This is a genomic window from Streptomyces sp. NPDC043878, from assembly GCF_056435735.1.
Genome location: NZ_JBWKDW010000001.1, coordinates 23150 through 120229, shown reverse-complemented (window position 1 = coordinate 120229; position 97080 = coordinate 23150). Strand labels below are relative to the sequence as shown.

The 97080-nt window shown below is 71.8% G+C and carries 69 protein-coding genes, 1 tRNA gene and 7 pseudogenes; 42 read left to right on the top strand and 35 right to left on the bottom strand.

Annotated elements, in window-relative coordinates; all coding sequences use genetic code 11:
* Window positions 1-128: 128 nt before the first annotated feature.
* Together AC07AZ_RS00490 and AC07AZ_RS00485 are read right to left on the bottom strand one after the other, a co-directional pair.
* Window positions 129-2779 (bottom strand): annotated as a pseudogene (locus AC07AZ_RS00490) (cellulose binding domain-containing protein).
* A 242-nt stretch (window positions 2780-3021) separates the two neighbouring features.
* The gene (locus tag AC07AZ_RS00485) at window positions 3022-5937 is read right to left on the bottom strand and encodes a glycoside hydrolase family 48 protein (RefSeq protein ID WP_478842219.1); all 2916 of its coding nucleotides are present in this window, start codon (window positions 5935-5937) and stop codon (window positions 3022-3024) included.
* Between the two features lie 271 nt (window positions 5938-6208).
* Between AC07AZ_RS00485 and AC07AZ_RS00480 the strand changes: the two genes are divergently transcribed.
* From AC07AZ_RS00480 to AC07AZ_RS00465, 4 genes are all read left to right on the top strand, one after another.
* Window positions 6209-7675, top strand: a complete 1467-nt coding sequence (locus AC07AZ_RS00480; RefSeq protein ID WP_478842217.1) for a cellulase family glycosylhydrolase — start codon at window positions 6209-6211, stop codon at window positions 7673-7675.
* 266 nt (window positions 7676-7941) lie between these two features.
* Complete coding sequence (locus AC07AZ_RS00475) at window positions 7942-9660, top strand: glycoside hydrolase family 6 protein (protein WP_478842215.1); 1719 nt, start codon at window positions 7942-7944, stop codon at window positions 9658-9660.
* 367 nt (window positions 9661-10027) lie between these two features.
* On the top strand, window positions 10028-11008 hold the full coding sequence (locus tag AC07AZ_RS00470; RefSeq protein ID WP_478842212.1) for a class I SAM-dependent methyltransferase: 981 nt from the start codon (window positions 10028-10030) through the stop codon (window positions 11006-11008).
* Between the two features lie 144 nt (window positions 11009-11152).
* Window positions 11153-11854 (top strand): SDR family oxidoreductase, encoded by a 702-nt coding sequence (locus AC07AZ_RS00465; protein WP_478842210.1) that lies wholly within the window; start codon window positions 11153-11155, stop codon window positions 11852-11854.
* A gap of 13 nt (window positions 11855-11867) precedes the next feature.
* Here the strand turns inward: AC07AZ_RS00465 and AC07AZ_RS00460 are convergent, their stop codons facing one another.
* Both AC07AZ_RS00460 and AC07AZ_RS00455 read right to left on the bottom strand, forming a co-directional pair.
* The gene (locus AC07AZ_RS00460) at window positions 11868-12563 is read right to left on the bottom strand and encodes a glycoside hydrolase family 75 protein (RefSeq protein WP_478842208.1); all 696 of its coding nucleotides are present in this window, start codon (window positions 12561-12563) and stop codon (window positions 11868-11870) included.
* 188 nt (window positions 12564-12751) lie between these two features.
* Window positions 12752-13588, bottom strand: a complete 837-nt coding sequence (locus tag AC07AZ_RS00455) for an aldo/keto reductase (RefSeq protein WP_478842206.1) — start codon at window positions 13586-13588, stop codon at window positions 12752-12754.
* Window positions 13589-13999: 411 nt separating this feature from the next.
* Here AC07AZ_RS00455 and AC07AZ_RS00450 point away from each other — a divergent pair, with 411 nt between their 5' ends.
* From AC07AZ_RS00450 to AC07AZ_RS00430, 5 genes are read left to right on the top strand one after another with little or no spacing between them, the layout of a single operon-like run.
* On the top strand, window positions 14000-15202 hold the full coding sequence (locus AC07AZ_RS00450; protein WP_478842204.1) for a glycoside hydrolase family 88/105 protein: 1203 nt from the start codon (window positions 14000-14002) through the stop codon (window positions 15200-15202).
* Entirely contained in the window at window positions 15199-15987 is a 789-nt protein-coding gene (locus tag AC07AZ_RS00445) for a heparin lyase I family protein (RefSeq protein ID WP_478842202.1), read from the top strand. Before AC07AZ_RS00450 ends, AC07AZ_RS00445 begins: the two co-directional genes overlap by 4 nt.
* An 11-nt stretch (window positions 15988-15998) precedes the next feature.
* Window positions 15999-19244 (top strand): glycosyl hydrolase family 28 protein, encoded by a 3246-nt coding sequence (locus AC07AZ_RS00440; protein ID WP_478842200.1) that lies wholly within the window; start codon window positions 15999-16001, stop codon window positions 19242-19244.
* Entirely contained in the window at window positions 19241-20593 is a 1353-nt protein-coding gene (locus AC07AZ_RS00435) for a glycoside hydrolase family 27 protein (RefSeq protein ID WP_478842198.1), read from the top strand. The genes AC07AZ_RS00440 and AC07AZ_RS00435 overlap by 4 nt, the downstream gene beginning before the upstream one ends.
* A gap of 10 nt (window positions 20594-20603) precedes the next feature.
* On the top strand, window positions 20604-22634 hold the full coding sequence (locus tag AC07AZ_RS00430; protein WP_478842196.1) for a PQQ-dependent sugar dehydrogenase: 2031 nt from the start codon (window positions 20604-20606) through the stop codon (window positions 22632-22634).
* Between the two features lie 50 nt (window positions 22635-22684).
* Here the strand turns inward: AC07AZ_RS00430 and AC07AZ_RS00425 are convergent, their stop codons facing one another.
* Entirely contained in the window at window positions 22685-24511 is a 1827-nt protein-coding gene (locus tag AC07AZ_RS00425; protein ID WP_478842194.1) for an AMP-dependent synthetase/ligase, read from the bottom strand.
* 304 nt (window positions 24512-24815) lie between these two features.
* Window positions 24816-26315: an MFS transporter gene (locus AC07AZ_RS00420; RefSeq protein WP_478842192.1), complete on the bottom strand. Its 1500-nt coding sequence runs from the start codon at window positions 26313-26315 to the stop codon at window positions 24816-24818.
* Window positions 26316-26436: 121 nt separating this feature from the next.
* Here AC07AZ_RS00420 and AC07AZ_RS00415 point away from each other — a divergent pair, with 121 nt between their 5' ends.
* Window positions 26437-27417 (top strand): Lrp/AsnC family transcriptional regulator, encoded by a 981-nt coding sequence (locus AC07AZ_RS00415; RefSeq protein WP_478842190.1) that lies wholly within the window; start codon window positions 26437-26439, stop codon window positions 27415-27417.
* On the opposite strand, the gene AC07AZ_RS00410 is transcribed toward AC07AZ_RS00415, so the two are convergent.
* Complete coding sequence (locus AC07AZ_RS00410) at window positions 27399-28277, bottom strand: LysR substrate-binding domain-containing protein (protein ID WP_478842188.1); 879 nt, start codon at window positions 28275-28277, stop codon at window positions 27399-27401. The genes AC07AZ_RS00415 and AC07AZ_RS00410 overlap by 19 nt on opposite strands.
* Before the next feature lie 216 nt (window positions 28278-28493).
* Between AC07AZ_RS00410 and AC07AZ_RS00405 the strand changes: the two genes are divergently transcribed.
* Entirely contained in the window at window positions 28494-29597 is a 1104-nt protein-coding gene (locus AC07AZ_RS00405) for a bile acid:sodium symporter family protein (protein WP_478843395.1), read from the top strand.
* On the opposite strand, the pseudogene AC07AZ_RS00400 reads toward AC07AZ_RS00405, so the two are convergent.
* Window positions 29533-30088 (bottom strand): annotated as a pseudogene (locus AC07AZ_RS00400) (DUF4185 domain-containing protein); the annotation flags it as partial. The gene AC07AZ_RS00405 and the pseudogene AC07AZ_RS00400 sit on opposite strands and share 65 nt — an antisense overlap.
* A gap of 110 nt (window positions 30089-30198) precedes the next feature.
* Here AC07AZ_RS00400 and AC07AZ_RS00395 point away from each other — a divergent pair.
* Window positions 30199-30759, top strand: coding sequence for an isochorismatase family protein (locus AC07AZ_RS00395; RefSeq protein WP_478842186.1), 561 nt, complete (start codon window positions 30199-30201; stop codon window positions 30757-30759).
* Between the two features lie 71 nt (window positions 30760-30830).
* Here the strand turns inward: AC07AZ_RS00395 and fdhD are convergent, their stop codons facing one another.
* Both fdhD and AC07AZ_RS00385 read right to left on the bottom strand, forming a co-directional pair.
* A complete protein-coding gene (gene fdhD, locus AC07AZ_RS00390) occupies window positions 30831-31679 on the bottom strand; it encodes a formate dehydrogenase accessory sulfurtransferase FdhD (RefSeq protein ID WP_478842184.1) in 849 nt (282 codons plus the stop codon).
* A gap of 7 nt (window positions 31680-31686) precedes the next feature.
* A pseudogene (locus AC07AZ_RS00385) lies at window positions 31687-31932 on the bottom strand (2Fe-2S iron-sulfur cluster-binding protein); the annotation flags it as partial.
* 325 nt (window positions 31933-32257) lie between these two features.
* On the opposite strand from AC07AZ_RS00385, the gene AC07AZ_RS00380 reads away from it, so the two are divergent.
* Together AC07AZ_RS00380 and AC07AZ_RS00375 are read left to right on the top strand one after the other, a co-directional pair.
* The gene (locus AC07AZ_RS00380; protein ID WP_478842182.1) at window positions 32258-33205 is read left to right on the top strand and encodes a beta-ketoacyl-ACP synthase III; all 948 of its coding nucleotides are present in this window, start codon (window positions 32258-32260) and stop codon (window positions 33203-33205) included.
* 206 nt (window positions 33206-33411) lie between these two features.
* Window positions 33412-34089: a GntR family transcriptional regulator gene (locus AC07AZ_RS00375; RefSeq protein ID WP_478842180.1), complete on the top strand. Its 678-nt coding sequence runs from the start codon at window positions 33412-33414 to the stop codon at window positions 34087-34089.
* 23 nt (window positions 34090-34112) lie between these two features.
* On the opposite strand, the pseudogene AC07AZ_RS00370 reads toward AC07AZ_RS00375, so the two are convergent.
* Window positions 34113-34534 (bottom strand): annotated as a pseudogene (locus AC07AZ_RS00370) (MFS transporter); the annotation flags it as partial.
* 149 nt (window positions 34535-34683) lie between these two features.
* Here AC07AZ_RS00370 and AC07AZ_RS00365 point away from each other — a divergent pair.
* A complete protein-coding gene (locus AC07AZ_RS00365) occupies window positions 34684-35670 on the top strand; it encodes an NAD-dependent epimerase/dehydratase family protein (protein WP_478842178.1) in 987 nt (328 codons plus the stop codon).
* Window positions 35671-35867: 197 nt separating this feature from the next.
* Here the strand turns inward: AC07AZ_RS00365 and AC07AZ_RS00360 are convergent, their stop codons facing one another.
* Window positions 35868-37205 (bottom strand): DUF2254 domain-containing protein, encoded by a 1338-nt coding sequence (locus tag AC07AZ_RS00360; protein WP_478842176.1) that lies wholly within the window; start codon window positions 37203-37205, stop codon window positions 35868-35870.
* Between the two features lie 141 nt (window positions 37206-37346).
* Here AC07AZ_RS00360 and AC07AZ_RS00355 point away from each other — a divergent pair.
* From AC07AZ_RS00355 to AC07AZ_RS00325, 7 genes are all read left to right on the top strand, one after another.
* A tRNA-Leu gene (locus AC07AZ_RS00355) sits at window positions 37347-37434 on the top strand.
* 138 nt (window positions 37435-37572) lie between these two features.
* Window positions 37573-39081, top strand: coding sequence for a hypothetical protein (locus AC07AZ_RS00350; RefSeq protein ID WP_478842174.1), 1509 nt, complete (start codon window positions 37573-37575; stop codon window positions 39079-39081).
* Window positions 39082-39796: 715 nt separating this feature from the next.
* Window positions 39797-41845, top strand: coding sequence for an elongation factor G (gene fusA / locus AC07AZ_RS00345; protein ID WP_478842172.1), 2049 nt, complete (start codon window positions 39797-39799; stop codon window positions 41843-41845).
* A gap of 494 nt (window positions 41846-42339) precedes the next feature.
* Window positions 42340-43653, top strand: coding sequence for an ABC transporter substrate-binding protein (locus AC07AZ_RS00340; RefSeq protein WP_478842170.1), 1314 nt, complete (start codon window positions 42340-42342; stop codon window positions 43651-43653).
* A gap of 8 nt (window positions 43654-43661) precedes the next feature.
* Window positions 43662-44666, top strand: coding sequence for a carbohydrate ABC transporter permease (locus AC07AZ_RS00335; RefSeq protein WP_478842168.1), 1005 nt, complete (start codon window positions 43662-43664; stop codon window positions 44664-44666).
* Between the two features lie 16 nt (window positions 44667-44682).
* Window positions 44683-45522 carry a carbohydrate ABC transporter permease gene (locus AC07AZ_RS00330; RefSeq protein WP_478843393.1) on the top strand — a complete coding sequence of 280 codons (840 nt, stop codon included), beginning with the start codon at window positions 44683-44685 and terminating at the stop codon, window positions 45520-45522.
* Window positions 45523-45551: 29 nt separating this feature from the next.
* Window positions 45552-46910, top strand: a complete 1359-nt coding sequence (locus AC07AZ_RS00325; RefSeq protein ID WP_478842166.1) for a GH1 family beta-glucosidase — start codon at window positions 45552-45554, stop codon at window positions 46908-46910.
* 148 nt (window positions 46911-47058) lie between these two features.
* On the opposite strand, the gene AC07AZ_RS00320 is transcribed toward AC07AZ_RS00325, so the two are convergent.
* Window positions 47059-47835 carry a CDP-alcohol phosphatidyltransferase family protein gene (locus AC07AZ_RS00320; RefSeq protein WP_478842164.1) on the bottom strand — a complete coding sequence of 259 codons (777 nt, stop codon included), beginning with the start codon at window positions 47833-47835 and terminating at the stop codon, window positions 47059-47061.
* A 108-nt stretch (window positions 47836-47943) separates the two neighbouring features.
* On the opposite strand from AC07AZ_RS00320, the gene AC07AZ_RS00315 reads away from it, so the two are divergent.
* The 5 genes and pseudogenes from AC07AZ_RS00315 to AC07AZ_RS00295 form a co-directional block, all read left to right on the top strand.
* Entirely contained in the window at window positions 47944-48927 is a 984-nt protein-coding gene (locus tag AC07AZ_RS00315) for a zinc-dependent alcohol dehydrogenase (protein ID WP_478842162.1), read from the top strand.
* Window positions 48928-49088: 161 nt separating this feature from the next.
* Complete coding sequence (locus AC07AZ_RS00310; protein ID WP_478842160.1) at window positions 49089-49487, top strand: 6-pyruvoyl trahydropterin synthase family protein; 399 nt, start codon at window positions 49089-49091, stop codon at window positions 49485-49487.
* Window positions 49484-50665 (top strand): glycosyltransferase family 4 protein, encoded by a 1182-nt coding sequence (locus AC07AZ_RS00305; protein WP_478842158.1) that lies wholly within the window; start codon window positions 49484-49486, stop codon window positions 50663-50665. The genes AC07AZ_RS00310 and AC07AZ_RS00305 overlap by 4 nt, the downstream gene beginning before the upstream one ends.
* Entirely contained in the window at window positions 50662-51654 is a 993-nt protein-coding gene (locus AC07AZ_RS00300; RefSeq protein ID WP_478842156.1) for a class I SAM-dependent methyltransferase, read from the top strand. Before AC07AZ_RS00305 ends, AC07AZ_RS00300 begins: the two co-directional genes overlap by 4 nt.
* A pseudogene (locus tag AC07AZ_RS00295) lies at window positions 51651-52727 on the top strand (lysylphosphatidylglycerol synthase transmembrane domain-containing protein); the annotation flags it as partial. The gene AC07AZ_RS00300 and the pseudogene AC07AZ_RS00295, both read left to right, overlap by 4 nt.
* A gap of 164 nt (window positions 52728-52891) precedes the next feature.
* On the opposite strand, the gene AC07AZ_RS00290 reads toward AC07AZ_RS00295, so the two are convergent.
* On the bottom strand, window positions 52892-53662 hold the full coding sequence (locus AC07AZ_RS00290) for a creatininase family protein (protein ID WP_478842154.1): 771 nt from the start codon (window positions 53660-53662) through the stop codon (window positions 52892-52894).
* A gap of 38 nt (window positions 53663-53700) precedes the next feature.
* On the opposite strand from AC07AZ_RS00290, the gene ribA reads away from it, so the two are divergent.
* The 4 genes from ribA to AC07AZ_RS00270 all read left to right on the top strand — a co-directional run bounded on the left by ribA (window position 53701) and on the right by AC07AZ_RS00270 (window position 57808).
* The gene (gene ribA / locus AC07AZ_RS00285; protein WP_478842152.1) at window positions 53701-54360 is read left to right on the top strand and encodes a GTP cyclohydrolase II; all 660 of its coding nucleotides are present in this window, start codon (window positions 53701-53703) and stop codon (window positions 54358-54360) included.
* 112 nt (window positions 54361-54472) lie between these two features.
* Window positions 54473-55618, top strand: a complete 1146-nt coding sequence (locus tag AC07AZ_RS00280; RefSeq protein WP_478842150.1) for an NAD(P)/FAD-dependent oxidoreductase — start codon at window positions 54473-54475, stop codon at window positions 55616-55618.
* Window positions 55615-56652 (top strand): saccharopine dehydrogenase, encoded by a 1038-nt coding sequence (locus tag AC07AZ_RS00275; RefSeq protein ID WP_478842148.1) that lies wholly within the window; start codon window positions 55615-55617, stop codon window positions 56650-56652. The genes AC07AZ_RS00280 and AC07AZ_RS00275 overlap by 4 nt, the downstream gene beginning before the upstream one ends.
* Window positions 56645-57808, top strand: a complete 1164-nt coding sequence (locus AC07AZ_RS00270; RefSeq protein ID WP_478842146.1) for a saccharopine dehydrogenase family protein — start codon at window positions 56645-56647, stop codon at window positions 57806-57808. Before AC07AZ_RS00275 ends, AC07AZ_RS00270 begins: the two co-directional genes overlap by 8 nt.
* 4 nt (window positions 57809-57812) lie before the next feature.
* Here the strand turns inward: AC07AZ_RS00270 and AC07AZ_RS00265 are convergent, their stop codons facing one another.
* Together AC07AZ_RS00265 and AC07AZ_RS00260 are read right to left on the bottom strand one after the other, a co-directional pair.
* Window positions 57813-59042: a serine hydrolase domain-containing protein gene (locus AC07AZ_RS00265; protein ID WP_478842144.1), complete on the bottom strand. Its 1230-nt coding sequence runs from the start codon at window positions 59040-59042 to the stop codon at window positions 57813-57815.
* A gap of 66 nt (window positions 59043-59108) precedes the next feature.
* Complete coding sequence (locus tag AC07AZ_RS00260; RefSeq protein ID WP_478842142.1) at window positions 59109-59474, bottom strand: hypothetical protein; 366 nt, start codon at window positions 59472-59474, stop codon at window positions 59109-59111.
* Window positions 59475-59548: 74 nt separating this feature from the next.
* On the opposite strand from AC07AZ_RS00260, the gene AC07AZ_RS00255 reads away from it, so the two are divergent.
* Both AC07AZ_RS00255 and AC07AZ_RS00250 read left to right on the top strand, forming a co-directional pair.
* On the top strand, window positions 59549-59998 hold the full coding sequence (locus AC07AZ_RS00255) for a PPOX class F420-dependent oxidoreductase (protein WP_478842140.1): 450 nt from the start codon (window positions 59549-59551) through the stop codon (window positions 59996-59998).
* A gap of 349 nt (window positions 59999-60347) precedes the next feature.
* Window positions 60348-60758, top strand: a complete 411-nt coding sequence (locus AC07AZ_RS00250) for a VOC family protein (protein WP_478842138.1) — start codon at window positions 60348-60350, stop codon at window positions 60756-60758.
* Between the two features lie 138 nt (window positions 60759-60896).
* Here AC07AZ_RS00250 and AC07AZ_RS00245 read toward each other — a convergent pair whose 3' ends face one another.
* The 7 genes and pseudogenes from AC07AZ_RS00245 to tkt form a co-directional block, all read right to left on the bottom strand.
* Window positions 60897-61484 (bottom strand): histidine phosphatase family protein, encoded by a 588-nt coding sequence (locus AC07AZ_RS00245; RefSeq protein ID WP_478842136.1) that lies wholly within the window; start codon window positions 61482-61484, stop codon window positions 60897-60899.
* A gap of 6 nt (window positions 61485-61490) precedes the next feature.
* Entirely contained in the window at window positions 61491-62372 is an 882-nt protein-coding gene (gene gnd, locus AC07AZ_RS00240) for a phosphogluconate dehydrogenase (NAD(+)-dependent, decarboxylating) (RefSeq protein ID WP_478843391.1), read from the bottom strand.
* Between the two features lie 10 nt (window positions 62373-62382).
* On the bottom strand, window positions 62383-64035 hold the full coding sequence (pgi, locus tag AC07AZ_RS00235; protein WP_478842134.1) for a glucose-6-phosphate isomerase: 1653 nt from the start codon (window positions 64033-64035) through the stop codon (window positions 62383-62385).
* Complete coding sequence (gene opcA, locus AC07AZ_RS00230) at window positions 64028-64972, bottom strand: glucose-6-phosphate dehydrogenase assembly protein OpcA (protein WP_478842132.1); 945 nt, start codon at window positions 64970-64972, stop codon at window positions 64028-64030. Before opcA ends, pgi begins: the two co-directional genes overlap by 8 nt.
* On the bottom strand, window positions 64969-66528 hold the full coding sequence (gene zwf / locus AC07AZ_RS00225) for a glucose-6-phosphate dehydrogenase (protein ID WP_478843389.1): 1560 nt from the start codon (window positions 66526-66528) through the stop codon (window positions 64969-64971). Before zwf ends, opcA begins: the two co-directional genes overlap by 4 nt.
* 38 nt (window positions 66529-66566) lie before the next feature.
* Window positions 66567-66833, bottom strand: a pseudogene (locus tag AC07AZ_RS00220) (transaldolase family protein); the annotation flags it as partial.
* A 142-nt stretch (window positions 66834-66975) separates the two neighbouring features.
* Complete coding sequence (gene tkt / locus AC07AZ_RS00215) at window positions 66976-69051, bottom strand: transketolase (RefSeq protein ID WP_478842130.1); 2076 nt, start codon at window positions 69049-69051, stop codon at window positions 66976-66978.
* Between the two features lie 146 nt (window positions 69052-69197).
* Here tkt and AC07AZ_RS00210 point away from each other — a divergent pair, with 146 nt between their 5' ends.
* Window positions 69198-70103, top strand: a complete 906-nt coding sequence (locus tag AC07AZ_RS00210) for a helix-turn-helix domain-containing protein (RefSeq protein WP_478842128.1) — start codon at window positions 69198-69200, stop codon at window positions 70101-70103.
* Between the two features lie 104 nt (window positions 70104-70207).
* Here the strand turns inward: AC07AZ_RS00210 and AC07AZ_RS00205 are convergent, their stop codons facing one another.
* The 5 genes and pseudogenes from AC07AZ_RS00205 to AC07AZ_RS00185 all read right to left on the bottom strand — a co-directional run bounded on the left by AC07AZ_RS00205 (window position 70208) and on the right by AC07AZ_RS00185 (window position 75330).
* A complete protein-coding gene (locus AC07AZ_RS00205) occupies window positions 70208-71623 on the bottom strand; it encodes a glycoside hydrolase family 16 protein (protein ID WP_478842126.1) in 1416 nt (471 codons plus the stop codon).
* 243 nt (window positions 71624-71866) lie between these two features.
* The gene (locus tag AC07AZ_RS00200) at window positions 71867-72745 is read right to left on the bottom strand and encodes a GNAT family N-acetyltransferase (protein ID WP_478842124.1); all 879 of its coding nucleotides are present in this window, start codon (window positions 72743-72745) and stop codon (window positions 71867-71869) included.
* Window positions 72746-72933: 188 nt separating this feature from the next.
* A pseudogene (locus tag AC07AZ_RS00195) lies at window positions 72934-73805 on the bottom strand (IS5 family transposase).
* A 222-nt stretch (window positions 73806-74027) separates the two neighbouring features.
* Entirely contained in the window at window positions 74028-74798 is a 771-nt protein-coding gene (locus AC07AZ_RS00190) for an IclR family transcriptional regulator (protein WP_478842123.1), read from the bottom strand.
* 106 nt (window positions 74799-74904) lie between these two features.
* Window positions 74905-75330: a MarR family winged helix-turn-helix transcriptional regulator gene (locus tag AC07AZ_RS00185; RefSeq protein WP_478843387.1), complete on the bottom strand. Its 426-nt coding sequence runs from the start codon at window positions 75328-75330 to the stop codon at window positions 74905-74907.
* A 225-nt stretch (window positions 75331-75555) separates the two neighbouring features.
* Between AC07AZ_RS00185 and AC07AZ_RS00180 the strand changes: the two genes are divergently transcribed.
* The 4 genes from AC07AZ_RS00180 to AC07AZ_RS00165 are packed head-to-tail and all read left to right on the top strand — an operon-like array spanning window position 75556 to window position 79358.
* Window positions 75556-76473: an SDR family NAD(P)-dependent oxidoreductase gene (locus AC07AZ_RS00180; RefSeq protein ID WP_478842121.1), complete on the top strand. Its 918-nt coding sequence runs from the start codon at window positions 75556-75558 to the stop codon at window positions 76471-76473.
* 11 nt (window positions 76474-76484) lie between these two features.
* Window positions 76485-77360: an amidohydrolase family protein gene (locus AC07AZ_RS00175; protein ID WP_478843385.1), complete on the top strand. Its 876-nt coding sequence runs from the start codon at window positions 76485-76487 to the stop codon at window positions 77358-77360.
* An 11-nt stretch (window positions 77361-77371) separates the two neighbouring features.
* Entirely contained in the window at window positions 77372-78877 is a 1506-nt protein-coding gene (locus AC07AZ_RS00170; RefSeq protein ID WP_478842119.1) for an acyl-CoA synthetase, read from the top strand.
* Between the two features lie 25 nt (window positions 78878-78902).
* On the top strand, window positions 78903-79358 hold the full coding sequence (locus AC07AZ_RS00165; RefSeq protein WP_478842117.1) for a MaoC family dehydratase: 456 nt from the start codon (window positions 78903-78905) through the stop codon (window positions 79356-79358).
* Window positions 79359-79417: 59 nt separating this feature from the next.
* On the opposite strand, the gene AC07AZ_RS00160 is transcribed toward AC07AZ_RS00165, so the two are convergent.
* The 7 genes from AC07AZ_RS00160 to AC07AZ_RS00130 form a co-directional block, all read right to left on the bottom strand.
* On the bottom strand, window positions 79418-81082 hold the full coding sequence (locus AC07AZ_RS00160) for a histidinol-phosphatase (protein ID WP_478842115.1): 1665 nt from the start codon (window positions 81080-81082) through the stop codon (window positions 79418-79420).
* 48 nt (window positions 81083-81130) lie between these two features.
* Window positions 81131-82978: a LamG-like jellyroll fold domain-containing protein gene (locus tag AC07AZ_RS00155; RefSeq protein ID WP_478842113.1), complete on the bottom strand. Its 1848-nt coding sequence runs from the start codon at window positions 82976-82978 to the stop codon at window positions 81131-81133.
* 115 nt (window positions 82979-83093) lie between these two features.
* On the bottom strand, window positions 83094-86018 hold the full coding sequence (locus AC07AZ_RS00150; protein WP_478842111.1) for a glycoside hydrolase family 2 TIM barrel-domain containing protein: 2925 nt from the start codon (window positions 86016-86018) through the stop codon (window positions 83094-83096).
* The gene (locus AC07AZ_RS00145; RefSeq protein WP_478842109.1) at window positions 86015-86854 is read right to left on the bottom strand and encodes a carbohydrate ABC transporter permease; all 840 of its coding nucleotides are present in this window, start codon (window positions 86852-86854) and stop codon (window positions 86015-86017) included. The genes AC07AZ_RS00150 and AC07AZ_RS00145 overlap by 4 nt, the downstream gene beginning before the upstream one ends.
* 12 nt (window positions 86855-86866) lie before the next feature.
* Complete coding sequence (locus tag AC07AZ_RS00140; RefSeq protein WP_478842107.1) at window positions 86867-87829, bottom strand: carbohydrate ABC transporter permease; 963 nt, start codon at window positions 87827-87829, stop codon at window positions 86867-86869.
* Complete coding sequence (locus AC07AZ_RS00135; protein WP_478842105.1) at window positions 87829-89115, bottom strand: ABC transporter substrate-binding protein; 1287 nt, start codon at window positions 89113-89115, stop codon at window positions 87829-87831. Before AC07AZ_RS00135 ends, AC07AZ_RS00140 begins: the two co-directional genes overlap by 1 nt.
* 67 nt (window positions 89116-89182) lie before the next feature.
* The gene (locus AC07AZ_RS00130) at window positions 89183-90202 is read right to left on the bottom strand and encodes a carbohydrate kinase family protein (protein ID WP_478842103.1); all 1020 of its coding nucleotides are present in this window, start codon (window positions 90200-90202) and stop codon (window positions 89183-89185) included.
* 139 nt (window positions 90203-90341) lie between these two features.
* Here AC07AZ_RS00130 and AC07AZ_RS00125 point away from each other — a divergent pair, with 139 nt between their 5' ends.
* The 4 genes from AC07AZ_RS00125 to AC07AZ_RS00110 all read left to right on the top strand — a co-directional run bounded on the left by AC07AZ_RS00125 (window position 90342) and on the right by AC07AZ_RS00110 (window position 96938).
* Window positions 90342-91118 (top strand): DeoR/GlpR family DNA-binding transcription regulator, encoded by a 777-nt coding sequence (locus AC07AZ_RS00125; protein ID WP_478843383.1) that lies wholly within the window; start codon window positions 90342-90344, stop codon window positions 91116-91118.
* The gene (locus tag AC07AZ_RS00120; protein ID WP_478842101.1) at window positions 91115-92452 is read left to right on the top strand and encodes a 6-phospho-beta-glucosidase; all 1338 of its coding nucleotides are present in this window, start codon (window positions 91115-91117) and stop codon (window positions 92450-92452) included. Before AC07AZ_RS00125 ends, AC07AZ_RS00120 begins: the two co-directional genes overlap by 4 nt.
* Window positions 92453-92521: 69 nt before the next feature.
* The gene (locus tag AC07AZ_RS00115; protein WP_478842099.1) at window positions 92522-95590 is read left to right on the top strand and encodes an alpha-mannosidase; all 3069 of its coding nucleotides are present in this window, start codon (window positions 92522-92524) and stop codon (window positions 95588-95590) included.
* Window positions 95591-95687: 97 nt separating this feature from the next.
* Window positions 95688-96938 (top strand): alpha-L-fucosidase, encoded by a 1251-nt coding sequence (locus AC07AZ_RS00110; RefSeq protein WP_478842097.1) that lies wholly within the window; start codon window positions 95688-95690, stop codon window positions 96936-96938.
* The last annotated feature ends 142 nt before the right edge of the window (window positions 96939-97080 follow it).

Here is a 97080-nt window from a genome sequence, read left to right as displayed (position 1 = left end):
CCCCACAACCCCCCCCCCCACCCTGATCTTTCTCGGCGGAACACCCCCCCCACCCCCCCCCCCCACCCCGGCCACCCCACGCGAGACGCCGGGTCTCCCCCCCCCCCCCCGCCCCCCCCCCCACCGGTTCAGGCGACCGTGCAGCTCCGGTCGCCCAGGGTGAACGCGGTCGGTTTCGGGTTGGAGCCCGACCAGCTTCCGGTGAACCCGAAGGTCACCGAGGAGCCGGCCGCCACCGTGCCGTTCCAGGAGACGTTCCGCGCGGTGACCGCCGTACCGGACTGGGTGAAGCCGGCGTTCCACAGCTGGGTGACCTTCTGGCCGCCCGGGAACGACCAGCCGAGCGACCAGCCGCTCCACGCGCTCGATCCCGTGTTGGCGAGCCGCACGTCCGCCTGGAAGCCGCCCGACCACTGGTTGGTGACCTGGTAGGTCACCGTGCAGGCGCCCGTCGGTGTGGGGTCCGTGCCGCCGCCACCGTCATCACCGCCGCCGGAGGTGTCGCCGTAGACGACTCCCCGGCCGTTCGTCGAGACGTACACCCGGCCGTAGACGCGCGGGTCGCCGGTGATCGCCGCGCCCGTGAAGCCGTACTGGTGGGCGGAGTCGTTGACACGGGTCCAGCTCGCGCCCTTGTCCGTCGAGCGGAAGATGCCGCGCACACCGCCTATCTTCGCGCTGGTGAACAGCGTCTGGTACGAGGCGCCGGGTGCCGCCTTGCCGAAGCCGACGGTGTCGGCCTGCTCGACGTTCGCCAGCCTGGTGAAGCTCGCCCCGCCGTCCGTCGAGTGCCACAGACCGTACGCTCCGTCGCTCGCGCCGCCCGCCAGCCACACGTCGCCCTTCGTGCCGGGCAGCGCCTTGAAGCGGACGCTGTCGCCGCTCGGCAGACCGGTGGCCGCTGACGCGGTGAAGGTCGCGCCGCCGTCCGTACTGACGTAGAACTTCCCGGACTTGAAGCCGTAGAAGGTCTTCGCGTCCGCCCGGTCCGACTCCACGACCGCACCCGCCGGGATGCCGCTCGACGCCGACCAGGAGGTGCCGAAGCCGGTCGCGTACCGCACGCCCGTGCCCTCCGGGCTCCAGACGAACCGGCTGCCGTCCGCCGCCGCGGCGACCGTGCCGCCGCCGCTGACGCCCGAAGGGTCCGTCCCCGCGAACCAGTTGGCGCCGTTGTCGGTCGAGAACGCGATGTGCGGGCCCGAGTCGAGGTTGCCGGTCCGCACCACCGTGTCCGGGTTCGTCTCGGCGAAGTCCAGGCTGGTGGTCGTGGTGAAGTTCGGCGAGGTGAACATCATCGGCGGCACCTTGGTGAGGTCCGTGTGACGGAAGCCGCCGACGTCGCCCAGCGCGCTCAGCAGCGGGGCGCCCGACGGGGGAGAGACGAGGTCGTTGACCGCCGTCTCCTCCAGGCCCCGCACCATCGGCGTGATGGTGAACCGCCCGCCGCTGTCCCAGTTCGTGAGGTTCTCCGTGCCGTAGACCGTCGCCCCCGTTCCGTACATCATCCGGTTCGAGTCGAACGGGTCGATCTCCAGCGACTCCGTCATCCACCCCAGCTTCGGGCTCTGTTCGGGCGGCGACGGATTCGCGCCCCAGGTCAGCCAGGGCGAGGAGGAGACGTCCATCGTGTAGCGGTTCGAGTGGTCGGGATACGACGTGTAGTCCCACGCCTTCGTCCAGGTGCCGCCGCTGTCCGTGGAGCGGAAGATCTGGGTGTCCGGCCACCAGGAGCTGTACGCCGTCGCCATCACGGTGCCCGGGTGCTGCCGGTCCACCGTCAGACCGCTGAAGCCGTAGGAGGTGTCGGCCTCCGCGACCGGGCTGATGTCCGTCCAGGCGCCGGTCGCGGTCGCGTACCGCCACAGTCGGCCCTTGCCGCCGTCGTAGGGACCGCCCTTGTCGCTGTATGCGATGTACAGATAGCCGTTCTTCGTATCCAGTACACCCTTGTGCGCGAGATAGCCGGTCGGCTGCCCGGCCAGCCGGCTCCAGGTCGCGCCCGCGTCGGTGGACCGGTACACCGCGTTGTCCTTGTCGGCGACTCGACGTACACCGTCTTCGTCGCGGTGCCCGACGTGCCCGTGGACTCGTCGAAGGTGACCCAGGCGATGCCCTGGTTGTCGGACGCGTACCCGCTCGTGTCGCCCGGATCCTGCACGTAGTTGCCCGGGTTGGGGAAGCTGCCCACCTGCGACCAGGTGACACCGGAGTCCGTCGACCGCCACAGGCCCTTCCCGCTGGGCGCGCCCAGGTACAGCACGCTGTTCCGGTTCGGGTCGACGGCGAGCCGCTCGCCCATGCCCCGGCCGGGCATGTTGCCGCCGAGTTTGAACGGCAGGTCCGTCTTCTGCCAGCTCGCGCCCCGGTCGGCGGACCGCAGCACGGCCCCGTTGCCCGGGTCCCAGCTGTTGGTGTACGTGCCCACGGCCGCGTACACCCGGTTCGGGTCGACCGCGTCGGAGGCGATGCTCACCACGCCGGTGTGCCCCCAGTCGTCCCAGCCGACCGAGTCCAGCAGGGGCGTCCAGGTCTTCGTCGACTGCTGCCAGCGGTAGGCGCCGCCGATGTCGGTGCGGGCGTAGGCGAGGTTCTTCTCGGTCCGGTTGAAGACGATGCCGGGGACGAAGCCACCGCCGTCGATCCGGGCGTTCTTCCACGTGTACGTGTCGGCGGCGGGCGTCACCTTCGGGGTGCTCGCCGCCAGCGCGGGCGGGCTGCCCGCGAGCAGGCCGGCGGCCAGCGCCAGCACGGCGGTGAGGATGCGGGTCCTTCGCACAGGTCGTCCTTTCCGGGCGGGTGGGGGGATGGAAAGGCGATGGCCGGGCGGCCCCCCGTGCGGGTGGGGGCCGCCCGGCCGGGCCCCGTCGTCAGGTGACGGGGCCACGCACGCGAAGCTCCGGACGTTCCGGCGGGGCGCGGTGCCGCCCCCGCGCCCGTGCGGGCGCGGGGAACCGCGGGGTCGGCCACACACCGACCGCGGTCTGCGTACCGCCCTCCCCGCCGGGCGCCCGGCGGGGACTATTCGAGGAGCTCCGCGTACGAGCCCATGGCCAGGGCGATGTCCGCCTGGGCCCAGAACCGGTGGTACGTGAACACGGGCGCGGCTCCGCCCGCGAGGTAGCTCTCGATCTTCGACCAGGCCGGGTCGTTCTTGTAGAAGGACCGGAGCGAGGCGAAGGTGGAGGAACTGTTGATCGTGTCGCCGTTCGGCATCTTGCCGGTCCAGCCGCTCGGCACGTACACGGTGTCGTCGAAGCGGTTGTAGTCGGCGCGGGTCTCCGGGACGGCGATGCCCAGGGCGTCCTGGTCGTTCGTCCACATGCCGTCCAGCAGCGCCTTCGCCGTCGTCTTCGCCTCCGTGTCACCGGACCTGGCGGCGTAGTACGACAGGGTCTTGGCGTACGCGGCCGCCACACCCACGTCGTCGGTGTAGTCGGCGACGGTGACGTGAAGTCCGCTGTTGGCGCCGGGACTTGACGCGTTCCAGGTGTCGGGCTGCCCCGACCACTGGAGGGTGGAGGGGATCCGGAAGGTGCCGTCCGGGTTGATCGTCGTCTTGGACAGCGCCCAGTCGACCCACTTGTCGAGGACCGCCTTGGCGTTCGCGTTCCCCGTCTGCTGGTAGTACTCGGCGACCCGCTCCATCGACCATGCCTGGAAGCCGAACCACTGGTTGGACGGCGGGTCGTGGTAGACGGGCTGCTGGTCGTAGTACATGCCGTAGAAGGTCGACGTGCCGGCCGGCGGGGTCGCGTAGCGGCCCGCCCAGCTGTTGGTCGCACCGCCCGCGATGGCTCCCTCGTTCGACTGCAGCCAGCGGTAGAACTCCAGCTGCCGGTCGAGCGACTTCGCCCAGTCCGCCTGTCCCGTCGCCGACTTGGGCTTCAGGTCGGCGTAGCTGCTCAGGGCGTACGCCGCGAGCGGGTTCTGGTAGCCGCCGTGGACGTGGCTGGAGCCGATGCGCCAGGCCCAGCCCGCACTGGTGTCGTTGGCGCCGCCCCAGGCGTAGTACCAGGACAGCAGGTAGGAGGAGGCGTCCTTGCCGGTGCCGGCCGGGCAGGTGGACGGACCGACACAGTTGCCGATCTTCTTGAAGTACTTGTCGTACATGGCGTAGCGCAGGTAGTCGCCCATCTTCGCGGCCTTGCCGACGGTCGCGGAGACGTCACCGCCCTTGCCCTGCTGCTTGGCCCAGACGTCGGCCCAGTACGCGGCCTGCACCGCGCGCGCGTCGGCGTCCGGGGCGTCGGTGTACTTCCACTGCTTGGCGTAGGAGGCGTCGCCGGTGAACAGGTCCAGATAGCCGTTCGTGCCGCCGTACTTGAAGGCGTCGCAGGTCGGCTGCGGCACCGTCTCCCACACCGACTCCTGCGCGCCGCGCTGGAAGGTGTTGATGTACGACGGTCCGGTCGCGGTCGGGCCGGCCTCGCACTTGCCGGGCTCGTTGCCGTAGCCGTAGACGTTGTCGACGTCCTGCAGCCAGTGCATACCGTAGACGTCGTCCGTACCGTATGCGGTCTTCAGTTCACCGGCGATCGGATCCGGTCCGACCGACACCCCGGAGTCCAGCTTCGCCGGGTACTCGTTGGGAGTGTCCAGCTCCGGCGCGTACGTGGCCGGCTTCGAGGCGTTGTAGAAGGAGTTGGTCGGCTGGTCGGCGTGGGTCGGGATCATGTACTTCTCCATGATCGCCCAGGCGCCGTTGAACTTGGTCCAGTCGCCCGTCACCTTGCCGTACATGGCCTGGAGCCACAGCAGATAGCTGTACGCCTCCGACGTGGTCTCGTGGCCCTGGTCGGGCGCCTCGACGATCAGCGTCTCGACCGAGTGGTAGGGGATGCCCTCGGGTGAGAAGTAGCCGTTCGCCGGGTTGGTGATCTTGCCGTACAGATCCAGGAAGCGGGCGTCGTAGGTCTTGGAGGCCGCCAGCTCCGTCACGGTGACGGTCGCCTTGGTGTGACCGGCGGCCGTCGACTCGAAGGCCGCCGCACCGGTGCCCGACGCGTCGGCGGTGACGGTCACCTTCTGCGCGGTGCTCCAGTTCGACGGGGTGAAGGTGAGGGAGGCGCCACCGGTGACCGAGAGCCCCGAGTTGCCGCTCGCGCGGGCCGTCGTGACGGTCACGTTCGCGGCGGGCTGGGTCGACAACTTCACCTCGTACGTCCCCGTCTTGCCCTGCTGGACGCCCAGTTGGGACGGTGTGGCGACCACGACGGGGCCCGCGGCGACGGTGATGCCGACCGGGGTGGACTCCGCGGACGCGCCCAGGCTGTCGTACGCCTTCGCCACCAGGGAATGACTGCCCACGGTCAACCCGGAAGCCGAGAGCGAGTACGGCGCGCTGGTGTCCGTGCCCAGCAGGGTGGTGTCGTCGTAGAACTCCACCTTGCTGACCGTCGCGCTGTCCGCGGCCGCGGCGGTGGCCGCGAGCGGAACGGCCTGGCCCTGGGTGTAGACCGCGCCCGCGGCCGGGCTGGTCAGCACGGCGACCGGCGGCTGGTGGGCGCCGGCGCAGGTGGTGCCGTTGACCGCGAAGGAGGCCGGCGCGGCGTTGGCGCCGCTGTAGGTGAACTGGCCACCGGTGGAGACGGCGGCACCGGCGGCGATCCTCGCGTTGTACGAGGCGTTCTTCACCGTGACCGTCTGGCCCGACTGGGACCAGGTCCCGTTCCAGCCGTTCGACAGTTTCTGGTTGCCCGCGTAGGTGTACGTCAGCGTCCAGCCGTCGATGACGTCCGTACCGCGGTTGGTGAGGGTCAGGTCCGCGGTGAAGCCGGAACCCCAGTCGTTCGTCTTGTAGTCGACGCTGCACTGAAGTGCGGCTGCCTGTGCGGGAGTTGAAGCAGTGCTCAACAGGGTGAACGGAAGCGCCAGGGCGGCCACGGCGGCGGTCCACAACCGCCGTACGGCTCTGCCTCTCCTTCTGGGGTGCATGCGCTGGTTCCTCCTTGCGGCTCGGAGAAGTGGGGGGCGGAGCAGCAGCAACAAGCCTTGAACCAGTGGGAGCGCTCCCATAGTGCGGACGGGGGTGGGGTCGGTCAAGGTGCGCGAAGAGTCGAAAAGATTCGACAGCACGCGTTGAGGGAAAGTCAGCACCACCCCTGTCCATCGCCGACACTTGCCGCTACCTTCACTCGCATCAGTGGGAGCGATTCCATCAGTCGACGCGTCCGCCACGACGCGCCCGAGCTGTGAGGACTCGCTCATGCGACACCCCCCGCGTTCAGTACTTTTAGCCGTTGCCGGCTCGGCCGCCCTCGTCGGGTCCGTGCTGGTACCGGTGGTCACGGCGTCCGGAGCCACGCCCGCCTGCACGGTGGAGTACACCGTCACCAGTCAGTGGGACACCGGCTTCCAGGGCTCCGTGAAGATCACCAACAACACCGCAGCGGTGAGTGGTTGGAAACTCACCTTCGACTATGCGGGCGGCCAGAAGGTCGGTCAGGGCTGGAACGCCAAGTGGTCCCAGTCCGGTACCACCGTCACCGCGGCCAACGAGAGCTGGAACGGCTCGCTGGGTACCGGCGCGAGCGTCAGCGCCGGGTTCATCGCCTCCTGGTCGGGGAGCAACCCCACCCCCACCGCGTTCAAGCTCAACGGCACCGCCTGCAACACCGACACCGAACCCCCGCCCACTCCGACCGACCCGGGTGACGGCAAGGCGCCCGCGCTCCACGTCTCGGGCAGCAAACTCGTGGACGCCGGCGGCAAGACCCGCCGACTGCTCGGCGTCAACCGCTCCGGCGGCGAGTTCATGTGCGTGCAGGGCTACGGCATCTGGGACGGCCCGGTCGACGACGCCGCCGTGCAGGCGATCGCCGACTGGCACGCCAACACCGTCCGCATCCCTCTGAACGAGGAGTGCTGGCTCGGCCTGTCCAACATCAAACCGGAGTACGCGGGCGCCAACTACATCGACGCCGTCAAGGCCCTGGTCGCCCGGGTCGAGGCGCACGGTCTGACCCCGGTGGTCGAACTGCACTGGACCTACGGCCAGTACACCGGGAACTCGGCCGGCTGCTCCGACGTGCACGCCACCTGCCAGAAGCCGATGCCCGACATGCAGTACTCACCGTCGTTCTGGTCGTCGGTGGCGAACACCTTCAAGAGCGACCAGGCCGTGCTGTTCGACCTGTTCAACGAGCCCTACCCGGATCGTGCCACCTCCACGGCCACGCAGGCGTGGCAGTGCTGGCGGGACGGCGGGACCTGCTCCGGCATCGGGTACGAGGTCGCCGGTATGCAGGATCTCGTCGACGCGGTGCGCTCCACCGGCGCCAAGAACACGATCATGGCCGGCGGACTCGCCTACTCCAACGACCTCAGCCAGTGGCTGGCCTACCGGCCGACCGACCCGGCGGGCAATCTCGCCGCCGCCTTCCACGTCTACAACTTCAACACCTGCGCGAACGAGAGCTGCTGGAACTCCACCCTCGCCCCCGTCGCCGCCCAGGTACCCCTGGTGGCGGGCGAGATCGGGGAGAACACCTGCTCGCACGGGTTCGTCGACCAGGTCATGAAGTGGTTCGACGACCGGGGCCTGTCGTACCTCGGCTGGACCTGGAACACCTGGGACTGCTCCTCGGGCCCGTCCCTGATCTCCGACTACGGCGGTACGCCCACGTCGTACGGCGCCGGCCTGCGCGACCACCTGCGCGCCCTCAACCCGTAACGCCTCACCCCGCACCACCCCGCGGTCCGCACCACCCCCGAGATCCGCTGTGCCCGAAATCCGCACCGCCAGCGGTCCGCACCACCGGCACCAGCGCAGGTTCCCGCACCACCGCGACGCCTGCATGACCCACAACCGCACCAACCGCACCCGCACCACCGCAATGCCCGCACCACCGCAACGCCCGCACCACCGCAACGCCCGCATCAACCGCACCAACCGCAACGGAGAAGTCAACACCCGCCACGGAGAAGGAACCCGCACTCATGAGTCGTACCAGAACAGCGATACTCGCCGCCCTGGCGCTGGTCGCCGGGGCGTCCGGGACGGCGCTCGCCGTCGCCCCCGGGGACGCCGGGCTCGCCGCCGTCCCCTGCACCGTGGACTACAAGGTGCAGAACCAGTGGGACACCGGCTTCACCGCCGCCGTGACCGTCACCAACAACGGTGCCGCCAAGAGCAGTTGGGCGGTGAAGTGGTCGTACGCCGGAAACCAGAAGGTCACCAACGGCTGGAACGCGAAGATCAGCCAGAGCGGTGCGGCCGTCACCGCCGCCAACGAGACCTACAACGCCTCGCTGCCGGCCGGCGGTTCGGCCAGCTTCGGCTTCCAGGGCACGTACAGCGGGACCAACGCCGTGCCCGCCACGTTCACCCTCGACGGTGTGACCTGCAACGTCGACGGCGGTGGCGGTCCCACCGATCCCGGTCCGACCGGCCCGGGCACCCCCTCCACGAAGGTCGACAACCCCTACGTCGGCGCCAAGGTGTACGTGAACCCGGAGTGGTCCGCCAAGGCCGCCGCGGAGCCGGGCGGCACCCGCGTCTCCAACCAGCCGACGGGTGTGTGGCTGGACCGCATCGCCGCGATCAACGGTTCGAGCAGCAGCATGGGACTGCGCGCCCACCTCGACGCGGCTCTCGCGCAGAAGGGCAGCGGCGAAGAGGTCGTCCAGCTGGTCGTCTACGACCTCCCCGGACGTGACTGCGCGGCCCTGGCCTCCAACGGCGAGCTCGGTCCGACGGAGATCGACAAGTACAAGACGCAGTTCATCGACCCGATCGCGGCGATCCTGTCCGACAGCAAGTACAGCTCGCTGCGGATCGTCACCACCATCGAGATCGACTCGCTGCCCAACCTCGTCACCAACACCGGCAGCCGGGCCACCGCCACACCGGCCTGCGACACGATGCTCGCCAACGGCAACTACGTGAAGGGCGTCGGCTACGCCCTCAACAAGCTGGGCGCCATCCCCAACGTCTACAACTACATCGACGCCGGTCACCACGGCTGGCTGGGCTGGGACGACAACTTCGCCCCGTCGGCGAACCTGTTCAAGCAGGCCGCCACCGCCGAGGGCGCCACGGTCGACGACGTGCACGGCTTCATCACCAACACGGCCAACTACAGCGCCCTGAAGGAGAACAACTTCACCATCAACGACTCGGTGGCCGGCAAGTCGGTCCGTGAGTCGAAGTGGGTCGACTGGAACCGGTACGTCGACGAACTGTCGTACGCCCAGGCGTTCCGCAACCAGCTCGTCTCGGTCGGCTTCAACTCCGGCATCGGCATGCTGATCGACACCTCCCGCAACGGCTGGGGCGGCACCGCCCGGCCCACCGGCCCGGGCGCGACGACCAGCGTGGACACCTACGTCGACGGCGGCCGCTACGACCGCCGCATCCACATCGGCAACTGGTGCAACCAGGCCGGAGCCGGCCTCGGCGAGCGTCCGAAGGCCGCCCCGGCCGCCGGGATCGACGCCTACGTGTGGATGAAGCCCCCGGGTGAGTCCGACGGTTCGAGTTCCGCCATCGCCAACGACGAGGGCAAGGGCTTCGACCGCATGTGCGACCCCACGTACACCGGCAACGCGCGCAACGGCAACAGCATGTCGGGCGCCCTGCCCAACGCGCCGCTGTCCGGACACTGGTTCTCCGCGCAGTTCCAGGAGCTCATGAAGAACGCCTACCCGGCGCTGTGACGCCGTGCGGCACGGTGCGCTGAGACGCACCTGACCCCGCGGGTGACACGCGGGTGATCCGCCGGGACCGGCCTTGCGGGGCCGGCCCGGCGGATCACCGTGTCCGGCCGCCACCACCGGGCGGTCGCCGTCACGGGGCGGTCGCCGTCACCGGGCGGTCGCAGTCATGGGGCGGTCGCAGTCATGGGCGGCCGCCGTGACGACGCGGCCGCCGTGACGACGCGGCCACCGTCACGGGGCGTCCGCCACCACCGGGCGGTCGCCGTCACGGCGTGGCGCGTGGTTTTGCCGCCCCGGCAACAGGAGTGGCCCCGGTCCGGTGCGCCGGAGCACGCTGGCGGCACCCCGGGACGAGAGGCTGACCACCATGACGCACGAACCCCACGAACCCCACGAACCCCACGAACATCGCGAACCCCACGATCACCAGGGCCACGAGGGCCACCAGGGCCACCAGGGACCTCAGGGCCACGGCCCCGGTCACAGCCACCGTCACGACCACCACACGGACATCGACTGGGCCGAGATGGCACCGCATCTGGAGGCGCAGGCCGAGCTGTTCGCGCCGCTGTACGAGCGGGCCCTGTCCTGGCTGGGCCGGGAGGTGACCGAGCCGGGGCTGATCGTGGACGCCGGCAGCGGCCCCGGGGTCGTCTCCTGTCTGTTCGCCGAGACGTTCCCCGGCGCCCGGGTCATGGCCGTCGACGGCTCCGCACCACTCCTGGAGCGGGCCCGGGAGCGGGCCGGCCGCCTCGGGCACGGCGACCGGTTCGGCACCCTGGCCGGTGAACTGCCCGGCATCCTGGACGAACTGGACTACCCGGCCGACCTGTTGTGGGCCGGCCGCAGCCTGCACCACCTGGGTGACCAGCGCGCGGCCCTCACCGCCTTCGCCGCCCGGCTGGCCCCGGGCGGGACGGTCGCGCTGATGGAGGGCGGCCTCCCCGCGCGGTACCTGCCCCGGGACATCGGGATCGGCCGCCCCGGTCTCCAGGCGCGGCTGGACGCCCTGGAGTCGGAGTGGTTCGCCCGGATGCGCGCCGACCTGCCGGGCTCCGTCACCGAGACCGAGCACTGGCCGGCGCTGCTGAGCGCCGCGGGCCTGACGCACCACCGGACCCGCAGCTTCCTGCTGGACCTGCCGGCCCCGGTGTCCGATCGGGCGCGCGCCCATGTCGCCGCGTCCCTCGACCGGATGCGCGAGGGGTTCGGCGACGCGCTCGACGCCGACGACCGCGCCACCCTCGACCGGCTCCTCGACCCGGACGACAAGGCGAGCGTCCACCACCGGCCCGACGTCTTCGTACTCGCCGCCCACACGGTGCACACGGCCGTACGGACGAGCTGAGAGCCCTGCTGTACGGACGGCGCGTGGGCCGGGTGGGGCCGCTGGTCTCCCGCCGCCACCTGGCGCCTGATCTGCGGCCCTTGACTTCGAGAGTGCTCCAAGTGATGGACTCCCTGCCGTCCGACTCGACACAGGGGGAACTCCATGACCGACTCTCCGGTCGCACTCATCACCGGCGGCGGCAGCGGCATCGGCGCCGCCGTCGCCCGGCAACTGCTGGCCGCCGGGCAGCGGGTGGCCGTCACCGGCCGCGGCGAGGCGCGGCTGCACGCCTTCGCCGAGGAACTCGGCGAACCCGACGGCCTGTTGACGATCGCCGGCAACGCGGCCGAGTACGACGACGTGCGGTCGGCTGTCGACCGTACGCTCAAGGACTTCGGCCGGCTGGACACCGTCGTCGCCAACGCCGGTTTCGCCACCCACGACACGGTCGCCGACGGCGATCCCGCCGGGTGGACCGAGATGGTGCTGACGAACGTGCTCGGTCCCGCGCTGCTGATCCGTGCCTCCGTGGAGGCGCTGAAGGAGACGCGTGGACGTGTCGTCCTCATCGGCAGCGTCGCCGGTTTCGTGCCCACGCCCGGCAACGTCTACGGGGCGACGAAGTGGGCGGTGACCGGCCTCGCCGAGAACACCCGGCGTCAGGTCACGGAGTTCGGCATCGGTGTCACACTGGTCGCGCCGGGCCGGGTGGAGACGCCGTTCTGGGACAGCTACGGCAGCCTGCCCCCGGGACATCTCCTGACCGCCGACCAGATCGCCGAGTCGGTCGTGTGGGCCATCCGGCAGCCCGACGGCGTCGACGTCAACACCGTCGTCGTCCGGCCGCTCGGACAGCCCAACTGACCTGCTGCAGAACTCAGTTGTTCTGGAGGAACTGCTTCGCGAGCCGGTCGCCGAGGGTGACCGCCGCGCTGTGGCTCTCGATGGGGGAGACCTGCGAGTTCTTGAACACGATGTAGGTCACGCCCGAGTCGGTGCCGCCGGTCTCCGGGTCGCTGTCGATGCCGAGCGCGTGGGCGGTGGCGTACGAGGCCTCGCCGATGATCTTCGTGGGGCCGGTGTCGCCGACGACGGCGTACTCGACCTTGCCGTTGTAGATCACGGCGACCACGCCGCCGCCCTTGACGCCGGCTCCGGAGTACTTCCAGATGCTGCTGGAGCTGGGTACGACGACGTACGGCAGTGAGTCGGCCTTGAGGGGCTTGCCGTCGGACTGGTGGAACGCCGTGTCGTCCTGGTACCAGGGGTCGGTGTCCTCGTTGCACTTCGACGTGCGCTGGCCGTCGCAGTCGATGTCCATGTCGGCCTTCCAGAACACCGCGCCGTTCTTGCCGCACACGGGGACGGTGGCCGACGTCTCGTCGTCGGTGCGGTACTTGCCGTTCGAGATCTGCTGACAGGACGTCACCTTGGCGAGCAGGTCGGCCGCGCTGACCGAGCCCTCCTGGGCGGACGCCGGTCGTGCGGTGCCGGACGCGTGAGCGGGGAGCACGCCGGCGGCGAGCAGCGCGGCCCCGGAGGCCGCGGCGAGGGTCAGTGTTCGTATGCGCACTGTGGGGGAACCCTTCTGTTAGGAAAGTTTCCTTACTGGGTTGCCGTACAAGGTGACCCAGTCCACATGTCCGCGTCAAGCCCGCACGCGTCACCTGCCGCGAACCGGCCGGCCGCTACGGGAATCCGGCGAGGCCGCGAGAGAGGCCGCCCACCCCGCAGGGCAGGCGGCCTCGAACTCGCCGTTTCTCAGGCAGCGTTGAACGTGGAGGGGTCCGGGCCCAGTCGCCGGTCCTCGTTCAGCGCGCTGATCGCCGCCAGGTCCTCGTCGTCCAGGCTGAAGTCGAAGACCTCGATGTTCTCCCTGATCCGGGACGGCGTCACGGACTTCGGGATCACCACGTTGCCGAGCTGGAGGTGCCAGCGCAGCACGACCTGCGCCGGGGTGCGGTCGTGCTTCCGGGCGATGGCGACGATCGCCGGGACCTCCAGGAGGCCCTTGCCCGAGCCGAGCGGCGACCACGCCTCGGTCGCGATGCCGTGCTCCGCGTGGTAGGCGCGGGCCGCCTGCTGCTGCAGGTGCGGGTGCAGCTCGATCTGGTCGACCGCCGGGACGATCGACGTCTCGGCGCTGAGCCGCTCCAGGTGCTCCGGCTCGAAGTTGGAGACGCCGATCGCGCGGATGCGCCCGTCGCTGTGGAGCTTCTCGAACGCCTTGTAGGAGTCGACGTACCGGTCGCGCTCCGGCGTCGGCCAGTGGATCAGGTACAGGTCGACGTAGTCCAGGCCGAGTTTGTCCAGCGACGCGTCGAAGGCGCGCAGCGTGGAGTCGTATCCCTGGTCGCTGTTCCAGAGCTTGGTGGTGACGAACACGTCCTCGCGGGGGAGGCCGGACGCGGCGATGGCCTTGCCGGTGCCCTCCTCGTTGCCGTAGATCGCCGCTGTGTCGATGCTGCGGTACCCGCTCTCCAGCGCGGTGGTGACCGCCTGCTCCGCCTCGTCGTCCGGCACCTGCCAGACGCCGAAGCCCAGCTGGGGCATCTCGAGGCCGTTGTTGAGGGTGATCGAGGGGACCTTGCTGCTCACTAGCTCGTGATCCTTACGGTTGTCGTCAGGTGGTACTCCTATGGTCAACGATCACGAGCCGTGATGCATTCCTGACCGCGCGATCCGCCGCAACTGACCGGTGAGTCAGCGCCAAAGTCGCGAGATTGGCCGGAAACGCATCCGACGTCATCGGTCCGGACCATTGACCGCGACGCGTCAGGCCGCGACGCTGTATGGCGCCGCCGAACGAGCCGCTGAACGTGGTACATCCATGTGAACCGATGCCGGTGCCGACGTGACCTGGGGTTTCCTTGGTGCTGGCGGCTCGGGGCGTCCATGCGCAGCCCTGAACACTCCATGACGCCGATCACATGGACGGACGACTGCATTCCACAGACATCCGATGAAAGAGCCCGGCAAGGCCCTCGCCGTCCACCGAGAAGGAGGAACATGAGACATCGACGCCTGTCCGGGGCGCTGACGGCCTTCGCGCTGTCCGCCGTCGCGCTGTCGGCGCTGCCCGCGGCGCTCCCGCCTCCGGCCGCCGCCGCGACCGCGCGGCCCGCGAGCCGCCCAGCCGCCGCGACCGACTGGTCCGTGGCCGTCGTCGACTCCACCACGGCCCGCTACACCCCGAGCACCATCGGCGGCTGGTCCTACCCGGTCGGCCTCTACCTCTACGGCCAGTACCTCACCTACCGGCGCACCCACGAAGAGCGTTACCTCACCTACGTCAAGGACTACGTCGACCGCTTCGTGAAGAGCGACGGCACGATCGACCAGTCCTTCAACAGCCTCGACAGCATGCAGGCCGGCCGGCTGCTGGTGATCCTGCACCATGAGACCGGACTGGACCGCTACCGCAAGGCCGCCCAGAAGATCCGCGACCGCCTGAACACCTACCCGCGCACGGCCGACGGCGGGTTCTGGCACGCGGACACCACCAGTCGCGCCCACCAACTGTGGGCGGACGGCGTCTACATGGTGAACCCGTTCCTCGTCGAGTACGGCAGGGAGTTCGGCGACAGCGCCTACGCGAACGACGAGGCCGCGAAGCAACTCGCCGTCTACGGCGGTCATCTGCAGGTCGCGAGCGGTCTGCTCAGGCACGCCTACGACGAGTCGAAGAGCGTGGGCTGGGCCGATCCGCAGACCGGGCTCGCCCCCGAGCACTGGTGCCGTGCGGTCGGCTGGTACTCCATGGCGATCGTGAACGTCCTGGACGCCCTCCCCGCGAACCATCCCCGTCGCGCGCGACTCCTCACGATCCTGCGCAGGCTGGCCACGGGGCTGGAGAAGTACCAGGACCCGGCGACCGGACGCTGGTTCCAGGTGATGGACAAGGGCGGGCGCGACGACAACTGGACCGAGACGTCCTGCTCCAGCATGTTCACCTTCGCCCTCTCGCGCGGCGCGCAACGGGGCTATCTCGACCCGCACTTCACGGCCGTCGCCCGGCGCGGCTACCAGGGCGTCCTGGCGAGGCTGTCGCTCGGCGCGGACGGCCGGACGGAGCTCGCCGACATCTCCGTCGGCACGAACGTCGGCGACTACGCGTACTACGCCGCCCGCACCCGGGCCGTCAACGACTTCCACGGCCTGGGCGCCTTCCTGATCATGAACGAGCAACTGCGAGGTGATTTAGTGTCATGAGCACATCCAGAAGAAGGGTGCTCGGTGCCGCCCTCGGCGGCGTGGCGGGCGCCGCCGCCGGGCTGCCCGCCGCGACCACCGCCCACGCGGCCTCCTGGCAGCAGAAGTGGGCCCCCTCCGCGAGCGGCGACGGCCTCGGTGCCTTCGAGACCATCGAGGACGACCGCGCGAACTCGCACCCCGCCGCGCACCCGCACATCTACGCCACCGGGAACAACTGGCGCTTCAATATGCACACCGTCGACCGCGACACGTCCACCGACCGCCAGCGGCAGGAGGTCACCGGTCTGCGCACGAGCGGCAGCAGCCACCTCACGTGGACCGAGGGCCAGACCTGGCGGGTCACGTACTCCATGTACATCCCGAGCTCGCTGAAGGCCACCACCACCTTCACGCACATCATGCAGATGAAGCAGCCGGGCAGCGGCACCTCGCCGATCGTCGTGCAGTCCCTGCGCCGGGTGAACGGCCAGCAGACCATCGAGCTGAAACTCGCCATCGACGACATCCTCGTCGGCCGTACCGACCTGGACCCCCTGCACGACAGGTGGACCGACGTCGACTTCCAGATCAAGGTCGGCAACGGCTCGGCCGGCTCGGTCCGCTGGATCCTCAAGAGCGGCGGCTCGACCGTCGCCGACGCGTCGAAGACCGGCGTCGACACCTTCCTGGCCGACCGGGTGCGCCCGAAGTGGGGCATCTACCGCTCCCTCGGTGACACCTCCGGTTCGCTCCAGGACACCTACCTCCTGCTCACCGGCCTCCGCGGCTACCAGCTCGGTTGAGGAGCCGTCCCATGAAACCCCCCACCGTTCCCGGGCGCAGGGCGGGGGCGATCGTCCTGTTCGTCCTCGCCGTCGTTCTCGGACTCACCCATCCCGTGGCCCTCGCCGCCCCGAACCCGGCCCCGTCCGCCGCCGTCTTCGACGTACGCGACTACGGCGCCGCGGGGGACGGTTCCACCAACGACACCCCCGCCATCAACAAGGCGATCGACGCCGCGCACGCGGCCGGAGCCGGCACGGTCCGCTTCCCGTCCGGCAGTTACAAGTCCAGGAACACCATCCACATGCGGAGCCATGTGACGCTCCAGGTCGACAAGGGCGCCACGATCCAGGGCTCCAGCGCCGACACCTACGACAAGGCCGAGTCCAACCCCTACGACGCCTACCAGGACTACGGGCACAGCCACTTCCACAACGCGATGATCTACGGCGACCGGCTGACCGACATCGGATTCGTCGGCCAGGGCGTCATCGACGGACTCGGCAACCTCATCACCGGCAACCCGAAGCCCGGCGAGGCCGACAAGATCATCTCGCTGACCCGGTGTGACGGCCTCCGCATCGGCGACGGGCTCACGCTCCGCCGCGGCGGCCACTTCGCGGCCCTGATCAACGGGTGCCGGAACGTCGTCTCGGACCACCTGACCATCGACACCGCGAGCGATCGCGACGGCTGGAACATCATCTCCACCACCGACGTCACCGTCACCGACGCCAGCATCAAGGCCAACGACGACGCGCTGGTCTTCAAGAGCGACTACGCCCTCGGCGCCAAACTTCCCAACGGCCACGTCCGCGTCAACGACAGCTACCTGTCGGCCCGTTGCTGCAACGCGCTGATGTTCGGCTCCGAGACCTGCGGCGACTTCTCCGACTACCGGTTCGAGAACATCCGCATCGAGGGTGCCGACAAGTCCGGGCTCGGCATGGTCTCGATGGACGGCGCGAAGATCTCCGACGTCCACTACCGCGACATCACCATGACGGACGTCCACTCACCGATCCTGCAGAAGATCGGCACGCGCAAACGCTGCGGTGGCACTCCCGGAGTCGGGTCGATCAGCGACGTCACGTACGACGACATCAAGGCCACCGGCAACAGCCCCTCGTTCAGCCCGACCCTGTGGGGCGAGAACGGCCACCGCATCAGGGGTGTCACCTTCGACCACGTCGACATCACGGTCCCGGGCGGCAGCGGCACCCTGTCCACCGCCGTGCCGGCCAACGACCCGAAGGACTACAACCCCAAAGCCATCGGCCCCCGCCCCGCCTACGGCTGGTATCTGCACAACGCCGACGACGTCCATCTCACCGACAGTTCGGTGAGGTTCGCCGCCGACGACGGCCGGCCGGCGCTCATCGCCGACGCGGCGAGCAACATCCGGCTCACCCGGTTCACGGCCCAGCGTGGCGGAGACGCGCCCTTCGACGCCGGCTTCCAGGACGTCGACGGTTACTGCCTGACGGACAGTCACACCACCTCGGGCGGCGCGCTGCGGGTGTCGGGCAGCGGGTCGGGCCAGAACTGCGCCGGCGCCGCGGCGGCCGGACCGCTCGATCTCGACAACCCCCGCCAGGACTTCCTCCGCGCCTCCGTGGGCGGCCTGTTCCTGCACTGGGGCCTGCGCACCGCGCCCGCCCACACCAGCTGCTCCGGGTGGGAGAGCGACGTCACCAACGGCGGCTGGACGCCCGACTACTGGGTGAGGGAGGCGCAGAAGCTGCACACGCAGTACCTCGTCCTCGCCACCTTCCACAGCCGCCTGGGCTACGCCCGCCCCTGGCCGTCCGAAATCCCCGGCTCCTGCTCCACCAAACGGGACTTCGTCGGCGAGCTGATCACCGCCGCGAAGGCCAAGGGCATGAAGGTCATCCTCTACATGACCGACGACCCCCAGTGGCACGCCGAGGGCGGCCACGAGTGGCTCGACTCGTCCGCGTACTCGGCCTACAAGGGCACGAACGTCGACCTGACCACCCGTGACGGCTTCGGGCGGTTCAGCTACGACAACTTCTTCGAGGTCATGAACCGCTATCCCGACCTCGGCGGTTTCTGGATCGACAACGACAACGCGTACTGGGAGAGCCACGACCTCTACGCGCAGATCCAGCAGAAGCGCCCGAACTACACGCTCAGCAACAACAACGAGGACACGCCGATCATGGACATGATCAGCAATGAGCAGAAGACGGGAATGTCCCCCGCCTACGACTACCCGCAGGCGGTGTACACCGCGCAACCCCGCCTGACCGAGGCCGACTTCAAGCTCCCCTCGACCGGCGCCTGGTGGTACGACGGCTCCGACCCCTCCGTCGACCGGATGCTCACCCTGGGCCGTCTCGTCACCAACGCGGGCTCCTCGGTGAAGGCGCTCATGGCCGAGACCGCCCAGGTCAACGGCGTGTTCCCGGCCAACCAGGCCTCCTTCAACACCTTCGCGAACTCCTATCTCGACCCCGTCTGGGAGTCCCTGCACGGCACCGAGGGCGGCGGCTACATGTACGGCGGCCTCAAACCCGGCTTCTGGAACGACGGGGCCCACGGCGTCACGACGATCGCCAAGACCGACCCGAACCGCCAGTACGTGCACGTCCTGACCCCGCCCACCACCAGCACCCTGCGCATCCGGGACAACGGCTACCGCGTCGCCTCCGTCATCAACCTCCGTACCAGGGCGGCCGTCTCGTGGACCCAGTCCGGCGGCGTGCTCACCCTGAACGGGCTCGGCGCCTGGGACCCGTACGACACCGTCTTCAAGGTCACCACGGCCGGCCGGCAGGGCATCCTCAGCGGCGTCAAGGTGAGCGCGAGCGCCTCCGCGAGCGGCCACGCCGCCTCCGCCGCCGGTGACGGCGACCACCTCACCTACTGGGACAGCGACAAGACCCTGCCCGTCGACCTGACCTTCGACCTCGGCTCGGCGAAGAAGGTGCGGTACATCGGGCTCAACCAGCGTGAGGACTCCGTCGCCTACGCCCGCTCGGACACCGAGCAGTCGGCGCGGATCAAGGACTACAAGGTGTTCCTCAGCAACGACGGCACGACCTGGGGCAGCGCGGTGAAGTCCGGGCAGGTGGCGAGCCGCCGCGGCATCCAGGGCATCGACATCCCCGCCGCGAGCGCCCGCTACGTACGCCTCGAAGTCGACTCCACCTGGGCCGGCGCCGGCGACACCGCCCGCTACAAGCGGCTGCGCGTCGACGAGGCATGGATCGGCACCTCCTACGCGACACCGGCCACCGGGAGTACCTCATGAACCGCGGCAGAACACTGATGGCGGTGGTGGCCGGGCTGGCGATCGCCCCGGCCCTCCCGCTGCTCGGCGCCGGCCACCCCGCGGCCGCCTCCGACAACGGCCAGTCGGTCCGGCCCGCCCTGGGCTGGAGCAGCTGGAGCTTCGTGCGCCGCACACCCACCGAGGCGAAGATCGAGGCGCAGGCCGACGCCCTGGTGTCGAGCGGCCTCGCGAACCACGGCTTCGTCCACGTCAACCTCGACGACTTCTGGCAGAAGTGCGACGACAACGGCTTCGTCGTCGACTCGGCCGGCCGCTGGGCCGTCGACACCGCGAAGTTCCCCGGCGGCATCAAGGCGCTCGCCGACCACATCCACTCCAAGGGCCTCAAGTTCGGCTTCTACGTGACGCCGGGCATCGCGAAGAACGCCGTACTGAAGAACACACCGGTCGAGGGCACGTCGTACCACGCGAAGGACATCGCGGACACCTCGAAGACGGAGAAGAACTACAACTGCAAGAACATGTACTACCTCGACTACGGGAAGCCGGGCGCCCAGGAGTTCGTGAACTCCTGGGCACGGCAGTTCGCCTCCTGGGGCGTGGACTACCTGAAGATCGACGGCGTCGGCAGCCAGGACGTCGCCGACGTCCGGGCCTGGGACAAGGCCCTGCGCGCCACCGGGCGGCCGATCACCTTCGCGCTGTCCAACAACCTGCCGATCGCCGACGCCGCCACCTGGCGCGCGCTGGCCAACAGCTGGCGCACCCAGGGCGACGTGGAGTGCTACTGCGGGCCGGGCGCCAACGGCAGCGGCTATCCGCTGACCGACTGGTCGCACGTCTCGGCCCGGTTCGACACGGCCGCCTCCTGGCAGCCGCAGGCGGGACCCGGCGGCTGGAACGACCTGGACTCCCTGGAGGCCGGCAACGGCGACCAGGTGGGGCTCACGGCCGACCAGCGGCGCTCGCACCTCACCCTGTGGGCGATGGCGGCCTCACCGCTGCTGCTCGGCACCGACCTCACGCACCTCGACTCCGTCGACAGGGCGATGCTCACCAACGACCGGCTGATCGGCGTCGACCAGGACGGAGTGGCCGCACGGCGGATCGTCAAGAGCGGTGTGCGGCAGGTCTTCGCCAAGAAGGAGAGCGACGGACGGTACGTCGTGGCGCTCTTCAACACCGGCACGTCCGGCAGCGCGACCGTCGGCGTGAACTGGTCGCAGGTGGGTTTCACCGGCTCCGGCGACGTCACCGACCTGTGGTCCGGCTCCCACAAGGGCACGGTCGCCGACAGGTACAGCGCGACCCTGCGGCCGGGGGAGACCCGGCTGATCCGGGTCGAGCCCGCCGCCTCCACAGGATGAGGGGACAGACATGAAACCGAACGGAACACTGCGGTGGGGCCTGTCCCTGCTCCTCGCCGTCCCGCTGGCCGGCCTGGCCGGCTCCGCCGCGCGGGCCGCCACCGGCTACCAGGCCGAGGACGCCGGCATCTCCCAGGGCGCGGTGGCCACCAACCACACCGGCTACACGGGTACCGGCTTCGTCGACTACACCAACGTCAAGGGCTCGTACGTGGAGTTCACGGTGAGCGCCGCCTCCGCCGGAACCTCCTCGGTCGCCCTCCGGTACGCGAACGGCACCTCTGTCGACCGGCCCATGGACATCTCCGTGGGCGGCACGGTCGTCGCCGCCGGCGTCTCCTTCCCGGCCACCGCCGACTGGAACACCTGGGCCACCAGGGCCGTGAACGTCCCGCTCGCCGCGGGCACCAACAAGATCCGGGCCACCGCCACCACCGCGAACGGCGGCCCCAACCTCGACCGCGCCGACGTCGGGGCGGCGGCCGACACCCAGGCCCCGGCCCGCCCCGGTCAGCCCGCCTGCTCGGACATCGGCGAGAACGCCCTCACCCTGACCTGGGGCGCCTCCACCGACGACGTGGGCGTCACGGCGTACGACCTCTACGAACACGGCAACAAGATCGGTGAGGCGCCCGGGGGTTCGACCTCCAAGGCGCTGACGGGTCTGAGCCCCGCCACCACCTACAACCTGACCGTCATCGCCCGCGACGCGGCCGGCAACACCTCCGCCGCCAGCCCTGTCGTGGACTGCACGACGAAACCCAGCTCCGACACCACCGCGCCGACGAAGCCGGGAACGCTGTCCGCCTCCGGGGTCACCGCGAACAGCGCCGATCTGAGCTGGGGGGCCTCCACCGACGACCGGGCGGTCGTCGCCTACGACGTGCGCAGCGACAGCACGGTCTACACGTCCGTCACGAGCGGTACGTCGACCACCCTCACCGGGCTCGCCTGCGACAGCCCGTACACCCTGAACGTCGTCGCCCGGGACGCGGCCGGCAACCTCTCCCCGCCGAGCAACACCGTCACGTTCACCACCAAGGCGTGCGCGACCGACGGCGGGGTGCCGTCCTCGATCTCGACGCTCTCCACCGGCTGGACCATCCCCTGGGGCACCTACTGGATGCCCGACGGCAAGTCCGCGCTGGTCACCGAGCGGGACGACTTCCGCGTCTGGAAACTCACCAAGGACGGCACCCGCACCCAGGTCGGCACCGTCCCCGAGGCCGTCACGACCAACGGCGAGGGCGGCCTCCTCGGCGTCGCCGTCGACCCGGACTGGGCGAGCGACCACTACGTCTACTTCATGCACACCGCGGCCGAGGGCAACCGCGTGGCGCGCATGACGTACGACGGGACCAAGCTCAGCGACTACAGGATCCTGCTCCAGGGCATCAAGAAGAACCGCTACCACAACGGCGGCCGCCTCACCTTCGGCCCCGACGGCTACCTGTACGTCTCCACCGGCGAGGCCCAGACGCCCGCCCTCGCGCAGGACAAGACCTCCCTCAACGGCAAGATCCTGCGGATGACCACCGACGGCAAGCCGGCCCCCGGCAACCCGTTCGGCACCTACGTCTACAGCCTCGGCCACCGCAACCCGCAGGGCCTCGCCTTCGACCGGTCCGGCCGGCTGTGGGAGGCGGAGTTCGGCAACAGCTCCAAGGACGAACTCAACCTGATCAAGCCGGGCGCCAACTACGGCTGGCCCACCTGTGAGGGCTCCTGCAGCGTCTCCGGGATGACCAACCCCAAGGCCACCTGGAACGTCGAGGAGGCATCGCCCAGCGGCATCGCCATCGTCCGCAACGTCGTCTACATGGCGTCCCTGCGCGGCGAACGGCTGTGGCGGATCCCGATCAACGGCGACAACGAGAGCGTCGGCACGCCGACCGCGTACTACGTCGGCACCTACGGCCGGCTGCGCACGGTCACCAAGGTGCCCGGCGCCGACCAGCTGTGGGTGTCGACCACCAACTGCGACAACAACGGAGGTGCGGCGGACGGCTCGGACAAGATCCTGCGCGTCACCATCGGCTAGCCGCCAGGGCGCCGGACCCCGCGGGTCCGGCCTGAGCCGGACGAGAGGCCCTAAGCGCGGTACAGGGCCTCGACCTCGTCGGCGTACGCGCTCTCGATCGCCTTGCGCTTCAGCTTCAGCGACGGCGTCAGCAGACCGTGCTCCTCGGTGAACGGCTGCGCGAGGATACGGAAGGTGCGGATCGACTCGGCCTGGGAGACGAGGGTGTTGGCGGCGACCACCGACCGCCTCACCTCCGTCTCCAGGTCGGCGTCGCGCACCAGCTCCGACGGGGTCATCTCCGGTTTCCCGTGCATCGCCAGCCAGTGCTCGACGGCCTCCTGGTCGAGGGTGACCAGGGCCGCGATGTAGGGCCGGTCGTTGCCGACGACGATGCACTGGGCGACCAGCGGATGGTCGCGGACCCGCTCCTCCAGCACGCCCGGCGACACGCTCTTGCCGCCGGAGGTCACCAGGATCTCCTTCTTGCGGCCGGTGATGGTCAGGAAGCCGTCCTCGTCCAGCGAGCCCAGGTCGCCGGTGGCCAGCCAGCCGTCGTGCAGGGTGGCGTCGGTGGCCTTCTGGTTGTTGAGGTAGCCCTGGAAGACGTTGTCGCCGCGCAGCCAGATCTCACCGTCGTCCGCGATGTGCACGGTCATGCCGGGGATCGGCCGGCCGACGGTGCCGTAGCGGGTGCGCTCGGGCGGGTTGGCGGTCGCGGCCGCGGTCGTCTCGGTGAGCCCGTACCCCTCGTAGATGTGCACGCCCGCGCCGGCGAAGAACAGTCCCAGGCGGCGGTCCATCGCGGAGCCGCCCGACATCGCGTGCCGCACCCGGCCGCCCATCGCGGCCCGCACCTTGGCGTAGACGAGCTTGTCGAAGACCTGGTGCTGCATGCGCAACGCGGCCGAGGGGCCGGGCCCGCTGCCCCAGGCCTTGGCCTCCATCGCGTCCGCGTACTTCACCGCCACCTCGACGGCCTTCTCGAAGGCGGGCGCCCGGCCCTCCTTCTCGGCCTTGCGGCGGGCCGCGTTGAACACCTTCTCGAAGATGTACGGCACCGCGAGGAAGAAGGTCGGCCGGAACGCCGCCAGGTCGGGCAGCAACGCGGCCGCGTTCAGCTGCGGCTGGTGGCCGAAGCGGACCCGGCCGCGGACCGCGGCGACCTGCACCATCCGCCCGAAGACGTGCGCGAGCGGCAGGAACAGCAGCGTCGCCGCCTCGTCGCCCCGCTTGGAGTGGAACACCGGCTCCCAGCGGTCGATGACGGTGTCCGTCTCGAACATCAGGTTGCCGTGGGTGATGACACAGCCCTTGGGGCGGCCGGTGGTGCCGGAGGTGTAGATGACCGTCGCCGTCGAGTCGGGCGTGACGGCCTGCCGGTGCCGGTGCACCACCTCGTCGTCGAGCGGGGCGCCCGCGTCGTACAGCTCCTGCACGGCGCCCGAGTCCAGCTGCCACAGCTGCCCGAGCCGCGGCAGCCGGTCGATGACGGTGGCGATCGTCATCGCGTGGTCCTCGTGCTCGACGACGGCGGCCGTGCACTCGGAGTCGTAGAGCATCCAGAAGCACTGCTCGGCCGAGGAGGTGGGATAGACCGGCACCACCTGGGCGCCGATCGTCCACAGCGCGAAGTCGAAGAGCGTCCACTCGTAGCGGGTACGGGCCATGATCGCGACCCGGTCGCCGAAGCGGATGCCCCGTGCGAGCAGGCCCTTGGCGAGGGCGAGGACCTCGTCGCGGAACTCCGCGGCGCTCACGTCCCGCCACCGCCCCGCCTCGTCCTTGCGGCCGAGCGCGATGTGCAGCGGGTCCTCCTGGGCATACTGGAAGACGACGTCGGCCAGTCCGCCCACCGGCGGTGGCAACGCCGACGGAGGGTTGGTGAACTCGCGCAAACCCCGCTCCCCGCTCCTCGGCGCCCTGTGGGTGACACTCCGCTCAGCGCCGTGAAAGCTACCCCACCCGGGGACGGGGCGGGAGGGGGGCCGAAGCGGAGCAGGGTTCACGTACTCGCTGGTCACCCCTGCACAATGGGCGCACATGGGGAAGGGTCGGACACAAACCTGACGATTGAGTAAGTTTCGGCACCGTAATCTCCACCGAATCTGTACGACCCGTCGACCATGCCCCGCCCCGCCCCCGCCGACGTGCACCGGCCCCACCCCCGCCGCGCCTCGCGGTGCCCCCGTCCCGCGCCGGTCAGCCGCGCCGCGCGGCCCGCTCCTGCGCCGGCTTCCCCGAAGCGGCCGGCGCCGGCTCGCCCCCGTCCGCCGCGGGGGTTTTTACCAGGGCCAGGACCAGCACCCCCGCGACCGTCGCGACCAGCCCCGCGGCCACCGCCGCGGTGTTCAGGCCGGACGCGAACGCGGCACGCAGGGCGTGCTCGGAGACCGCGCCGCGCAGCGCGCCCGCCCCACCGCCCGCCAGGGTGTGCGCCGTCCCGGGCGGGAGGCTCCGCTGCATCCGCGAGGTCAGCACGGTGCCGAACACGGCGATGCCGAGCGCGTAACCGAGCTGCCGGAAGGTGTTCACCGCGCCGCCCGCCATGCCCGCCCGCTCCGGCGGTACGGCGGCCAGCGCGGCGCCCGCGATGCCGGGCGACACCAGACCCGTACCGACACCCACCAGCACCAGGCCGGGGATCAGCGTGCTCGCGCCCGACCCCGCGTCCAGGACCGCCATGCAGAACTGGCCCGAGCCGATCAGCAGCAGACCGCCCCCGATGGTGAGCCGCGCCGGCACCCCGTGCAGCAGCCGCCCGCCGGCCGCGGCCACCACGAACGAGGCGACCGACAGCCACAGGAAGACCAGCCCGCCGCGCACCGGACTCATCCCCAGCAGCGTCTGCAGCCAGAGCGACGTGTACGGCAGGACACCGAACGCGGCGGCGCTGAAGGCGAGCGCCCCGGCCATCACCGCGACGAACCCGGGCTTGCGGAAGAGCCGCAGATCCAGCAGCGGATCGCCGCCCCGCCGCTCCACCACGACGAACGCGGCCAGCGCCACCACCGCCACCGCGAACGAGCCGAGCGTCCCGGCCTCGCCCCAGCCGTGCGACCCCGCCCGCACCGCGCCGTAGGTCACCGCGCCGGCCAGCGTCGCGAAGGTGGCCGTCCCCGCCCAGTCGACGCGGCGCCCGGCGGGACCCCGTGACTCCGGCACCGCCCGCAGCGTCAGCCAGACGGCGGCCACACTCACCGGCAGGTTCACGTAGAAGATCCAGCGCCAGCCCGGCCCGTCGCTGAGCAGCCCGCCCAGCACCGGCCCCACCGCGGCCGCGGCGCCGCTGACCGCGCCCCACACCCCGAGCGCCACCGACCGCTGCCGGCCCTGGTACACCGAGCCCAGCAGCGGCAGGGTGGTCGCGAACATCGCCGCCGCGCCCACGCCCTGCACCACCCGCGCGGCGACCAGCGTCGCCGGCCCGGTCGCCAGCCCGCACCACAGTGACGCCGCCGCGAACAGCACGACGCCCACCACGTGCACCCGCCGCCGCCCCAGCACGTCGGCCGCGGCCCCCACGCCGAGCAGCAGCGCGGCCAGCGCCAGCGCGTACCCGTCCATCACCCACTGCAGATCGCTCAGTGACGCGTGCAGCCCCGCCGCCATGTCCGGCAGCGCCACCACGACGATCGTCACGTCCAGCAACAACATGAACGTGCCCAGGCACACCGCCGTCAGCGGCCCCCATGTACGCATGTCCCCAACTCCCTCACAGGTCGCGCCCGATGAACGGGCGTGCCCCGTACGATGGACGCCGACCGGACGATCGTGGCGGCGAAGGACCTCCGGCCGACGGAATTCGACACCTGGGGACGGCATGCGGCGAAAATCCCCCACATTCGACGGGCTGGACGTGCGTCTGCTGAGCGCGCTGGAGGCCGACGGACGGGCCTCCTTCAGCCGGCTGGGCGAGGTGCTCGGCGTCTCCGACCAGACCGTCGCCCGCCGCTACCGCGCCCTGCGCGCCGAGGGCGGGCTGCGGATCGTCGCCGTCCGGGACGCCGCCCGCCTCGGCCACGACCAGTGGACCCTGCGCCTGCGCTGCGTCCCCGACAGCGCCCTGGCCATCGCGCAGGCGCTCGCCAAACGCCCCGACACCAGCTGGATCGGCATCGCCTCCGGCGGCACCGAGGTCATCTTCGGCACCCGCCCGCGCAGCGCCGACGACCGCGACGACCTGCTCCTCGGCAAACTCCCGCGCACCCCGCGCGTGATGGAGATCCGCGCCCACCAGACCCTGCACCGCTTCTACGGCGGCCCCACCGGCTGGCTCGGCAAGTCGGGGGCGCTCACCCCCGGCCAGGTGGCGGCGCTGCGGCCCGCCCCCGTCACCGGGCGGCCGGCCGCCCGGATCGACCCGGAGGACGAACCGCTGCTGGCCGTGCTGGAACGCGACGGCCGCGCCACCCACCCGGAACTCCAGCGCGCCACCGGCCGCTCCGAGTCCGCGGTCAAGCGCCGGCTCGCCGCGCTGCTCGGCTCGGGGGCCGTCTACATCGACGTGGAGTACCACGCCGAGGCCATCGGCTACCCGGCCTTCGCCTTCCTGTGGATCACCACCGCTCCGGCCGCCCTCCGGTCCGTGGGCGAGGCCCTGGCGGCCCACACCGAGATCGCCCACGCCGCCGCGACGGCCGGCCCGTGCAGCATCGTCGCCACCTCGGTCACCCGGAGCACGGCCGACCTGTACGCCTACCTGAGCGGCCCCCTCGGCCGGCTGGAGGGGGTGCAGCACGTCGAGGTGTCGCTGCTGCTGCGGCGGGTCAAGCAGCTGACGTATCAGCCGCCGTCACGCTGACGCCGCTGGAGCCGGTGCCCGCCGGCCAGGATCGCCGCCGCCAGGGCGTCCGCCGCGCCCTGGGCCGAGGTGGTGCGGGAACCGTGGACGAGCACGAAGTCGACCCGGCCCAGCTCCGGCAGCCCGGACCGCTCCGGCACGCGCACCAGACCCGGCGGGATCAGACCCCGCGAGTGGGCCATCACGCCCAGCCCCGCGCGGGCCGCCGCGATCAGGCCGTTGAGGCTGCCGCTGGTGCACACGACCCGCCACTCACGTCCCTGCCGCTCCAGTGCCTCCAGGGCGAGCGCCCGGGTGATGCCCGGCGGCGGATAGACGATCAGCGGCACCGGCCGGTCCGCGTCCAGCCGCAGGCGCTCCGCGCCGATCCACACCAGACCGTCGTGCCACACCAGCTCGCCGCGCGCGTCCCCGGGCCGCCGCTTCGCCAGCACCAGGTCCAGTTTCCCGGCGGCCAGCCGCTCGTACAGCGTGCCCGACAGTTCCACCGTCAGCTCCAGGTCGACCTCCGGATGGTCCAGGCGGAAGCCCTCCAGGATCTCCGGCAGCCGGGTCAGCACGAAGTCCTCCGACGCCCCGAACCGCAGCCGCCCCCGCACCCGCGCCCCGGTGAAGAACGCCGACGCCTGCTCGTGCACCTCCAGGATCCGGCGCGCGAAGCCGAGCATCGCCTCCCCGTCCTCCGTCAGCTCCACCGAGTGCGTGTCCCGCGCGAACAACTGCCGCCCGGTGGCGTCCTCCAGGCGCCGTACGTGCTGGCTGACGGTCGACTGGCGCAGCCCGAGCCGCCTGGCGGCCCGCGTGAAGCTCAGCGTCTGCGCCACTGCCAGGAACGTACGCAACTGGGACGGGTCGTACACCCCGGCAGGTTATCGCGCAACGTGATGACAGTCAGAGTGGTGTGCCGGATTCCCGATCGCGGGCGGAGGGAGCACGATGGGGAGGGGCCGTCCGGCCCCGCGCCGGCCGACGAACCGGCACCGGCCCGGCCGGGCGAGAGCCGCCCGCCGTACCGCCGCGAGCACGAGCAAGTGGAGCAGTGGAGCACCGTGAAACGCCCGCGACGGCCGAGCCGGCTGCCGATCGACCCCTACGTCCTGCTGCTGCTGGGCACGGTGGGCCTCGCGGCCCTGCTGCCGGCGCGCGGGACGGGCGCCGACATCGCCTCCGGCGCCTCCACCGCCGCCATCGCCTTCCTCTTCTTCCTCTACGGCGCCCGCCTGTCCACCCGTGAGGCGCTCGACGGGCTCCGGCACTGGCGGCTCCACACCACCGTCCTGGCCTGCACGTTCCTCGTCTTCCCGCTGCTGGGCCTGGCCGCCCGGGGATTCGTCCCGGTGCTCCTCACCCAGCCGCTCTACCAGGGGCTGCTGTTCCTCACCCTCGTCCCCTCCACCATCCAGTCGTCCATCGCCTTCACCTCGATGGCCCGCGGCAACGTGCCCGCCGCGATCTGCGCGGGCTCCTTCTCCTCCCTGGCCGGCATCGTCCTCACCCCGCTGCTCGCCGCCGCGCTGCTCGGCAACAGCGGCGGCGGCTTCTCCGCCGACTCGCTCGTCAAGATCGTGCTCCAGCTGCTCGTGCCGTTCCTCGCCGGGCAGCTGCTGCGGCGCTGGATCGGGGGCTTCGTCACCCACCACAAGAAGGGCCTCGGTCTCGTCGACCGAGGCTCGATCCTCCTCGTCGTCTACACCGCCTTCAGCGAGGGCATGGTGCAGGGCGTCTGGCACCAGGTCAGCCCGTCCCGCCTGGCCGGCCTGCTGCTCGTCGAGGCCTTGCTGCTCGCCGTGATGCTGGCGCTGACCTGGTACGGCGGCCGGGCCCTGCGCTTCGGCCGGGAGGACCGGATCGCCCTCCAGTTCGCCGGCTCCAAGAAGTCCCTCGCCTCCGGACTGCCCATGGCGAGCGTGCTGTTCGGGGCACACGCCTCGCTGGCGGTGCTGCCGCTGATGCTCTTCCACCAGACGCAGCTCATGGTGTGCGCGGTGATCGCCAAGCGCCGGGCCCGCGATCCGGTCGACCCGGCCGGTGACGGTGATGCGCGTCGGGCCGGTGGCTCCGGTGGGACCGATGGGCCCGGTGGCTCCGGTGGGACCGAGGGGTCGGGCGCGGGGATCACCGCTCCGGGGTCAGCCGCAGGGTCACGAAACGCGGTCGGTACAGGGAGACGTTCCGGCTGAGCTGCGCCGCGGCTCCGCCCGCCGGGCCCGCCTCCAGCCGTTGACGTCGTAGCTCAGCACCAGCCGTCCGCCGCCGCCGAGGTGGGGATGGACCTGTGGGTTGTACGCGGTGACCTCGCCCGGCGGCAAGGACGCGGTGACGCCTCGCCCCGGCCCGTGCCACGGCCCGGTCGGGGAGCAGGCCCAGTACGAGGTGACGGTCCGCAGGCCCGCGGTCCCCGCCGCCCTGGTGAACAGGACGTACGTCCCCGCCGACCGCACCACCGAGAACGCGCTGCCCACGCCGGTGCGCCGGCCGTCCCCCATCACCGGGCGCGGACGCGCGCCGGCCACCCATCGCAGCCGTTCCAGTACCGCCAGGCCGACGGCTCGCCGATCCTGCCCTCGGGCACCCGCGTCACGTACGCCGACGAGGTGGGCCGGGACGCGGCCCGCCCGTCGTCGCCGCCGAAGACGTACGTCCAGCCGTCCTCCGCGACCAGCGTGGGTCCACGGGGCGTCCCGTGCCGCCCGCCGTGTGCGCGCGCCGAACGGGCGCCGTTCACCGTCCTGTCGATCCGTCTCTCCGGCACGGACGGCTGACGGCGGATAACGTTCCGTCATGACCGCAGCAGGCAACTCCGAGCCCCGACTCGCCCTCGATCCCGCGCGCAGCGCCCTCGTGCTCGTGGACCTGATGGACCGCATCCTCGCCCTGCCCCTCGAGCCCCGCAAGGGTGCCGAGGTCCTCGCCACCGCCGGGGAACTCGCCGCGGCCTTCCGCGCGGCCGGCGCGCTCGTCGTGCTCGTCCGCGTCGAACGGCCCGGGGTCGCCGAACAGCCGTCGGGCAGCGGGCTGGCGGCCGGTCTGGCCCGGGAGGGCGACCTGGAGATCGTGAAGCGGACGATCGGCGGGTTCCAGGGCACGGGCCTGGACGACCGGCTCCGCGCGCACGGCGTCACCACCCTCGTGTTCGGAGGCATCGCCACCAATCTCGGTGTGGAGTCCACCGCCCGCGCCGCCGGCGACCTCGGCTACGACCTCGTCTTCGTCGAGGACGCCATGACCGCGCTCACCGCACCCGAGCACGAGGCGTCGGTGCGGCTGGACTTCCCGCGCCTCGGCTCGGTGGCCAGGGCCGCGGACCTGCGCTTCACACCGGGCGCCCGGGCCGCGGACTGAGGCGGGGCACCGCGGCGCAGGGGGCGCTCCCCGCAGGCCGGGGCCCCGCCGCCGTGCCGCGGGGAATCGTTTCAGCCCTGGGCGTCCGCGGTCCGCAGGGCGAGGCGGTCCTCGCCCGCGTACACGTTCATGGAGGTGCCGCGCAGGAAGCCCACCAGGGTCAGACCGGTCTCCGTGGCGAGGTCCACGGCCAGGGACGAGGGCGCCGACACGGCCGCCAGCACGGGAATGCCCGCCATCACGGCCTTCTGCGCCAGTTCGAACGAGGCCCGCCCCGACACCAGCAGGATCACCCGCGACAGCGGCAGCCCGTCGTTCTGCAGGGCACGCCCCACCAGCTTGTCGACCGCGTTGTGCCGGCCCACGTCCTCCCGCACGTCGAGCAGTTCGCCGTCCTCGTCGAACAGGGCCGCCGCGTGCAGCCCCCCGGTCCGGTCGAAGACCCGCTGGGCCGCACGCAGCCGGTCGGGGAGGCTCGCGAGCAGCTCGGGGTCCACCCTGACCGGGGGAGTGTCGGCGATCGGCCAGCGGGCCGTCGTACGGACCGCGTCGAGGCTCGCCTTGCCGCACAGGCCGCACGACGAGGTCGTGTAGACGTTCCGCTCCAGCGTGATGTCCGGCATCCGCACGCCGGGGGCCGTCCGTACGTCCACCACGTTGAAGGTGTTCACCCCGTCCGCGGTCGCCCCCGCGCAGTAGACGATGTTCTGCAGGTCGGAGGCGGCGCTCAGGACCCCCTCGCTGACCAGGAACCCGGCGGCCAGCGCGAAGTCGTCGCCCGGTGTGCGCATCGTGATCGCCAGCGGCTTGCCGTTCAGCCGGATCTCCAGCGGCTCCTCGGCGACGAGCGTGTCCGGGCGGCTGGAGACCACCCCGTCCCGTATCCGGATCACCTTGCGTCGTTCCGTGACTCGTCCCATGTCCCGATCAGCCCCGGTTCTGTACGTGCTGGCAGCCGAAACGGCCCTTGATGCGGAGGTTGCCGTGGGTCACCGGGTCGTCGTGCGGCGAGGTGCCCTTGACGACCTCATTGTCCTGCACGTGCAGAGTGAGGCTGCCGCCCCCTCCGCAATACGCGCACACCGTGGTCGCCGGGGTCTGCGCCGACTCGTCCCCGGTACCCGCCGCGCGCATGTCGAACTCCGACTCGAGGGACAGGGCCCCCGGCGGGCACTGCACGCCCGCCACCCCATCCCCGCTCCCAGGGAGGCCGCCGATGCCGAACGACAGCGGTCAGAGTCCGCCTGACCGGCGGGGCCTGATCGCCCTCGCCCGGCTGTGAGCGGGACTGCCGCTCGCGTACGGGGTCCACGAGTTCGCGCGGAAGGCGACGCGGCTGTGCACCGGGTGAGGTCCGGGGAGGGCCCGGGCGCCCGGGGCTGTGACGGAAGCCGACAACCCCGGCGCCCGAATCCTGTGACTTCACCTGCCGTCGTACCCGCGAGTCACTGATCAGACTGGTGGATCCCGCTACCCAAGGCAACGAGGGGGACCCCCCATGAACGGCTCGCGCATCGCCGCCGTCGGCCACTACCAGCCCGCGAAGGTACTCACCAACGAGGACCTGGCGCGTCTGGTCGACACCAGCGACGAGTGGATCCTGAGCCGGGTGGGCATCCGGACGCGCCACATCGCCGGCCCCGACGAGCCGGTCGACGAGCTGGCCGGCCACGCCGCCGCGAAGGCGCTCGCGGCGGCCGGCCTGACCCCCGCCGACATCGACCTCGTCCTGGTCGCCACGTCGACGGCCGTGGACCGCTCCCCGAACATGGCCGCCCGGGTCGCGGCCCGGCTCGGCATCCCCTCGCCCGCCGCGATGGACGTCAACGTGGTGTGCGCCGGATTCACCCACGCGCTCGCCACCGCCGACCACACCGTGCGGGCCGGCGCCGCGACCCGGGCCCTGGTGATCGGCGCCGACAAGATGTCCGAGGTGACGGACTGGACCGACCGCACGACCTGCGTGCTCGTCGGCGACGGGGCGGGGGCCGCCGTAGTGGAGGCCTGCGCGAGCGGCGAGGAGCCCGGGATCGGGCCCGTGCTGTGGGGATCGGTGCCCGAGATGGGGAACGCGGTGCGTATCGAGGGGCAGCCCGCGCGGTTCGCGCAGGAGGGGCAGAGCGTCTACCGCTGGGCCACCACGCAGCTGCCGCCCCTCGCCCGCCAGGCCTGCGCGCGGGCCGGGCTCGCACCCGAGGACCTCGCCGCGGTCGTCCTGCACCAGGCGAACCTGCGCATCATCGAGCCGCTGGCCCAGAAGATCGGCGCGGTCAACGCGGTGGTCGCCCGCGATGTCACCCGATCGGGCAACACGTCGGCCGCCAGCATCCCGCTCGCCTTCTCCAAGCTGGTGGAGCAGGGCGAGATCTCGGCCGGGGACCCGGTCCTGCTCTTCGGCTTCGGCGGGAACCTGTCGTACGCCGGTCAGGTCGTCCGCTGCCCCTAGTCGCCCCTGCCACAGGGAACCGGAGAGTGGTGTTCCGCTGCCGCCCGGCGGTGGTGTGATCAGGCCCTCGCATCGTCTCAGTGGCCATTGCGCGCCGTAGACTGTAGACGAAAGACAATCGACACTGGTTGTCCAGTGACCGCGACGCGGCGGGCGCGTGCTCTCCGGGCCGCGGTCGCCCGGCGTCGCCCAGGAGGGGGACCGCGATGTTGTCGCCAGGACTGCCGCAGGGAGCGGTGCCCAAGCTCGAACGGCCCGGTCCGCTGCGCGACCGCGTCTACGAGGCCCTGCTCGAACTCATCACCACCCGGGCCCTGCAGCCCGGCCAGCATCTCGTCGAGAGCGAGCTCGCCGGTCACCTCGGTGTCTCCCGCCAGCCGGTGCGGGAGGCGCTCCAGCGGCTGAACACCGAGGGCTGGGTCGATCTGCGGCCGGCCCAGGGCGCGTTCGTGCACGCGCCGACGGAGGCCGAGGCGGACCAGCTCCTCACCGTCCGTACGCTGCTGGAGGCCGAGGCCGCCCGGCTCGCCGCGGTGAACGCCGACAGCGCCGGCATCGACGCCCTGGACGACCTGCTCGCGCGGGGCCTGAAGGCCGTCGCCTCCGCCGACGTGGACACCGCCGTCACCCTCAACGCCCGCTTCCACGCCAAGGTCATGGAACTCGCCGGCAACGCGGTGCTCGCCGAGCTCGCCGCACAGGTCGACCGCCGGGTCCGCTGGTACTACACGCCGGTCGCCCGGCAGCGCGGACACCAGTCCTGGATCGAGCACCGCGAGCTGATCGGCGCGATCGCGCAGCGCGACGAGCAGCGCGCCACGCAGCTGATGCGCGAGCACACCGAACACACCCGGCGTGCGTACCACGCCCGCGACGATTCCTGACGGGACGTCAGGGTTCCCGGGCGTGACGTTGTTCTCCCCGAAGTAGTCCGCCGTCCTGGCCGCGAAGAGCGGGAAGATCGCCCCGCCGCCGAAGCCGGAGACCATGGAGCGGAACAGGAAGGACGGCATGCTGCCCGTCCGGCCGGAGACCGGCACGCCGAACCGCGCGCTGCCGCGCACCAGACAGACGATGACCAGGGTGTCGCGCCGGCCGCGCCGGTCGGAGATCCAGCCGATCACCCGCGTCCGGTGCCGTTGACGATCGCGCTCGGCGACATCGCCGTGGCGACGATCCCGCCCGCGAAGCCCGTGCCCTTGCCCTTGCCGGAGGGCACCTGGAAGGCGATACCGAAGACAATTCGGTCTGCCGTGCACGGCAGACAGAACCACATCTCCACAGGGGGGAGGGGGCCTCCTCTCCGGGGGTGTACTGCTTGGGCGCCGGTGTGACTGAGCGCTTCAGGGGGCCAGTTGAGCAGCACGGTCGGCCACCGTGTCCGACCTGTGTGAACGGCGGTATGGCGCCCGTCGAGGACCGCTACGCCCTCGGCGAAGCAGGGACGCGCAGGCTCACAGTTCATGTGGAGTGAGCGGATGAAGATCTTGGTACTGGGTGGAACGGCGTGGGTGGGTCGCGAGTTCTCGCGGCAGGCACTGGAACATGGGCATCAGGTGACCTGTCTGGCCCGCGGGGAGAGCGGCGAGACAGCCGAGGGGGCGGTGTTGGTCGTCGCCGACAGGAACGAGCCGTCGGCGTACGAAAGCCTGGCGGGTCATGACTGGGACGCCGTGGTCGAGGTGTCCTGGCAACCGGGATTCGTCCGCGCGGCGCTGGCGGCGGTCGGCGAGCGGGCGGGCCACTGGTCGTATGTGTCGTCGGTCAGCGCATATGCCTCGCATGCCCAGCCGAACGCGGACGAGTCGGCGCGACTGCTCCCGGCGACCGAGCGGGACACAGCCGGCCACGACGAGTTCGGGCAGGCCAAGGTGGCCTGTGAGGAAGCTGCGGCAGCCGCGGTGGGAGACCGGCTCCTCATCGCGCGGGCGGGACTGATCGGCGGCCCCGGCGACCACAGCGGCCGATCCGGGTACTGGGTCGCCCGCGCGGCCCGCGAGCCGCTGGCCCCGCTGCTGGTGCCGGCCTCCCCGGACAGGCCGACGCAGGTGATCGACGCGCGAGACCTCGCGGCCTGGCTGCTCCACTGTGCGGAGAACGGGACGACCGGAACGTACAACGCGGTCGGCCCGATCGTGCCCTTCGGGGAGTGGGTCGCCCGGTCGCGGGAGATCGGCGGGCACACCGGACCGGTGGTGGAGGCGGACGACGACTGGCTGCTCGGGCAGAAGGTGGTGCAGGCCATGGGCCCGGAGTCGCTCGCGCTGTGGGTGGCCGACCCGGACTGGGCCGGCTTCAGCGCCCGCAACGGCGCTGCGGCGACCGCGGCCGGCCTTCGGCACCGTCCCCTGACAGAGATGCTGGAGCAGACCCTGCGCTGGGAGCGGGAAGCGGGTCTGGACCGGCCCCGCAGGGCCGGCCTGAGTGCCGAACGCGAACGCCGACTCCTGGAAGCACTGGGGTGAGGCGAGGCGCCGCGGGGTCCGCGCGGGAGCCAAAAAGCGACGCGCCCCTCTGGCCAGGGGAAAACCAATGCTCAACTGCCCGGCTCGAACGCTCACTGGCCGAATGAAGCGCTCGGTCACCGCCGGCGGGCCCGGCCCGGCGGGCGGCAGGCGGATGGGAACCGTGGTCCGGACCGGCCCGCCGGTGTCGGCCGTGGTCACCCGATGCCCTGCCGGTCCGGGTGGAGGGCGAAGGCGCGGTCCGCGGTCTCCGGCACGGCCCGCTCCACCGCCTGGACCAGCAGCGCGCGCTGCCGTACCAGCGGCTCCCGGCGGTCCGCCGGCACGACCCAGAGGAGATCGTCCATCCCGGCCAGCAGCCGGCGGGTGACCTGCGGACTGGAGACCGCGCATCCCCGGATCTCGGTGAGAGCGAGGTCCACGAGCCGCGTCCAGTCCGGCACGGGCCGTACCAGCCGTACGGCGCCCGTACGGTCCCGGTGCACCACGGCGCCGAGCGGACGCGGCGCCACCGCGGCCAGGAACAGCAGGATGCGGTCCACGGCCTGCACCGCCGTCGTCGGGTCGTTCACGGAGGGCGACAGGGCGCGCAGCGCGATGTCCGTCAACTGGCGCAGCCCGAAGCCGAGATCCTGGTGGAAGGTGCGCTCGGCGCTCACCGACACGAGGGAGTGCGGTGCCGCCGGTCCCTCGCCCGGGACGCCGCCGTGCACCGCGAACACCGGCGTCCCCGGCACGACGAAGTCCCCGATCCCGGGGATGAGCCGCAGCACGATCCCGTGCCGTCGGGCCGTACGGACCAGCCGGGCGATGTTCACGTCCCGCAGCACCCCCGGGCCGCCGCGATGGGTGAGGCGGCCGGTCTCGGGACCGAGTCCGGCCGCCTCACCGGCGGGGCCGGGCGGCGGCAGGTCCGCGACGACCCGCAGCGACTCCGCGGTGATCAGGTCGACGACGTGCCCCACCCGCATCAGCCGCAGCATCGCGTTCACGTACATCACGAACAGGACCACGCTCAGCGCCACCATCAGCAGCGTGAGGACGGACTGCACGACCGGCGTGGAGGACACCAGCGCGGGATCGGGCTGACTGTCGTAGGAGGTGAGGACGAGCAGCGACAGGACGAAGGTGGCCAGGAACACCGCGAAGGTGGCCTTGGTGATCCGGCTCCGCACGAACACCGACACCACACGCGGGCTGAGCTGGCCGGCGGCCATCTGCACGGCGACCAGCGAGATGCTGAAGACGACACCGATGAAGGTCATCATCGCCGCGCTGATCGTGGTGACCACGGTCTTCGCGTCGTCGGCGATCCCGTGCAGAGCGCGTACGGCGGCCTCGTCACCCGAGTCGCGCAGCGCGTTCAGGATCGCGTCGTCCGCCGTCGACCCGGCCGCCCACACGACGCACACCAGGACCAGGGCGACGGTCGGAGCGAACCAGAACGTGTCCCGCAGATGCTCCCGCAGCGGCGACCACGTCCGGGGCCGCCGTCGCCCGGGAGGCGGGCCTGCCGTAGTGTTCCAGTCACCCATGGTGAGACTGTAGAGGTACCTTCGGCTCCGTCCGGGGACCCCCGCCGGGGCGCGGATACGCAGGTGAAAGCCACTCCGAAAGCTTGGTATTGTTGTCCACGTCGCCGCGCGGAACACCTCCGTCCAGGCGGCGGACACCTGGTCCGGGTGGCGGAATGGCAGACGCGCTAGCTTGAGGTGCTAGTGCCCTTTATCGGGCGTGGGGGTTCAAGTCCCCCCTCGGACACCAGCAGTTGACCTATGCGATGCGGGTCGGGAGCAATCCCGGTCCGCATTTCGCTTTTCACGCCCCAGTCCCAAGTCCGGTGTCACGGGGGCGAATGTAGGGTGAATCCAGGCACAACAGACCGCAGGGGGAAGGTGGGCCATGCCCGACGGCCGTAACGCCATGATGTCCCGCACCCGCAGGCCGCCCCGGGCGCAGGCGGCCGCCGGCCCGTGGTGGCGGGTGCGGGGCGAGGGGTGGCTCGCGGTCGTGGCGGCCGTCTTCGTCGTCGTCCAACTCGCGCTCGTGTCACCGGCCATGGGCCTCGGCTGGGACGAGGCGGTGTACGTCAGCCAGGTCAGCCCGCACGTACCGACCGCGTTCTTCAGCGCGCCGCGCGCCCGCGGGGTCCCGCTGCTGGTCGCGCCGGTCGCGGCCTGGTCGACATCCGTCACCCTGCTGCGGGTCTACCTCGCGGTGCTGGCCGGCCTCGGCCTCTTCCTCGCGCTGCGCGCCTGGCGGGGCCTCTTCCCGGTGCGGGTACGCGCCGTCGCGGGCGGCCTGTTCGCCTCCCTGTGGGTGACGACGTTCTACGGGCCGCAGGCCATGCCGAACTACTGGGTGGCCGTCGGCGCCCTGGCCGGCGCCGGCTGCTTCCTGCGCGCTCAGGCCGACCCCCACGACCGCGGGGCGCTCTGGGGTCTCGGCCTGAGCGCCGCCCTGATGGGCTGGATGCGTCCCACGGACGCCGTCTGGGCGGTGCTGCCCCTGCTCGTCCTGCTGGTGGGTGTACGACGGATGCGGCGTCCCGCGCCGGCGGCCGCCCTGCTCACGGGACTGGTCGCGGGCGCGGCCGAGTGGGTGATCGAGGCGTACGTCTCCTACGGCGGCCTCGGACAGCGGCTGTCCGACGCCTCCCGGATCCAGGGCGGCCTCGGCTGGCACGTCGCCGTCGTGGACCAGGTGCGCAGTCTGGGCGGGCGGGCGCTGTGCCGCCCCTGCGAGGGGCCCATACCCCATCCCGCCGTCACCCTGTGGTGGTTCGCGCTGCCACTGTTCGCCGCCCTCGGGCTCGTGATCGCCGTCCGGGCCCGCCGCGCCGAGGCGACGCTCGTGCCGCTGGCCTGCGCTCTCACGCTGGCCGTCCCCTACCTGTTCATGATCGGGTACGCCGCTCCGCGCTTCCTGCTGCCCGCCTACGCGCTGCTCTCCCTCCCCGTCGCCGACGCGCTCGTGCACCTGGCCGGCGTGACGGGGCGGGTGCGGCGGCCGGTCGTCGTGGCACTGCTGGCGGTCGCCGTGGCCGGACATCTGGCCGTGCAGTACGTGGTGCTGGAACGCACGGTCCGGCGCACCACCGCCGCGCACGAGGACTGGGCGCGCACCGCCGCCGGACTGAACCGGCTGGGCGTGAGCGCGCCCTGTCTGATCACCGGTTACGAGAACATCCCCATCGGGTTCTACGCCGGCTGCTCGTCCGGATCGACCGGCGGCCACAACGCCAACACCACGGCGAAGGAGATCCGGCGGGCGGCCCGGCACCTGCCCGTCGCCGTCCTGGTGCCGCCCGGCGGCCACCGGCCCCACTACGCCCGCTCCTGGACCCCCGACAAGGTCACCGGCCTGCGCGTCTACCTCGCCCCGGGGACGGGACGGCAACCGCGACGCTGAGCGCCACGGCGGCCGACCTCGATGCCGCGCAGGCAGGCCGGGGTTGACGCGGATGGTCGCTCCGGTCGCCGCGTACGCGGCGACCGGGGGCGCAGCCGCCCTGCGGGGCCGGTCGCCTCGGCCGCCTTGCCGGTCGCCTCGGCCGCCTTGCCGGTCGCCTCGGCCGCCTTGCCGGTCGCCTCGGCCGCCTTGCCGGTCGCCTCGGCCGCCTTGCGCGCCCGGGTGGCCCAGGCCGCCCTGCCGGGCCTCTCACCTCGGCCACCCGGACCGTCCCGGCCGCCCCCGTCGCCCCGCGCCCCGTCCCCGCTCCCGCCGCTCCACGCTCGGAAAACCCGGTGCCCCGTCCGCCCGGGCTTCCCTACACTCACGACGCGGCCTTCGCGCGCCACCCCTTCCACGTGGTGCGTGCACGGCCGGAACCGTCAGTCCAGCCAGACCAGTGAGGGGAGCCCGGCCGTGCGTGACCACACCGCCGTCGTCGTTCCCCGATCCCGGTACGAGGTGATCCTGGTGTCCTCGTCCGCCCGGTGCCCGCTGCGCGGCCGGCACCGGAAGCCGTGACGAAGATCTGACGCCCACCTGCCGCAACCGGTGTTCCCGCGGTCGCCCTCGTACGCCGCCGCATGAACCCCCGGTGTCCGTAAGTCTGTCGACGTGCCGTCAGAGTCCGGCGATCGCGCTGCCCCTTTCCAGAACGACCGAAGGGCCCTGGGCCGTGCGTACCCACACCAACCCGCTCACCTCCGTCCGTAACCTGGGCATCCTCGCCCACGTCGACGCGGGCAAGACCACCGTCACCGAGCGGATCCTCTACGCCACCGGAACCACGCACCGGCGGGGCGAGGTCCACGACGGCACCACCGTCACCGACTTCGACCCGCAGGAACGCGACCGGGGCATCACCATCTTCGCCGCGGCGGCGAGCTGCGACTGGGACGGTCACCGCGTCAACCTGATCGACACGCCGGGACACGTCGACTTCGCCGACGAGGTGGAGCGTTCGCTGCGTGTCCTCGACGGCGCGCTCGCGGTGTTCGACGCCGTCGCCGGGGTCGAGCCGCAGAGCGAGTCGGTGTGGCGGCAGGCCGACCGGCACGGCGTGCCGAGGATCGCGTTCGTCAACAAGCTGGACCGCGCGGGCGCCGACCTGGACACGGCCGTCTCCTCGATCCGGGAGCGGCTGCATCCGGCCCCGCTGGTGGTGCAGCTGCCGATCGGGGCGGAGCACGGCTTCACCGGCGTCGTCGACCTGCTCCATCTCCGGGCGCTGACCTGGGCGGACACGAAGGACGGGGTCGAGGAAGGCCCCGTACCGGACGGTCTGCTGGAGGAGGCGCGGCGGCGGCGACGGCTGCTGGAGGAGACGGTGGCGGAACTCCACGCGGGTGCGCTGGACGAGTTCTGCGAGCGCTCCGCCCTCACCCCGCGGACCCTCGCCGCGGCCCTGCGGGACCTCACCCGCAGCGGCGACGGACTGGTGGTGCTGTGCGGTTCCGCGTACCGCAACCGCGGGATCGAGCCGCTGCTCGACGCCGTCGTGGCGTACCTGCCGTCCCCGCTCGACGTGCCCGCCGTACGCGGTACGCACGACGGGACGGAGCAGGAGCGGGCCGCCGACCCGGCGGCCCCGCTCGCGGCGCTCGCGTTCAAGGTGAACGCGACGGCGACGGGACGCCTGACGTACGTGCGGATCTACTCGGGGACGCTGGAACGGGGGGACACGGTGTGGGACGCGGGCGCGGGACGCGCCGAGCGGGCCGGGCGGATCCTGCGGGTGCAGGCCGACCGGCACGAACGGCTGGAGCGGGCGGTCGCGGGCGACATCGTGGCCGTGGCCGGGCTGAAGTCCGTCCGGGCCGGCGCGACGCTGTGCGCGCCCGGGGCGCCGCTCCTGCTCGAACCGCCCGGTGTCGCCGAGCCGGTGGTGTCCGTGGCCGTCGAGGCGCGCGGTGCCGGCGACGGCGACCGGCTGGCCACTGCGCTGGCGCGGCTCGCGGAGGAGGACCCGTCCCTGGTGGTCGGGACCGACCCCGAGAGCGGCCAGACGCTGGTGTCGGGCATGGGGGAACTGCACCTTGAGGTGGCGGTGGAGAAACTCCGGCGCGCCCACGGGCTGGAGGTCACCGTCGGCCGGCCCCGGGTGTCCTACCGCGAGACGGTCGGCCGGGGGGTGTCCGGTCTGGTCTTCCGGCACGTCAAACAGGACGGCGGGGCAGGGCAGTTCGCCCGGATCGTCCTCGACGTCGAGCCGCTGGAGCAGGGCACCGGGTTCGAGTTCCGGTCCGCCGTGGTGGGCGGGCGGGTGCCGCAGGAGTACGTCCGCGCGGTCGAGGCCGGCTGCCGGGACGCGCTCGGTGACGGGCCGCTCGGCGGTCATCCGGTGATGGGGCTGCGCGTCACCCTGACCGACGGGGCGACCCATGTGAAGGACTCCTCGGAGACCGCGTTCCGTACGGCGGGCCGCCTCGGTCTGCGGGAGGCTCTGCGCGCCTGCGCGATGGTGCTCCTCGAACCGGTCGCCGAGGTGACGGTGACCGTGCCCGAGGACGCGGTCGGCGGTGTGCTCGGCGACCTGGCGGCCCGGCGTGGCCGGGTCTCCGGTTCACTCGCCCGGGGCGGCACGGCGACCGTCACCGCCACCGTGCCGCTGGCCGAACTGTTCGGCTACGCGACCCGGTTGCGCAGCCGCACCCAGGGCCGCGGCACCTTCACGGCCCGGCCCGCCGGTCACGCGCCGGCGCCGGCCGTGACACCGGCGCGGTAGGTGCCGGGCGGCTCCTGTCCGTGTCCCGAACCCTGGGCGCGGGCGGGAGCCGTCGTGGGGGGCGGGTCAGGGGTACGACCCCGGGGTCGACCCTGCTGGTGGTGGCCTTGCCGGCGCGCGCCCGGGTCGGGGTGGCCGCCGCGGGGCAGGGCGCGGACGCGCCCGGACCTCGGGGCCGCCGGTGCCGGCACGGCCGGGAGTGCGGCGAGGGCGGGGGCGGCAGCGGCGGCCGCGGCGAGCTCGGATCGGCGGCGCACGGCGGGCGGTTCGGGGGTGTGGGGTGTGGGGCGGCTCGCCGGTTCGGGAAGTGACCCCGGGATGCGCTGGGGGCGCTCTCTCGCCGGGAGATGCTTCAACTGGTCGAAGAGATGCGTGAAGAGGCGCGACCGGAGTCGTGCAAGGTGTGCCGCACCCCTTGACGGGACCGGCTTCCGAGGTTTAACTCACGTCCTAAATTAAGCCATGAAGAACTCCGGAAGGGACACCCGGGAGCCATGCGCAGCATCCGAACCGCGGCCGTAGGCGCCGTCACCCTCTCTCTCGCGCTCGCCGCCTCGGCCTGCGGCGGCGGTTCGTCGACGGGCGGGTCCGACGACTCGCCCAAGACGCTCACCTACTGGGCCTCCAACCAGGGCGCCAGCATCGAGGTCGACAAGAAGGTCCTCCGGCCCGAGCTCGACAAGTTCGAGAAGCAGACGGGCATCAAGGTCAAACTGGAGGTCGTCCCCTGGTCGGACCTGCTGAACCGGATCCTCACCGCGACCACCTCCGGACAGGGCCCCGACGTCCTCAACATCGGCAACACCTGGAGCGCCTCGCTCCAGGCCACGGGGGCGCTGCTGCCGTGGGACGCGAAGAACTTCGCCGCGATCGGCGGCCGGGACCGCTTCGTCGAATCGGCGCTCGGCTCCACCGGGGCCGAGGGCAAGGACCCCGCCGCCGTGCCGCTGTACTCGATGGCCTACGCGCTCTACTACAACAAGAAGGCGTTCTCCGAGGCAGGGATCGCGGGGCCGCCGGCCACCTGGGACGAACTGATCGCCGACGGCAGGAAGCTGTCGAAGAACGGCAAGTGGGGCCTCGGCGCGGAGGGTTCGAACGTCTCGGAGAACATCCACCACACCTTCGTGTTCGCCAAGCAGCACGGCGCCGACTTCTTCACCGCCGACGGGAAGGCCGACTTCACCAACGACGGTGTCGTCACCGCGGTCAAGCAGTACGTCGACCTGATGGCCAAGAACAAGATCATCGCGCCGGGCAACGCCGAGTACGCCCAGAACCAGTCCGTGAGCGACTTCGCCAAGGGCAAGAACGCGATGCTGCTGTGGCAGTCCGCGTCCGCCAACCTCAAGTCCCAGGGCATGAGCGAGGCCGACTACGGCATCGCGCCCGTCCCCGTCCAGTCCGGCACCCCCGGCACCGGCGCAAACGTCAACTCCATGGTCGCCGGCATCAACCTGGCCGTCTTCAAGAACACCCACAACCTCGACGGGGCGCGGAAGTTCGTGAAGTTCATGACCGGCGACGCGGAGCAGAAGATCCTCAACACCGCGTACAGCTCCATCCCGCCGGTGAAGACCGCCCAGTCCGGCTCCGCCTTCAACACCCCGGCCAACGCCGTCCTCAAGAACACCCTCGCCGGCAGCGCCGCGGCCCTGCCCCAGGTCGCCGACGAGTCACAGTTCGAGACCGCCGTGGGCACCGCCGTCAAGGACCTGTTCGCCGACGCGGCCGCCGGACGCGCGGTCACCGAGGAGTCCGTGAAGGCGAAGCTCGCCAAGGCGCAGCAGCAGATGCCGGCGAGGTGAGCGACGCCGTGACGACCACTGCCACCGCGGAGGCCGCCGTGGCGGACGACCCCGCCGGTTCCACCGCGGCGGCGGCGCCAGGACCGCGCCGCCGCCGCGGCCGGGTCCGCCGCGCCGGACTGCCCTACCTGCTGCTCCTGCCCGCCCTGGTCCTCGAACTCCTGGTCCACCTGGTGCCGATGGTGATCGGCATCGTCATGAGCTTCAAGGAGCTCACGCAGTTCTACATCCGCGACTGGGGCACCGCGCCCTGGTCCGGCCTCGACAACTACACGGTGTCGGTGGACTTCGACGCCCCCGTCGGCAAGGCGCTGCTGCACTCCTTCCTCGTGACCGTCGCCTTCACCCTGCTGTCGGTCGCCCTGTGCTGGCTGATCGGCACCGCCGCCGCGATCTACATGCAGGACACCTTCCGCGGCCGCGGCCTGCTGCGCGCCCTGTTCCTCGTGCCGTACGCCCTGCCGGTCTACACGGCCGTCATCACCTGGGTGTTCATGTTCCAGCACGACAACGGCCTGGTGAACCACGTCCTGCACGACCAGCTGCACCTCACCGGCAAGCCGTCCTTCTGGCTCATCGGCGACAACGCCTTCTACGCCCTGCTCACCGTGTCGGTGTGGAAGGGCTGGCCGTTCGCGTTCCTCATCGTCATGGCCGGCCTGCAGAACATCCCCCGGGAGCTGTACGAGGCGGCCGCCCTCGACGGCGCCGGGATGTGGCAGCAGCTCCGCCGCATCACCCTGCCGTCGCTGCGCCCGGTCAACCAGGTGCTGGTCCTCGTGCTGTTCCTGTGGACGTTCAACGACTTCAACACGCCGTTCGTCCTGTTCGGCCGGACGGCACCGGAGGCGGCGGACCTCATCTCGGTCCACATCTACCAAGCCTCCTTCGTCACCTGGAACTTCGGCACCGGCTCCGCCATGTCCGTCCTGCTCCTGCTGTTCCTGCTCGTCGTGACGGGCGGCTACCTCGTGCTCACCTCACGCGGACGGAGGGCCACCACCGATGCCTAGCTCCCCGGCCTCCCCGATGGCCCCGCCCCGGTCCTTCCACTGGTCCCGGCGGATCTTCCTCACCCTGCTCACCGGCTTCGTCCTGCTGCCCGTGTACGTCATGGTCTCCAGCTCCCTGAAGCCCCTCGCCGACGTCACGGGCGAGTTCCGCTGGCTGCCCAGCGGCCTCACGATCCGCCCGTACGTCGATATCTGGTCGACGGTCCCGCTCGCCCGGTACTTCGTGAACTCGCTGATCGTGGCGGGCACGGCGACGGTCTGCTCGGTGGTCATCGCCGTCTTCTCCGCGTACGCGGTCAGCCGTTACGACTTCCGCGGCAAACGCGTGTTCACCGTCACCGTCCTGTCGACGCAGATGTTCCCCGGCATCCTCTTCCTGCTCCCGCTCTTCCTGCTCTACGTCAACATCGGCAACGCCACCGGCATCGCCCTGTTCGGCTCCCGCGGCGGCCTGATCCTCACCTATCTGACCTTCTCCCTGCCGTTCTCGATCTGGATGCTGATCGGGTACTTCGACTCGGTGCCGCGCGACCTGGACGAGGCGGCGCTGGTGGACGGCTGCGGACCGCTGGGCGCGCTGTTCCGGGTGGTCGTGCCGGCCGCGGTCCCCGGCATCGTCGCGGTCGCCGTCTACGCCTTCATGACCGCCTGGGGCGAGGTGCTCTTCGCGTCGGTGATGACCAACGACACCACCCGCACCCTCGCCGTGGGACTCCAGGGCTACTCCACGCTCAACGACGTGTACTGGAACCAGATCATGGCCGCCTCGCTGGTCGTCAGCCTCCCCGTGGTCGCGGGTTTCCTGCTGCTCCAGCGCTATCTCGTCGCCGGACTGACGGCGGGTGCCGTCAAGTGACCGACTCCGCCGCACACAAAGGGACTTCAGTGACCATCGACCTCGCCGCACTTCCGCACGACTTCCTGTGGGGCACGGCCACCTCGGCGTACCAGATCGAGGGAGCCGTGGCGGAGGACGGCCGTTCGCCGTCGATCTGGGACACCTTCTCGCACACCCCCGGCAGGATCGCGGGCGACCACCACGGCGACCTCGCCTGCGACCACTACCACCGCTGGCGCGAGGACATCGCGCTGATGCGCCGGCTCGGCACGAACGCCTACCGGTTCTCCGTCGCCTGGCCGCGCGTGGTTCCGGGCGGCGACGGGCCCGTCAACGCCAAGGGCCTCGCCTTCTACGACGAGTTGGTCGACGGCCTGCTGGAGGCGGGCATCACCCCGTCCGCCACCCTCTACCACTGGGACCTGCCGCAGACCCTCCAGGACCGCGGCGGCTGGCCGGAGCGGGAGACGGCCGAGCACTTCGCCGCGTACGCGTCCGCCGTCGCCTCCCGCCTGGGCGACCGCGTCACCCACTGGGCCACCCTCAACGAGCCGCTGTGCTCGGCCTGGATCGGCCACCTGGAAGGCACCATGGCCCCGGGCCTGACCGACCTGACAGCCGCGGTCCGCGCCTCCTACCACCTCCTGCTCGGCCACGGCCTCGCCGTGCAGGCCATCCGGGCGGCGGTACCGCAGGCCGGGATCGGCATCGTCAACAACCTGTCCACCGTCCACCCGGCCACCGACGGACCCGAGGACGTCGACGCCGCCCGCCGTATGGACGGCCACACCAACCGCTGGTGGCTCGACCCGGTCCACGGCCGCGGCTTCCCGGCCGACATGCGCGAGCTGTACGGCGTCGAACTCCCGGAACAGGCAGGTGACTTGGCGACGATCGCCGCTCCGCTGGACTGGCTGGGCCTGAACTACTACTTCCCCGCGACGGTCGCCGACGACCCCACCGGCCCGGCACCGCACGTCCGCTCCGTGCGCCGCCCCGGCGTCCCGCGTACCGGCATGGACTGGGAGATCGACGCCGGCGGCATCGAAGCGCTGCTGCTCCGCCTCACCGACGACTACGGCGCCCGCAAGCTGTACGTCACCGAGAACGGCTCCGCCTTCCCGGACGTCGTACGCCCCGACGGCACGGTCGAGGACCCCGAGCGCCAGGACTACCTGTCCGGCCACCTCGCCGCCTGCGCCGCCGCGGCCCGCAAGGGAGCCCCGCTGGCCGGCTACTTCGCCTGGTCCCTGCTGGACAACTTCGAGTGGGCGTACGGCTACGACAAGCGCTTCGGCCTCGTCCACGTGGACTACCGCACCCAGACCCGCACGATCAAGGGCACCGGCCACCGCTACGCGGACATCATCCGGGGCCACCGCGAGCGGAAGCGCGACGCGGCCTGAGACCCACGGGGGGGACGGGGGAGCGGCCGGTGGGCGCGGGTGCGGGAGCCTGCCCCGCCGGCCGGTGTCGCCGCCGGCCCGGAGACCCTCCGGGCAGCGCTCACCGGTCGGGCCACCGCGAGCGCCGGCACAGCGGCCGGCGCCGTCGTCAGGAAGCGATCCGCTCCCGCTCCGGCATCAGTTCCAGCACCTCCGCCAGGCACTCCTCCTCCATCCGGGAGGTGCGCCACAGCCACACGATGTCCCGGCCGAACGACCAGACCAGGAGCGCCAGGGCCACCGCGACGACCGCGAAGGTCCCCGTGTACGGCAGCAGGGCCGACGCGCCCAGCAGCAGGAGGACGCCCTGCAGCGCGGCCACCGTCTTGCGGGCCGTGCTCGGGGGCAGCGGCGCGTTCAGCCAGGGCATCACGCGGGCGGCGGCGACGAAGGCGTACCGCATGCCGCCGATCAGCAGGACCCACGGGCCCAGGGACATCGAGACGTACACGCTGAGCACCAGGATGAGGAACGCGTCGACCTCCATGTCGAACCGCGCGCCCAGCGGGGTCGAGGTGCCGGTGGCGCGGGCGACCTTGCCGTCCACGCCGTCGAGGATCAGCGCCACCGCCGTCAGACCCACGAACAGCGTCACCGGCGGCGAGCTCTCGAAGGAGTCCGCGACCAGCGCCGTCACCCCGCCCACCAGGGTCGCCCGGCCCAGCGTCACCCGGTTGGCCGGGCCGAAGGACCGCGGCCGGGAGCGGTGCAGCGCCCGGGAGAGGACCGCCCAGGTGGCGACGGCGAAGGCGAGTCCGGTCAGCCAGCCCGCCGGCCCCATGCCTATCGCCGTGCCGAGCAGAGCCAGCAACAGGACCTGCACGCCCGCCCCCACAGCGGTCTCCTGCTGGACCAGCCTTGCTTCGTACGTGTTGTTCAGGGCCACCGCACATTCCTCCGGCCAGGTGACAGATTTGATCAAGGCCGCGTACTGTGCGCGACCTGTGCACTCCTCGGTACGTGCACCGGTTGCCGATCGTTCAGGAGGACGCCGATGAAGCGCTCCGCACGCGCCTTTTGGCTCAGCTCTCCCGGCCGGGGGGAGGTACGGGACGTCACCCTGCCGGACCCCGGCGAGGACGAGGTCCTCGTCCGCTCGCTCTTCTCCGGAGTCAGCCGCGGCACGGAGACCCTCGTCTTCCGGGGCGGGGTGCCCGAGAGCCAGCACGCGGCCATGCGGGCGCCGTTCCAGGAGGGCGACTTCCCCGCACCGGTGAAGTACGGCTACCTCAACGTCGGCGTCGTGGAGGAGGGGCCGGCGGACCTGGTGGGACGGACCGTGTTCTGCCTCTATCCGCACCAGACGCGGTACGTCGTCCCCGCGAGCGCGGTGACGCCCCTGCCGGAACACCTGCCCGCCGCACGCGCGGTCCTCGCCGGCACCGTCGAGACGGCCGTCAACGCGCTGTGGGACGCGGCGCCCCTGGTCGGGGACCGGATCGCCGTGGTCGGCGGCGGCATGGTCGGCTGCTCGGTAGCCGCCCTGCTGGGCCGCTTCCCGGGCGTCCGGGTCCAGCTGGTCGACGCCGACCCCGCCCGGGCGAAGATCGCCGAGGCCCTCGGCGTGGGCTTCGCCCTCCCCGCCGACGCGCTCGGCGGGTGCGACCTCGTCGTCCACGCCAGCGCCACCGAACAGGGCCTGGCCCGCGCGCTGGAACTGCTCACCGCCGAGGGCACCGTCCTCGAACTGAGCTGGTACGGCGACCGCCAGGTCAGCCTCCCGCTGGGCGAGGCGTTCCACTCCCGCCGGCTCGTCATCCGCAGCAGCCAGGTCGGCAGCGTGTCCCCGGCCCGCCGCTCCAGCCGCAGCTACGCCGACCGGCTCGCGCTCGCCCTCGACCTGCTGGCCGACCCGGCGCTCGACGCCCTCGTCACCGGGGAGTGCGCCTTCGAGGAACTGCCCGAGGTGCTGCCGCGTCTGGCCTCCGGTGCGATCCCCGCGCTGTGCCACCGGGTCCGCTACGACGACGCCGGGTAACGGACCCGTTCCGTCCGGTACGGCCGGAGCCGCCCCGCGGCGCCTGACCTGAGAAAAGGGTGAGGAACGGCTGAACACGGGGAAGCGAGGAGCCGTACTACACGGCATCCCCGGCAGCGATCGGCGGGGGATCAGAGGCGCCGCACCTGGAGGGTCGTCCGTTGTTCAGCATCACCGTCCGCGATCACATCATGATCGCCCACAGCTTCCGGGGCGAGGTCTTCGGTCCCGCGCAGCGTCTGCACGGAGCGACGTTCCTGGTGGACGCCACCTTCCGGCGCGAGCAGCTGGACGACGACAACATCGTCGTCGACATCGGACTGGCCACCCAGGAACTCGGGGCCGTCGTCAGCGAGCTGAACTACAGAAACCTCGACAACGAGCCCGACTTCGCCAACGTCAACACCTCGACCGAGTTCCTGGCCAAGGTCATCGCCGACCGGCTCGCCGACCGTGTCCACAAGGGCGCGCTGGGCGAGGGCGCCAAGGGCCTGGCAGGGCTCACCGTCACGCTGCACGAGTCGCACGTAGCCTGGGCGAGTTACGAGCGTGCGCTGTGACCGACGCGACCCTGGAGAAGGCGACGCTCGGCTACGTGCCCGTGCAGCAGCCCGTCCTGAAGAACGCCGAGATCATCCCCATGTCCCTGCGCTCCGTGCACTTCGTGATGCCCGGCAGTGTCCACGACGCCACCGCGCCGAGCGGCGGCAACGCCTACGACCGGCGCGTGTGCCTGGACCTGCCGGGCTTCGGCTGGCAGGTCCACCGGCACCTGGCCGACGGCGACTGGCCGCGGCCCGCGGAGGCCGACCGGGCCCAGCTCGCCCGCACCCTGCGCGAGCTGCCGGACGGCACGGTCGTCCTGCTCGACGGGATCGTCGCCTGCGGGGTCCCGGAGATCGTCGTCCCCGAGGCGCGGCGGCTGCGGCTGGCCGTCCTCGTGCACCTCCCGCTCGGCGACGAGCGGGGCATCGACCCCGCCGTGGCCGCGGAACTCGACGCGTCGGAGCGCACGGTGCTGCGCGCCGTACCCGCCGTGATCGCCACCAGCGACTGGGCGGTCCGCCGCCTCGTCTCCCATCACGGGCTCGCCCCCGAGCGGGTCCATGTCGCCGCCCCCGGCGCCGACATCGCGCCCCTCGCCTCCGGCACCGACGGGGTCTCCCGGCTGCTGTGCGTGGCCTCGGTGACCCCGCGCAAGGGGCAGCACCGGCTGGTCGAGGCGCTGGCCACGGTGACCGACCTGCCCTGGAGCTGCGTCTGCGTCGGCGGCCTCGGCCACGACCCCGAGTACGTCGCCGGACTGCGGGACCTGATCAAAAAGTACGGCCTCCAGGACCGCCTGCACCTCGCGGGCCCGCAGGCCGGTGCCGAACTCGACGCCAGCTACGCCGCCGCCGACCTGATGGTCCTCACCTCCTACGCCGAGACGTACGGCATGGCGGTCACCGAGGCCCTCGCCCGCGGTATCCCGGTGCTGGCCACCGACGTCGGCGGGCTCCCGGAGGCCGTCGGACGCGCCCCCGACGGCGGGGTGCCCGGCATCCTCGTCCCACCGGAGGACCCCGCCGCCCTCGCCGCGGAACTGCGCGGCTGGTTCGGCGAGGCGGACGTACGACGCCGGCTGAAGGCGGCGGCCAGGGGCCGGCGAGCCGCCCTGGACGGCTGGGCGACGACCGCCCGCAGCCTGGCCGGAGTGCTGGGCCGGCTGCCGGGCGAACCCAGGAGGCCGGCATGAGGGAGACGACGATGACCCAGCACGGCGGAAAGACCGCGGCTCAGCCCGGACCCCGGGAGGCCGCCGACCACGCGGACTCCGTCATCCCCGGCGCGGGCCCCACCGCCCGCCCCGGCGAGCGCGCCACCGTGCGGCTGCGCGAGGCCGGCCCCGACGAACAGGCCCGCTACGCCCCCGAGTGGCTGGAGCTGCGTGAGGGTGCCGACGCCGGCGCCCGCTCGGGCGACCTGCTCGACCCGCTGCGCATCCGCCTCGCCAACCTCCCCGGCCGCAGCGACGGGCTGGTCGTGCACGACCTGGGCTGCGGCACCGGTTCGATGGGCCGCTGGCTCGCCCCCCGCCTCGACGGCGCCCAGCACTGGATCCTGCACGACCGCGACCCCTACCTGCTGCACTTCGCCGCCGTCGCCTCGCCGCGGTCCGCCGCGGACGGCAGCCGCGTCACCGTGGAGACCCGGCGCGGCGACATCGCCCGGATCACCCCGGACGCCCTCGCCGGCGCGCACCTGGTGACGGCCTCCGCACTGCTGGACGTCCTCACCCGTGAGGAGATCGACACCCTCGCCGCCGCCGTGACCGGAGCGGGCTGCTCGGCGCTGCTGACGCTCTCCGTGGCCGGGCGCGTCGAGTTCGCCGACCCCGATCCGATGGACGCCGAGCTCGCCGAGGCGTTCAACGCCCACCAGCGCCGCGGGGGCCTGCTCGGCCCGGACGCCGTCACCGCGGCCCGCGAGTCCTTCTCCGACCGCGGCGCCACGGTACGGCTCGACCCGAGCCCCTGGCGGCTGGGCCCGGCCGAGTCGGCGCTCACCGCGCAGTGGCTGCGCGGCTGGGTCGGCGCGGCCGTGGAGGAGCGCCCGGAGCTCGACGCGCGCGCCGAGCGCTACCTGCGCGAGCGCCTCGCCGCCTGCGCCGCCGGGGAACTGCGCGTCGTGGTCCACCACAGCGACCTGCTGGCGCTGTCCCGGCCGACGGGCGGAGCGGCATGAGCGTGCAGACCGTGAAGGCCCTGACCGTCGGCCGGCCCGGCACGATCCCGCTCGCGCGGCGGCCGGAACCCGCCGTCGCGATGGTCGTCGCCGGTCCACGCCCGTCGGCGGGACGGACCCCCGCGTCCGAGGGGGACGCGGGAGTCCGCGCCGACGCCGCGGTCTCCGCGGCCCGCATCGGCGTGATCGTCACCGCGCCCCGCACCGAGGCGGCCCCGCGCTCCGCCCGGGTCGGCGCCGCCCTGCGGGCCGCGCTGGCAAGACTGAATTCCCGCGCCCTGCGCACCCACTTCGGCACCGTCGCCGGCGTGGCCATCCTCGCCGCACTGCTGTGGCGGCTGGGCACCGGCGTCTTCCTGGACGGGCTGCGCCGGATCGACGGCGTCAGCCTGCTCGCCGCGCTGGCGATCGGCCTGGTCACCACCGTGTTCAGCGCCTGGCGCTGGCAGTTGGTGGCCCGCGCGCTGCGCGTCCGGCTGCCCTTCGGCCCGGCCCTCGCCGACTACTACCGCGCCCTGTTCCTGAACGCGGCGCTGCCCGGCGGCGTCCTCGGCGACGTGCACCGGGCGGTACGGCACGGGCAGAGCGCCGGCGACCTGGGCCGCGGCGTCCGCACGGTCGTCCTCGAACGGGCCGCGGGGCAGGTCGTGCTGGCCGTGGTCGGCGCCGCCGTGCTCCTGACGATGCCGTCCCCGGTCCTGGCCGACGCCCGGCAGGCCGCCCCGCTGATCGGCCTCGCCGCACTGGGCGGGCTCGCGATCGCCGTGGCCCTGCGGATGAACCGGGCACCCTCCCGGCGGGGACGGGCCCTGCGCGCAAGCCTGGCCGAGGCGCGCGAGGCACTGCTGTCGCGCCGCAACGGACCGGGCGTCGCCCTGTCGTCCGCCGTCGTGCTGGCCGGCCACCTCGGGATGTTCGTGCTCGCCGCCCGCGTCGCCGGATCGGCCGCCTCGGTCGCCGTACTGCTGCCGCTGGCGGTCCTCGCGCTGCTCGCCATGGGCGTGCCGCTGAACATCGGCGGCTTCGGTCCCCGGGAGGGCGTCACCGCCTGGGCGTTCGGGGCGGTCGGCCTCGGCGCGAGCAGCGGCCTCGCCGTCGCCGTCGTGTACGGCGTGCTCAGCTTCGCGGCGAGCCTGCCCGGCGCCCTCGTCCTGGTCGCCCGCTGGGCCGCCGGACTGCGCGCGGGCTCCGGGTCGGACGAGCCGGCCCCGGAGCCCCGCCCCGCGGCCGGCGGCGACTACTCCCGGCCGGAGCCGTCCTCCGAGGTGAGCAGCGCCAGGTACGCGCCGAAGGAATCCGCCAGGCTCGCCAGCAATTCCTTCCCCTTTTCCGCAGAACCCAGCGAGGGACGGCCTATGACACCCGAATCGGTGTAGCCGGACATACCGAGGGAGAGCAGATGGCGCCGGTCGTCCGCGACGAAATCGGAAGACTCGTAGCCGGGACGGAGCAATTCGGGATGAGCGTGCAGAAGGATGGAGGTCTCGATTTCCCCCGCGTGCATGTCGGTGAGGAGCGAGGTCACGACCCCCGCCCGCTCACGCGCCGTCTCCCAGTCCTCCGCGGCCGGGAAGAGCGCCATGCGCTCGCCGCGGGCGGAGGATTCCTGAACGACGTTGCCCAGTACGTAGTTTCCGCCGTGCCCGTTGACCACCACCAGGCAGTCGACGCCGGACCGGCGGAGCGAGGCGGCGATGTCACCCACCACCGCGTGAAGGGTCACCGAGGAGATGCTGACGGTCCCCGGCCAGGCCGCGTGCTCGTGCGAGCAGGAGATCGTCACCGGAGGGAGGAGGTGCACCGGGTACGCAGCGGCGATCTCCCGGGCAACGGCACAGGCGACGAGCGTGTCCGTCGCCAGCGGGAGGTACCGGCCGTGCTGCTCGAAGCTGCCCACCGGAAGGACGGCCACCTGTCGTGGGACACCCGCCCCCCGGGCCCGTACGTCTTCCGTGGTGTCCGTCGGCAACATACCGTGTACTGCCGACCGCACTGGTGAATCACTCATTTCTCCACGGCCTTTCGTCTCTGCTTAGGAACCAGATCATGACAGACAACATTGGCGTACTCGGCACGAAGTCCCCGCAGCGCACGGGAGTCGAACGCGTCGTGAATGCGCCGCTGCCCACCGTGTACGGGAAATTCGAGGCGGTCGGCTATCTGGACCACGACCGCGGTGACGAACAAGTGGCCCTGGTCTACGGCGACATCGGCACGGACGACGTGCTCACCCGGCTCCATTCCGAGTGCCTGACCGGTGACGCGTTCGGCTCGCAGCACTGCGAGTGCGGCGACCAGCTCGCCTCCGCGCTGCGCGCGGTCGTCGCCGAAGGACGCGGCATCGTCGTCTACTTGCGAGGACACGAGGGCCGGGGCATCGGTCTGCTCGGCAAGCTGCGGGCGATGGCCCTGCAGGCGGAGGGCCTGGACACCGTCGAGGCGAACCTCGCGCTCGGCCTGCCGGTGGACGCCCGCGACTACGGCGTCGCCGCCGAGATCCTGCACGACCTCGGGGTGCGCTCGGTGCGCCTGATGTCCAACAACCCCCGCAAGCGCGAGGCGTTGGCCGAACACGGCATCGAGGTCGCCGAGACGGTGCCGCTCCTGATCCCGCCGTGCGAGAACAACATCACGTACCTGCGCACCAAGCGGGAGCGGCTCGACCACGTCCTGCCGCATCTGGACGCCGTGGCGCACTGGTCCTGAGCCGCCCGCGCCCCGGTCCGCACAGACCTCCTCGCAGAAGCCCCCCACCACGGGGTCGGTCCCGGCAGCCGTGCCCCGGCGGCCGGGACCGGCCAGGCAGGGAGACGTGCCCGTGAACACGCAGGCCGCAGTGGTCGTCATCGGCGGCGGGGTGATGGGGACGAGCATCGCCTACCACCTCGCCCGGGCCGGGGTGCGTGACGTCGTCCTGGTCGAGCGGGACGAACTCGCCGCCGGCTCCACCTCCCGCGCCGCGGGCGGGGTCCGCGCCCAGTTCTCCGACGAGCTCAACATCCAGCTGGGCGCACGCAGCCTGGAGGCGTTCGGCCGGTTCGAGCAGGAGACCGGGCACGACATCGGCCTGCACCGGGTCGGCTACCTGTTCCTGCTGTCGACACCCGAGGAGGTCGCCTCCTTCGAGGCGGGCGTGCGGCTGCAGAACTCCCTGGGCGTGCCCAGCCGCATGATCGACCCGGCGGCGGCCCGGCGACTGTCCCCGCTGATCACCACCGACGGCCTGCTGGCCGCCGCCCACTCGCCCGACGACGGCCACTGCACCCCCGAGGCCGTCGTGCACGGCTACGCGGCCGCCGCCCGCGCGCACGGCGCCCGGATCCTGCGGCACACCGAGGTCACCGGCGTCGAACTGCGCGGCGGCCACATCACGGCCGTCACGACCACCCTGGGCCGCATCGCCACCGACACCGTCGTCTGCGCGGCCGGCGCCTGGTCCCGGGCCGTCGGCGCCATGGTCGGGGTGGACCTGCCCGTGCAGCCGCTGCGCCGCCAGATCGCCGTCACCGAACCGGTCGCCGCGCTGCCGCCCGCCTTCCCCATGACGATCGACTTCGGCACCAGCCTCTACTTCCACGCCGAGGGCCCCGGTCTCCTCGTCGGCATGTCCGACCCCGACGAACGCCCCGGCTTCGCCACCGACACCCACGACCGCTGGATCCCCCGTCTGTGCGCCGCCATGGAACGGCGCGCCCCCGCCCTGCTGGACCTGCGCCGCACCGGCGGCTGGGCGGGACTGTACGAGGTGACCCCGGATCACAACGCCCTGATCGGCGAAGCGCCCTCGGTCTCCCGTTTTCTGTACGCGACCGGCTTCTCGGGCCACGGCTTCCTCCAGGGACCCGCCGTGGGAGAGGTCGTCCGCGACCTCTACCTGGGCCGCGTACCCTTCGTGGACGTCAGCCCGTTGAGCGCCGGCCGGTTCGCGGCCGACGCCCCGCGTCCGGAGGTCAACCGCGTATGACCGAGCTGCATCTGTGGCTGCGCCACGAGGACCGTTCCACCGAGCGACGCACCCCGGTCGTGCCGTCCGACGCCCGGCGGCTGGTGGCCGGCGGCGTCACGCTCACCGTGGAGGAGTCCCCGCAACGGATCTTCCCGGTCGAGGAGTACGAGGCGGCCGGCTGCCGGACCGCGCCCGCGGCCTCCTGGGTGTCGGCGCCCGAGGACGCGGTCGTCCTCGGCCTCAAGGAACTCCCGGACCGGCCCGCCGAACTGACCCACCGCCACATCTTCTTCGGGCACGCCTACAAGCGGCAGCCGGGCGCCGCGGACCTGCTCGGCCGGTTCGCCGCCGGGGGTGGCGCCCTCTTCGACCTCGAGTACCTGGCCGACGCCGACGGCCGCCGGCTCGCCGCCTTCGGCTACTGGGCCGGCTACCTCGGCGCCGCCCTCGCCGTCCTGCGCCACCGCGGCCGGCTGCCCGTGCCCCTCACCCCCACCGACAAGAAGGCACTGGACGAGAGCCTCCAACGCGCTCCCGGCGACGAGGAGTTCACCGCGCTGGTGGTCGGCGCCCTGGGCCGCAGCGGCCGGGGCGCCCGCGCCGCGTTCACCGCCTCCGGCGTCGACCCCACCTGCTGGGACCTCGCCGAGACCCGGGACCTGGACCGGCGGGCCCTGCTGGACCACGACGTGATGGTCAACGCGGTCCTCGCCACGAGCCCCGTGCCGCCCTTCGTCTGCGAGACGGACCTCGACGACCCGGCCCGCCGGCTGCGCACCCTGTGCGACGTCACCTGCGACGTCGGCTCGCCCCTCAACGTGCTGCCGGTCTACGACCGCACCACCGAGTGGGCCGAGCCGGCCCGCCGGCTGCGCGAACAACCGCCGCTCGACCTCATCGCCATCGACAACCTGCCGTCCCTGCTGCCGGAGGAGTCCAGCACCGACTTCTCGGCCGCGCTGCTGCCCCAGCTGCTCGACTTCCCCGGCGGCGCGTGGGCGCGCTGCCTCGACCGTTTCCACCAGGCCCTGGAGGAGGTCCGACGTGACTGACCGGGTTCCCGCGAGCGGCACCGTCCACTGGGTCGGCGCCGGCCTGTCCACGGGCAGCGGCCTGGCCACGCTGTGCGACACGGCCGGCGAGGTCCGGCTGTGGCACCGTACCGAGGAGCGTGCCGCGACCGCGCTGGACGCCCTGGGCCTGGCCGGACGCGCCGCACCCCGCGCGTACACGCCCGCCGGGCTCGCGGCCGAACTGGCGCCCGGTGACGTCGTGGTGTCGATGCTGCCGGCGCCCGAGCATCCCGGCCTGCTGGCCGCCTGCGTCCGGGGCCGGACGCACTTCGCGTGTTCGAGCTACGTCTCCGACGCGGTCGTCGCGCAGCTGCCAGGGGCCGAGGCGGCCGGGCTCGTCGTCCTGACCGAGGCGGGCCTCGACCCGGGCATCGACCATCTCTTCGCGCACAGCCTGACCGGCCGGGCCAGGGTCGCGGTCGGCGCCGGCACGGCCGGGACCTCCTACAGCCTCACCTCGTACTGCGGGGGCGTGCCCGCGGTCCCCGACGACTTCCGGTACCGCTTCAGCTGGGCGCCCGCCGGGGTCCTCAACGCCCTGCGCGCGCCCGCCCGTTACCTTGAGGACGGCACCGAGACCACCGCCGGGCGGCCGTGGGAGGCGACCCGGCGGCTCGTCGTCGAGGGGGAGACCTTCGAGGCGTACCCGAACCGCGACAGCGTGCCCTTCGTGGAGCAGTACGGTCTGCCCTCCGCCTGGCGGCCGCGCGACTTCGTCCGCGGCACCCTGCGTCTGGACGGCTGGCTGCGGGCCTGGGACGCCGTCTTCGAGGAGCTCAAGGTCGGCGACGACGCCCGGATCGCCGCGCTGGCGGGCGAGTTGGCCGCCGCGCATCCCACCACGGAGGCCGACCGCGACCGTGTCGTCCTCGCCGTGTCGCTGGACGTCCACGCACCGGAGGGAAGGACCTGGTCGGGCCGCTATCTCCTGGACCTGGTGGGGGACGCGCGGGAGAGCGCGATGGCGCGCTGCGTCTCCCGTCCGCTGGCGCTCGGCGTCCGTCACATCCTCGACGGTTCCCTGCCGCCGGGCCTGAACCGGGCCGCGGAGAACGCGGCGCGGTCCGAGCGCTGGCTGGGTGAACTGGCCGAGGAGGGGCTCGACTTCACCCTGCGCGTCGACCAGCGGGAGTAGCGGCTCAGTCCAGGACCGCCTCATGGACCAGCCGCTTGAGCTCCGGGTAGATGGTGTGCGAGCCCTTCGGCCGCACCTGCGTCATGAACTGCACGGTGAGGTCGTGGACGGGATCCACCCAGAACGTCGTCGTCGCCACCCCGCTCCAGCCGTAGGTGCCGAGTCCGGCCGGGGCCTTCGTCCGTTCCGGGTCGATCACCACGGAGACGCCGAGACCGAAGCCGACCCCGTCGTTGCCGGGCTCGTCGTGCGCCGGGCGGCTGCCGAAGGAGCGCAGGTCGGCGCCGCCGGGAAGCTGGTTGGACGTCATCAGGTCCACGGTCCGCGGCGCGAGCAGGCGGGTCCCGTCGAGCTCGCCGCGCCGGCGCAGCAGCTCCGCGAAGCGGTGCACGTCGTGCGCGGAGGCCACCATGCCGCCGCTGCCGGACAGGAAGCGGGGGCGGCCGTGCAGCGGCAGCCCGGGGATCGGCTCGATGCCGCCGCCGTCGGCGTCCCCGTACAACTCGGCCAGCCTGTGGCGCTGTTCGGGTGCCACGCAGAACCCGGCGTCCGTCATCCCGAGGGGGCCGAAGATCCGCTCGGCGAAGAACGTGTCGAGCGGCTGCCCGGACACCACCTCCACGACCCGGCCGAGGACGTTGGTGGCGACCGAGTAGTTCCACTCGGTGCCCGGCTCGTACTGCAGCGGCAGACCGGCGTACACGTCGACCGTCTCGGCCAGGGTCGAGCCCGGCACCACGGCGGACTCCAGACCGGCCTCGCGGTAGAGCGCGTCGACGGGGTGGTTGTGGTAGAAGGCGAAGGTCAGACCCGCCGTGTGGGTCATCAGGTGCCGGATCAGGATGGGCCCGGCGGCCGGGCGCGTCCTGAGGTCCGCGCCGGAGCCGCCGGCGTACACCTGCGGGTCGGCGAAGGCCGGCAGGTGGCGGGCGACCGGGTCGTCCAGCGACAGCCGGCCCTCCTCGACCAGCAGCAGCGCGGCGACGGAGGTGACGGGCTTGGTCATGGAGTAGATGCGCCACAGGGTGTCGGCCTCGACGGGCAGCCCGGCGGCGAGGTCACGGTGGCCGTGCGCGGTGAGGTGGGCGACGCGTCCGCCGCGGGAGACGGCCACCAGGAAGCCCGGCAGGCGTCCCTCGTCGACGTAGTGGGCGACGTGCTGGTCGAGGCGGTCCAGCGCCTTCACGTCCAGCCCGGCCTCGCCCGGGTCGACCTCTTGTCGCAGCTGTGCCATCGTTCTCCTCCGAAGTGCGTTCGTCGAGGTGCCGTCCGGCCTACCCCGCCGGAATGCCCTCAGACCTCATCGTGGCGCAGGAACAGGTGATCGGTCCCCAGGATCGGGGTGATCGTCGCGCGTCGCGTCGAATCGCCCCGGCAGAAGTGCCCCGGCCCCGGCCCCGGCGCCGGCCACCGCCACCCCGGCGGGAATCCCGAGCGGCAGCCCCGCCCCGGACCGCGTCCCCATCAGCGCGGCCGCACCGGCCACCCCGAGCACCGGCCCCACGTTCATCGCGGTCTGCTGCAACCCGCCCGCCACCCCGGCCGACGCGACGGGCGCCCGCCGCACGACGACATGGGTCGCCGCCACCATCACCGTCCCGAACCCGGCCCCCAGCAGCCCGAACCCGAAGCAGAGGACGGCGGCCCCGGAGGCCCGCGACAGCACCAGTGGCCGGTGTCCACCGCCCCCGAACGGCGGCGCGCCGGGAATCTCCGTCCCGTTCGGCGGGTTGACCTGACATGACTCAGGACGCGACGCAGGACGCACTGCTCCAGCTGCTCTCGGACACCGGGGGCGGGGTGCTGGTCACCCTCAAGCGCGACGGCCGGCCCCAGCTGTCGAACGTCAGTCACCGCTACGACCCGGCAGAACGCACCCTCCGGGTCTCGCTCACGGACGACCGTGCCAAGACCCGCAACCTGCGCCGGGACCCCCGGGCGTCGTACCACGTGACCAGCCCCGACCGGTGGGCCTACACCGTCGTCGAGGGCACGGTCGACCTCTCGCCCGTCGCGGCGGACCCGCACGACGAGACGGTCGAGGAACTCGTCCGCCTCTACCGCGACGCCGCCGGTGAACACCCCGACTGGGACGACTTCCGGGCCGCGATGGTCCGCGACCGCCGGCTGGTGTTGCGGCTGCGGGTGGAGCGGGCCTACGGCATCCCGCGGGCCACCGACCGCAGCTGAGCGGACCGGAGTCCGGGCCGGAGTCCGGTCCGGCCGGGCGCGGGCCCGCGGCGTGGCGGGCGGCCCGCCGGCGGGCGGCGGTCCGCGCGCTCCGGCCGCCCCTGAAACCGGCCGGAGCGCGCGGAGTCCGGCGGGCGCGGCCGTCCGCGGGGTGGTGTTCCGCCTTGTTCCGGCCGATGTTCTGGCGCCGTCCGCCATCTGTCAACGGTGCCTCCGCCGCCCGGCCACCGGTGTGCCACAGTCCTGGGGCGGCAGGCGCAGGGCCGACGGCCGATGGACCCGGGAACACCGGGTCCCTAAGCTTTTCCGCAGCTTGACCGTCCCGCGCACGCCACGAGAAGAGGACTTCATGCCCGTCAACGGCCGCAGCCACATCCGCGTCGCCCGCCCGTCCCGGGACCTGGCCGCCGCCGAGCGGTTCTGGGCCGGCGGTCTCGGTCTCGACGTGCTCTGGCGGGCCGAGGGCGGCGGCATCCCCGGGGAGCACGACCTGCTGATGCTGGGATGGCCGGACGCCGGCTGGCACCTGGAGCTCGTCCGGGAACCCGCCGACCCGGTCGAGCCCAGCCCCACCGAGGACGACCTCCTGGTGGTCTACGTCGACGGCCCGGTGCCGGAGGACCTGGTCGCCCGGCTGGAGGCGCACGGCGGGAAGCGGGTGCCCTCACCCAACCCGTACTGGAACGAGTGGGGCGTCACCGTCGAGGACCCCGACGGCTACCGGCTGGTGCTCTGCGAGCGGGGCTGGAGCAACGTCTGAGCCCGGGTGCGGCACCGGTGTCGAGGGGACGCGTCGAAGGACCGCCCCGCGGCGCCGCCGCCCCCAGCCCGCCGACCGGCGGTGAAACGGCCCGGGTACGCGTCGTCCGCGCGTACCCGGGCCGTCGTGCCCGCCGCTCTACGGCCTGGTGTTCCACTCCGCGATCACCGGGCGGCCGTGCTCGGTCGACAGCCGTCCCAGGGTGCCGGTCGCCAGCTGGAACAGGCGTCCGTCGGCCGCCGCCAGGCCCAGCCGCCGCGCGGTCAGGACGCGCAGGAAGTGGGCGTGGGCCACGAGGACCACGTCACCGTCGGGCAGCGCCTCGGCGACCCGGTCGAGCACCCGGTCGGCGCGCGCGCCGATCTGCCCGGGCGACTCGCCGGGGTGTCCCTCGGGGCCGGCCGGTACCCCGTCGGTCCACAGGTACCAGTCGGGGCGGGTGCGGTGGATGTCGGCGGTGGTGATGCCCTCGTAGCCGCCGTAGTCCCATTCGTGCAGGTCGGGGTCTGTTGCGGCGCCGGTCAGGCCGGCCAGTTCGGCGGTGCGTATCGCGCGGTCCAGCGGGCTGGTCAGCGCGAGGGCGTAGGTCCGCGGCGAGAGGAGCGGAGCGAGGGACTTGGCCTGTTCCTCGCCGTGCTGGGTGAGGGGCAGGTCGGTCCAGCTGGTGTGCCGGCCCGACACGCTCCACTCCGTCTCACCGTGGCGGACCAGGAGAAGGTCCCCCACGGCGGGCTACTCCTTCACGGACTCGACGGCGTGGCCGCCGAACTGGTTGCGCAGTGCGGCGACCATCTTCATCTGCGGGGAGTCCTCCTGGCGGGAGGCGAACCGGGCGAAGAGGGAGGCTGTGATCGCCGGCAGCGGCACGGAGTTGTCGATGGCCGCCTCGACGGTCCAGCGGCCCTCGCCGGAGTCCTCGGCGTAGCCGCGCAGCTTCGTCAGGTGCTCGTCCTGGTCCAGCGCGTTGACGGCCAGGTCCAGCAGCCAGGAGCGGATGACCGTGCCGTCCTGCCAGGAGCGGAACACCTCACGCACGTCGGTCACGGAGTCCACCGACTCCAGCAGCTCCCAGCCCTCCGCGTACGCCTGCATCATGGCGTACTCGATACCGTTGTGGACCATCTTCGAGAAGTGCCCGGCGCCGACCTTGCCCGCGTGGACGTAGCCGTACGGGCCCTCCGGCTTGAGCGCCTCGAAGATCGGCTGGAGCCGGTCGACGTGCTCCTTCTCGCCGCCGACCATCAGCGCGTAGCCGTTCTGCAGGCCCCACACGCCGCCGGAGACGCCCGCGTCGACGAAGCCGATGCCCTTGGCGCCCAGCTCTTCGGCGTGCTTCTCGTCGTCGCTCCAGCGGGAGTTGCCGCCGTCGACGACGGTGTCGCCGGCCTCCAGCAGGCCGCCGAGCTCGTCGACGACCGACTGGGTGGCGGCGCCGGCCGGCACCATCACCCACACCGTGCGGGGCGCCTGGAGCTTGTCGACCAGTTCGGCCAGGCTGCTCACGTCGGAGAGTTCGGGGTCGCGGTCGTAGCCGATGACGGTGTGGCCGGCGTGGCGGATGCGCTCGCGCATGTTGCCGCCCATCTTGCCGAGACCGATGAGGCCGAGCTGCATCGTTGTCATGTCAGTTCACTTCCCGAGTGTTGCGGAGAGTCCGGTACGCGGCCACGAGGGCGGTGGTGGAGGGGTCGAGGCCGGGGACGTCGGCGCCCTCGGTCAGGGCGGGTTCCACGCGCTTGGCGAGGACCTTGCCGAGTTCGACGCCCCACTGGTCGAAGGAGTCGATGTTCCAGACCGCGCCCTGGACGAACACCTTGTGCTCGTACAGCGCGACCAGCTGGCCCAGTACCGAGGGGGTCAGTTCGGCGGCCAGGACGGTGGTGGAGGGCTTGTTGCCCTTGAAGGTGCGGTGCGGCACCTGCTCCTCGGGCACGCCTTCCGCCCGTACCTCCTCGGCGGTCTTGCCGAAGGCCAGCGCCTGTCCCTGGGCGAACAGGTTCGCCATCAACAGGTCGTGCTGCGCCTTGAGTTCGTCGCTCAGCTCGGCGACCGGCCGGGCGAAGCCGATGAAGTCGGCCGGGATCAGCTTCGTGCCCTGGTGCAGGAGCTGGTAGTAGGCGTGCTGGCCGTTGGTGCCGGGCGTGCCCCACACCACCGGGCCGGTCTGCCACTCAACCGGCTTCCCGTCGCGGTCCACCGACTTGCCGTTGGACTCCATGTCGAGCTGCTGGAGGTAGGCGGTGAACCGGGACAGGTAGTGGCTGTAGGGGAGCACGGCGTGCGACTGGGCGTCGAAGAAGTTGCCGTACCAGATCCCCAGCAGGCCCAGGATCAGCGGGGCGTTGGCCTCGGCGGGCGCGGTGCGGAAGTGGTCGTCGACGATGCGGAATCCGTCCAGCAGCTCCCGGAACCGGTCCGGGCCGATCGCGATCATCAGCGACAGGCCGATGGCCGAGTCGTAGGAGTAGCGGCCGCCGACCCAGTCCCAGAACTCGAACATGTTGTCCGGGTCGATACCGAACTCGGTGACCTTCTCCTCGTTCGTCGACAGGGCGACGAAGTGCCGGGCGACCGCCTTCTCGTCGCCGAGGGCGTCGAGCAGCCAGGAGCGGGCCGAGGTGGCGTTGGTGATCGTCTCGATCGTGGTGAACGTCTTGGACGCGACGATGAACAGCGTCTCAGCCGGGTCCAGGTCCCGGATCGCCTCGTGCAGGTCGGCACCGTCCACGTTGGAGACGAACCGGAACGTCAGCTCACGGGCGGCGAACGCGCGCAGCGCCTCGTACGCCATGGCCGGGCCCAGGTCGGAGCCGCCGATGCCGATGTTGACGACGTTCCTGATGCGGCGGCCGGTGTGGCCGGTCCACTCGCCCGAGCGGACCCGGGCGGAGAAGTCGCTCATCTTGTCCAGCACCGCGTGGACCTGGGGGACGACGTTCTCGCCGTCCACCTCGATCACCGCGTCCGCCGGGGCCCGCAGGGCGGTGTGCAGGACGGCCCGCCGCTCGGTGACGTTGATCCTCTCGCCGCGGAACATGGCGTCCCGCAGCCCGAACACGTCGGTGGCGGTGGCCAGTTCCTGGAGCAGTGCGAGGGTCTCGTCGGTGATCAGCTGCTTGGAGTAGTCCAGGCGCAGGTCTCCGACGCGCACCACGTACCGCTCGGCGCGCCCGGGGTCCGCCTCGAACAGGTCCCGCAGAGTGGCGTGCCACTCGGCGCGGTGGTCCTCAAGGGCGGCCCACTCCGGCCGCCGTGTCAGCTTGGGGGAGTCAGACATGTGCAGGTGTCTCCTTGGTGCCCTTGGTGTCCTCACCGCGCAGGGCGATGGCGTACATCTCGTCCGCGTCGAGGCGCCTGAGCTCCTCGGCGATGAGTTCGGAGGTGGTGCGGACCTTCAGCGCGAGGGTGCGCGAGGGCTGGCCCGGCAGGGACAGCGTGGCCAGCGGGCCCTCGGGACGGTCGATGACGACGTCGCCGCCCGCCGTGCCCAGGCGCACCGCCGTGACCACCGGGCCCGCTGTGACCACCCGGTCGACGGTTACCCCGAGGCGGGCCTCCAGCCAGCGCGCGAGCAGTTCGGCGCTGGGGTTGTCGGCCTCGCTCTCCACGGCCGCCGAGGTGATCTCCGCGCGGGCCTGGTCCAGGGCGGCCGCCAGCATCGAGCGCCAGGGGGTGAGCCGGGTCCAGGCGAGGTCGGTGTCGCCGGGCGCGTAGGAGGCCACCCTGGCCTCCAGCGCCGCGAGCGGCCGGTCGACGGCGTACATGTCGGTGATCCGGCGCTGTGCGAGGGCGCCGAGCGGGTCCTTGACGGGCGCCTCCGGCGCGTTCACCGGCCACCACACGACGACCGGCGCGTCCGGCAGCAGCAGCGGCAGGACCACGGAGTCGGCGTGCTCGGACACCTCGCCGTAGGTCCGCAGCACCACCGTCTCGCCGGTGCCGGCGTCGGCGCCCACCCTGACCTCGGCGTCCAGCCGCGAAGCGGTGCGGTCACGCGGGGTGCGGGCGTGCCGCTTGATGACGACCAGGGTGCGCGAGGGGTGCTCGTGCGAGGCCTCCTCGGCGGCCCTGATCGAGTCGTAGGCGTTCTCCTCGTCCGTGACGATGACCATCGTCAGGACCATTCCCACCGCGGGTGTCCCGATGGCGCGGCGCCCCTGCACCAACGCCTTGTTGATCTTGCTTGCCGTGGTGTCGGTCAGGTCGATCTTCATGGCCTGCGCCAGCTCCGTCCGTCTCGTGCGAGCATCTCGTCGGCTTCCTCGGGTCCCCAGGTCCCCGAGGGGTACTGCGCGGGACTGCCGTGCCGCGCCCAGTACGCCTCGATCGGGTCGAGGATCTTCCAGGACTCTTCCACTTCCTGGTGGCGGGGGAACAGGTTGGCGTCGCCGAGCAGCACGTCCAGGATGAGGCGTTCGTACGCCTCCGGGCTGGACTCGGTGAAGGACTCGCCGTAGGCGAAGTCCATGGACACGTCCCGGATCTCCATCGAGGTTCCCGGCACCTTGGAGCCGAACCGGACCGTCATGCCCTCGTCGGGCTGGACGCGGATGACGATCGCGTTCTGGCCGAGCTCCTCGGTGGCGGTGGAGTCGAAGGGGGAGTGCGGGGCCCGCTTGAAGACCACCGCGATCTCGGTCACCCGGCGGCCCAGGCGCTTGCCCGTGCGCAGGTAGAAGGGGATGCCCGCCCAGCGGCGGTTGTCCACCTCCAGTTTGATCGCCGCGTACGTGTCGGTCTTCGACCGGGGGTTGATGCCCTCCTCCTGGAGGTACCCGGCCACCTTCTCGCCGCCCTGCCAGCCCTCGGCGTACTGGCCGAGCACGGTGTGCTCACCCAGCTTCTCCGGCAGCCGCACGGACTTGAGGACCTTGAGCTTCTCGGTGAGCAGCGCGTCGGCGTCGAAGGCGATGGGCTCCTCCATCGCGGTGAGCGCCATCAGCTGGAGCAGGTGGTTCTGGATGACGTCACGGGCGGCGCCGATGCCGTCGTAGTAGCCTGCCCGGCCGCCGATGCCGATGTCCTCGGCCATCGTGATCTGCACGTGGTCGACGTACGACCGGTTCCACACCGGCTCGTACATCTGGTTGGCGAACCGCAGCGCCAGCAGGTTCTGGACGGTCTCCTTGCCCAGATAGTGGTCGATGCGGAAGACCTGGTCCGGTTCGAACACGTCGTGCACCAGCGCGTTGAGCTCGCGGGCGCTGCGCAGGTCGTGCCCGAACGGCTTCTCGATCACCGCGCGCCGCCAGGAGCCCTCCGGGGCGTCCGCCAGACCGTGCTTCTTGAGCTGGCGCACGACCTTGGGGAAGAACTTCGGCGGTACGGAGAGGTAGAAGGCGTAGTTGCCGGCGGTGCCGCGGGAGCCGTCGAGCTCGTCCACGGCCGCGCGCAGCTGCTTGAACGCGGTGTCGTCGTCGAAGTCGCCCGGGATGAACCGCATGCCCTCGGCGAGCTGCTGCCAGACCTCCTCACGGAACTCGGTGCGGGCGTGCTCGCGCACCGCGTCGTGCACGACCTGGGCGAAGTCCTGGTCCTCCCAGTCCCGGCGGGCGAAGCCCACCAGGGAGAAGCCCGGCGGCAGCAGGCCGCGGTTGGCCAGGTCGTACACGGCCGGCATCAGCTTCTTGCGGGACAGGTCGCCGGTGACACCGAAGATCACCAGGCCGGAGGGGCCGGCGATCCTGGGCAGCCGGCGGTCACGCGGATCGCGCAGCGGGTTGGCCCATTCGGCGGGCTCGGTGGCGGGCAGGGCGGTCACGGCCTCCATCGCCTCCTCGGCAGTCGTCGTCCCGGACAGTTCCTCGCTCATTCCCCGTCGACCCCCTTGCTGTTCAGTGACTTGGTGACGGCGTCCGGCAGCTCCTGCCAGGCCGTCTCGAACGTGGCGACACCCTCGTCCTCGAGCTGCCGCACGACCTCGTCGTAGGAGACGCCGAGCCTCTCCAGGGCGGCCAGGTCGGCGCGGCCCGCGGCGTAGCCGCCGGTGACGGTGTCCCCGGTGATCAGGCCGTGGTCGGCGGTGGCCTCGAGCGTGGCCTCCGGCATGGTGTCGACCGTGCCGGGTGCGACGAGGCCGGCCGGGTCGCCGGACGTGATCCGTTCGCGTGACAGGTCGTCCAGCCAGACGGAGACGCCCTCCTCGGACAGTCGCTGGAGCGCACCCGCGGTCGCGGTTGCTTCGGTCACTGTGATCATCTTCTTTCTGGCGGTCGGATCAGCCACGCGCGGCGGCCAGCGACTGCCTGGCCGCCTCGGCGACGTTCTCGGCGGTGAAGCCGAACTCGGCGAACAGGGTCTTCGCGTCGGCGGAGGCACCGAAGTGTTCGAGGGAGACGACGCGTCCCGCGTCACCCGTGAACCGGTACCACGTCAGCCCGATCCCGGCCTCGACCGCAACGCGGGCCTTCACGGACGGCGGCAGGACGCTGTCGCGGTACTCCCGCGGCTGCTCGTCGAACCACTCCACGGACGGCATCGACACCACCCGGGTCCCGATGCCCTCGGCCTCCAGCCGTTCCCGTGCGGCGACCGCGAGTTGGACCTCGGAGCCGGTCGCGATCAGGACCACCTCGGGCGTGTCGGTCGAGGACTCCACGCGCACGTAGCCGCCCTTCGCCGTGTCCTCGTCGGACGCGTACGTCGGTACGCCCTGACGGGTGAGCACCAGGCCGTGCGGGGCCGGGTTCGTGGCGTGCCGCCGCAGGATCTCGCGCCAGGCGATCGCGGTCTCGTTGGCGTCCGCGGGCCGGACGACGTTGAGGCCGGGGATCGCGCGCAGCGAGGCGAGGTGCTCGACCGGCTGGTGGGTGGGGCCGTCCTCGCCGAGGCCGACGGAGTCGTGCGTCCACACGTACGTCACCGGCAGCTGCATCAGCGCGGACAGGCGCACGGCGTTGCGCATGTAGTCGGAGAACACCAGGAAGGTGCCGCCGTAGATCCGGGTGTTGCCGTGCAGCGCGATGCCGTTCATCTCCGCGGCCATGGAGTGCTCGCGGATGCCGAAGTGGACGGTGCGGCCGTAGGGGTCCGCGCCCGGCAGCAGGTTGCCGGTGGGCAGGAAGGAGCTGGTCTTGTCGATGGTGGTGTTGTTGGAGCCGGCCAGGTCGGCCGAGCCGCCCCACAGCTCCGGGACGACCGCGCCCAGTGCCTGGAGAACCTTCCCGGAGGCGGCGCGGGTGGCGACGGAGGCGCCCGTCTCGAAGACCGGCAGCGCGTCCTCCCAGCCCTCGGGGAGCTGACCGGCGACGACCCGGTCGAAGAGCGCCGCGCGCTCCGGGTCGCCCGCCCGCCACTTGTCGATCCGCTTGTCCCAGGAGGCGTGTTCCCGTGCCCCCCGGTCGAGGGCCTCGCGGGTGCGGGCGAGGACCTCGGGCTCGACCTGGAAGGTCTGCTCCGGGTCGAATCCGAGGGCGCGCTTGGTGGCGGCGACCTCGTCCGCGCCGAGGGCCGAGCCGTGCGCGGCCTCGGTGTTCCGCGCGTTCGGCGCGGGCCAGGCGATGATCGTGCGCATCGCGATGATCGAGGGGCGGCCGGTCTCGGCCTGCGCCGCCCGGAGCGCCGAGTGCAGCGCGTGGACGTCGATGTCGCCGTCGGCGGCGGGCTCGATCCGCTGGACGTGCCAGCCGTACGCCTCGTACCGCTTCAGCACGTCCTCGGAGAACGCGGTCGCGGTGTCGCCCTCGATGGAGATGTGGTTGTCGTCGTAGAGGAAGACCAGGTTGCCGAGGTGCTGGTGACCGGCGAGGGAGGACGCCTCCGCGGAGATGCCCTCCTCCAGGTCGCCGTCGGAGACGATCGCCCAGACGGTGTGGTCGAAGGGCGACTCGCCCTCGGGCGCCTCCGGGTCGAACAGGCCGCGCTCGTAGCGGGCGGCCATCGCCATGCCCACCGCGTTGGCGGCGCCCTGCCCGAGCGGGCCGGTGGTCGTCTCCACACCGGCCGTGTGCCCGTACTCCGGGTGACCGGGCGTCTTCGAACCGTGGGTGCGGAACGCCTTCAGGTCGTCGAGCTCCAGCTCGTACCCGGCGAGGAACAGCTGCGTGTAGAGGGTCAGCGAGGTGTGACCGGGCGACAGGACGAAGCGGTCACGGCCGGTCCACTCGGGGTCCGCGGGATCGTGTCGCATCACCTTCTGAAAGATCGTGTACGCGGCCGGGGCCAGGCTCATCGCGGTGCCGGGGTGTCCGTTCCCGACGCGCTGCACGGCATCCGCCGCGAGAAGCCGGGCGGTGTCGACGGCACGCCGGTCGAGTTCGGTCCATTCGAAGGTGTCCGGTGTCTGCGTGCTCATCTTCAAGAAGTCCTCGATTGGAGCGGGCGTTCTGGTCTGACGCGTTCAAACTTAAAAGTCTGACTTTTACGGGGGAAGGTCGCCGTGTGTCAGCCTGTGGTGAAAGTGGGACACCGACGGCGTGAACGAGGCGGCGCGAGAGGGACATGGCGGACAGAACCATCCAAGGCGGAGACGGTGACGGCGGCGTTGACACGATCAGAACGTTCCCCTTTCCGGCCGAATTGAGCGTGGGCGGTGTCGGCATGCAGATCGGCCCCATGGGAACCGGCCGCACCTGGCACGCCGACGCGCCCCTGCACCGCGTCCACCGCATCGACTTCCACGTCGTGATGCTGTTCGACGCCGGCCCCGTGCACCACATGATCGACTTCGCCGAGTACGAGGCGGCGGCGGGCGATCTGCTGTGGATCCGCCCCGGACAGGTCCACCGCTTCTCGCGCGGCAACGGGTACCTCGGAACCGTCCTGACCATGCAGCCCGGCTTCCTGCCCCGCGCCACGGTCGAGGCCACCGGCCTCTACCGCTACGACCTGCCGCCCCTGCTGCGCCCCGACGGCCCCCAACTCGTCGGCCTGCGCTCCGCGCTCGCCCAACTGCGGCACGAGTACGAGGACACGACGACCCTGCCGCTCAGCCTGCACACCGCGGTACTGCGGCACTCCCTGACGGCGTTCCTGCTGCGCCTGGCCCATCTCGCGGCCAGCTCCGCGGAGGCGGCCCGCCGGCAGTCCGACACCACCTTCACCCTCTTCCGCGACGCCGTGGAGCGGGACTTCGCCACCAACCACAGCGTCAGCGCCTACGCCGACGGCCTCGGCTACTCCCGCCGCACCCTCGTGCGCGCGGTGCGCGCCGCCACCGGGCAGACCCCCAAGGGCTTCATCGACCACCGCGTGATCCTGGAGGCCAAACGCCTCCTCGCCCACACCGACCTGGCGACGGGCCGTGTCGGCGCGGCGGTCGGCTTCCCCGACGCGGCGAACTTCTCCAAGTTCTTCCATCTGCACACGGACATGACTCCGGCCGCGTTCCGGGCGGAGTTGAGCTGAACCGCTTCCCGGCCGGGGACACGCGGACGCCCCGCGAGGTCCTCGCCTCGCGGGGCGTCCGGTACGCCGGGTGAAAGGGGCCCGTGGGCCCGGCGGTCGGCCCGTCAGTGGCCGAAGTCGAACCAGTTGACGTTCACGAAGTCCGCCGGCTGGCCGCTGGTGAAGGTGAGATAGACGTCATGGGTGCCCGTCACCGAGGTGAGGTTCGCCGGGACCGTCCGCCAGGACTGCCAGCCACCGGTGTTGGCCACCGAGAAAGTGCCGACCGGCGCGCTGGTACGGCTGTCCAGCCGCACCTCGACCAGGCCGCTGACCCCGCCCGCCGCACCGCTCGCCACCCGTGCGACGAACTGCTTCGCCGCCGTGGAACCGAAGTTGACGCCCTTGTAGAGGGCCCAGTCACCGTTCGCGAGGGCACCGATGTTCTGGCCGGCCCCGGTGTCGGAGGTGGTCTCGGTGATCGTGCCCGACTGGCCGTCGTACGACTCCGCCTGGATGGCGCTGTAGGCGTCGCGGTTGCCGGTGGGCGGGGGAGTGGTGCCTCCTCCGCTGCCCGACTGGAGCACCTGGACGTAGTCGACGACCATCGGGTGACCCGGCACCGTGTCGTTGTCCAGACCGCCGCCGAACGCGTCCGGGAACCCGCCGCCCATCGCCACGTTCAGGATGACGAAGTACCCGTGGTTGGTCGCGTTGGCCCAGGTCGTCGCGTCGACCTGATTGGCCGTCACCGTGTGGTAGTTGGTGCCGTCGACGTAGAAACGGATCGCCTCCGGGCTCACCGAGCGGTCCCACTCCATGCTGTAGGTGTGGAAGCCGGACTGGCACGTCGAGCCCGGACACGCGACGGAGTTGCCGATGCCGGTGGTCTCGTTGCAGGGGCCGCCCGGGCTGGTGCCGCAGTGCATCGTGGCCCAGACCTTGTTCAGGCCCTGGACGTTCTCCATGATGTCCAACTCGCCGACGCCCGGCCAGTTCTGGTAGTTGCCGCGGTACGGCGCGCCCAGCGCCCAGAACGCCGGCCAGTAGCCCTCGGCGGCGGTGCCGGTGACGTTCGGCATCTGGATGCGGGCCTCGACGCGCAGCTTGCCGCCGGCCGGGGGCTGGAAGTCGGTGCGGGTGGTCTCGATGCGTCCGGAGGTCCAGTGGCCCGCCGAGTCGCGCAGCGGGGTGATGCGCAGGTTGCCGTTGCCGTCGAGCGAGACGTTGTTGGTGCTGGAGGTCATTGTCTCGACCTCGCCCGTGCCCCAGTTGGACGGGCCGCCGGGGTACGAGATCCCCGTGTCGTACTGCCAGTTGCCGGTGTTCACGCCGCTGCCGGCCGTGCCGGTGAAGTCGTCGAGGAAGACCTGGGACCAGCCCGACGGGGGCGTCGGCGCGGAGGCGTTCGCCACCGGTGAGGTGACCGTGGCGGGGGCCGCCGCCAGGCCGAGTGTGCCGAGGACGGCGACGAGCGCCCGCCGCAGCGGACGGCGTCTGTGGTGCGCGCCGGGGAGGGAGGTGCCGGAGGAGTCGCTCATGGGGGCCTCTCGGGTACGGAGTGGGGGTGCGCGGGAGCCTTCGGGAGCGCGAAGGGTTTGAGAGCGCTCTCAGAGTGCGCCCAATGTGCTCCCGGCCACTGCGGCCGTCAAGAGGTGTAACCCGGGATTTCCTTCCGGGGCAGGTGAGTTCACCCGATGAAGACAGGAATGTGCTAGGGCCTGTTGTGAAAGTGCCGACGGGCCGGACCAAGTGATGCCCTGGTCCGGCCCGTGCTCTCGCCCCTACAGGTCGAGCTGGTACTGGAGTGTCGTGTGTGTGGGCACGTAGCCGAGGCTGTCGCTGATGTGTCTCATGCGCGTGTTGCTGTCGGCGGTGTCGGTCAGGAGGCCGCCGAGGTCTGGATAGCGCCCGTGGGCTTGTCGGATCGACTCGGCCTTCATCCATCGACCGAGGCCATGTCCGCGGTGTTCGGGCAGCACGCCGGTGCCGTAGTGCTGGCCATCACCCGTGCCGTTGCCGGGGACGACGAGTTCTGTGAACCCGGCGATCGAGTCGTTGGAGGTGTCGATGGCGACGACCGTGTGCAGCTGGTCGCCACGATCTTCAACGGCCTTCGCCGCGGCCCGGACCCGGTCCACGTCCCAGACCACGATGCCGTAGTCGGTGTCGTCCATGGGCATGTCGTCCATGGCCCGGCGTGAGGCGGCGAACGTCTGGGCGAGGCCGTCAGGGACGGTCCCCTGCCATGACGCCAGCCGGTAGCCGGGATGCGGACGCTCGATGATCTCGGCGAGGGCGATGACGTCCACGCCGGCCAGTGGCAGGCGGGCGTACCTCAGGGTGAGCACCTTGCGGAAGCCGCGGGCCGACAGGAAGTGACCGCCGGGTGATCCGGCCTCGGCCTGTGCGACAACGCAGCGTCGGGCGTTGTCCCGGGCGGCGGCCACGGCAGCGTCGAGGAGCCGGGAGCCGGCGCGCTTGCGCCGCTCCACGGGGTGGACGTGGAGGCTCAGTTCGGCCAGGTGCTCTTGTCCGCCATCGAACAGGCGCAAAAAGGCCGTCCCGACGGGGATGGAATCGGCGTCGGACGCCAGCCATGCAAGGCGTCGGCTGTGCGCCCCGTGAGCGGGGTCGGTCAGTGGGGTGATGCGGAGCGACAAGGTGTCTCCGTCGTGAGGAGGCGGCAAGGGTCGGTACGCGGGCTCGACTGCTGGGCACTCCTGCGCATGTGCTCCACACCTCCTCGTCGACAGCGCCGGTCCGGAACGACATGGACGGCTGGGTGAACCTAGCTGGCCCATCGCCTCCTCGGCAAAGGGTTAACGGAAGGCCGGTGCGAGCGTGCTGGTCACAGCCACTCGTTGACGGCCGCGACCAGCACGGTTGCCTCATGGCGAACGGCGAGCTTGTCGTATCTCGTGGCCACGGCCCGGTGGCGTTTCAGGCGATTGATCCCGCACTCCACAGCGTGCCGCTCGCGGTCATCGGTCTTGTCGAACATCGGCGGCCGGCCGCCACGGGGGCCAAGCTTCCTGCGGTTGCGGATCTGGTCCCTCTTCTCCGGGATCGTGCATCGGATCCCGCGTCGGCGCAGGTAGGCGCGGTTCCTCCGGGAGCCGTACGCCTTGTCCGACGCACCTTGTCAGGCCGTGTGCGGGGAGGTCCCAGTCCCAGCCGGGGGACTCGGATCCGCTCCAGGACCGGTTCGAACTGCGGGGAGTCCCCGCCCTGTCCGGCCGTGATGACGATCGACATGGGCATCTGCCCCTGCTCGACCGCGAGATGGACCTTGGTGGTCAGCCCGCCTCGCGAGCGCCCGAGCCCGCGGTCGTCCGGCTCGATCTCGAAGCCGCCGGGCGGCCCCTTCTGGAGATCCCCCTTTTGGCCGCCCAGGCGGCGTGCTGATGGGGCGCGGCACGCAGTTGAGTCGACGCTGACATCCCAGGTGATCATGCTGCTGTCGTCGGCCTGGGCCTGCAGTTCGGTGAAGACTCGCTTCCACGTGCCGTCGCGCTGCCGGCGCGGAACAGGTCATGGACCCGATCCCACGGCCCGCACCGCTCGGGCACATCCCTCCAAGGCGTCCCGGCCGGGGTCCGCCACCGTATGCCGTCGATCAGCTGCCGCCTCGGCCATCGGCGGCCGACCGGACTTCTTGCCCTTCGGCAACAGCGGCTCCAGCCTGGCCCATTGCTCGTCTGTCAGATCTCCACGCGCCACGGAGCGTCATCACTCCACGACCAAGATCGGCTTTCGCTACAGGCCCTCTAGGGGCACCCGCTGTCGCGGGACCCTGTGGTGTGCCTTGCTCCCGGAACCGGATGCCCTTCCGGGGGGCCGCCGCCGCCCCCGTCCCGCTCCGGGTCAGAGTGCGCTGCCCGCCTTCCAGTGGGCCCAGGAGAGGTTCCAGCCGTTGAGGAGAACGACACTCCCGGACCGGACCTACGGCGCCCCGCCCGCCGTGTCCCGCGCGGGCCGCCAGCCCAGCGCCCGCGAGATGCCGCGCGCCGCGAGCCGTACCGCCGGAACCAGTACCGGTACCTGGGCGTCGGCCTGCGGTACGACGACCGAGACGGCGGCGACCACGGATCCGCCCGGCCCGCGCACGGGCGCGGCCACGGACAGGGCGTCCTCGGTGACCTGACGGCTGCTCACCGCGACGCCGCCGCGCCGCACCTCGGCCAGCTCACGGCGCAGCCGGGCGCCCTCGGTGATCGTGTACGGGGTGAAGGAGGCGAGCGGTCCCGCGCAGTAGGTCTCCTGGAAGGCCGCTTCGCCGTGGGCCAGCAGGACGAGCCCCACCCCGGTGGCGTGCAGCGGCCAGCGCGCGCCGACGCGGATGTGCACACCGACCGCCGACCGCCCCGAGATCCACTCGATGTAGACGACCTCCGCCGCGTCCCGCACGGCCAGCTGCACGTTCTCGTGGGTGGCCTCGTACAGGTCCTCCAGGTGCGGCAGGGCCACCTGCCGCAGGGCGAGCCCCCGCGGGGCGAGCGCCGCGAGCTCCCACAGCCGCAGCCCGACGTGGTAGACACCGGACGTGTCCCGCTCCAGCGCGCCCCACTCGGTGAGGGCGGCGACGAGCCGGTGCGCGGTGGTCAGGGTCAGCCCCGCCCGGCGGCTGATGTCGGTGAGGCACAGCGCGTGATGCTCGTGGTCGAACGCGGCCAGCACGGACAGCAGCCGGTCGGGCGCGGAGCGGGTCGTCATGGCCGGCGTCTCCCGGGTGGGCGAGGTGCTGCGGGCGGGGCGGTGGTGGGCCGGAGGGCAGAGGGGGTGCGGTGCTGGAGCCGTACGACGCGGGGTGGCGGCCGGGTCAGGCGAGGCCGTCCTCCGCCACCCGCAGCAGCAGCGCGTGCAGGGCCTCGCGCTCGGCCGCGTCCAGGGGGCCGAGGAGCTCGTTGGTCACCCGCAGGCCCGCCTCGTCGGTCCCGCGCAGGAAGTCGCGGCCGTCCGCGGTCAGGACGACGATCCGGCTGCGGCGGTCGTCGGGGGAGGGCCGGCGCTCGGCGAAGCCCTGCTTCTCCAGGTCGTCGACCAGGCCGACGATCGCGCTCGGGTCGTAACCGAGGCGGACGCTCAACTCGCGCTGCAGCGCGCCCTCCGAGGTGGCGAGCAGGCGCAGGACCGCGTAGTGGCGCAGGCGCAGCCCCGACTCCTGGAGGCAGGCGTTGAACAGCTGCCCGGAGCGCAGACCCAGCCGGTACAGCAGATAGCCCGTGTCCGCGTGCAACTCGCGCATCCACGGCTCGTTCGCGTCGATCGGGGCGGGGTTCGTGGCGTGCTGGCGGGTGATGGCGGGCTCCCTGGTGTCGGTGCGGGCGGTCGCGGTCGTCGTGGTGATTTCAGCATGACGCACCCGTAGGTCATCAACAACTATTGACGTTAACAATTATTGCTCTTAGCTTCGATCTCGTAGCCGCACCGATGCGCCGTCACGGCGCATCCCATGTGAAGGGACTCGCCCGTGCCCAGCATCGATCTCACCGGGAAGGCCGCCGTCGTCACCGGCAGCGGCCGGGGACTCGGCCTCGCCTACGCCCACGCCCTCGCCGCCCACGGCGCGTCCGTGGTGGTCAACGACGTCGACGAGACCGTGGCCGAGCAGGCCGTGAAGTCCATCACCGCGGCCGGTGGCACCGCCGTCGCCGAGGTCGTCGCCGTCGGCACCACCGAGGCCGCCGAGCGGCTGGTGGCCCGCGCGGTCGAGGAGTTCGGCCGGCTCGACGTCCTGGTCACCAACGCGGGCATCCTGCGCGACAAGGTGCTGTGGAAGATGACCGACGAGGACTTCGACGCGGTGATCACCACTCACCTCAAGGGCACCTTCACCTGCGCCCGCGCGGCCGCCGTACGCATGCGCGAGCAGGGCGAGGGCGGCACGCTGATCCTGGTCGGCTCGCCCGCCGGGCAGCGCGGCAACTTCGGGCAGACGAACTACGCCGCCGCCAAGGCCGGCATCGCCGCCATGGCCCGCACCTGGTCCATGGAACTGGGGCGCGCCGGCATCACCGTCAACGCGATCGTGCCGGTGGCCGCGACCGCCATGACCGAGACCATCCCCGCCTTCGCCCCCTACGTCGAGGCGCTGAAGAACGGCGAGCCGTTCCCGGCCTTCCTGCGCAGGGGCGAGGGGTTCGGCACGCCGGAGGACTGCGCCGGACTCGTCCCCTTCCTGGCCTCCGAGGCCGCCCGCTCCGTCACCGGCCAGGCCATCGGCATCGGCGGTGACAAGGTGGCACTCTGGTCCCATCCGCAGGAGATCAGGGCGGCCTACGCGGACGGCGGCTGGACCCCCGACGCCCTGGCCGACGCCTGGTCCACCTCGGTCGGCGCCGAACTGCAGACGGTGGGCATCCCGGCCCCCCGGTTCCCGGAGGCGTGATGGGCTCCGTCATGAACGTCGACGGCCTGACGGCGATCGACGTGCACACCCACGCGGAGGTGTCCTCCAAGGGGCACTCCTCCCTGGCCGACGACCTGCACCACGCCTCCTCCGCCTACTTCAAGGTCGAGGGCGAGCGGAAGCCGACCCTGGAGGAGACGGCCGCTTACTACCGGGAGCGGAGCATGGCCGCCGTGATCTTCACGGTGGACGCCGAGTCCGCCACCGGCACGGCGCCCGTCCCCAACGAGGAGGTCGCCGAGGCGGCCGCCGCCAACGCCGACGTCCTCATCCCCTTCGCCTCCATCGACCCCTTCCGTGGGAAGGCGGGCGTGAAGCAGGCCCGGCGCCTGGTCGAGGAGTACGGGGTGAGGGGCTTCAAGTTCCACCCCAGCATCCAGGGCTTCTTCCCCAACGACCGCTCGGTGGCGTACGCCCTGTACGAGGTGATCGAGGAGACGGGGACCATCGCCCTGTTCCACACCGGCCAGACGGGCATCGGTGCCGGAGTCCCGGGCGGCGGCGGGATCAGGCTCAAGTACTCCAACCCGCTGCACGTGGACGACGTGGCGGCCGACTTCCCGCACCTCAAGATCATCCTGGCGCATCCGTCGTTCCCCTGGCAGGACGAGGCCCTGGCCGTCGCCACCCACAAGCCGGGCGTGCACATCGACCTGTCCGGCTGGTCGCCGAAGTACTTCCCGCCGCAGCTCGTGCAGTACGCCAACACGCTGCTCAAGGACAAGGTCCTGTTCGGCTCGGACTTCCCCGTCCTCACCCCCGACCGCTGGCTCGCCGACTTCGCGAAGCTGCCGATCAAGGACGAGGTCCGGCCGAAGATCCTCAAGGAGAACGCCGCCCGTCTGCTCGGGCTGACGACACCGTAAAGGGGCGCCAGATGCGCAACGAGGGACTCGGGTCCTGGCCCGCACGCCGGGCCCGCAAGACCCCGCACCGCACCGCCCTGGTCCACGGCGGCCAGTCGACCGACTACCGCACACTGTATGCACGCACCACCCGCCTCGCCCACGCCCTGCGCCTGCGGGGTCTGCGCCGCGGCGACCGGATCGCCTACCTCGGCCCCAACCACCCCTCCTACCTGGAGACCCTCTTCGCGGCCGGCACACTCGGCGCGGTCTTCGTCCCCCTCAACACCCGCCTGGCCGGCCCGGAGATCGCCTACCAGCTGGCCGACTCCGGCGCCAAGGTCCTCGTCTACGGCCCCACACACGCGGGGCTCGTCGCCGGACTCCCCGGCAGCACCGACGTACGGACGTACATCGAGGTCGGCGCCGAGTACGAGCAGGCGCTGGCGTCGGCGCCGGCCGAGCCGGTCGACGAACCGGTCGCCCCCGACGACACCTGCGTCATCATGTACACCTCGGGCACCACCGGCCGCCCCAAGGGCGCCATGCTCACCCACGCCAACCTGACCTGGAACGCGGTCAACGTGCTGGTCGACACCGACCTGATCGCCGACGAACGCGCCCTGGTCTCCGCCCCGTTGTTCCACACGGCGGGCCTGAACATGCTCACCCTGCCGGTGCTGCTCAAGGGCGGCAGCTGCGTTCTGGTCGACGCCTTCGACCCCGGGGAGACCCTCGACCTGATCGAACGGCACCGGATCACCTTCATGTTCGGGGTGCCGGCGATGTTCGACCAGGTGGCCCGGCAGCCGCGCTGGACGGACGCCGACCTGTCCTCGCTGCGCATCCTGACCTGCGGCGGCTCACCGGTGCCGACCCCGCTGATCGCCGCCTACCAGGAACGCGGCCTGACCTTCCTGCAGGGCTACGGCATGACGGAGGCGTCCCCCGGCACGCTGTTCCTGGACGCCGAGCACGCGGTGAGCAAGGCGGGCTCGGCCGGCGTACCGCACTTCTTCAGCGACGTGCGGGTGGTGCGCCCCGACCTCTCCCCGGCGGACGTCGACGAGACGGGCGAGGTCGTGGTCCGTGGCCCGCACGTGATGCCCGGCTACTGGGGGCTGCCCGAGGAGACGGCCGCCTCCTTCGCGGACGGCTGGTTCCGCAGCGGCGACGCGGCCCGGATCGACGAGGACGGATACGTCCACATCGTCGACCGCATCAAGGACATGATCATCTCGGGTGGGGAGAACATCTACCCGGCCGAGATCGAGGACCTGCTGCTCGCCCACCCGGACATCGTCGAGTGCGCGGTCATCGGCGTGCCGGACGACAAGTGGGGCGAGGTGCCGCGCGCGGTGGTGGTGCCCCGCGAGGGCGCCCGGCTCGACGCGGAAGAGGTGCTCGCCTCCCTGGCGGGCCGGCTGGCCAAGTACAAGATCCCCAAGTCGGTGGTGCTGGCGGACGAACTTCCCCGCACCGCCTCCGGAAAGCTCCTCAAGTCCCGGGTGCGTTCCCGGTTCGGCACCGACTCCTGAACAACTCTCCCGTGAGGAACGGCATATGAGCATCACCGTCAACGGTCTCGACGAGCTGAAGAAGCTGGCCGGCAGCGACCTGGGCACCAGCCAGTGGATCGAGGTCACCCAGGAGCGCGTCAACACGTTCGCCGACGCGACCGGCGACCACCAGTGGATCCACGTCGACCCGGGGAAGGCCGCGGAAGGCCCCTTCGGCGCCCCGATCGCCCACGGCTATCTCACCCTCTCCCTGTTCATCCCGCTGTTCACCGAGCTGCTGGACGTCCAGGGCGTCACCACGAAGGTCAACTACGGGCTGAACAAGGTGCGGTTCCCCTCGCCGGTGAAGGTCGGTTCGCTCATCCGCCTGGCCGCCCGGCTGGCCGAGGTCGAGGAGGTGCCCGGCGGGGTGCAGATCACCGTCGACGGCACGATCGAGATCGAGGGCGGCGCGAAGCCGGCGGCGGTGCTGCAGAGCCTGTCGCGGTTCTACGCGTGAGCCGATGACCGCGGCGGCGAGGCCGGCCGCGCCGCTGACCGCGTCCCCTGCGGGGCGCTTCAGCTGACGACGTCCACGAAGACCGGGTTGGAGTAGAACCAGGTGTCCGCCCACGGGTCGCCGTTGCCCGGCTCGTGCGGGACCGGGCCGTGGGGGTCCACGGAGGCGCCCAGGTAACCGGCCCCGTTCCGGTTGCCGTCGCTGCCGCGCAGCCGGACGTAGAACGGCTCGTCGCCCGCGGTCAGCGGGATGCGCAGGGTGTACGTCCCCCTGCGGCCCTGGACGTCCTTCGTGTGCACGACCCTGGTGTCGGGCGCCCGCCAGGTGTCGGCGTCGGCCACCGGTCCGCGGACGGCGCCGCGGATCACGTCCACCTGCGCCAGGCCGGGCAGGACGCCCTGGGAGTTGGGGCGGGTCGCGGTCGTCACGGTCACGTTCAGGGTGAGCTTCTCGCCCCTGCGCACCCGCAGCCGGCCGCCGAGGGTGACGCCCCGGCCGTGGTCGCGGTCGCGCTTCAGCCGGACGTCGAGCCCGTCGAGCAGGTGCCCGTGGTCGAGCCAGACACGGCCCGCGCGCAGGCCGGCCATCACCGACCGGTAGCCGTAGCGGGTGACGCCGACGTGGGTGCGGCTGAACTGGCCGGGCCAGAAGTCGCTGCCCGGCTGCGGGGTGCCGGTGTCCACCGGGTCGGGGAGCCTGCCGGTGTTGTCGAAGTTCTGCCCGGCCGGCCAGTCGCCGTTCTTCCAGGTGTCGAACACCACCCGGTGCGCGTCGGAGTTGGTGGTGACGGAGAACAGTCTGCCCTCGGACAGCATCGCGTCCCACAGCCCGCCCACGGTCGCGGTCGCCCAGTCGAAGCCGCCGTAGGTGACGTAGGCGTCGGCCGGATATCCCGCCCAGGACTGCGCGGACGGCTTGTTCTCGTACTCGCCGCGGATCGACGTCGCGCCGCGCCACCCCGGCAGGGCCGCGCCCTGGGCGCCCGGCGCGCCCTCCATGCCGATCACGATCTCGGGGGCCGCGTCCCGCCAGCCGCGGATCTCGCGCGGGGAGTCGATGCCCAGGCGCAGCGGGTGGTTGGCGAGGACGAGCACGTCGTCGACGTAACCCGTCCGGCGCTGCTCCGCGAGCCACCGGACGGCCCTGACCGCGTGCGCCTCGTTGCGGGCGGTGTCGGCGGCGCCGGCGGAGCCCTCGGTGTAGCCGAGCAGCTTGCCGTCGTAGGCGAGTTCGAAGCGGGTCAGCAGGTCGACCTCGTGCGGGCCGGGGGCCGCGAAGACCGTGGCGTGCTCGGCGGCCGGGATGTACCACTCCAGGCCCTGGAAGATCAGCTGGCGCGGGTTCGCGGCGCGCGCCGCGAGGATCTCCCGGTGCTCCAGAGCGGCGCCGTAGGAGGCGTGCCCGAAGTTGGAGTGCTCGTTGAACACCATCCAGTCGAGGCCGAACCGGGCGCCCGCGGAAGCCAGTTGGGAGAACGTGTACTTCGCGTCGTGGCTGTACACCGTGTGGATGTGGTGGTCGCCGACCAGGTAGGCGAGGTGCGGGTCCTCGCCGCCGAGGCCGCGGCCGGCGGCTGCCGCGGGCACGGCGGCCGGGCCGAGGGCGAAGGCGGCCCCGAACAGGCCCGCTCGGCGCAGGAGTCCGCGCCGGGAGACGCCCTGCGCGTCGAGGGCGGCGGGGGAGACGGACGGGTCCGCCCAGGCGGGCAGTTGCTGCTCGGTCATCGTGGTCCTCGCCGGGTCAGTGGTTTGTGCATCGTGGTCCTCGCCGGGTCAGTGGTTCATGAAGGAGGTCACGGGCAGCGCCCGGTCGACGATCCGGACGTCACCGAGCCGTCCGTGCAGGATCTGGTCGATCTTCCCCGCGTACTCGTAGCCGCCGAGCAGCCAGGGCAGTCCGAGCGAGGTGAGGCCGACCGAGGGGGCGTGCGGGTTCCGGGCGACCGGGCAGCCCTGGACGTACAGCGTGGTGTGCCTGCCGTCGTTGACGACCGCGACGTGCCACCAGCGTTCCCGGGCCGTCTCGTCGCCCCAGTTGGTGGCGATGCCCTGCTGGTTGAGCGGCCGCACCGCCCACTGCGGGCCGGGGCCGTCGGACAGGGACAGCGTGGCGAGCGGCTCGTCCGGATCGTCCGCGGTCTTCCCGGCGGCACCGCCCGTGCCGGTGCGGCTGACCAGACCGGACCAGGCGTTGTGCGAGGGGTCCCAGTCGGCGGGCAGCCGGTAGAACGCCTCGATGGTGTAACCGGACTTGAAGGTAGCCGAGTTGAGGGGGGCGCCGGCCACCGTCCGCAGATAGGCGCCGGTGAGGGGCGACTTGTGACCCTGGAACTCCAGGCTGCCGTGGCCCGGCTGGTCGGGGTGGTGGTCCGAGGACCAGGTCAGCGCGCCGCCGCCGACACTGACCACGCCGAGGTCGTTGCCCTGCCCCGACAGGTCGCGGACCGTGCCGGACACCGGCGAGCCCTCCGCGTGGCCGTCGAAACGCCAGTAGGCGAGGGTGCCGCGCACCAGCATGCCTGACACGGGCCGGGCCGGCCGGACGGGCACCGGGTCGAAGCCGGCGAAGCGGGCCGCGAAGTCGATGCCGACGGAGAACCGGTCGGCGTCGCCGCTGAGTTCGATCTCCTGCCGCTCCAGCTCGTTGAGCCCCTCCGCCGCCCGACCGAGGATCCAGGGGGAGACGGTCTCGACGTCGATGGTGTTGCGGTCCAGGTCGAAGCGGTAGAGGCGGATCATCGCCGCACCGCCGAAGTAGCGGTTCTGATAGTTCGTCAGATGCAGGTGGACGTCGTGCCCCGCCGCGTTGCGCCGGGTGGCCCGGGCGGCGGGCCAGTAGTGCCCGTTGAGGGTGAGGAAGATCTGGTCGTGCTCCGCGACGAGCCCGTCCCACAGCTGCTGCCCGTACGACGACAACGTGTCGTCCGCGACGACCAGTTCGTGCGTGGTGAGGATCACCGGCGTGTGCGGGTGCGCGGCCAGCACCTCCTTCGCCCACGCGTAGCCCCTGGCCGACAGCCGCCAGTCCAGCGCGAGCACCATCCACTGGCGGCCGGCGGCGCCGAAGAGGTGGAAGGTGTTGTAGCCGTCGGGCGACGCCCCGCCGAACGTCGGAGCGCCCTTGAAGCGTTTGGGCCCGAAGGTGTCCAGATACGGCGTCGAGCCGCGCTGGTCATCCGTCGAGGACCGCACGTCGTGGTTGCCGGCCAGGACGCTGTAGCCGACCCCCCGCCGGTCCAGCAGCCCGAACGCCTCGCCGATCGCGGCGCATTCGGCCGCGGCACCGTTCTCCGTGAGGTCGCCGAGATGGGACAGGAAGACGATGTTGTCCTCCCTGCCGTGCTCCAGGAGGTAGCGCAGGGACGCCTCGAAGGGCGCCCTGTCGATGCTCGGCCCGTCGAAGAGGTACTGAGTGTCGGGCATGACGGCCAGGGTGAAGCGCCGGCTGTCCGGGTCGGGCCGCCAGTGGGCCGCCGCCCGCGGTGCCGCCTCGGCGGTGTCCGGCAGCGCGGCCCCGGCCGCGGCGGCGGCGCCGAGCAGCGCGGTGGCACGCAGGAAACCGCGTCGTCCGGCGCCGGCCTGAGCGGCCTCGCCCTGATCGTGCTCATGCGAAGTGCACACGTGTGCTCCGTGAAGGTGAAACAGCGAGGGAGGAAAGGGTGGGGGGCCCGCGAACAGCAGGGGCCGGAAGCCGTGGGAGGTGGAAAAGGGCCCCCGGACCGGCCGGGGGGACCGGTCACAGCACGCTCAGGGTCCAGCTCCAGCGGTGGACGCCCGGCGCGACGAGATGGGAGGGGGACGTGTCGGGGCCGCAGGAGGCCGTGCCCAGGCCCCGGTGCGCCGCGTCGATGTGGACCACGCAGCCCGGGCGCGGGACCAGTTCGTCGTGGTGCCGCACCGCGGTGAGGTCCTCGGCGCGGTGGCGGGTCACGGAGACCTGACGGGGCTCGTCGAGCGTGACCGTGAGCCCGGTCGCGTCCGGCGCCGACAGCGTGAAGTGCCGTACACCGTGCCGGCCGCCGCTCTCCTGCGGCCGCAGGTAGGGGGTGAACAACGCGTCGACGGGCACCCGGTGGTGGCCCACCGGAGCCCCCGCACCGCGGTCCGGGTACGACTCCCAGGGGCCCTGCCCGAACCACTCCATCAGGTCCAGGCCCGCCACCGTCTCGAACACGGAGCCGACCCGGGCCACGTCGTCGAGGCCGTCCGGCAGTTCGGCCGACTCCTCGACACGCAGCCCGCCCTCGACGGGGGTGAGGACCTGGACATGGCGGACGACGCCCGCCTCGGCGGCGTACTCGGCGAGCACCGTGACCCCGCCCCGCGACCGCCGTACGTCGACGACCTTGCGGACCAGCCGGTCCAGACCCCAGGAGCGCCAGCGTGCCGCGATCTGCCCGAGCTCGTCGTTGTCGGTGGGCGCCCGCCACAGCGACAGCGTGGGAGCGGCGGTGAGCAGGGGATGGACCAGCAGACCGTCCGCGTCGACCTCCACCGGGCGGGCCGCGACCGGGGCTGGAGCCGGCGGCGCGGGCGCCCGCAGGCGTACCTGGGGCAGGCAGACCACCGTGCCGCGCGGCGCCCACGGCTCGTCCCGCGCGGTCGTGACCCGCAGCGTCAGCCAGGCCTCGCCGCCGTCCTGCGGCAGCGCGAACGGCACCGGCACCGCCGCCGTCTCCCCCGGGCGCAGATCGGGCAGTTCGGCCGGCGCGGTCAGCACCCCGCCGTCGGCCAGGGACAGTTCCCACGCGGCGGACAGCCAGTCCAGGCCGCGGAAGTGCTGGTGGTTGCCGATGACGACACCCTCGTGCCGGAAGCACTCCAGCCGCACGGGTGCCGCGATCTCCCGGTGCTCGTACAGCGCGGGCTTGGGCGTGCGGTCGGGGAAGACCACGCCGTCCGCGATGAACGCGCCGTCGTGCACCGTCTCCCCGAAGTCACCGCCGTACGCCCAGCGGTGGCCGGGCGCGGCGACGCCGCCCTCGTACAGCCCGGCGCCCGCGCGCCCGGCCGGTCTTCCATCACTCACACGCTGCAGGATCCCGTGGTCCCAGAACTCCCAGATGAAGCCGCCCTGAAGACCCGGGGTGGACTCGATGGCGGCCCAGTGCTCGGCCAGGGTGCCGTTGCTGTTGCCCATGGCGTGCGAGTACTCGCACTGGATGAGGGGCCGCGTCTGCCGGCCCGACAGTGCGTGCGCCACACAGTCCTCGATCGGCGCGTACATGGGGCAGGCGATGTCGGAGGCGTCGTCGGTGGCCGCCCAGTCGAGCCTGGCGGCCCCTTCGTACTGGAGCGGCCGGGTCGGGTCGTGCCGGCGCGCCCAGGCCGCGGCCGCGTCGTGGTTGGCTCCGTAGTCGGACTCGTTGCCCAGCGACCAGATGATCACCGACGGGTGGTTCCTGTCCCGCAGGACCATCCGCGAGACCCGGTCCACGAAGGCGTTCAGGTAGCGCGGGTCCCCGGCGATCTCGTGGGCGTGGTCGTGCGACTCGATGTCCGCCTCGTCGACGACGTAGAAGCCGAGCTCGTCGGCGAGGTCGTACAGCGCCGGGTCGTTCGGGTAGTGCGCGGTGCGGATCGCGTTGAAGCCGAAGCGCTTGAGCAGGACGAGGTCGGCCCGCAGGTCGTCGCGGGAGACGGTACGGCCGGTCAGCGGATGGAAGTCGTGCCGGTTGACGCCCCGGATGTAGACCCGCTCGCCGTTCACCAGCAGGTCCCGGCCGCTTGTCTCGACGTCGCGGAAGCCGACGCGGTGGTGCGAGGTGTCGGCGACCGTTCCCCCGGGCCGGTGCAGGCGGACGGTCAGGTCGTACAGCTCGGGTGTCTCGGCGTTCCAGGTGCGCACCTCGGGGACCCGGACGCGCAGCCGCGCCTCGCCGAGGAAGTCGGAGACCCGCTCGTCCGCGACGTTGGCACGGTCGAACTCCCCGTCCTGACCGAGGAGAAGGCCGTCCAGCTCACCGCTGACGTACCAGCCCGCCGGCAGCGCCCCGCCCGCCTCCCGCACCAGGCAGTCCACCCGCAGCTCACCGTCGCGGGCCGCCCGGACGGCCACGTCGGCCAGGTGCAGTGGGTCGGTCGCGTACAGCAGCACCGACCGCGGGAGGCCGCCGTGCCACCACTGGTCCTGGTCCTCGATGTGCGAGGCGTCCGACCACTTCACGACGGTGAGCCGGACCGTGGCCCGCGCCCCGGGCCGTACGGCTTCCGACAGGTCGAACTCGGCGGCCAGGTGGGAGTCCTTGGAGATGCCCACCGGCCGGCCGTCCACATGCACCAGCAGCACGCTCTCGGCCGCCCCCACCTGGAGCACGATCCGCCGCCCGGCCCACTCGGCGGGCACGTCCACCTCGCGCTCGTACACCCCCGTCGGGTTGGCGGCGGGAGACAGCGGCGGGAATTCTGTATACGGCATACGGACGTTGGTGTACTGCGGAAGGTCGTCCGTCCCCTGCATGGTCCACACGCCGGGCACGTACGACGACGACCACACGCCGCCGACCGGCGCGTCCGGAGCGGGCAGCAGCTGGAAGCGCCACTCGCCGTCCAGGCACAGGGCCCCGTCCCGCCGGTCGACCGCGTTCATGGGCAGCCGGCCCCAGGAGGTCACCTCGGGTGTCTCCCAGGGCCGCAGGGCGAGCAGCGGATCGCCGGTCATCCTCGGACCGCTCCCTTCGCGAGGTCACCGATGATCTGTCGGGCGCCGACCGCGAACACGATCAGCAGCGGGACCAGGGCGAGCAGCGCGCCGGTCATCACGATGCCGTAGTCGGTGGTGCCGTGGGTGCCGTTGAGCTGGGACAGCGCGACCTGGAGCGTCACGTTGTCCGGGTTGGTGAGGGCGATCAGGGGCCAGGCGAAGTCGTTCCACTGGCCCATGAAGGTGAAGATGCCGAGGAAGGCGAGGCCGGGGCGGACCACCGGCAGCGCCACGTGCCAGTACTGGCGCAGGAAGTTCGCCCCGTCCAGCCGGGAGGCGTCCAGGAGTTCGTCCGGGATGGCGCTGCGCATGTACTGGCGCATCCAGAAGATGCCGAACGCGTTGGCCGCGGCCGGCACGATGAGCGAGGTCATCGAGCCGATCCAGCCGATCCTCGCCATCACCACGAACTGCGGGATGACCGACAGCTGCGCCGGCACCATGAAGATCACCATGAGCAGCCCGAACAACGGGCCCTTCCCGGGGAAGGCGAACTTCGCGAAGACGAAGGCCGCCAGCGAGTCGAAGAACAGGACCAGGAAGGTCACCGACACCGCGACCAGCAGCGAGTTCCACATCGACCCGAAGAAGTCGACGGCGTCGAAGAGGTTGCGGACGTTGTGAAGGAGATGCGTGCCCGGCAGCAGCTTCGGCGGGTAGGAGAAGATCTCCGACGAGCTGTGCGTCGACATGATCACGGCCCAGTAGAACGGGAAGGCCGAGAGCAGGGTGCCGAGGATCAGCGGGACGTGCAGCGCGAGGCCCCGGCGGCGGGAGCCCTTGATGGATGCCATGGTGCGCCCTTCCTAGTCTTCGCCCCGGCGCTGCACGAGGCGCCAGTTGACGATCGAGAAGAGGACGACGACGAGGAAGACGCCCCACGCCACCGCGGCGCCGTACCCGAAGTCGTTGTTGTCGAAGGTCTGCTGGAAGAAGTAGAGGACCATCGTCTGGCCCGAGTGGCCCGGACCGCCCGCGAACGTCGAGTCGTTGGACGAGGTCTGGAGCAGGACCTGCGGTTCGGAGAAGCTCTGCAGGCCGGTGACCGTCGAGACGACCAGCACGAACAGCAGCGTGGGCCGCAGCAGCGGCAGCGTGATCCGGAAGAACGTCTGGACCGGGCCCGCGCCGTCCACCCGCGCGGCCTCGTACAGATCGCCGGGGATGGTCTGCAGCCCGGCCAGGAAGATGATGGCGTTGTAGCCGGTCCACTGCCAGGTCATCAGCGCCGCGATGGTGACCTTGATGCCCCAGGGCGTGTTCAGCCAGGCCACCTGGTCCAGACCCACCGCCTGCAGCACGGAGTTCACCAGGCCGAAGTTGGTGGAGAAGATCGAGCCGAAGACGATCGCGATCGCGACGACCGAGGTGACGTTGGGCAGGAAGTACGCGACGCGGTAGACGCTCTTGAGGCGGACCGCCGAGTTGAGCATCACGGCCGTGACCATCGCCAGGAGGATCATGGGGAAGGTGGCCAGCGCCCAGATGACGACCGTGTTGCCGATCGAGTTCCAGAAGTCGCCGTCGCTCAGCAGGTAGCGGTACTGCGAGAGCCCGGCCCACTCCATCGAGCCGAGGCCGTCCCAGCGGTGGAAGGACAGGTACAGCGAGAAGCCGACCGGGAACAGCCCGAACCCGAGGAAGATCAGGTAGAAGGGCGAGATCGCGGCGTACAGGTGCCAGTGGTCGCGCCATCCCTTCTTCGGGGCCGCGGCGGGCGGGGCCGCGAGGGCGGCGGGTGGCTTCGCCAGTGCGGGAACGGCGGCCATCAGTAGCTCACCCCCAGGTGCTTCGCGATCCGCCGGCACTTGCTCATGGCGTCACCCCAGGCCTTCTCCGGGTCCTTGCCGAGGACGCCGACGTTCTTGATCTCGTCCTTGATCGGCTGCCCGAGAGCGATGTCGAACGGGCTGTTGTAGGCGACCACGATCTTCTGCGCGGCGGGCCCGAAGACGTCCGTGGTGACCTGGCCCCCGAAGAAGGGGTCGGGCTGCCGGAGTTGGCCGAGGCCGTAGGAGGCGGGCGTGGACGGGAAGAGGCCGGCGTCCACGTAACCCTGCGCCTGGTTGGCCGCGTCGAGCATCCAGGCGATGATCGCGAAGGCCCGCTCGGGCTCCCGGCACGCCCTGGTGATCGACAGGAACGAGCCGCCGTTGTTGGAGGGGCGTACCGGCATGTCGGCGATCCGCCACCGGCCCTTGGTCTTCGGCACACCGTTCTTCAGGTCGAAGGTGGCCCAGGAGGCGCCCAGTTGGCTGGGCAGCTTGCCGTCCTGCACGGCCGACAGCTGGTCCGGGGTGCCCGTCACGAGATCCGAGACGATCCCCCGCCGCTTGGCCTCCACGGCGAGTGCCCAGGCGGCGCGCACGTGTTCCTGGTCGCCGATGAAGTGGCGGTCCTTGTCGACGTACCGCTTGCCGCCCTGGTTGACCACGTTGTCGTAGACGGAGTTGACGTCGGTGAGCAGCGAGGTGCCCGGTATCCGCCTGCGCAGTTGATCGCCCGCGGCGAAGAACTTCTCCCAGGTGTCGAGCTCCTTCGACACGTCGGCGGGCTCGTACGGCAGTCCCGCCTTCCGGAACACCTCGTACTGGTAGAAGTGCGCGACCGGGCCGCAGTCGATCGGGAAGCCGATCATCGTGCCGTCGTCGGCGACGCCCTGGTCCCATTTCCAGGACAGGTAGCGGCTCTTGTACTTCTCCGCGCCCAGGGTCCGCAGATCGACGAACTGCTCGGCGTTCGGCAGGTAGGACGCCATGTCCTCGCCCTTGAGCCCCGCGATGTCGGGGATGTGGGCCCGGCCGGTGATGGTGGTGATCAGCTTGGACCGGTACTGGCCGCCGATCTGGATGGCCCGGAGGTCCACGGAGCCGTGGTAACGCGCCTTCGCGTTCTTGACGACCGTGTCGCTCAGGCCGCCGCTCCAGTACCACAGGACCATGTCGCGGCCGGTCGAGCCGGTCGGGACGGCGCAGCCGGACGCCAGGCCGCCGAGTGCCGTGGCGGCCGAACCGGCCAGTCCGGCGCGCAGCAGGCTTCTTCGTGAGAGCCGCACAGCTCCCACCGCCTTTCGGGTCTGTTCGGGTCGTGCGGGAGAGGGGTCGGTGTGCCGGGCTGGGGGGTCAGCACGGCCGCGCGGGCGGGGTGACGGGGGCGTACCGCACGGGCGGGCCGGGGTCCGCCGGGACGCGGTCGGCCAGGAAGCCGTACGTCCGCCGGAGTCCGGGGTCGGTCAGCGACCGCCACCAGCGGTCCACGCCGTACCAGCCGGGGGCGGCCAGGGCCCCGCCGTGGTGCCCGACGGAGAGTCCGGCCGCCAGCACGGCGAACCGCAGCCGCTCCGCCAGCGGCCAGCCGTCCAGCGAGGCGGCGACGAAGCTCGCTCCGAAGACGTCGCCGGCGCCCGTCGCGTCGAGGACGTCGATGTCGAGGGCCGGTACCTCCGCGTACTCGCCCGTCGTCTGGTCGACGGCGACCGCGCCGTCGCCGCCCCGGGTCACCACGGCCACCGGCACCAGCTCGGAGAGCGTGCCGAGCGCGGCGACCGCGCTGTCGGTGCGGGTGTAGGCCATCGCCTCGGTCTCGTTGGGGAGGAAGGCGTGGCACAGGGAGAGCTGGTCGAGCAGGCCGGCGGACCACCGCCGGGTGGGGTCCCAGCCGACGTCGGCGTAGATCTGCGTGCCGTTCGCGGCCACCTTGGCCAGCCAGGCGCGCGGCTCGGCCTCCAGGTGCACCAGGGCGGTGCGCGCCTCGGGCGGATCGCCCATCAGGGCGTCCTGCGAGTACGGCGGTTCCTGGCCGTGGGTGAGCAGGGACCGGTCTCCGGCGTGGGCGAGGGAGACGGTGACGGGGGTGTGCCAGCCGTCCGCGACGCGGGACAGCGAGAGGTCGACGCCCTCCTGGCAGGCGAGGACCTCCTGGCAGTGGGCGCCGTAGAAGTCGTCACCGAAGACCGTGGCCAGGGAGGTGCTCAGGCCGAAGCGGGCGGCGGCCACCGCCAGGTTGGCGATGCCGCCCGGGCCGCAGCCCATGCCGCCCGTCCAGATCTCCTCGCCCGGTGTGGGCGGCTTGCCCAGCCCCGTGAGGACGAGGTCGTAGAAGAGCAGGCCGGTCAGCAGCACCTCGGGCCGGTCGTCGACCACGCGCACATCCTCTCGCCGGGAGAGCTCGTCAAAACTCTTCATTTCGTGTCCGGAATCGTGCGCCGCTCCGCGTGATTGGTCAATACCCGAGCAGAACTGAGCATAGAAATGATTGAAGATGACGAGTAGTGTTCACGTCGTGCTGGCAGAACGACGACACCAACTCATCCTGCGGGCCCTGCGCTCGGGCGGTCCCGCGGCCGTGACCGACCTCTCCGAGCAGCTCGGTGTGAGCCCCGCCACCGTCAGGCGCGACCTGCTGAAACTCGAGGAGGACGGGCTGCTCACCCGGGTGCACGGCGGCGCCGTGGTCGACGAGGGCGACCAGCCCTTCGCCGAGGTCGCCGAGGTGCGCGTGGGCGAGAAGGACGCCATAGCCGCGCACGCCGCCCGGATGGTCGCGGACGGCGACTCGGTGCTGCTCGACATCGGCACCACCGCCTACCGCCTGGCCAGGCAGCTGCACGGCCGCCGGCTCACCGTGATCACCAGCAACTTGGTCGTCTACGAGGAACTCGCCGACGACGAGGGCATCGAGCTGGTGCTCCTCGGCGGGGTGGTCCGCCGCGACTACCGCTCCCTGGTCGGCTTCCTCACCGAGGACAACCTGCGCCAGCTGCACGCCGACTGGCTCTTCCTCGGCACCAGCGGAGTGCGCCCGGGCGGGCAGGTGATGGACACGACGGTGGTCGAGGTGCCGGTCAAGCGGGCCATGATCAAGAGCAGCGAGAAGGTCGTCCTGCTCGCGGACTCGGCGAAGTTCCCGGGTACGGGGATGGCGAAGGTCTGCGGTCCCGAGGACCTGGACGTGGTGGTGACGAACGGGCCGGTGAACCCGGTGACGCGGTCCTCCCTCGAGGAGGCGGGCGTCGACGTGGTCCTGGCCCAGGAACCGGGAAAGGCGGGTGCGGCGTGAAGCTGACGATTCTGGGCGGCGGCGGGTTCCGGGTGCCGCTCGTGTACGGCGCGCTGCTGACGGACCGGGGGGAGGGGCGGGTCACGGACGTCGTTCTGCACGATCTGGACGACAGTCGACTGTATGCAGTCGCCCGTGTATTGGCTGAACAAGCCTCGACCGTCCCCGACGCCCCCCGGGTCACCGCCACCACCGACCTGGACGAGGCCCTGCGCGGCGCCGACTTCGTGTTCTCCGCGATCCGCGTCGGCGGCCTGGAGGGCCGCGCCGAGGACGAGCGGGTGGCCCTCGCGGAAGGCGTCCTGGGCCAGGAGACGGTCGGCGCGGGCGGCATCGCCTACGGGCTGCGGACCGTGCCGGTCGCCGTCGACATCGCCCGCCGCGTGGCCCGCCTCGCCCCCGACGCCTGGGTCATCAACTTCACCAACCCGGCGGGCCTGGTCACCGAGGCCATGTCCCGCCACCTCGGCGACCGCGTCATCGGCATCTGCGACTCGCCGGTCGGCCTCGGCCGCCGTATCGCCCGCGTGCTCGGCGCGAACCCGCGGGAGGCGTGGATCGACTACGTCGGCCTCAACCACCTCGGCTGGGTCCGCGGACTGCGGGTGGCCGGCCGCGACGAACTGCCGCGGCTGCTCGCCGACCCCGACCTGCTCGGCTCCTTCGAGGAGGGCAGACTCTTCGGCGTCGAGTGGCTCCAGTCGCTCGGCGCGATCCCCAACGAGTACCTGCACTACTACTACTTCAACCGGGAAGCCGTCCGCGCCTACCAGCAGGCCGACAAGACCCGCGGTGCCTTCCTGCGCGACCAGCAGGCGCGGTTCTACGACGAGATGCGGCGCCCGGACGCGGCCGCCCTCACCGCCTGGGACCGTACCCGCGCCGAACGCGAGGCGACCTACATGGCCGAGAACCGGGAGACGGCCGGCGCCGGCGAGCGCGACGCCGACGACCTCTCCGGCGGCTACGAGAAGGTGGCGCTCGCCCTGATGCGGGCCATCGCCCGCGACGAACGCACCACGCTGATCCTCAACGTCCGCAACCAGGGCACCCTCTCGGTGCTCGACGCGGACGCCGTCATCGAGGTGCCGTGCCTGGTCGACGCCAACGGCGCGCATCCCGTCTCGGTCGACCCGCTGCCCGACCACGCGACCGGCCTGGTGTGCTCGGTCAAGGCGGTGGAGCGCGAGGTGCTGGCGGCCGCCGGGTCCGGCTCCCGCGCGACGGCGGTCAAGGCGTTCGCCCTGCACCCGCTCGTCGACTCCGTGAACGTGGCCCGCAGGCTGGTCGAGGGCTACACCGACGTCCATCCCGGACTGGCGTACCTTAAGTGAGCGCGGTTAGTAAGCGCTTTCCGGCCCTGTGGCTCCCCCTGCTGGCTCCCTGCCTTCCTGGAGACTCTCATGCACGACGAACGGCGACGGATCGAGGAGCGCGTCGAGCGCGTCCACACCCAGCGCGTCAAGCCCGCGATCTACGCGGCCGGCGTCCCCCTCGAGGTCGAGGCATGGCGGGCGCCGGGGGAGCCGGTCCCGTTCGAGGAGGCCGCCGCAGCCCCCTATGAGCCCTTCGCGATGGACACCCCCTGGGGGCCGCCCTGGGGCACGACCTGGTTCCGGATGCGCGGCCGGGTGCCCGCGGAGTGGGCGGGCCGGCGCGTGGAGGCGGTCATCGACCTCGGGTTCGTCGGCGACTGGCCCGGCAACCAGGCCGAGGCCCTGGTCCACCGCACCGACGGGACCCCGCTCAAGGCGGTCAACCCGCTCAACCAGTACGTGCCGATCGGCAACCCGGCCACCGGCGGGGAGAGCGTCGACTACCTGGTCGAGGCGGCCTCCAACCCCGACATCCTCGCCGACGACTTCGCCCGCCCGACCCACCTCGGCGACGTCCTGACCGCGGGCGACAAGCCGCTGTACACCTTCCGGCGGGCCGACATCGCCGTCCTCGACGAGCAGGTCTGGCACCTCGACCTGGACCTCCAGGTACTGCGCGAGCTCATGGTCCACCTCGGCGAGCACGAGCCGCGCCGCCACGAGATCATGCACGCCCTGGACCGAGCCATGGACACCCTGGACCTCGACGACGTCTCCGGCAGCGCCGCGGCCGTCCGCGAGGTGCTCGCCCCCGTCCTCGCCAGGCCCGCGCACGCCAGCGCCCACACCATCTCGGGCGTCGGGCACGCGCACATCGACTCCGCCTGGCTGTGGCCCATCCGCGAGACCAAGCGCAAGACGTCCCGTACCTTCTCCAACGTCACCTCGCTCGCCGACGAGTACGACGACTTCGTCTTCGCCTGCTCCCAGGCCCAGCAGTACGAATGGGTCCGCGACAACTACCCGCAGGTGTGGGCGCGCATCCAGGAGTCGGTGAAGAAGGGCCAGTGGGCCCCCGTCGGCGGCATGTGGGTCGAGGCGGACGGCAACCTGCCCGGCGGCGAGGCCGTCGCCCGGCAGTTCATCCACGGCAAGCGGTTCTTCATCGAGCACTTCGGCGTGGAGACCAAGGGCGTCTGGCTGCCCGACTCCTTCGGCTACAACGCCGCCTACCCGCAACTCGCCAAGCTCGCCGGCAACGACTGGTTCCTCACCCAGAAGATCTCCTGGAACCAGACGAACAAGTTCCCCCACCACACCTTCTGGTGGGAGGGCATCGACGGCACCCGCATCTTCACCCACTTCCCGCCGGTGGACACCTACAACGCCCGCTTCAGCGGCGAGGAGATGGACCGAGCGGTACGCAACTACTCGGAGAAGGGCGGCGGTACGCGCTCGCTCGCGCCCTTCGGCTGGGGCGACGGCGGCGGCGGCCCCACCCGCGAGATCATGGAACGCGCCCGTCGGCTCGCCGACCTGGAGGGCTCACCGAAGGTCGTCGTCGAACACCCCGACGCGTTCTTCAAGGCCGCCCGCGAGGAGTATCCGGACGCCCCGGTCTGGGTCGGCGAGCTGTACCTGGAGCTGCACCGCGCCACCTACACCTCCCAGGCCCGCACCAAGCAGGGCAACCGGCGCAGCGAACACAAGCTGCGCGAGGCCGAGTTGTGGGCGACGACGGCCGCGCTGCACGCGCCCGGCTACGCCTACCCGTACGAGAAGCTGGACCGGCTGTGGAAGACGGTGCTGCTGCACCAGTTCCACGACATCCTGCCGGGCTCCTCGATCGCCTGGGTGCACCGGGAGGCGGAGGCCGAGTACGCGCGGGTGGCCCGGGAACTGGAACAGCTGACGGCCGAGGCGGTCGCCGCCCTCGGGGACGGCGGCAGCCGGGTGTTCAACACCAGCCCGTACGCCCGCGCCGAGGTGGTCCGTACGTCGGCGGGCGCACCCGCCTACGTGGAGGTGCCCGCGAGCGGCAGCGCGCCGCTGGCCGCCGCCGAACCGCCGCGTCCGGTGACGGTCTCCGGCCGGGTCCTCGACAACGGCCTGGTGCGGGTGGAGGTCGCCGAGGACGGCACGCTGTCGTCGGTCCTCGACCTGCGGGCGAACCGCGAGGTCCTCGCCGGACCGGGCAACCTGCTGCGCCTGCACACCGACCTGCCCAACTTCTGGGACGCCTGGGACATCGACAAGCACTACCGCAACCGCTCCACGGATCTGCTGGAGGCGGACGCGGTGGCCGTCGTGGAGGAGGACCCGCTGCTCGGCGCGGTCCGCGTCACGCGCTCGTTCGGCAAGGGCTCACGGATCACCCAGACCGTCACCCTCCGGGCCGGCAGCGCCCGCGTCGACATCGAGACCGACATCGACTGGCACGAGGCGGAGAAGATCCTCAAGGCGTCCTTCCCGGTGGACATCCGCGCCCCGCACTCCTCGGCCGAGATCCAGTTCGGCCACGTCCAGCGCCCCACGCACACCAACACCACCTGGGAGGCGGCCCGTTTCGAGGTCTCCGGCCACCGCTGGGTGCACCTGGCCGAACCCGGTTACGGCGTCGCGGTCATCAACGACTCGACGTACGGCCACGACGTCACCCGCACGGTCCGCGAGGACGGCGGTACGACGACCACGGTCGGCCTGAGCCTGGTCCGCGCCCCGCGGATCCCCGACCCGGAGGCCGACCAGGGCCGGCACCGCTTCACCTACTCCCTGCTGCCGGGCGCCACCGTCGGCGACGCGGTCGCCGAGGGCTACGCCCTCAACCTCCCGCTGCGGGTGGCCGATTCAGCGGGAGAGCCGGAGCCGGTCGTCACCGTGGACGGCGAGGGCCTGACCGTCGAGGCCGTGAAGCTCGCCGACGACGCGTCCGGTGACGTCGTCGTCCGCCTCTACGAGTCGCGCGGCGGCCGCGCCCACGGCGTGCTGCGCACCGGCTTCCCGCTCGCCGGCGCCCAGGTCACCGACCTGCTGGAGCGACCGCTCGACGGGGCGGAGGCGGAGGCGGTGACCGACGGGGACGGCGCGGTCACGCTCTCACTGCGGCCGTTCCAGATCCTGACGCTGCGGCTTCGGCGGGAGACCGGCGGCCGGTAGCGGCCGGCCCCGGCGGGGAGGGCCGGCGCGTCGCGCCCTCCCCGCCCCGGATGCCCCACACCCAGTGAAGTGACCGGCCCAGTCGAGGAGTTCAGCCATGCCCGTACAGCCGTGGTTCACCGACGCCAAGTTGGGGATCTTCGTCCACTGGGGGATCTACGCGGTCGACGGCGTCCAGGAGTCCTGGTCGTTCTACGACGACGTCGTGCCGCACGAGCAGTACATGTCCCAGCTGGACCGCTTCACCGGCGCCCGGTACGACCCGCGTGCCTGGGCCGACCTCTTCGCCCGGGCGGGCGCCAGGTACGCCGTTCTCACCAGCCGCCACCACGACGGTGTCGCCCTGTGGGACACCGCGTACGGCGACCTCGACCTGGGCCGGGACTACCTCACCGGCTACGCCGAGGCCCTGCGCGAGAAGGGCCTCAGGGTCGGCCTCTACTACTCGCACTCCGACTGGAACCACCCGGACTACGCCTCCACCCGCAAGCCGGGCCGGCCCCCGGAGCTGGCGGACAACCGCTACTCCGAGGCCGCCGCCGAGGACGAGGACCTCGACGCCTGGGAGCGGTTCATCGCCTACCGCGACGGCCAGGTCCGGGAACTCGCCTCCCGATACCGCCCCGACCTGATGTGGTTCGACGGCGAGTGGGACCGCAGCGAGGAGCAGTGGCGGATACCCGAACTCGCCGCGCTCGTCCGCTCGTACTCGCCCGACGTCGTCTTCAACGCCCGCATGCTCAGCGAGGGCGACTACGCCACTCCCGAGCAGGGCGCCCCCATCGAACCGCCGCCGGGGCCCTGGGAGTTGTGCCTGACCATCAACGACTCGTGGGGCTACCAGCACGCCGACCACAACCACAAGTCGCTCGCCCAGCTGGTCCGCTACTTCACCGAGACGATCGGCGGGGGCGGCAACCTGCTCCTCGACGTCGGCCCGACGGAGGACGGCACCATCCCGCAGCCGCAGGTCGAGCGCCTCGAAGGTCTGGGGGAGTGGATCCGCAAGCACTCCGAGGCCGTGTACGGCACGGTGCGCGGGCTTCCGGCCGGGCACCACTACGGACCGAGCACGCTGTCCGCCGACGGCCGCACCCTCTACCTCACCCTGTTCGACATCCCGCGCGCCGAGATCGGCGTACGCGGTCTCGTCACGCCGGTCGGCCGGGTCACCGTGCTGGGCACCGGCACCCGGCTCGGCCACCGGGTCGTCGGCGGGCTGCACGAGGCCGTCGGGGTGCTGTTCATCGACCCGCCCGCCGGGTCCGACCTCGACCCGCACGCCACCGTGCTCAAGGTCGAGCTGGACGGGGAGCTGGAGCTGTACCGCGGCTCGGGCCGGTTCTGAGGCCGAGACCCGCGGGCAGGGGGGGGGGGGGGGGGGGGGGGGGGGGACCAACCCCCCCCCCCCCCCCCCCCCCCCCCCCCCCCCCAACCGCCCCTGGGCAAAAAAGACCACCCCCCCCCCCCGCTCTCCCTCCAAAACGCCC

What these genes read in the sequence shown, in the direction of transcription:
- AC07AZ_RS00485 (WP_478842219.1), bottom strand. Translation starts at nt 5,937, where the DNA reads ATGCACCCCAGAAGGAGAGGCAGAGCCGTACGGCGGTTGTGGACCGCC.
- AC07AZ_RS00480 (WP_478842217.1), top strand. Translation starts at nt 6,209, where the DNA reads ATGCGACACCCCCCGCGTTCAGTACTTTTAGCCGTTGCCGGCTCGGCC.
- AC07AZ_RS00475 (WP_478842215.1), top strand. Translation starts at nt 7,942, where the DNA reads ATGAGTCGTACCAGAACAGCGATACTCGCCGCCCTGGCGCTGGTCGCC.
- AC07AZ_RS00470 (WP_478842212.1), top strand. Translation starts at nt 10,028, where the DNA reads ATGACGCACGAACCCCACGAACCCCACGAACCCCACGAACATCGCGAA.
- AC07AZ_RS00465 (WP_478842210.1), top strand. Translation starts at nt 11,153, where the DNA reads ATGACCGACTCTCCGGTCGCACTCATCACCGGCGGCGGCAGCGGCATC.
- AC07AZ_RS00450 (WP_478842204.1), top strand. Translation starts at nt 14,000, where the DNA reads ATGAGACATCGACGCCTGTCCGGGGCGCTGACGGCCTTCGCGCTGTCC.
- AC07AZ_RS00445 (WP_478842202.1), top strand. Translation starts at nt 15,199, where the DNA reads ATGAGCACATCCAGAAGAAGGGTGCTCGGTGCCGCCCTCGGCGGCGTG.
- AC07AZ_RS00440 (WP_478842200.1), top strand. Translation starts at nt 15,999, where the DNA reads ATGAAACCCCCCACCGTTCCCGGGCGCAGGGCGGGGGCGATCGTCCTG.
- AC07AZ_RS00435 (WP_478842198.1), top strand. Translation starts at nt 19,241, where the DNA reads ATGAACCGCGGCAGAACACTGATGGCGGTGGTGGCCGGGCTGGCGATC.
- AC07AZ_RS00430 (WP_478842196.1), top strand. Translation starts at nt 20,604, where the DNA reads ATGAAACCGAACGGAACACTGCGGTGGGGCCTGTCCCTGCTCCTCGCC.
- AC07AZ_RS00420 (WP_478842192.1), bottom strand. Translation starts at nt 26,315, where the DNA reads ATGCGTACATGGGGGCCGCTGACGGCGGTGTGCCTGGGCACGTTCATG.
- AC07AZ_RS00415 (WP_478842190.1), top strand. Translation starts at nt 26,437, where the DNA reads ATGCGGCGAAAATCCCCCACATTCGACGGGCTGGACGTGCGTCTGCTG.
- AC07AZ_RS00395 (WP_478842186.1), top strand. Translation starts at nt 30,199, where the DNA reads ATGACCGCAGCAGGCAACTCCGAGCCCCGACTCGCCCTCGATCCCGCG.
- fdhD (WP_478842184.1), bottom strand. Translation starts at nt 31,679, where the DNA reads ATGGGACGAGTCACGGAACGACGCAAGGTGATCCGGATACGGGACGGG.
- AC07AZ_RS00380 (WP_478842182.1), top strand. Translation starts at nt 32,258, where the DNA reads ATGAACGGCTCGCGCATCGCCGCCGTCGGCCACTACCAGCCCGCGAAG.
- AC07AZ_RS00375 (WP_478842180.1), top strand. Translation starts at nt 33,412, where the DNA reads ATGTTGTCGCCAGGACTGCCGCAGGGAGCGGTGCCCAAGCTCGAACGG.
- AC07AZ_RS00365 (WP_478842178.1), top strand. Translation starts at nt 34,684, where the DNA reads ATGAAGATCTTGGTACTGGGTGGAACGGCGTGGGTGGGTCGCGAGTTC.
- AC07AZ_RS00360 (WP_478842176.1), bottom strand. Translation starts at nt 37,205, where the DNA reads ATGGGTGACTGGAACACTACGGCAGGCCCGCCTCCCGGGCGACGGCGG.
- AC07AZ_RS00350 (WP_478842174.1), top strand. Translation starts at nt 37,573, where the DNA reads ATGCCCGACGGCCGTAACGCCATGATGTCCCGCACCCGCAGGCCGCCC.
- AC07AZ_RS00340 (WP_478842170.1), top strand. Translation starts at nt 42,340, where the DNA reads ATGCGCAGCATCCGAACCGCGGCCGTAGGCGCCGTCACCCTCTCTCTC.
- AC07AZ_RS00330 (WP_478843393.1), top strand. Translation starts at nt 44,683, where the DNA reads ATGGCCCCGCCCCGGTCCTTCCACTGGTCCCGGCGGATCTTCCTCACC.
- AC07AZ_RS00315 (WP_478842162.1), top strand. Translation starts at nt 47,944, where the DNA reads ATGAAGCGCTCCGCACGCGCCTTTTGGCTCAGCTCTCCCGGCCGGGGG.
- AC07AZ_RS00300 (WP_478842156.1), top strand. Translation starts at nt 50,662, where the DNA reads ATGAGGGAGACGACGATGACCCAGCACGGCGGAAAGACCGCGGCTCAG.
- AC07AZ_RS00290 (WP_478842154.1), bottom strand. Translation starts at nt 53,662, where the DNA reads ATGAGTGATTCACCAGTGCGGTCGGCAGTACACGGTATGTTGCCGACG.
- ribA (WP_478842152.1), top strand. Translation starts at nt 53,701, where the DNA reads ATGACAGACAACATTGGCGTACTCGGCACGAAGTCCCCGCAGCGCACG.
- AC07AZ_RS00275 (WP_478842148.1), top strand. Translation starts at nt 55,615, where the DNA reads ATGACCGAGCTGCATCTGTGGCTGCGCCACGAGGACCGTTCCACCGAG.
- AC07AZ_RS00265 (WP_478842144.1), bottom strand. Translation starts at nt 59,042, where the DNA reads ATGGCACAGCTGCGACAAGAGGTCGACCCGGGCGAGGCCGGGCTGGAC.
- AC07AZ_RS00255 (WP_478842140.1), top strand. Translation starts at nt 59,549, where the DNA reads ATGACTCAGGACGCGACGCAGGACGCACTGCTCCAGCTGCTCTCGGAC.
- AC07AZ_RS00250 (WP_478842138.1), top strand. Translation starts at nt 60,348, where the DNA reads ATGCCCGTCAACGGCCGCAGCCACATCCGCGTCGCCCGCCCGTCCCGG.
- gnd (WP_478843391.1), bottom strand. Translation starts at nt 62,372, where the DNA reads ATGCAGCTCGGCCTCATCGGTCTCGGCAAGATGGGCGGCAACATGCGC.
- pgi (WP_478842134.1), bottom strand. Translation starts at nt 64,035, where the DNA reads ATGTCTGACTCCCCCAAGCTGACACGGCGGCCGGAGTGGGCCGCCCTT.
- opcA (WP_478842132.1), bottom strand. Translation starts at nt 64,972, where the DNA reads ATGAAGATCGACCTGACCGACACCACGGCAAGCAAGATCAACAAGGCG.
- zwf (WP_478843389.1), bottom strand. Translation starts at nt 66,528, where the DNA reads ATGGAGGCCGTGACCGCCCTGCCCGCCACCGAGCCCGCCGAATGGGCC.
- tkt (WP_478842130.1), bottom strand. Translation starts at nt 69,051, where the DNA reads ATGAGCACGCAGACACCGGACACCTTCGAATGGACCGAACTCGACCGG.
- AC07AZ_RS00210 (WP_478842128.1), top strand. Translation starts at nt 69,198, where the DNA reads ATGGCGGACAGAACCATCCAAGGCGGAGACGGTGACGGCGGCGTTGAC.
- AC07AZ_RS00205 (WP_478842126.1), bottom strand. Translation starts at nt 71,623, where the DNA reads ATGAGCGACTCCTCCGGCACCTCCCTCCCCGGCGCGCACCACAGACGC.
- AC07AZ_RS00190 (WP_478842123.1), bottom strand. Translation starts at nt 74,798, where the DNA reads ATGACGACCCGCTCCGCGCCCGACCGGCTGCTGTCCGTGCTGGCCGCG.
- AC07AZ_RS00185 (WP_478843387.1), bottom strand. Translation starts at nt 75,330, where the DNA reads ATGCGCGAGTTGCACGCGGACACGGGCTATCTGCTGTACCGGCTGGGT.
- AC07AZ_RS00175 (WP_478843385.1), top strand. Translation starts at nt 76,485, where the DNA reads ATGAACGTCGACGGCCTGACGGCGATCGACGTGCACACCCACGCGGAG.
- AC07AZ_RS00170 (WP_478842119.1), top strand. Translation starts at nt 77,372, where the DNA reads ATGCGCAACGAGGGACTCGGGTCCTGGCCCGCACGCCGGGCCCGCAAG.
- AC07AZ_RS00165 (WP_478842117.1), top strand. Translation starts at nt 78,903, where the DNA reads ATGAGCATCACCGTCAACGGTCTCGACGAGCTGAAGAAGCTGGCCGGC.
- AC07AZ_RS00160 (WP_478842115.1), bottom strand. Translation starts at nt 81,082, where the DNA reads ATGACCGAGCAGCAACTGCCCGCCTGGGCGGACCCGTCCGTCTCCCCC.
- AC07AZ_RS00150 (WP_478842111.1), bottom strand. Translation starts at nt 86,018, where the DNA reads ATGACCGGCGATCCGCTGCTCGCCCTGCGGCCCTGGGAGACACCCGAG.
- AC07AZ_RS00145 (WP_478842109.1), bottom strand. Translation starts at nt 86,854, where the DNA reads ATGGCATCCATCAAGGGCTCCCGCCGCCGGGGCCTCGCGCTGCACGTC.
- AC07AZ_RS00140 (WP_478842107.1), bottom strand. Translation starts at nt 87,829, where the DNA reads ATGGCCGCCGTTCCCGCACTGGCGAAGCCACCCGCCGCCCTCGCGGCC.
- AC07AZ_RS00115 (WP_478842099.1), top strand. Translation starts at nt 92,522, where the DNA reads ATGCACGACGAACGGCGACGGATCGAGGAGCGCGTCGAGCGCGTCCAC.
- AC07AZ_RS00110 (WP_478842097.1), top strand. Translation starts at nt 95,688, where the DNA reads ATGCCCGTACAGCCGTGGTTCACCGACGCCAAGTTGGGGATCTTCGTC.